106 protein-coding genes, 3 pseudogenes and 1 riboswitch (2 of these 110 running past the window's edge) are annotated in these 113,472 nt (G+C 66.2%); of the genes and pseudogenes, 55 read left to right on the forward strand and 54 right to left on the reverse strand.

From position 1 onward, the window contains the following. Together QX121_RS17520 and QX121_RS17525 are read left to right on the forward strand one after the other, a co-directional pair. Positions 1–799, forward strand: partial view of an AAA family ATPase gene (locus tag QX121_RS17520; protein WP_315812607.1) — the 3' portion only. It extends 281 nt beyond the left edge of the window; the window shows 799 of its 1,080 coding nt (coding positions 282–1,080); its start codon lies off the left edge, out of view; its stop codon occupies positions 797–799. Then, entirely contained in the window at positions 799–1,470 is a 672-nt protein-coding gene (locus tag QX121_RS17525; RefSeq protein WP_315812608.1) for a hypothetical protein, read from the forward strand. Before QX121_RS17520 ends, QX121_RS17525 begins: the two co-directional genes overlap by 1 nt. 119 nt (positions 1,471–1,589) lie before the next feature. Here the strand turns inward: QX121_RS17525 and QX121_RS17530 are convergent. Together QX121_RS17530 and QX121_RS17535 are read right to left on the reverse strand one after the other, a co-directional pair. Continuing rightward, positions 1,590–2,057, reverse strand: a pseudogene (locus tag QX121_RS17530) (methyl-accepting chemotaxis protein); the annotation flags it as partial. 503 nt (positions 2,058–2,560) lie between these two features. Beyond that, positions 2,561–3,904: a HAMP domain-containing methyl-accepting chemotaxis protein gene (locus QX121_RS17535; RefSeq protein WP_315798377.1), complete on the reverse strand. Its 1,344-nt coding sequence runs from the start codon at positions 3,902–3,904 to the stop codon at positions 2,561–2,563. A 152-nt stretch (positions 3,905–4,056) separates the two neighbouring features. Between QX121_RS17535 and QX121_RS17540 the strand changes: the two genes are divergently transcribed. Further along, a complete protein-coding gene (locus QX121_RS17540) occupies positions 4,057–4,188 on the forward strand; it encodes a hypothetical protein (protein ID WP_315739833.1) in 132 nt (43 codons plus the stop codon). Positions 4,189–4,236: 48 nt separating this feature from the next. On the opposite strand, the gene QX121_RS17545 is transcribed toward QX121_RS17540, so the two are convergent. The 9 genes from QX121_RS17545 to QX121_RS17585 form a co-directional block, all read right to left on the reverse strand. Then, on the reverse strand, positions 4,237–4,725 hold the full coding sequence (locus QX121_RS17545; RefSeq protein ID WP_315812609.1) for a cytochrome c-type biogenesis protein: 489 nt from the start codon (positions 4,723–4,725) through the stop codon (positions 4,237–4,239). Between the two features lie 5 nt (positions 4,726–4,730). Continuing rightward, a complete protein-coding gene (locus QX121_RS17550; RefSeq protein ID WP_315756468.1) occupies positions 4,731–6,710 on the reverse strand; it encodes a heme lyase CcmF/NrfE family subunit in 1,980 nt (659 codons plus the stop codon). Next, on the reverse strand, positions 6,707–7,243 hold the full coding sequence (gene ccmE, locus QX121_RS17555; RefSeq protein WP_315756469.1) for a cytochrome c maturation protein CcmE: 537 nt from the start codon (positions 7,241–7,243) through the stop codon (positions 6,707–6,709). The genes QX121_RS17550 and ccmE overlap by 4 nt, the downstream gene beginning before the upstream one ends. A gap of 31 nt (positions 7,244–7,274) precedes the next feature. Then, entirely contained in the window at positions 7,275–8,378 is a 1,104-nt protein-coding gene (gene ccmI / locus QX121_RS17560) for a c-type cytochrome biogenesis protein CcmI (protein WP_315812610.1), read from the reverse strand. Positions 8,379–8,516: 138 nt separating this feature from the next. Next, entirely contained in the window at positions 8,517–8,786 is a 270-nt protein-coding gene (locus QX121_RS17565; protein ID WP_315739838.1) for a hypothetical protein, read from the reverse strand. A 107-nt stretch (positions 8,787–8,893) separates the two neighbouring features. Then, complete coding sequence (locus tag QX121_RS17570; RefSeq protein WP_315812611.1) at positions 8,894–10,360, reverse strand: hypothetical protein; 1,467 nt, start codon at positions 10,358–10,360, stop codon at positions 8,894–8,896. 110 nt (positions 10,361–10,470) lie between these two features. Next, the gene (locus QX121_RS17575) at positions 10,471–11,847 is read right to left on the reverse strand and encodes a sensor histidine kinase (protein WP_315739840.1); all 1,377 of its coding nucleotides are present in this window, start codon (positions 11,845–11,847) and stop codon (positions 10,471–10,473) included. A gap of 62 nt (positions 11,848–11,909) precedes the next feature. Continuing rightward, positions 11,910–12,584 carry a response regulator transcription factor gene (locus QX121_RS17580; RefSeq protein WP_006614547.1) on the reverse strand — a complete coding sequence of 225 codons (675 nt, stop codon included), beginning with the start codon at positions 12,582–12,584 and terminating at the stop codon, positions 11,910–11,912. A gap of 291 nt (positions 12,585–12,875) precedes the next feature. Beyond that, entirely contained in the window at positions 12,876–13,028 is a 153-nt protein-coding gene (locus tag QX121_RS17585; RefSeq protein ID WP_315739841.1) for a hypothetical protein, read from the reverse strand. Between the two features lie 255 nt (positions 13,029–13,283). On the opposite strand from QX121_RS17585, the gene QX121_RS17590 reads away from it, so the two are divergent. The 3 genes from QX121_RS17590 to QX121_RS17600 all read left to right on the forward strand — a co-directional run bounded on the left by QX121_RS17590 (position 13,284) and on the right by QX121_RS17600 (position 17,636). Further along, a complete protein-coding gene (locus tag QX121_RS17590) occupies positions 13,284–14,258 on the forward strand; it encodes a Ku protein (protein ID WP_315739842.1) in 975 nt (324 codons plus the stop codon). Between the two features lie 476 nt (positions 14,259–14,734). After that, complete coding sequence (locus tag QX121_RS17595) at positions 14,735–15,736, forward strand: LysR family transcriptional regulator (protein WP_315798398.1); 1,002 nt, start codon at positions 14,735–14,737, stop codon at positions 15,734–15,736. A gap of 403 nt (positions 15,737–16,139) precedes the next feature. Further along, complete coding sequence (locus QX121_RS17600; RefSeq protein WP_315756474.1) at positions 16,140–17,636, forward strand: porin; 1,497 nt, start codon at positions 16,140–16,142, stop codon at positions 17,634–17,636. Positions 17,637–17,848: 212 nt separating this feature from the next. Here QX121_RS17600 and QX121_RS17605 read toward each other — a convergent pair whose 3' ends face one another. Then, on the reverse strand, positions 17,849–18,013 hold the full coding sequence (locus QX121_RS17605; protein WP_315716136.1) for a Flp family type IVb pilin: 165 nt from the start codon (positions 18,011–18,013) through the stop codon (positions 17,849–17,851). Between the two features lie 382 nt (positions 18,014–18,395). Here QX121_RS17605 and QX121_RS17610 point away from each other — a divergent pair, with 382 nt between their 5' ends. The 4 genes from QX121_RS17610 (at position 18,396) to QX121_RS17625 (ending at position 25,689) form a co-directional block, all read left to right on the forward strand. After that, positions 18,396–19,928, forward strand: coding sequence for a thymidine phosphorylase family protein (locus tag QX121_RS17610; protein ID WP_315739844.1), 1,533 nt, complete (start codon positions 18,396–18,398; stop codon positions 19,926–19,928). A gap of 46 nt (positions 19,929–19,974) precedes the next feature. Further along, on the forward strand, positions 19,975–21,567 hold the full coding sequence (locus tag QX121_RS17615; protein WP_315739845.1) for an MBL fold metallo-hydrolase: 1,593 nt from the start codon (positions 19,975–19,977) through the stop codon (positions 21,565–21,567). Between the two features lie 258 nt (positions 21,568–21,825). Next, positions 21,826–23,943, forward strand: a complete 2,118-nt coding sequence (locus tag QX121_RS17620) for an OmpA family protein (protein ID WP_315812612.1) — start codon at positions 21,826–21,828, stop codon at positions 23,941–23,943. 12 nt (positions 23,944–23,955) lie between these two features. Continuing rightward, positions 23,956–25,689 carry a cell envelope biogenesis protein TolA gene (locus QX121_RS17625; protein ID WP_315812613.1) on the forward strand — a complete coding sequence of 578 codons (1,734 nt, stop codon included), beginning with the start codon at positions 23,956–23,958 and terminating at the stop codon, positions 25,687–25,689. A 190-nt stretch (positions 25,690–25,879) separates the two neighbouring features. On the opposite strand, the gene QX121_RS17630 is transcribed toward QX121_RS17625, so the two are convergent. Together QX121_RS17630 and QX121_RS17635 are read right to left on the reverse strand one after the other, a co-directional pair. Beyond that, positions 25,880–27,463: an MDR family MFS transporter gene (locus QX121_RS17630; protein ID WP_315812614.1), complete on the reverse strand. Its 1,584-nt coding sequence runs from the start codon at positions 27,461–27,463 to the stop codon at positions 25,880–25,882. 169 nt (positions 27,464–27,632) lie between these two features. Next, positions 27,633–28,145, reverse strand: a complete 513-nt coding sequence (locus tag QX121_RS17635) for a YcgN family cysteine cluster protein (protein WP_315739849.1) — start codon at positions 28,143–28,145, stop codon at positions 27,633–27,635. A gap of 341 nt (positions 28,146–28,486) precedes the next feature. On the opposite strand from QX121_RS17635, the gene QX121_RS17640 reads away from it, so the two are divergent. From QX121_RS17640 to QX121_RS17660, 5 genes are all read left to right on the forward strand, one after another. After that, on the forward strand, positions 28,487–30,769 hold the full coding sequence (locus tag QX121_RS17640) for a PBP1A family penicillin-binding protein (protein WP_315756480.1): 2,283 nt from the start codon (positions 28,487–28,489) through the stop codon (positions 30,767–30,769). Positions 30,770–30,783: 14 nt separating this feature from the next. Then, complete coding sequence (locus QX121_RS17645) at positions 30,784–31,365, forward strand: DUF1214 domain-containing protein (RefSeq protein WP_315777560.1); 582 nt, start codon at positions 30,784–30,786, stop codon at positions 31,363–31,365. After that, positions 31,362–31,946 (forward strand): DUF1254 domain-containing protein, encoded by a 585-nt coding sequence (locus tag QX121_RS17650; protein WP_315739852.1) that lies wholly within the window; start codon positions 31,362–31,364, stop codon positions 31,944–31,946. Before QX121_RS17645 ends, QX121_RS17650 begins: the two co-directional genes overlap by 4 nt. A 119-nt stretch (positions 31,947–32,065) precedes the next feature. Next, a complete protein-coding gene (locus QX121_RS17655; RefSeq protein ID WP_315777559.1) occupies positions 32,066–32,569 on the forward strand; it encodes a CYTH domain-containing protein in 504 nt (167 codons plus the stop codon). Between the two features lie 108 nt (positions 32,570–32,677). Beyond that, entirely contained in the window at positions 32,678–34,168 is a 1,491-nt protein-coding gene (locus tag QX121_RS17660; protein ID WP_315812615.1) for an acetyl-CoA hydrolase/transferase family protein, read from the forward strand. On the opposite strand, the gene QX121_RS17665 is transcribed toward QX121_RS17660, so the two are convergent. Then, positions 34,155–35,003: an MBL fold metallo-hydrolase gene (locus tag QX121_RS17665; protein WP_315812616.1), complete on the reverse strand. Its 849-nt coding sequence runs from the start codon at positions 35,001–35,003 to the stop codon at positions 34,155–34,157. The two genes, QX121_RS17660 and QX121_RS17665, sit on opposite strands and share 14 nt — an antisense overlap. A gap of 97 nt (positions 35,004–35,100) precedes the next feature. Between QX121_RS17665 and QX121_RS17670 the strand changes: the two genes are divergently transcribed. Further along, positions 35,101–36,000 (forward strand): LysR family transcriptional regulator, encoded by a 900-nt coding sequence (locus QX121_RS17670; protein WP_315812617.1) that lies wholly within the window; start codon positions 35,101–35,103, stop codon positions 35,998–36,000. Here QX121_RS17670 and QX121_RS17675 read toward each other — a convergent pair. Beyond that, complete coding sequence (locus tag QX121_RS17675; protein WP_315777555.1) at positions 35,997–36,758, reverse strand: hypothetical protein; 762 nt, start codon at positions 36,756–36,758, stop codon at positions 35,997–35,999. The genes QX121_RS17670 and QX121_RS17675 overlap by 4 nt on opposite strands. Positions 36,759–36,777: 19 nt before the next feature. Further along, positions 36,778–36,966, reverse strand: a complete 189-nt coding sequence (locus tag QX121_RS17680; RefSeq protein ID WP_315756485.1) for a hypothetical protein — start codon at positions 36,964–36,966, stop codon at positions 36,778–36,780. 398 nt (positions 36,967–37,364) lie between these two features. Between QX121_RS17680 and QX121_RS17685 the strand changes: the two genes are divergently transcribed. Continuing rightward, positions 37,365–38,318, forward strand: coding sequence for a DUF2336 domain-containing protein (locus QX121_RS17685; RefSeq protein ID WP_315777553.1), 954 nt, complete (start codon positions 37,365–37,367; stop codon positions 38,316–38,318). Between the two features lie 32 nt (positions 38,319–38,350). Here the strand turns inward: QX121_RS17685 and QX121_RS17690 are convergent, their stop codons facing one another. Genes QX121_RS17690 through QX121_RS17700 form a run of 3 tightly spaced genes read right to left on the reverse strand, consistent with a single transcriptional unit; the run spans position 38,351 to position 41,200 of the window. Further along, the gene (locus QX121_RS17690) at positions 38,351–38,701 is read right to left on the reverse strand and encodes a DUF1491 family protein (protein WP_315739860.1); all 351 of its coding nucleotides are present in this window, start codon (positions 38,699–38,701) and stop codon (positions 38,351–38,353) included. A gap of 50 nt (positions 38,702–38,751) precedes the next feature. Further along, positions 38,752–39,444, reverse strand: a complete 693-nt coding sequence (locus QX121_RS17695; RefSeq protein WP_315812618.1) for a peptidoglycan-binding domain-containing protein — start codon at positions 39,442–39,444, stop codon at positions 38,752–38,754. After that, the gene (locus tag QX121_RS17700) at positions 39,437–41,200 is read right to left on the reverse strand and encodes a PAS domain-containing sensor histidine kinase (protein ID WP_315812619.1); all 1,764 of its coding nucleotides are present in this window, start codon (positions 41,198–41,200) and stop codon (positions 39,437–39,439) included. The genes QX121_RS17695 and QX121_RS17700 overlap by 8 nt, the downstream gene beginning before the upstream one ends. A gap of 452 nt (positions 41,201–41,652) precedes the next feature. On the opposite strand from QX121_RS17700, the gene QX121_RS17705 reads away from it, so the two are divergent. Further along, positions 41,653–42,114 carry a DUF5330 domain-containing protein gene (locus QX121_RS17705; protein ID WP_315785132.1) on the forward strand — a complete coding sequence of 154 codons (462 nt, stop codon included), beginning with the start codon at positions 41,653–41,655 and terminating at the stop codon, positions 42,112–42,114. Between the two features lie 74 nt (positions 42,115–42,188). Then, positions 42,189–42,614: a SufE family protein gene (locus QX121_RS17710; RefSeq protein WP_315739864.1), complete on the forward strand. Its 426-nt coding sequence runs from the start codon at positions 42,189–42,191 to the stop codon at positions 42,612–42,614. Between the two features lie 9 nt (positions 42,615–42,623). Here the strand turns inward: QX121_RS17710 and QX121_RS17715 are convergent, their stop codons facing one another. Both QX121_RS17715 and QX121_RS17720 read right to left on the reverse strand, forming a co-directional pair. Next, on the reverse strand, positions 42,624–43,040 hold the full coding sequence (locus QX121_RS17715) for a MucR family transcriptional regulator (protein WP_172112134.1): 417 nt from the start codon (positions 43,038–43,040) through the stop codon (positions 42,624–42,626). Positions 43,041–43,269: 229 nt separating this feature from the next. Further along, the gene (locus QX121_RS17720) at positions 43,270–44,202 is read right to left on the reverse strand and encodes a hypothetical protein (RefSeq protein ID WP_315739866.1); all 933 of its coding nucleotides are present in this window, start codon (positions 44,200–44,202) and stop codon (positions 43,270–43,272) included. A 441-nt stretch (positions 44,203–44,643) separates the two neighbouring features. Between QX121_RS17720 and QX121_RS17725 the strand changes: the two genes are divergently transcribed. After that, positions 44,644–46,296, forward strand: a complete 1,653-nt coding sequence (locus QX121_RS17725; protein WP_315785123.1) for a glycosyltransferase family 39 protein — start codon at positions 44,644–44,646, stop codon at positions 46,294–46,296. Between the two features lie 104 nt (positions 46,297–46,400). Continuing rightward, a complete protein-coding gene (locus QX121_RS17730; RefSeq protein WP_315785119.1) occupies positions 46,401–47,180 on the forward strand; it encodes a class II aldolase/adducin family protein in 780 nt (259 codons plus the stop codon). 107 nt (positions 47,181–47,287) lie between these two features. Here the strand turns inward: QX121_RS17730 and QX121_RS17735 are convergent, their stop codons facing one another. From QX121_RS17735 to QX121_RS17750, 4 genes and pseudogenes are all read right to left on the reverse strand, one after another. Then, on the reverse strand, positions 47,288–47,815 hold the full coding sequence (locus QX121_RS17735) for a hypothetical protein (RefSeq protein WP_315785116.1): 528 nt from the start codon (positions 47,813–47,815) through the stop codon (positions 47,288–47,290). Positions 47,816–47,905: 90 nt separating this feature from the next. Then, the gene (locus tag QX121_RS17740; protein WP_315812620.1) at positions 47,906–48,355 is read right to left on the reverse strand and encodes an Hsp20 family protein; all 450 of its coding nucleotides are present in this window, start codon (positions 48,353–48,355) and stop codon (positions 47,906–47,908) included. Positions 48,356–48,588: 233 nt separating this feature from the next. After that, entirely contained in the window at positions 48,589–48,819 is a 231-nt protein-coding gene (locus QX121_RS17745; protein WP_315716108.1) for a hypothetical protein, read from the reverse strand. Between the two features lie 291 nt (positions 48,820–49,110). Further along, positions 49,111–49,317: pseudogene (locus QX121_RS17750) on the reverse strand (co-chaperone GroES); the annotation flags it as partial. 222 nt (positions 49,318–49,539) lie between these two features. Here QX121_RS17750 and QX121_RS17755 point away from each other — a divergent pair. Further along, on the forward strand, positions 49,540–50,634 hold the full coding sequence (locus QX121_RS17755; protein WP_315812621.1) for a trypsin-like peptidase domain-containing protein: 1,095 nt from the start codon (positions 49,540–49,542) through the stop codon (positions 50,632–50,634). 145 nt (positions 50,635–50,779) lie between these two features. After that, positions 50,780–51,997 carry a GGDEF domain-containing protein gene (locus tag QX121_RS17760; RefSeq protein WP_315812622.1) on the forward strand — a complete coding sequence of 406 codons (1,218 nt, stop codon included), beginning with the start codon at positions 50,780–50,782 and terminating at the stop codon, positions 51,995–51,997. Positions 51,998–52,141: 144 nt separating this feature from the next. Here QX121_RS17760 and QX121_RS17765 read toward each other — a convergent pair whose 3' ends face one another. The 3 genes from QX121_RS17765 to QX121_RS17775 form a co-directional block, all read right to left on the reverse strand. Beyond that, complete coding sequence (locus QX121_RS17765; RefSeq protein ID WP_315812623.1) at positions 52,142–53,545, reverse strand: M20/M25/M40 family metallo-hydrolase; 1,404 nt, start codon at positions 53,543–53,545, stop codon at positions 52,142–52,144. 114 nt (positions 53,546–53,659) lie between these two features. Next, the gene (locus QX121_RS17770; protein ID WP_315739875.1) at positions 53,660–55,270 is read right to left on the reverse strand and encodes a helicase HerA-like domain-containing protein; all 1,611 of its coding nucleotides are present in this window, start codon (positions 55,268–55,270) and stop codon (positions 53,660–53,662) included. 275 nt (positions 55,271–55,545) lie between these two features. Next, positions 55,546–55,881: a hypothetical protein gene (locus tag QX121_RS17775; protein ID WP_315739876.1), complete on the reverse strand. Its 336-nt coding sequence runs from the start codon at positions 55,879–55,881 to the stop codon at positions 55,546–55,548. On the opposite strand from QX121_RS17775, the gene QX121_RS17780 reads away from it, so the two are divergent. From QX121_RS17780 to QX121_RS17825, 10 genes are all read left to right on the forward strand, one after another. Continuing rightward, positions 55,880–56,287 (forward strand): DUF4332 domain-containing protein, encoded by a 408-nt coding sequence (locus tag QX121_RS17780; RefSeq protein WP_315739877.1) that lies wholly within the window; start codon positions 55,880–55,882, stop codon positions 56,285–56,287. The genes QX121_RS17775 and QX121_RS17780 overlap by 2 nt on opposite strands. 76 nt (positions 56,288–56,363) lie before the next feature. Continuing rightward, a complete protein-coding gene (gene folP / locus QX121_RS17785) occupies positions 56,364–57,221 on the forward strand; it encodes a dihydropteroate synthase (protein ID WP_315798357.1) in 858 nt (285 codons plus the stop codon). Further along, complete coding sequence (gene folB / locus QX121_RS17790) at positions 57,218–57,586, forward strand: dihydroneopterin aldolase (RefSeq protein WP_009028138.1); 369 nt, start codon at positions 57,218–57,220, stop codon at positions 57,584–57,586. The genes folP and folB overlap by 4 nt, the downstream gene beginning before the upstream one ends. Positions 57,587–57,591: 5 nt before the next feature. Beyond that, entirely contained in the window at positions 57,592–58,080 is a 489-nt protein-coding gene (gene folK, locus QX121_RS17795; protein WP_315739934.1) for a 2-amino-4-hydroxy-6-hydroxymethyldihydropteridine diphosphokinase, read from the forward strand. Between the two features lie 102 nt (positions 58,081–58,182). Continuing rightward, positions 58,183–60,045, forward strand: coding sequence for a methylmalonyl-CoA mutase subunit beta (locus QX121_RS17800; protein WP_315812624.1), 1,863 nt, complete (start codon positions 58,183–58,185; stop codon positions 60,043–60,045). Positions 60,046–60,047: 2 nt separating this feature from the next. After that, a complete protein-coding gene (locus QX121_RS17805) occupies positions 60,048–60,512 on the forward strand; it encodes a GFA family protein (protein WP_315716096.1) in 465 nt (154 codons plus the stop codon). Between the two features lie 17 nt (positions 60,513–60,529). Continuing rightward, positions 60,530–62,686 carry a methylmalonyl-CoA mutase gene (gene scpA, locus QX121_RS17810; protein WP_315812625.1) on the forward strand — a complete coding sequence of 719 codons (2,157 nt, stop codon included), beginning with the start codon at positions 60,530–60,532 and terminating at the stop codon, positions 62,684–62,686. Positions 62,687–62,887: 201 nt separating this feature from the next. Then, entirely contained in the window at positions 62,888–63,661 is a 774-nt protein-coding gene (locus QX121_RS17815) for an RsiV family protein (protein WP_315798354.1), read from the forward strand. Between the two features lie 35 nt (positions 63,662–63,696). Further along, positions 63,697–64,686 carry a methylmalonyl Co-A mutase-associated GTPase MeaB gene (gene meaB / locus QX121_RS17820; RefSeq protein ID WP_315739882.1) on the forward strand — a complete coding sequence of 330 codons (990 nt, stop codon included), beginning with the start codon at positions 63,697–63,699 and terminating at the stop codon, positions 64,684–64,686. Then, positions 64,683–65,339: a pyroglutamyl-peptidase I gene (locus tag QX121_RS17825; RefSeq protein WP_315812626.1), complete on the forward strand. Its 657-nt coding sequence runs from the start codon at positions 64,683–64,685 to the stop codon at positions 65,337–65,339. Before meaB ends, QX121_RS17825 begins: the two co-directional genes overlap by 4 nt. A gap of 38 nt (positions 65,340–65,377) precedes the next feature. On the opposite strand, the gene QX121_RS17830 is transcribed toward QX121_RS17825, so the two are convergent. Next, positions 65,378–65,665 (reverse strand): GlsB/YeaQ/YmgE family stress response membrane protein, encoded by a 288-nt coding sequence (locus QX121_RS17830; RefSeq protein WP_315739884.1) that lies wholly within the window; start codon positions 65,663–65,665, stop codon positions 65,378–65,380. Positions 65,666–65,893: 228 nt separating this feature from the next. Between QX121_RS17830 and QX121_RS17835 the strand changes: the two genes are divergently transcribed. After that, entirely contained in the window at positions 65,894–67,270 is a 1,377-nt protein-coding gene (locus QX121_RS17835; RefSeq protein ID WP_315812627.1) for a TIGR03808 family TAT-translocated repetitive protein, read from the forward strand. A 9-nt stretch (positions 67,271–67,279) separates the two neighbouring features. On the opposite strand, the gene QX121_RS17840 is transcribed toward QX121_RS17835, so the two are convergent. The 6 genes from QX121_RS17840 to QX121_RS17865 all read right to left on the reverse strand — a co-directional run bounded on the left by QX121_RS17840 (position 67,280) and on the right by QX121_RS17865 (position 73,110). After that, positions 67,280–68,140 carry a DMT family transporter gene (locus QX121_RS17840; RefSeq protein WP_315812628.1) on the reverse strand — a complete coding sequence of 287 codons (861 nt, stop codon included), beginning with the start codon at positions 68,138–68,140 and terminating at the stop codon, positions 67,280–67,282. A 68-nt stretch (positions 68,141–68,208) separates the two neighbouring features. Then, a complete protein-coding gene (locus QX121_RS17845; RefSeq protein WP_315812673.1) occupies positions 68,209–68,805 on the reverse strand; it encodes a TetR/AcrR family transcriptional regulator in 597 nt (198 codons plus the stop codon). Between the two features lie 123 nt (positions 68,806–68,928). Continuing rightward, complete coding sequence (locus QX121_RS17850) at positions 68,929–69,537, reverse strand: TIGR03809 family protein (RefSeq protein ID WP_315812629.1); 609 nt, start codon at positions 69,535–69,537, stop codon at positions 68,929–68,931. A gap of 487 nt (positions 69,538–70,024) precedes the next feature. Continuing rightward, entirely contained in the window at positions 70,025–71,668 is a 1,644-nt protein-coding gene (locus tag QX121_RS17855) for a S8 family serine peptidase (RefSeq protein WP_315812630.1), read from the reverse strand. A 33-nt stretch (positions 71,669–71,701) separates the two neighbouring features. Further along, a complete protein-coding gene (locus tag QX121_RS17860) occupies positions 71,702–72,544 on the reverse strand; it encodes a hypothetical protein (RefSeq protein WP_315812631.1) in 843 nt (280 codons plus the stop codon). Then, positions 72,541–73,110, reverse strand: a complete 570-nt coding sequence (locus QX121_RS17865) for a sigma-70 family RNA polymerase sigma factor (RefSeq protein ID WP_008961196.1) — start codon at positions 73,108–73,110, stop codon at positions 72,541–72,543. Before QX121_RS17865 ends, QX121_RS17860 begins: the two co-directional genes overlap by 4 nt. Positions 73,111–73,432: 322 nt before the next feature. On the opposite strand from QX121_RS17865, the gene QX121_RS17870 reads away from it, so the two are divergent. Both QX121_RS17870 and QX121_RS17875 read left to right on the forward strand, forming a co-directional pair. Continuing rightward, the gene (locus tag QX121_RS17870; protein ID WP_315812632.1) at positions 73,433–74,581 is read left to right on the forward strand and encodes a GGDEF domain-containing protein; all 1,149 of its coding nucleotides are present in this window, start codon (positions 73,433–73,435) and stop codon (positions 74,579–74,581) included. An 11-nt stretch (positions 74,582–74,592) separates the two neighbouring features. After that, positions 74,593–75,702, forward strand: coding sequence for a DUF2336 domain-containing protein (locus QX121_RS17875; protein WP_315812633.1), 1,110 nt, complete (start codon positions 74,593–74,595; stop codon positions 75,700–75,702). 29 nt (positions 75,703–75,731) lie between these two features. On the opposite strand, the gene QX121_RS17880 is transcribed toward QX121_RS17875, so the two are convergent. Both QX121_RS17880 and QX121_RS17885 read right to left on the reverse strand, forming a co-directional pair. Beyond that, on the reverse strand, positions 75,732–76,370 hold the full coding sequence (locus QX121_RS17880; protein WP_315777534.1) for a DUF1109 domain-containing protein: 639 nt from the start codon (positions 76,368–76,370) through the stop codon (positions 75,732–75,734). Between the two features lie 2 nt (positions 76,371–76,372). After that, positions 76,373–76,918, reverse strand: coding sequence for a sigma-70 family RNA polymerase sigma factor (locus QX121_RS17885; RefSeq protein WP_315812634.1), 546 nt, complete (start codon positions 76,916–76,918; stop codon positions 76,373–76,375). Between the two features lie 325 nt (positions 76,919–77,243). On the opposite strand from QX121_RS17885, the gene QX121_RS17890 reads away from it, so the two are divergent. The 3 genes from QX121_RS17890 (at position 77,244) to QX121_RS17900 (ending at position 80,163) form a co-directional block, all read left to right on the forward strand. Then, positions 77,244–77,633 (forward strand): hypothetical protein, encoded by a 390-nt coding sequence (locus QX121_RS17890; protein WP_315756518.1) that lies wholly within the window; start codon positions 77,244–77,246, stop codon positions 77,631–77,633. 85 nt (positions 77,634–77,718) lie between these two features. Then, positions 77,719–78,498 (forward strand): enoyl-CoA hydratase, encoded by a 780-nt coding sequence (locus QX121_RS17895; RefSeq protein ID WP_315739895.1) that lies wholly within the window; start codon positions 77,719–77,721, stop codon positions 78,496–78,498. 249 nt (positions 78,499–78,747) lie between these two features. After that, positions 78,748–80,163, forward strand: coding sequence for a TolC family outer membrane protein (locus QX121_RS17900; protein WP_315739896.1), 1,416 nt, complete (start codon positions 78,748–78,750; stop codon positions 80,161–80,163). A gap of 74 nt (positions 80,164–80,237) precedes the next feature. On the opposite strand, the gene QX121_RS17905 is transcribed toward QX121_RS17900, so the two are convergent. Further along, a complete protein-coding gene (locus QX121_RS17905; protein WP_315812635.1) occupies positions 80,238–81,146 on the reverse strand; it encodes an amino acid ABC transporter substrate-binding protein in 909 nt (302 codons plus the stop codon). 176 nt (positions 81,147–81,322) lie between these two features. On the opposite strand from QX121_RS17905, the gene QX121_RS17910 reads away from it, so the two are divergent. Next, entirely contained in the window at positions 81,323–81,610 is a 288-nt protein-coding gene (locus QX121_RS17910) for a DUF3303 domain-containing protein (protein ID WP_315739898.1), read from the forward strand. A gap of 156 nt (positions 81,611–81,766) precedes the next feature. On the opposite strand, the gene QX121_RS17915 is transcribed toward QX121_RS17910, so the two are convergent. The 3 genes from QX121_RS17915 to QX121_RS17925 form a co-directional block, all read right to left on the reverse strand. Beyond that, complete coding sequence (locus tag QX121_RS17915; protein WP_315812636.1) at positions 81,767–82,966, reverse strand: adenylate/guanylate cyclase domain-containing protein; 1,200 nt, start codon at positions 82,964–82,966, stop codon at positions 81,767–81,769. 204 nt (positions 82,967–83,170) lie between these two features. Continuing rightward, complete coding sequence (locus QX121_RS17920; RefSeq protein ID WP_315739900.1) at positions 83,171–84,520, reverse strand: carbohydrate porin; 1,350 nt, start codon at positions 84,518–84,520, stop codon at positions 83,171–83,173. A 417-nt stretch (positions 84,521–84,937) separates the two neighbouring features. Next, on the reverse strand, positions 84,938–85,795 hold the full coding sequence (locus tag QX121_RS17925) for a LysR family transcriptional regulator (RefSeq protein WP_315812637.1): 858 nt from the start codon (positions 85,793–85,795) through the stop codon (positions 84,938–84,940). Between the two features lie 97 nt (positions 85,796–85,892). Between QX121_RS17925 and QX121_RS17930 the strand changes: the two genes are divergently transcribed. After that, complete coding sequence (locus QX121_RS17930) at positions 85,893–86,270, forward strand: tautomerase family protein (RefSeq protein WP_315812638.1); 378 nt, start codon at positions 85,893–85,895, stop codon at positions 86,268–86,270. Positions 86,271–86,297: 27 nt separating this feature from the next. Here the strand turns inward: QX121_RS17930 and QX121_RS17935 are convergent, their stop codons facing one another. The 3 genes from QX121_RS17935 to alaS form a co-directional block, all read right to left on the reverse strand. Next, positions 86,298–86,825, reverse strand: coding sequence for a hypothetical protein (locus QX121_RS17935; RefSeq protein ID WP_315812639.1), 528 nt, complete (start codon positions 86,823–86,825; stop codon positions 86,298–86,300). A gap of 594 nt (positions 86,826–87,419) precedes the next feature. Continuing rightward, positions 87,420–88,649: a cyclic nucleotide-gated ion channel gene (locus QX121_RS17940; RefSeq protein WP_315739936.1), complete on the reverse strand. Its 1,230-nt coding sequence runs from the start codon at positions 88,647–88,649 to the stop codon at positions 87,420–87,422. Positions 88,650–88,651: 2 nt separating this feature from the next. Continuing rightward, on the reverse strand, positions 88,652–91,330 hold the full coding sequence (gene alaS, locus QX121_RS17945; RefSeq protein WP_315777641.1) for an alanine--tRNA ligase: 2,679 nt from the start codon (positions 91,328–91,330) through the stop codon (positions 88,652–88,654). Between the two features lie 181 nt (positions 91,331–91,511). Continuing rightward, positions 91,512–91,623: riboswitch (glycine riboswitch) on the forward strand. A gap of 145 nt (positions 91,624–91,768) precedes the next feature. Between alaS and gcvT the strand changes: the two genes are divergently transcribed. The 3 genes from gcvT (at position 91,769) to gcvP (ending at position 96,314) form a co-directional block, all read left to right on the forward strand. Continuing rightward, a complete protein-coding gene (gene gcvT / locus QX121_RS17950) occupies positions 91,769–92,917 on the forward strand; it encodes a glycine cleavage system aminomethyltransferase GcvT (protein WP_315812640.1) in 1,149 nt (382 codons plus the stop codon). A gap of 9 nt (positions 92,918–92,926) precedes the next feature. Next, positions 92,927–93,292, forward strand: coding sequence for a glycine cleavage system protein GcvH (gene gcvH, locus QX121_RS17955; RefSeq protein WP_315812641.1), 366 nt, complete (start codon positions 92,927–92,929; stop codon positions 93,290–93,292). Positions 93,293–93,440: 148 nt separating this feature from the next. Next, positions 93,441–96,314, forward strand: a complete 2,874-nt coding sequence (gene gcvP / locus QX121_RS17960; protein WP_315812642.1) for an aminomethyl-transferring glycine dehydrogenase — start codon at positions 93,441–93,443, stop codon at positions 96,312–96,314. Here gcvP and QX121_RS17965 read toward each other — a convergent pair. Then, positions 96,293–97,372, reverse strand: coding sequence for a DUF1835 domain-containing protein (locus QX121_RS17965; RefSeq protein WP_315812643.1), 1,080 nt, complete (start codon positions 97,370–97,372; stop codon positions 96,293–96,295). The two genes, gcvP and QX121_RS17965, sit on opposite strands and share 22 nt — an antisense overlap. A 294-nt stretch (positions 97,373–97,666) precedes the next feature. After that, complete coding sequence (recA, locus tag QX121_RS17970; RefSeq protein ID WP_315739908.1) at positions 97,667–98,755, reverse strand: recombinase RecA; 1,089 nt, start codon at positions 98,753–98,755, stop codon at positions 97,667–97,669. Positions 98,756–99,315: 560 nt separating this feature from the next. Here recA and QX121_RS17975 point away from each other — a divergent pair. The 3 genes from QX121_RS17975 to QX121_RS17985 all read left to right on the forward strand — a co-directional run bounded on the left by QX121_RS17975 (position 99,316) and on the right by QX121_RS17985 (position 101,538). Next, positions 99,316–99,609, forward strand: coding sequence for a hypothetical protein (locus QX121_RS17975; protein WP_315777640.1), 294 nt, complete (start codon positions 99,316–99,318; stop codon positions 99,607–99,609). A 1,369-nt stretch (positions 99,610–100,978) separates the two neighbouring features. Then, a complete protein-coding gene (locus tag QX121_RS17980) occupies positions 100,979–101,218 on the forward strand; it encodes a DUF6894 family protein (RefSeq protein ID WP_012045383.1) in 240 nt (79 codons plus the stop codon). A gap of 182 nt (positions 101,219–101,400) precedes the next feature. After that, positions 101,401–101,538 carry a hypothetical protein gene (locus QX121_RS17985; protein ID WP_315739909.1) on the forward strand — a complete coding sequence of 46 codons (138 nt, stop codon included), beginning with the start codon at positions 101,401–101,403 and terminating at the stop codon, positions 101,536–101,538. An 18-nt stretch (positions 101,539–101,556) separates the two neighbouring features. On the opposite strand, the gene QX121_RS17990 is transcribed toward QX121_RS17985, so the two are convergent. Beyond that, the gene (locus QX121_RS17990; RefSeq protein WP_315812644.1) at positions 101,557–101,805 is read right to left on the reverse strand and encodes a hypothetical protein; all 249 of its coding nucleotides are present in this window, start codon (positions 101,803–101,805) and stop codon (positions 101,557–101,559) included. Positions 101,806–101,926: 121 nt separating this feature from the next. Beyond that, the gene (locus QX121_RS17995) at positions 101,927–102,223 is read right to left on the reverse strand and encodes a hypothetical protein (protein WP_315739911.1); all 297 of its coding nucleotides are present in this window, start codon (positions 102,221–102,223) and stop codon (positions 101,927–101,929) included. A gap of 260 nt (positions 102,224–102,483) precedes the next feature. Between QX121_RS17995 and QX121_RS18000 the strand changes: the two genes are divergently transcribed. Beyond that, positions 102,484–102,942: a PaaI family thioesterase gene (locus QX121_RS18000; RefSeq protein WP_409998121.1), complete on the forward strand. Its 459-nt coding sequence runs from the start codon at positions 102,484–102,486 to the stop codon at positions 102,940–102,942. A gap of 151 nt (positions 102,943–103,093) precedes the next feature. Beyond that, positions 103,094–103,345 (forward strand): PilZ domain-containing protein, encoded by a 252-nt coding sequence (locus tag QX121_RS18005; RefSeq protein ID WP_315716061.1) that lies wholly within the window; start codon positions 103,094–103,096, stop codon positions 103,343–103,345. A 15-nt stretch (positions 103,346–103,360) separates the two neighbouring features. Here QX121_RS18005 and QX121_RS18010 read toward each other — a convergent pair. Both QX121_RS18010 and QX121_RS18015 read right to left on the reverse strand, forming a co-directional pair. Then, positions 103,361–105,335: pseudogene (locus tag QX121_RS18010) on the reverse strand (pyrroloquinoline quinone-dependent dehydrogenase). A gap of 275 nt (positions 105,336–105,610) precedes the next feature. Continuing rightward, complete coding sequence (locus QX121_RS18015; RefSeq protein ID WP_315812645.1) at positions 105,611–107,119, reverse strand: caspase family protein; 1,509 nt, start codon at positions 107,117–107,119, stop codon at positions 105,611–105,613. A gap of 218 nt (positions 107,120–107,337) precedes the next feature. Between QX121_RS18015 and QX121_RS18020 the strand changes: the two genes are divergently transcribed. The 3 genes from QX121_RS18020 to QX121_RS18030 all read left to right on the forward strand — a co-directional run bounded on the left by QX121_RS18020 (position 107,338) and on the right by QX121_RS18030 (position 110,384). Beyond that, the gene (locus tag QX121_RS18020) at positions 107,338–107,748 is read left to right on the forward strand and encodes a hypothetical protein (protein WP_315812646.1); all 411 of its coding nucleotides are present in this window, start codon (positions 107,338–107,340) and stop codon (positions 107,746–107,748) included. Positions 107,749–107,961: 213 nt separating this feature from the next. Beyond that, positions 107,962–109,008: an HD-GYP domain-containing protein gene (locus QX121_RS18025; protein WP_315812647.1), complete on the forward strand. Its 1,047-nt coding sequence runs from the start codon at positions 107,962–107,964 to the stop codon at positions 109,006–109,008. A gap of 140 nt (positions 109,009–109,148) precedes the next feature. Next, positions 109,149–110,384, forward strand: a complete 1,236-nt coding sequence (locus QX121_RS18030) for a GNAT family N-acetyltransferase (protein ID WP_409999349.1) — start codon at positions 109,149–109,151, stop codon at positions 110,382–110,384. On the opposite strand, the gene QX121_RS18035 is transcribed toward QX121_RS18030, so the two are convergent. Both QX121_RS18035 and QX121_RS18040 read right to left on the reverse strand, forming a co-directional pair. Then, entirely contained in the window at positions 110,362–111,027 is a 666-nt protein-coding gene (locus QX121_RS18035; RefSeq protein ID WP_315812648.1) for a DsbA family oxidoreductase, read from the reverse strand. The two genes, QX121_RS18030 and QX121_RS18035, sit on opposite strands and share 23 nt — an antisense overlap. Positions 111,028–111,094: 67 nt before the next feature. Beyond that, a complete protein-coding gene (locus tag QX121_RS18040; protein ID WP_315812649.1) occupies positions 111,095–111,913 on the reverse strand; it encodes a helix-turn-helix transcriptional regulator in 819 nt (272 codons plus the stop codon). Between the two features lie 100 nt (positions 111,914–112,013). On the opposite strand from QX121_RS18040, the gene QX121_RS18045 reads away from it, so the two are divergent. The 3 genes from QX121_RS18045 to QX121_RS18055 all read left to right on the forward strand — a co-directional run bounded on the left by QX121_RS18045 (position 112,014) and on the right by QX121_RS18055 (position 113,413). Next, on the forward strand, positions 112,014–112,238 hold the full coding sequence (locus QX121_RS18045; protein ID WP_315739917.1) for a hypothetical protein: 225 nt from the start codon (positions 112,014–112,016) through the stop codon (positions 112,236–112,238). 32 nt (positions 112,239–112,270) lie between these two features. Continuing rightward, positions 112,271–112,669 carry a hypothetical protein gene (locus QX121_RS18050; protein WP_315812650.1) on the forward strand — a complete coding sequence of 133 codons (399 nt, stop codon included), beginning with the start codon at positions 112,271–112,273 and terminating at the stop codon, positions 112,667–112,669. A 126-nt stretch (positions 112,670–112,795) separates the two neighbouring features. Next, positions 112,796–113,413, forward strand: coding sequence for a class I SAM-dependent methyltransferase (locus QX121_RS18055; RefSeq protein WP_315812651.1), 618 nt, complete (start codon positions 112,796–112,798; stop codon positions 113,411–113,413). A 26-nt stretch (positions 113,414–113,439) separates the two neighbouring features. On the opposite strand, the gene QX121_RS18060 is transcribed toward QX121_RS18055, so the two are convergent. Then, positions 113,440–113,472: the end of an SET domain-containing protein gene (locus QX121_RS18060; protein ID WP_315812652.1), read on the reverse strand. The gene runs 624 nt beyond the window's last position; the window shows 33 of its 657 coding nt (coding positions 625–657); its start codon lies beyond the right edge, outside the window; its stop codon occupies positions 113,440–113,442.

A 113,472-nucleotide genomic window follows, 5' to 3' on the forward strand; every position in this document is an offset into this window, starting at 1 on the left:
GCGTCAGCTTAAATCTCGCCCCCGCGTTCTCACCATTGACGGCCAAACAAGCACTCAGACAAAACTGGGCCAAGCACGTCCGTCAACGTTCCTCTCTGGAGTGCATGTGCGCTTTAGCGGTGCCAACGGGAAGTCTTCCTCAACTGTGAGCATGGAATATTCGGATCCCACGTTGCCTGTTGGTTTGCCGCCTGCTTCTCCAATTCATCATACCGGCGGCCCTAACCCGAAGGACGTAATATTTGGACAATTCTTGTCTCCGTACGTCCGTGAGGCGTACCACGAAACCTACAATCAGCTAACCGAGGTCATTAAGGAGAAGGGAGTGGAGAGCCTTTTGAAGACTCTTCAGCTCATTCAGGCCGACATTCACGGGTTAGAAGCTCTCACGGAGCAGGGCCAACCAATGATCTATGTGGATACCGGTGCATCAAAACTGCTGCCTGCCTCAGTCCTTGGAGCCGGCTTCTTTCACGTCCTTCGACTGGCGCTGTCAATGTCTCGAATAGAAAGGGGCATATTGCTGATCGATGAATTGGAAGATGGCTTGCACTATAAGACTTTTCCGCGCGTACTCTCCGCCATCATTGACTTTCTGGAACACGGAAAAGATACGCAAGCATTTATCACTACCCATTCGTCAGAGCTGATCGATTCTGCGCTCAAAGTAGTCCAAGAACGAGGGTTCAATGATTTTTGCCTTCTGAACATGACCCGCTCGGACGACGGCACGAAGATCGCATATTTCAGTCCGGATGAAGTTGCGTATGCCAAGGAGCTTGAGGCGGAGCTGCGTTGATGAGCTCTTATTATCTGAAGAAATTTGATCTCGCGGCCAAGCCGAAAACCACTCATCTATTCCTAGCAGAGGGCGAGGCTGAAGTCGGGCTAGTGGATCAATATCTCAATCAGATCGGTGCAGATTTTGAGACAACTAGCATACTGTGTTTTCGTGGATTGACCAAAGCTGCTACATTTGTTCCGACCCTCGCAAAGTTAATGGAGAAGGGCGCAACCGGACTTGATCAGCTTCGAGGGATTGGGATGCTCGCCGATTCAGAGAACGATCCCGTCGCACGTCTCAATATGGCTATTCAATTTGGCGTCGCATTAGCCTTTCCTAGCTGCTCTGGTGACATTCGAGACTTAGGTAGGCACGAAAGCAGAAACCGCAGGTTTGCAGTTTCACTTTCGCCCGCAAACGACAAGGTGGGCCGGATTGAAAACTTGGTTCTAGCCGAAGTCGCTAACGACGACGTATTCAAGTGTGTTGAGCAGAGCTTCGCATGCATAGCCGCCGCCAACGGCACCGAGGTGGACGAAAAAGCCAAAGTTCAAATGTTCATAAGCGCGAAAATCAATAGTAGTATGGCCGGCATACAACATGCCTTCGCGAAGGGCATTTTTCAGTGTGCGGCTCCGGTGTACGATCCAGTCCGATCTATGCTTGATTACATTCTGGCGGCTTAGCGGGCAGGCCGCGCACCAGCCAATGGCGAAACCTAAATCAAACGACACGCGCAGAAATTTGTAACGCACTAGTACTAATCCGCCCTGCTAATCCGTCGTCGGCGCAACTCTCCTCCCCCTCACGCCGCCTGCAACGACCCCAGGAACCTACTCACCTCGCGCTTCAGCCTCCCGCTCTCCGCCGACAACGACCTTGCCGCCGTCAGCACCCGCGCCGACGCTGACCCCGTCTCCGACGCCCCCCGCTGCACGTCGTCGATGTCGCGGGAGATGCGCTGGGTACCGTTGGCGGCGTGCCGAATGTTGCGGGAGACCTCCTGGGTGGCGGCGCCTTGCTCTTCCACGGCGGCGGAGATTTCCGACAGGCGGCCGATGGTGCTGCCGATCTCCTTGATCGAGCCGACCGACTCCTCGGTGGCGGCCTGGATGCCGGAGACCTGCTGGGCGATCTCACCGGTGGCCTTTGCGGTCTGATCGGCCAGCGCCTTGACCTCGGCGGCGACCACCGCGAAGCCGCGGCCGGCCTCGACGGCGCGCGCCGCCTCGATGGTGGCGTTGAGCGCCTGGAGGCTGGTCTGGCCGGCGATGGTGGAGGTCGGCAGGCGTCGCCCGGATGAGCGCAGCGATATCCGGATTCATATCGACAGGGCGTGAGACCCCCGATGTCGCTTTCGCTCATCCGGGCTGCGAGACCGCCGCTATGACGCGAGCGGGCACCACACCCGCCGCTGTCGTCCCTGCGAACGCAGGGACCCATACTCCGTGACGGTCGTGGTGAAACAAGACTGGTCCGGCATCACGCGCAACGACATCTCCCTGGGGTTATGGGTCCCTGCGTTCGCAGGGACGACAGTGGAGAGCTGGGTAGCGGTGTCGCGTTATGACGACAACTTGTAGGGCGGCTTAGCCGCAGGCGTAAGCCGCCACGATCCAAGCTCGGTCTGCAGTGGCGGATTACGCTGCGCTAATCCGCCCTACTCGACCGAACGCGTCGCCCGGATGAGCGCAGCGATGTCCGGATTCGCCTCGAGAGCGCGTGAGACCCCGGATGTCGCTTCGCTCATCCGGGCTACGGGCGAGGTGCCCGCTACTAGCTCGCCTTGACGCTGACAATGAACGCATCCACCTCGCGCTTCAGCGTCTCGGCCTGTTGCGACAGCTCGCCGGCGGCGTCGCGAGCCTCAGAGGCGAGGCGGCCGGTTTCGGCCGAGGTGGACGTGATCTGGGCGATGTGGTTGGAGACGTCGAGGGTGCCGCGGGCGGCTTCCTGGACGCTCTTGGAGATGTCCTGGGTGGCGTTGCGCTGCTGCGAGGTGTCGACCTCGATGCCGGACATGATGGCGCTGATCTCGGAGAGCGTGGTCGAGATGCCGTCGATGGCGCCGCGGGTCTCGGCGGTGATGCCCTGGATGCTGGCGACGTGGGCGGAGATCTCGTCGGTCGCCTTGCTGGTCTGGTTGGCGAGGTTCTTCACCTCCGACGCCACGACCGAGAAGCCCCTGCCGGCCTCGCCGGCGCGGGCGGCCTCGATGGTGGCGTTCAGCGCCAGCAGGTTGGTCTGCGAGGCGATCGCCTGCACCAGCTGGACGACGGCGCCGATCTTCTCGGCGGCGTCCGACAGCGAATGGATGGTGTTCTTGCTCTTCTCGGCCTGCGACGCCGCGCCCTCGGCGCGCTGGGTGGCGTCGGAGACGCGGCGGCTGATGGTGCCGATCGAGCTCGACATCTCCTCGGCCGAGCCGGCCACCGTCTGGACGCTGCGATTGGCGTGGTTGGCGGCGGCCTCGACCGCATTGGCTTTAGCAGAGGTGTCGTTGGCGGCGCGCGACAGGGTCTCGGCATTGCTCTTCAGCCGGACCGCCGAGGACGCCACGCTGCCGACGACGCTGGCGACGAGCTCGTTGAAGGAGTGGATGCGGCCGTCGAGAAAGCGCGAACGCTCGCCCTGGCGCTGCGCCTCCTGCAGCTCGCGCTCCGTGAGGCGCTGGCGCTCGATGCCGTTGGTCTTGAACACCTCCAGCGCGCCGGCGAGCTGGCCGATCTCGTTGCTGAGGCCGAGGCCGGGAATGCGCGTGTCGAATTTCTGGTCGGCGACGTCGCGCATGGCGCTGACCATCGCGGCGAGCGGGCGCAGGATGCCGTTCTGCACGGCGGCGTAGGTCATCAGGCAGACGGCGCTGGCGAACACGGCAATGGCGACGCAGGCCATGAGGAAGTAGGAGAACGCCGAATGCGCCTGCTGATAGGTCAGCATCGCATGATCACGCGCGGGGCCGCTGAGACTGGCGAAATCCGACGACAGGCTGGTGATCTGGTTGTTGAGATAGAGCACCGCGATGAAGCCGGTGCCGCCGCCGATCGCCAACAGCATGAGGAGAGAGGCCACGACGCCCCCCACGAGGAAGCGGATCGTCAGATTACTGTTGGAGAACATCGGCTTTGCCCGGGTACGTCAGACGGAATGTCAACGCACACTTCCAGACAAAGGTAAAATAAGATGAAAGCACGGGGGCGGGGCGAGCACGGGGTTTTGCGGGCTACCGGCCGAAGCAAGATGGAGCATCGAAGGCGTGCTGGACGCTGACCATGAGCACTCCGGCCACGTTCTGCCTTCCGCTCCTCACCCTGAGGAGCCCGCCGCAGGCGGGCGTCTCGAAGGGCGAGGCCCGCGCTGTGGCCTCATGGTTCGAGACGGCGCTGCGCGCCTCCTCACCATGAGGGTGAGCTCCGAAACCGGCGCGGCGCATCGACCATGAGTCGCGCACTTCATGTCGCCGGCGGCTGCTTTTCCGCGGCCATCAGCGCCGCAAGCCGCGCCTCCTCGTCGGCCGTCAGCTTCGGCGTGGCCTCCGGGCCGCGCTGGCCGCGGCGGCGCACCTGCAGCCACAGCGCGAGGCCGCCGCCGAGCAGCAGCACCGGCGGCAGCAGCCACAGCAACAGGGTCTGGCGCTCGAAGCGCGGCTTCAGCAGCACGAACTGGCCGTAGCGCGCGACCAGGAAATCCAGCACTTGATTGTCACTATCACCGGCGGCGAGACGCTCGCGCACCAGGAGGCGCAGGTCGCGCGCCAGCGGCGCATCGGAATCGTCGATCGACTGGTTCTGGCAGACCATGCAGCGCAGCTCGCGCGACAGAGCGCGGGCGCGCTGCTCCTTGGCCGTGTCGGCCATGACCTCGTCGGGCTGCACCGCATGCGCCACCGGCGCGGCGAGCAGCAGCAGCGCGAGCGCCGCGAGACCGAGAATGCGTCGCATCCGCCCTACTCCGCCGGCTGCAGCGCGTGCGCGGCACGCGCCGGCCGCGGCGCACCGACACGGAGACGACGATCGGACAGCGACAGCAGGCCGCCGAACGCCATCAGCACCGGACCGAACCAGATCAGCAGCACGAGCGGCTTGTGATAGATGCGCACGGCGAGGCCGCCGTCGGCGGTGGCGTCGCCGAGCGAGACGTAGAGCTGGCTGACGCCGCGGGTCATCAGCGCGGCTTCCGTCGTCGACATGCCGCGGGTGGCGAAGCTGCGCTTGCTCGGCGTCAGGACGCTGAGCTGCCTGCCGTCCTCGCTGATGACGAAGGTGCTGACGACCTCGCTGAAGTTCGGGCCCTGGCGCTGGGTCATGCCGTCGAACTTGATCTGGTAGCCGGCGAGATTGCGGACGTCGCCGGGACGGAGCGTGCTGATCAGCTCGCTGTTCCAGGTGGTCTCGCAGACGATGCCGAGCAGCGCGACGCCGAGGCCGGCATGCGCGAACGCCGTGCCCCACACCGAGCGCGGCAGGCCGCGGGTCCGGTGCAGCGCGGTCCTGAACGGCACGCGGGCCACGCCGCTGCGCTCGACCAGATCAACGACGGAGCCGGTGATGACGAACACACCGAGGCCGATGCCAACAGGCGCCAGCGCGCTGCCGCCGCGCGCCCACGCCCAGACGATCGCGATCGCCACCAGCGCGGTGATGCCGGCCGCGAGCAGCCGCTGCATCGCGGCGACGAGATCGCCGCGCTTCCAGGCCAGCATCGGGCCGAACGGCACCATCAGCAGCAGCAGCGCGAACAAGGGGCCGAAGGTGATGTTGTAGAAGGGCGCGCCGACCGAGAGCTTGAAGTCGAGCGCCTCCATGATCACCGGATAGAGCGTGCCGAACAGCACGGTGGCACAGGACACGGTGAGCAGCAGATTGTTCAAGACCAGCGCGCCCTCGCGCGAGATCGGCGCGAACAGGCCGCCCTGCTTCAGCGCGGTGGCCCGGCCGGCGAACAGCGTCAGGCTGCCGCCGATGAACAGCACGAGGATGCCGAGGATGAAGACGCCGCGCGTGGGATCGCTGGCGAAAGCGTGCACCGAGGTGATGACGCCGGAGCGCACCAGGAAGGTGCCGAGCAGGGACAGCGAGAAGGTCAGGATCGACAGCAGGATGGTCCAGACCTTGAGCGCGTTGCGCTTCTCCATGACGACGGCGGAGTGCAGCAGCGCGGTGCCGGCGAGCCAGGGCATCAGCGAGGCGTTCTCGACCGGGTCCCAGAACCACCAGCCGCCCCAGCCGAGCTCGTAATAGGCCCAGTACGAGCCCATGGCGATGCCGAGCGTCAGAAATATCCAGGCCATCAGGGTCCACGGCCGCACCCAGCGCGCCCAGGCGGCATCGATGCGGCCCTCGATCAGCGCGGCGATGGCGAACGAGAACGAGATCGAGAAGCCGACATAGCCGAGATAGAGCATCGGCGGATGCACGGCGAGGCCAATGTCCTGCAAGACAGGGTTGAGGTCGCGGCCCTCGATCGGCGGGGTGGCGAGCCGCGTGAACGGGTTCGAGGTGGTCAGGATGAACAGATAGAACGCGGTCGCGACCCAGGCCTGCACCGCGAGGACGCGGGCGCGCAACGACAGCGGCAGATTGTTGCCGAAGGCCGCGACCATGGCGCCGAACAGCGCCAGGATCGACACCCACAGCAGCATCGAGCCTTCGTGGTTGCCCCACACGCCGGTGACCTTGTAGAGCAGCGGCTTCATCGAGTGCGAGTTCTCGAACACGTTGGCGACGGAGAAATCCGAGGTCACGTGCAGGGTGATCAGCGCGATGAAGGACAGGCCGGCGAACAGCAATTGCGCCAGCGCCGCCGAGCGGCCGACATTCATCAGCGCGACGTCGCGCTGGGCGGCGCCGAGCATCGGCACGGTGGACTGGATCAGCGCCAGCGCGAGCGCCAGCACCAGGGCATAATGTCCGCTCTCTGCGATCACTGCGTCGCTCCTGCCGCGCTCTTGTCAGCTCCCTCGCGCATCGACACCGGGCTTGGTGTGGCTGCGCCGGCTGGCTTGGCGCCGGCTTGCGGCTTGCCGTAATCGTCCTTCCAATGGCCCTGCTTCTTCAGGCTGTCGGCGACTTCCTTGGGCATGTAGGTCTCGTCATGCTTGGCGAGCACGGTGTCGGCCTTGAACACGCCGTTGGCATCGAGCGCGCCCTCGGCGACGACGCCCTGCCCTTCGCGGAACAGGTCCGGCAGGATGCCCTTGTAGGCGACCGGCAGCTTGGCCCCGCCGTCGGCGACCTCGAAGCTGATGTCGAGATCGTCGCCGCGCTTCAGCGAGCCCGGCTGCACCAGTCCACCGAGCCGGAAGCGCTTGCCCGGGCCGATATGCTTCTCCGCCACCATGGTCGGGGTCGAGAAGAACACGATGGAGTCGCGCAGCGCGTTGAGCACCAGCCCTGCCGCGACCGCGAGCACGAACAGCGCACCGCCGATGATCGTCAAACGCCTCTGCTTGCGTGTCATCCCGTCATCCCGTTGGCGGCGGAAGCGCCGCTCATCCATCCAAGCCGAAAGTCTTCACGCCCTCGTTGAGCTGCCGCAACCGCTCGGCATCGCCGGACACCGCCTGCCGCGCATCCGACAGCGCCCCCTTGGCCTTGTCGAGATCGCCCATCACGACATAGGCGCGCACCAGGCGCAGCCAGCCCTCGACGTCGTCGCCATTCTGCTTCAGCCGCGCCGCCAGCCGGTCGACCATGCCGCGGATCATCGTCTCGCGGTCACCGTCGCTCATGCTCTTGGCCGCGGCCATCGCCTCGCTCGGCAGCGCCGGCACCTCGCCGCCGCCGACCCGGCCGAGCGCCGCCGTCACCAGCGGCCGCCACGGCGCATCCGCCGGCGCCTTGCCCAGCATCGCCCGCCAGATCGCGCCCGCATCGTCCTTGCGGCCGTCCTGCTCGGCGGCGAGACCGAGGTAGTAGTTCGACTTCGGCTCGTCGGCCTCGAGCGCATGGGCCCGCTCGAACTCGGCCTTGGCCTCGGCGGTGACGACGCCGCCGGCGGCGGCCGTGATCACCTCGCCGAGATCGGCGCGCTTGGCCGCGCCGTCGCCGGCATAGGTGATCATGTTGCGATAGGCCCGAATCGCGTCATCGGTGCGGCCGAGCCGTGCCAGCACCGGGGCGAGCACGGTCCAGCCGCGGCCGTCGGTCGGATTCTTCTGCAGATGCTGCTCGACCTGCGACACCAGCGTTTCCAGCGGCTGCGTCCCGGTGGGCGGCGCCGCGCGTGCGGTGAGCGGGAAATCCGGCAGTTGCGGCGAGCCGAGCGGCAAATAGACCGCGAGCGCCACGATCGGCACGCCGATCAGCGCCAGCACGGCCGACGCGCGGCGCAGGCCGAGGCTCGGCTTCACCGTGGCCTCGCCCTCCTGGTCCGCGGCGGCCAAAAGGCGGCGGCTGATCTCGACCCGCGCGGCCTCGGCTTCGACCTTGCCGATCAGCCCGGTTTCGACGTCGCGCTCGATCTCGGCCAGCTGGTCCTTGTAGACGACGACCTCGCGACCGTCCGACGAGGCCCGCGCGCCCAGGCCGAGCGGCAGCAGGACGGCGAAGATCGCCGCGGCCGTCATCACGGCGAACACGAACCAGAGAGTCATCGGACAGAGTTCCAGTCAGCGCCCACCGGCAGGCGCGCCTCGCGCCGCTTTTAACCAGCACCGTTCCCGGCGGCAATTCACATTTGCCGCCGTGGTAGCCCAGCCGTCCGCGCCAAAAAACTCAGGAGGATTACGTAATTAGGGGACCTCGAACTCGGCGCTCTTGGCGAGATAGCTGCCGCGCCCGTTCAGGGCCACCAGGAAATAGGTCCCCGGCCTGACATGGTCGGTGAGCCTGATCCGCAGCGACCCGACCGGGACCGGAGACGCGATGGTGGTGACGGGATCGGCGAGTGGCGCCCCGCTCGTCTTGTCGACGAGCACGACCTTCGCCTTGATCATGAGGTTGCGATAGGTCGCGCGAACGACGCGGTTCTCGACCTCGACGAAGTTGATGACGGAAATCATGGTCTTGATGAAAAAGGATGGAACCTGGCGGGAACCTATGCGTGGCCCCGGGGCGGGGTCAACCTGAAATTGCAAAATCAAAAACGTAAACAGATTAGCAGAAAATCTCAGCCGGCGCGCGAGGATTTTCGCTCGCCGTTCATCGCGTTCTCGGCCGCCCTGCTCATCAATTGGGCGTAGTCGTTGCCGAACAGGACGTGACAGAAGCGGATCGCCGCCGACACCTGCGACTGTCGATAAGCGCGCGCCCGCGCATCGCCCGAGCGCAGCGACTGCACCAGCGCTTCGGTGGCCTTCTCGACATATTGCTGCAGGTCGGAATAGGTCCGCAGCGTCACCTCGTTGATCGCGAGCTCGCTGGCATAGTTGCGGCAGACGGCGACGAACTCGATCAGCGCCGCCACCTCCTCGACCTCGCTGCCGTCGACGCCGGCGCCGGCCGGAATGTCCTTGTCGGCGCGCTGGCGCAGGATGCGGCGGACGCGGCCCGGCACGCTGTCGATCTCCGATTGCAGGGCATTGGAGATGTCGGCGCGGATCGCGGTGAGCTGCTTGCCCCAGTTCGATTCCGAGCGCAGGTCGAGCTCGGTGCGCAGGCCGCGAACGCCGTCATGCAGCGTCTTCAGCGTATCGCCGAGATTGGAGAAATGACCGCGCCGGATGTCGGCGCGCAGCACCGAGGCGAGCCCGGCGAGATCGTTGAGCGCGATGGTGACGGCGACGCCGAACGGAGTCGCCGCCACGCGGATCTCGTCGTCCGATGCCGCGATCTTGGTGGCGAGCCGGATGATCTGCCAGGGCGCGGCGAGCCGCTGCATCACCAGCGACAATGCGAACGGCAGCATCGAGGGCGTCTGCAGCGACGGCACGTTGATGGCTTCGGTGACGGAGGCAATCTGCGAATCGCCGAGCACGCGGATGATGCCGGGCAACCGGCCGTTGAGGCCGTCGAGCGCCTCGCGATTCTGCAGCACCAGCCCGATCGGCAGGAGATCCTCGATCACGCTGGGCGCGCCGATGCGGGCCAGCGCGCGCTGGCGGTCGCCGGTCGCGTTGGGGCCGACGAGGTTCATCAGCGCGTCGGCGGCGGCGCGCTGCAGCTTGCGCGCGGCCATCTCGACCTCGCGCGAACTGTCGCTGGAGACCGCCATCGCGGCCTCGAATTCGGCGTAGCGCTCCGGCGCGCCTTCGCGGCCGAGCCACTGCCAGACCGGCAGCAGCGAGGCACGGCGGATCTGGCCGGGACGGAGAGGACCGGTGGAATCGGTGAGGAACGGGTCGAGCGGCCGGAACAGCCGACGCGGGCCATCGCCGCTCTGGCGGCGCTCCTCGCGGGCCTGCGGACGGGCGATCTCGATGGCGGGTTGGGGCCGCACCGGGTCGGCAGATGGAGCGGGAGCCGGCGGCGCGACGGGACGCACCACCTTGCGCAGCTGCTCGAGCACCAGGGTCGCCACGGCGACGTCCTGGCCGCGCTCGATGGCGCGCTCGAATTCGCGCATCAGGAGCGACTGCGCGTTCGGCGGCAGCTGCCCGAGATATTCCCTTAACCGCTCGTGAGCTGTCTGACCCATGCGCCGGCGTGCAAATTTCCACGGCGAGAGCGCACATCGCGCACCCCTGCCCGAACCATAGCGTCCGCGGTATTAAGAACACCTTTAGGATGGCGAAATTCGCCGCCCCGTCAAACGCCGGGCAATCTCAGCTCCGCCCGCAGTCCGCCGGTCGGGGCATCGCCCAGGGTCAGGCGGCCGCCATAGAGCGCGGCCAGATCGGTGACGATCGACAGCCCGAGCCCCGATCCCGGCTTGGATTCGTCCAGGCGCTGGCCGCGCCGCAGCACCTGAGCGCGCTCGGCGGCCGAGAGGCCGCGGCCATCGTCGTCGACCACGATCCGCAGCATCGGCGACGCCCCGGACTGGGCCGGCGGCTCCACCGTGAGCTCGACCGAAACCCGCGAAGCCGCCCATTTGCAGGCATTGTCGACCAGATTGCCGACCATCTCCTCCAGATCCTGGCGCTCGCCGCGAAACCTCGCGGCGGGATCGGCGGTCGCCTCGACCACGATGCTGCGGTCGCGGTAGATCTTTTCCATGGTGCGCCGCAGCGCCTCGATGGCCGGCGCCACCTCCGTCACGGTGGATACGATGGTGACACGCGCGGCGATCCGCGCCCGCTCGAGGTGGTGGGCGACCTGGTCGCGCATGACGTCCGCCTGCTCCATGACCTTGGCCGCGAAGGGGTCCGCCGCATGGGTCGCCGCTTCATTCACGATGACGGAGAGCGGCGTCTTGATGGCATGGGCGAGATTGCCGACATGCGTGCGCGCCCGCTCGACGATCTCGCGATTGGCATCGATCAGCGCATTGGTCTCGCGGGCCAGCGGCGCGATCTCGACCGGAAACTCCCCTTCCAGCCGCTCGGCGCGCCCGGACCGGATGTCGGCGATCGATTCGGAGATGCGTTTCAGCGGCGCGAGGCCATAGCGGACCTGGAAGATGGTCGTGAGCAGCAGCACGATCCCGAGCGCCGTGAAGGTGCCGCCGAGGTAATAGTCGAAGCTGCGGGTCTCGTCGAAGATCTCCGAGGCATCGCCGGCGACGCTGACCAGGAACTTACCGTCGGAGCCGAGATCCACCGGGCGCTCGACCATGCGCAGGTCCTGGTTCTCCGGCCCCTCGACATAGCCGATCCGGATCCCGGCCGCCGTGAGCTCGACCCCCTGCTCCTCCAGCTTGGGCAGCTTCTTGTCCCACAGCGAGCGCGAGGCCCGTACCTCCGGCTTCTCGGCGTCGGTACGGGTGATCTGCCAGTACCAGCCGGACAGCGGCAGCTCGAACAGCGGCTCACCCAATGACTGGAATTGGCGGTCCGGCGGATCGTCGGGGGTGGCGACCTCGGCGATCAGGGTGCGCAGATAGAGGTTGAGCCGTCGGTCGAAGGCGCGCTCGGTCGCGTTGCGATAGACCGAGGACAGCACGATGCCGGTGATGGCGAGAATGACCACGAGCCACGCGGTCGCGGACAGGAACAACCGGGTGGCAAGTGAACTCTGGCGCATGACCGCAAACTAGCGAAACGGCCGGCGCCCGGCCACCTCGAATGGCTGGCTCCGGAAATGGATCAGGCGCCTGCGGCCGGCGGCGGGGTCAGCAGGTAGCCGAGGCCGCGCACGGTCTGGATGACGTCGCAGTCGAGCTTCTTCCTGATGCGGCCGACGAACACCTCGATCGTGTTCGAATCGCGGTCGAAGTCCTGGTCGTAGAGATGCTCGACCAGCTCGCTGCGCGAGACGACGCGACCGGAATGATGCATCAGATAGGACAGCAGGCGGTATTCGTGTGAGGTCATCTTGACGGGGTTGCCTGACACGCTGACCTTGCCGGTGCGGGTGTCGAGGGTGACCGGCCCGCAGGTCAGCTCGCTCTGGGCATGGCCGGCCGAGCGGCGCAGCAGCGCGCGGATGCGCGCCAGGACTTCCTCGAGATGGAACGGCTTGGCGACATAGTCGTCGGCACCGGCGTCGAAGCCCTGGACCTTGTCGCTCCAGCGGTCGCGCGCGGTCAGGATCAGCACGGGCATCGCCCGGCCATTGCGCCGCCAGGCTTCCAGCACCGAGATGCCGTCCATCTTGGGCAGGCCGATGTCCAGCACGACAGCGTCGTAGGGCTCGCTGTCTCCCAGATAATGCCCTTCCTCACCATCGAACGCACGGTCCACAACGTAGCCGGCGTCGCTCAGGGCCGTGGTGAGCTGACGGTTGAGATCCGGATCGTCCTCGACAACGAGCAGACGCACGCTTGCCTCCAAAGCTGAACTGCACGATTTCCGCCCTCAAGATGAACCGGAAGGCCGTGAACCGTGCATGAACGGAACCCGAGCGACCAAGTTACTTTTTGGTCATCTCGATCGGGACCGCCGGCAAGGGCCGACAGAATTGGGGCGGATATAAGCTCTGGAGGATGGGCATGTGAAGACCCGCCGCACCGATGGCGGGGCTCGAACGCGGACCCGCGGGGACGCGGACGGACGTTGCTCCCCCGGTCCCCTCCCCAGCCACGCAACGGAGCGGGTCGAACGGTCCTCGTGTCACGTGCGGAAGAACACGAACCAGACCAGGCCAAGGACCAGCAGCGCCAGTCCGGTGGAGATGGCCAGGATCGCCAGGACGGACGGTCCAGGCTCACCCTGCCGCGCTTCGGTGGGGGTCTCGACGATCTGCGTCGGTCGTCTGGCTGCCATGGTGCCCTCAGCTGACTGTTATCCGCGTTCGAGCGGTAAAGCGCTCTGTCACGCACTCTCGTTGGCAACGTCGGCAGCCAGGTGATGTTCCGGTACGGCGCCCCCCTGCGACGGGTTAACGCCGATCCGAGAATCTGCCGGCCAGCTTGTTGAATCCGCAGCCTCGGGTGTTATCCTCGCGGCTGCCGCGAGAACGACGTCCGCAGCAGCCCGGTTCGGAGCAAGCCGTTAGTTCGGAGTTAAGTGGAGTAGGTCATGGCCCCGCGCGCCAATTGGAAGGGTTTTCTGCGCCTGTCGCTCGTGACCTGTCCGGTCGCGCTCTATCCGGCGACGTCGGAGTCCGAGAAGGTCTCCTTCAACCAGATCAACCGCAAGACCGGCCACCGCATCAAATACAGCAGGGTCGATGCCGAGACCGGCGAGGAAGTCGCCAATGACGACATCGTCAAGGGCTACAAGGTCGACACCGACACCTACATCGAGGTCACCAAGGACGAGCTCGAGGACATCGCGCTGGAATCGACGCACACGATCGAGATCGACGAGTTCGTGCCGCGCACCGACATCGACAGCCGCTATCTGATCCGCCCCTATTACCTCGTCCCTGACGGCAAGGTCGGCCATGACGCCTTCGCGGTCATTCGCGAGACCATCCGCAGCATGGACAAGGTCGCGATCGGCCGTGTCGTGCTCACCAACCGCGAGCACATCATCGCGCTGGAGCCGCTCGGCAAGGGCCTGATGGGAACGCTGCTGCGCTACCCCTACGAAGTGCGCAACGAGGAAGAATATTTCGACGACATCCAGGATGTGAAGATCACCAGCGACATGCTGGATCTCGCCAAGCACATCGTCGAGAAGAAATCGGCCGACTTCCAGCCGGAGAACTTCGAGGATCACTACGAGGCCGCGCTGATCGAGCTCATCAACAAGAAGCGCAGCGGCGTGACGATCGCCGCCAAGGCCGCGCCGAAGTCGAGCGGCAACGTCATCAACCTGATGGACGCCCTGAAGCGCAGCCTTGCCAGCGAGGGTGACAAGGCGCCCGCCGCGGCCGCCCCCGCGCCGAAGGCCAAGGCCAAGAAGCCGAAGAAGCGCGTCGAAGGCCAGCGCGAGATGCTGCTGCCGATCAGCGGCAAGAAGGCCAAGGACGAGACGAAGAAGGCCGAGGAGCCGAAGAAGTCGGAGAAGCCCGTGCGAACCACCGCGCGCTCACGCAAAGCGAGTTGAGGCTTCGATACGGCGAGCGACCTCCGGATCTCTGCACGGCGTACGGGTCCTCTGCATAACGGTCGCTCGGCCGCGACTGCCGCGAGTTCCAGGTGTTGCAGCGGGCACGCCACACCGCGCGTGACACCACGGGTCTGTCATCCACCAACGACACCGCATCGATCGCCGCCGTCCCATTCACGGCGGAAACATCTGCCTTGGTCAGGTAAGTTGATCCTGCGACGGTGATCCATCGATCAGGCGCGGATTTGTGATCGTGTCGACATCGCTTCGATGCTTGCGGAATGATCACGTCGCGCCTAGCTCTGCGGCGCGGGATGGTGATCCGGGCGTACAGCTTCCTGATGGAAGATCGATGTGCCTGGTCGGTCGGGACGACGCTGGCGAAGTCGTCCCAGCCGCACGACGCGGCGTATCAGGGGGATATGGATGTTTCAGCACGATGCGGACCAACGCCGGGCGCAGTACGCCTAGCGATGGCACGGGTTCAGCTGTCCGAGCTCTCCGCTTTCGCAGCCGTCGCGGATTCGTTGAGCTTCACCAAGGCCGCCGCTTATCTCGGCTGCTCCTTGCCCACCATCAGCCAGACCATCAAGAGCCTCGAGGAGCGGCTGGACGTTAGGCTGTTCAACCGGACGACACGCAGCGTGGCCCTCACGGAGGCCGGCGAGCGCCTGCTGGCGGAGATCCAGCCGATTCTCGAACGGGTCGACCAGGCCATCGAGAGCATCAACGCGTTCCGCGACAAGCCGATGGGCACCCTGCGCCTGACCGTATCCCGCGTGTTCGCCGTAAGGGGGCTCGGCCCCCTGATCAGGTCATTCCTGGCCGAATACCCGGACATCCATATCGAACTGGCTGTCGACGACACCAACAGTGACATCGTGCGCAATCGCTTTGATGCCGGCATCAGATCCGGACACCGGGTGGAGCGCGACATGAAGGTCATCCGCGTCTTCGACGAGTGCAGCTTCGTTGCGGTTGCCGCCCCCGGCTATCTCGCGGCGCATCCCGCGCCGGCCGTTCCCGAGGATCTCCAGGCCCATAATTGCATCCGGCATCGGGTCCCTGCCGACGATACGCTGCAGCCCTGGATCTTCGAAAAGGGCGGCGAGCGCACCGAGATTGCTGTGGACGGCTCCCTCATCGTCAACGACTTCGATCTCGCGCTGAATGCCGCACTCGACGGCATCGGCGTCGCTTATCTCGTCGAGCCGATGATCGAGCCGCATCTGGCCGAAGGACGGCTAATGCGGCTGCTGCCCGGCTGGAGCTACGCGACGCCCGGACTGTTCCTGTACCATCCGAGCCGCCGGCAACCGCCGATGCCGCTGCAGGTCTTTCTCGACTTCGTCAAGCGCTGGCGCAGCGGCGTCACCCTGGACGCGATGACGCGCGCGGCGGATTACGGCGCACACGGGTTGGTAGCAGCGACGTCACATCGAACGTCGATGCACGTCGAGCCCAACCGCCGCTGAGATCACGTGCGAGGCCGGAGAGATCATTCGCGCGTCGGCAGCGACGCTGCGAAACGCCATGATGCGCGCAGTTTGCGATGTGCAGCGGGATTGTTCGGGATTCCCATCTAACCTATTCACGATTATCACCATTAACAAATTGACACAGCGAGGCCAAAACCGCGGCGTGACCGCGTCGACGCTGGTGCGTGCGAGCAGCGTGTTAACGACGATCGAGTGTGCCTCGAACAAGCAGAGCACATTCATCAAATCGAAATTGGCTCATGCACACTGCATTCAACCATTCCGCCAGTCGCGCCGATCAAGCCGTCGCCGGAATCAAATGTGTGAGAGCAGCAATCTGGCGAAGCCAGAGGCGACACGCGGGGGGCCGTGTGCATCGCCGTCAACCGGAGAAACGGAAATGAAGACGTTGAGGGGCCTGCTACTCGGAACGGGAGCAGTGATACTGTCCGCCGCGGCGGCGCAGGCCGCGGATCTTCCGCTGAAGGCCAAGGCCGTCGAATATGTGAAGGTGTGCTCGCTGTACGGCACCGGCTTCTACTACATTCCCGGCACCGACACCTGCATCAAGCTCGGCGGCTATCTGCGCGCCGAGACCGCGCTGTGGACCAACAGCAATTACGGTGGCGCCTATTCAGGCCAGGCCGGCGCAGACAACCGCCTGAGCAACCGCTATCAGACCCGTTCGCGCCAGGATCTGAACATCGATACGCGCACCGCGACCGAATATGGCGTGGTGCGCACCTACTTCGAGACCGTGCTGAACTGGACTTCGGGCTCCTATGGCGGCGCGGGCGCCGGCGCCACCTCCTACACCGGCGATGCCATCTCGGGCGGCATCGTCGGCGTCTACTACGCCTTCATTCAGTTCGCCGGCTTCACGATGGGCAAGGCGGTGTCGACCTTCGACGCGCCCTGGACCAACTATCCCGGCAACAATTTCGACGGCCTGGTCGGCGGCAGCGGCTCCAACAACGGCGTCAACCAGTTCACCTACACCGCCGATTTCGGCCAGGGCATCACCGCCGCGGTCTCGCTGGAAGACCAGACGCAATTCTTCACCACCAACATCTGGAACACCTCCGGCATCACCGCGGCCGGCGTGCTCGGCGGCAATTATGGCTCGAGCAGCTTCGGCGGGACGGTGTCTCCCGACATCATCGGCATGGTTCGCGTCGACCAGGCGTGGGGCATCTTCCAGGCGTCGTTCGCCGCCCATGACAATCATGCCGCCTATTACGGCGCGACCGAGACCTCGGGTCATCCCTCCGACAAGTGGGGCTGGGCCGCGCAACTGGCGCTGTCGATCAAGAACATCCCGACCGGTCCGGGCGACGTCGTCAACCTGCAGGCGGTCTACACCGACGGCGCTAGCCGCTACAACTTCCAGAGCCTCGCCAACACGACCTACGCGATGTACGGCGGCACCAACGTAGCCGGCGCCTATCAGAGCATCGGCTTCGCCGGCGTCGCCGACGCGGTGTTCGGCACCGGCACGGGCCTGTCGACCGTGCAGACCTGGGGCATGCGCGGCGCCTTCACCCACAATTGGGATCCGCGCTGGAATACGGCGCTGTACGGCGCCTATGCCCAGGTGCGCTATGGCCAGACGGGATCGAGCCTCATCTGTGCCGGCATTGCCGCCACCGCAATGCTGACGGCGGGCTCGACCTGCAACCCCGACTTCAATCTCGGACAGATCGGCCTCATCACCCGATGGACGCCGGTCAAGGGCCTGACCTTCTCGGCCGACGTGACCTACAGCCACCTCGACCAGAAATATTCGGGCACGGCGATTGCTCCGGCCGTCACGAGCACGGCGAAGCCGGCCGCGATCTACCAGCTCAAGGACCAGGACACGGTGAGCATGCTGCTGCGCGCCCAGCGCAACTTTTGAAGCTGGGCTGTTGAACCTCTGACTGCTCGACGAGCTTCCGGCGATGCCCCCGCCGGAAGCTTCGTTCGTGGAGACTGGCGGCGCGTCGCATGCAACAGAATGGGATGGGGCACAATGCAGCAGGCGTCGTGCACAATCACGACGCCTGTGACTTGATCGGCCAATGAGTTGATCACGCGCCGACTTGATCGCGCGGCAATTTGACCGCCGGGCTACTTGATCGAGGTGTTGATCGCGGTGAACTTGCTGCTCAGCCCCGAGCCCAGGCCATTGACGGCCGCCAGGATCACGATGCTCAATCCGCCGGCAATGATGGCGTATTCGATCGAGGTCGCGCCAGCCTGATTCTTCAGGAAGCTCGCAATCAACTGCCGCATCTACCTCTCCGGTCGGGCTCGATCATCTGACGCGCCGGAAGGGCGCGCCGAGGCCGGGATGGACGCCCCGCCGGAAACCCTCCGTCATCGGCTTGAACAATCGGTTAACCCGATGAGGTACCTGCGCGGCCCAGATTCGGAGCCGGCATTCGATCGCAGGCCCGCCCTCACCCGACCTCCGAGATCCGAACCGGAGTGCAAGCAACTGAACTTGCTTCGCTTTATTCTCAGTCCGCGGCCCCCGGCCGGCTGGCGGCAGAGCCGAGCCGCTGAATCCTCGTCCGACACATTCAGAAAAAATTCGGCTTATCCGCCAGATGCCACGTCATGATCTGGGTCAACGGCGATGGCGTGGACCGCCTTAAAGGTTATCCTGGTCGCCATGAGCACAACAGATTCCGCCCGCCCCCAGCTCAAGATCCGCAGCGTCGCGCTCGACACCGGCCGCGAGAACGTTGTCGTGATCTCCCGCCGCTCGAAGGCGCTGCGGCCCGAGGTCTTCCGCGGCTTCAGCCGCGTCGAGCTGCGCTGCAACTCGCGGACGCTGCTGGCCACACTCCTGATCACCGACGACGACGCACTGATCGGGCCCGACGAGATCGGCCTGTCGGAGCCGGCGCTGCGGCGCTTTGCCGAGCCGGCCGGCACGCTCGCGACCGTGTCGCCCGCGACGCCGCCCGACAGCATGGAGGCGGTCCGGGCCAAGATCCGGGGCGAGACCTTGAGCGACCAGGCGATCGTTGCCGTGATCGAGGACCTCACCCACTACCGCTATTCGGACATGGAGATCGCAGCCTTCCTGATCGGGTCGGCCAGCTTCATGACCTCGGGTGAGCTGCTGGCGCTGACGCGCGCCATGGCCAATGCAGGCACTCAGCTCAAATGGCCGGACCCGGTCGTGGTCGACAAGCATTGCATCGGCGGCATCCCCGGCAACCGCACCTCGATGGTGGTGGTGCCGATCGTCGCCGCCCACGGCCTGACCATCCCGAAGACCTCCTCGCGTGCGATCACCTCGCCGGCCGGCACCGCCGACACGATGGAGGTGCTGGCGCGGGTCAATGTCGGCGCGGAGGAGATGAAATCGATCGTCGCCGCCTGCAATGGCTGCGTGATCTGGGGCGGCCACGTCAACCTGTCGCCGGCCGATGACATCCTGATCTCGGTCGAGCGCCCGCTCAGCCTCGATACCCGCGAGCAGATGGTCGCCTCGATCATGTCGAAGAAGCTCGCTGCCGGCTCGACGCATCTGCTGCTCGACCTGCCGGTCGGCCCGACCGCCAAGCTGACCAGCGGAGCGGAGGCGATGCGCCTGCGCAAGCTGTTCGAGTTCGTCGGCGACAGGTTCGGTCTCAAGGTCGAGGTGATCACCACCGACGGCCGCCAGCCGATCGGCAACGGCATCGGGCCGGTGCTGGAGGCGCGCGACGTGATGGCGGTGCTGGGCAACGAGCCGTCGGCCCCGGCTGACCTGCGCGAGAAATCGCTGCGGCTGGCGGCGCATCTGCTCGAATATGATCCGAAGCTGCGCGGCGGCGCCGGCTATAACAGGGCGCGCGAGCTGCTCGACAGCGGCGCGGCGCTCAAGCAGATGCTGAAGATCATCGATGCGCAGGGCCCACCGGAATGCCGCAGCGAGCTCGGCGATCTCGCCTTCGACGTCAAGGCCGAACACGACGGTATCGTGTCCGCGATCGATTGCCTGCGGCTCAATCGCCTGGCGCGCACCGCCGGCGCGCCCGTGAACAAGGGCTCCGGGATCATGCTGTTCAGGAAGATCGGCGATCGTGTCGACCGGGGTGAGCCACTCTATCGCGTGTTCACCTGCGATCCGTCGGAGCATGATCTGGCCGCAGCCGCAGCCGCCGCCAACCACGGCTATAGCTTCGCCGACGGCGCGAACGGTCGTTCGTGATGAACCGTCGTCGAGCATCGATCCATCGTCCTCGGGAGACCGCCGCATGAGTGTGACCGTTCGATTCTGCGGTGCCGCGCACACCGTCACCGGGTCCTGCTATCTGGTCCGGACCGACAACGGACAGATGCTGATCGACTGCGGCCTGTTCCAGGGTCAGAAGACGCTGAAGGAGCTAAATTACGGCGACTTCCCATTCCGTCCCGCCGATATCGACGCCGTGCTGCTGACGCATGCGCATATCGACCATAGCGGCCTGCTGCCGAAACTGGTGCGCATGGGCTTCGACGGCAAGATCTTCGCGACGCGCGGCACCATCGATCTCTGCTCCTGGATGCTGCCCGATGCCGGCAACATCCAGGAGCAGGAGGTGCTGGCGCTGAACCGCCGCAACACCGCGCGCGGCCGCGGCGAGGTCAGCCCGATCTACACCCAGGACGACGCCATCGCCGCGCTGCAATACTTCCAAGCCGTCCCCTACGAGACCTGGACCGATATCATTCCCGGCGTCCGCGCCCGCTACTGGAATGCCGGGCATCTGCTGGGCTCGGCCTCGATCGAGATCGAATTCGCAGGACAAGGCGCCGACGGCGCGCCGCTGCGGCTGCTCGCCTCCGGCGATGTCGGGCCCGACGCCAAGCTGCTGCAGCCGGATCCGAAAGCGCCCGAGGGCTTCGACTACGTGATCTCGGAGGCGACCTATGGCGACCGCATCCGTGAGCCGACCACGCCGGAGCTGCGCCGCGGCCGTCTGGCCGGCGAGGTGCGCGACGCGGCGGCGGCCCAGGGCGCGCTATTGATCCCGGCCTTCGCGGTGGAACGGACGCAGGAGCTGATCGTCGATCTGGTCGGCCTGATGGAGCGTGGCGAGATTCCGGCCGCGCCGATGTTCCTGGATTCGCCGCTGGCGATCCACGCCACCGAGGTGTTTCGCGCGCACACCGAGAGCCTCGACGGCGGCAGCGATGTCGGCCGTCTGTTGTCGTCGTCGCATCTGCGCTTCACCGAGACCGTCGATGAAAGCAAGGCGATCGCCAAGCTGACCGGCTTCCACATCATCATCGCCGCCAGCGGCATGTGCGATGCCGGTCGCATCCGCCATCATCTCAAGCGCTGGCTGTGGAACAGCCGCGCCACCGTGCTGCTGGTCGGCTACCAGGCCAACGGCACGCTTGGGCGCTTCCTGCAGGACGGCGTCAAGGCGGTGCGCATCCAGGGCGAGGAGATCAAGGTCGCGGCGCGCATCCGCATGATCGACGACTATTCCGGCCACGCCGACGGCGCCGAGATCGCGCGCTGGATCGCGGCCCGCCGCCCGATCGCGCGCGGCCTCTTCCTGTCCCACGGCGAGGACGCTGCGATCGCGGCGCTGGCGACGCGCGTCGCCGAGCGGATCGTGCCGGCGGCGAAAGTGTTCTCGCCCCTGCTCGACGACGTCTATGAGCTGACGAGCGCAGTGCCGACGCCGCTCGACGTCGCGCGCCGACGGCGGCTGGCGCCGGAGGCGGTCACCCGGCTGGACTGGCACAACGACATGTCGGGTCTGCTGCTCGACATCCACGAGCGGATCGAGCAGGCCGCCGACGATCGCGCCCGCGGCGTCATCATCCGCCGCCTGCGCCGGGCGCTGGAGGAGTGATGCGAGCGGCGTAGCCGCGAAGGCTGCGCGCCTGCGATGTTCGTCGTCGAACGGTCACACTTTGATCGCACCTTGAGGACGATCGGGTGCGGTGCGAAGCTCGCAGACGGCGACGCTCTCGCAGCTTGTGCATATTGAAACACACAACGTGCCGACGGCTGGTCTCCGAGAGCTGTTCTGATAGGCTCGACACGTGGTTCATGACAACGGAACGATCCGGGTGAACCGGGCGCAGGTGGGGAAACGAGGGGCTCTCACATGCATCAACCATCGAAATGGTGGGCGGGACTGATCGCTGTTGCCGTGCTGTGGCTCGCGGCCATGAGCTTCAAGACGGCGGGGGTCGAGGACGATATCGCACCGCGGGCACGTGCCGCCGTTGCCGCCGCCGTCCCCGACACAGCCGCGGCTCTCAAGGTCTCTGTCGCGGGGCGTGACGTTCGCATCGAAGGGCCGGAGTTCAGTCCCGATCAGTCGACGAAACTGGAGGACGCCGCGTCGGTCAACGGCGTTCGGCTCGTCGACGGCACCTACGACAAGCTGCCGACACCGAAACCGTATGCCTTCCGCGCCACGCGAAACGGCAGCCAGCTCGTGCTCGAAGGCGCGGTGCCGACGCCCGCCGTTCGGAATGCCGTGCTCAATGCCGTCCGTTCGTCCGGCGGTGAGGTGGTCGATCGCCTCGGCTATGCGCTGGGAGCTCCGGCCGACTTCGCGGCCATCGCGAGCCACGGATCGATCCAGGCCGCCAAGCTCAACGGCGGCACGTTCGCGCTCGCGGACAAGGCCTATTCGATCGCAGGTGCCGCCGCATCGTCGGACGCCTATGAGGCCGCCATCGCCGCGACGCGGCAGTTGCCGGGCGGCGCCGTGCTCGACAAGGTCGCGATCCTGCCGCCGGAGGCAAAGCCGTTCATCTGGAGCGCGGTTCGCGAGGGCAACACGCTGGTGATGTCCGGCGTCGTTCCGAATGACGACATCAGGCGCGCGCTCGAGGCCGCCGCGATCAAGGCCTGGCCCGGCGCGTCGGTGATGCATCACATGCAGATCGCGCGTGGCGCGCCTGCTGGCGATTTTGGTGCCTACACGTCCTATGCGCTGACGGAGCTCACCAGGCTGAGCACGGGCCGCGTCGTCATCTCCGACGCCACCTACACGATTTCGGGCGAGGCGCCCTCGACCGCCGCCTATGACGAAACGATGGCCGGTGTCGGCAAGCTGCCGACCGGGCTGACCTTGGCGAAGGCCGACATTCTGCCGCCGGAGATCAAGCCCTATCGCTGGTCGGCGGAGTTCGACGGCACCGGCTTGAGCCTCACAGGTCTCGCGCCGAGCGGAGCGGCCCGCGATGCGATGCTCGGCTCCGCCAGCGGACAGTTCGACGGCAAGCCGATCAAGAGCCAGATCGGCATCGCCCGCGGCGCTCCGGATGGCGACCTTGCCAAAGCGAGCGCGAGCCTGCTGCAGCAGCTCGCCAGGCTGTCGCAGGGGCGCGCCGAGATCAACGACACCCAGGTCTCGCTCAGGGGCGTCGGACTCGCCAACGTCACCGGCGCAGCCGTGCGCGAGCAACTGGCCGGCGCCCTGCCCGCGCCGTTCGCGCTCGCGTCCATCGACGTCCGCGACGGCCCGGTCTCGCCTTACGCGTTCGGACTACAGAAGCAGGACGGCCGTGTCATGCTGAGCGGCTACGTGCCTGATGACGCCGCCCGCCGCGATCTCGTCGACGCCGCCACGTCGACCTTCATCACCGAGACGGTCGAGGACGGTCTGAAGATCGGCGACGGTGCGCCAAAGGATTACGTGCAGTCGCTGAAGGCGACGTTCCCGGCGCTGGCGCGGCTGTGGTCCGGCGCGCTGACGGCGAAGGACGCGGCGATCACGGTCGACGGGCTTGCCATCTACGACAAGTCGGCCGCGCAGGTCCGCAAGGAGCTCGCCGAGGCGGTCGGCAGCGGCTTCAAGCTCGACGACGTCAAGATCGGCGTCAAGCCGGAAAGCCCGCCACTCGCGGTCGCGGAGTGCCAGCCGGCGTTCAACGGGCTGCTCGCCAAGGGCCGCATCCGCTTCAGCACCGGCAGCGCCGAGCTGAGCCGCGCCTCGCTGGCGCTGCTCGATCACCTGATCGAGGTTGCGCAGCGCTGCAAGGATGCCGAGATCGCGATCGAAGGCCACACCGACAATGTCGGCGACGAAGCTGACAACATGGACCTCTCCAAGCGCCGGGCGGCGGCGGTGGTCGGCTACATCGGCGACGCCGGCATCGACACCTCGCGCATGACCTCGGAGGGCTACGGCCAGACCAAGCCGGTCGTCTCCAACGACACGGCCGAAGGCCGCGCGCAGAACCGCCGCATCGAATTCGTCGTCAAGTGAGGCGCTGACATCATGATGTACGACCTTGCGACATTTCCGTTCTGGATCATCTTCGCCGTCGGCATCGGCGGCTTTGTCGGCTGGCGCACCTGGTCGGACGCGCCGCGGCCGGATTGGCTGAGAAGCTGGCTGCTGCCGGCGACGCTCGCCCTCGTCATCGGGATCGTGATGGCGCTGCTGAGCGTGCTGCCCGGACGTGCCGGCCTGTGGCTCGAGGTCGGCCTGCTGATGGTCGGCGCCTATGTGCTCGGCTGCCTGATCGGCGGACAGCTCAAGGACTATGTCGGGCTGGGTGACACCAGTGCGATGTCGCCGGGCGGTCCTGGACACAGCGTCGCGTTCGCCGGCGCAACGGCGGCGGCCAGTCCTTGGGCGGACAGCCCATCCCCGGCTGCGCAAGCCGCAGCCAGCGTCGAGGCCGATCGCCTCGCCACTGAAGCCGCCGCGAAAGCTGAAGCCGATCGTGTTGCGGCCGAAGCCGCTGCACGGGCGGAGGCCGAGCGTCTAGCCGCCGAAACGGCCGCAAAGGCCGAGGCTGAGCGGCTCGCCGCGGAAGTCGCGGCAAGGGCCGAGGCTGATCGTCTGGCGGCCGAGGCCGCGGCGAAGGCCGAAGCCGAACGTCTCGCTGCCGAGGCGGCGGCGAACGCCGAGTCCCAGCGCCTTGCTGCGGAGACCGCCGCGAAAGCCGAGGCCGACCGCCTCGCTGCGGAAGCAGCCGCGAAAGTAGAGGCCGATCGTGTTGCGGCAGAAGCGGCTGAAAAGGCCGAAGCTGAACGCTTGGCCGCCGAAGCAGCGGCGAAAGCCGAAGCGGACCGTCTTGCGGCGGAGGCCGTCGCGAAAGCCGAGGCGGAGGCTCAGCGTCTCGCGGCCGAAGCGACCGCCAAGGCCGAGGCCGATCGCCTGGCCGCCGACGCGGCCGCAAGGGCGGAAGCCGATGACCTCGCCGCAGACGCCGAGGCGGAACGGCTTGCAGCCGAGGTTGCCGCATCATCGGCGCCGGAGATCCCAGCCACAGCCGACGGCAGGCCGCCGGCCCTGCCCGCACCCAACGGTGCCGCCGATGATCTCAAGCTGATCAAGGGCATCGGACCCAAGAACGAGCGCGTCCTCAACGACATCGGCATCCACCATTTCAGCCAGATCGCGGCGTGGTCGCCTGACCATGCGAGCTGGGTCGGCCATCACATGGCCTTCCCCGGCCGGATCGAGCGCGAGCATTGGATCGCGCAGGCCAAGCTGCTCGCCGCGGGCCTCGACACCGCGCATTCGACTGCGGTGAAGTCCGGCGCGATCACGATCGATGATCAGGCCGACGCGCCGCTGAGCGAGGACGAGGCCAGCTACCTCCTGGCCCACCTGCCGGCGCTGATGCCGCCCGTCGAGAACGAGGACACCCATGGCGGCGCCCGCCCGCTCGGACTGGCGGCGCCGCGCGGCGGGCAAGCCGACGATCTCAAGCTCATCAAGGGCATCGGCAAGCAGAACGAGGCCCGGCTGCACGGCCTCGGCATCTGGCATTTCGAGCAGATCGCAGCCTGGACCGCCGAGCACGCCAAATGGGTCGGCTCGTATCTGGCGTTCGCAGGACGGATCGAGCGCGAGCGATGGATCAGCCAAGCCAGGGAGCTGGCGAACGGCCGATCGACCGAATTTGCGAAACGCGTCGAGGCTGGTCTGGTGAAGTCATCGCTCGACGACGGCTCGCGCGGGCAGGACAACATCGAGATCCCTCAGCCGCGCGAGTAGCGGCCCCAACTGACGAACCGTAGGGTGGGCAAAGGCGCAGCTGTGCTCTCTCCTCACGTCCCATCGTGGTGGCGCCGTGCCCACCATCTCGCCGCGGGCTGTGCTTGACGACGGTGGGCACGGCGCGCGCGACAGGGTGCCTTGGAACAACGGCTGTGCCGGGCGCCTTTGCCCACCCTACCTGTCTTTCCTATTCCGCCATCTCCACCGGCTCGGTGCGCGACGGGCCGGCCAGCGGCCGCTCCTCCATCAGCATCATGCAGACCGAGGCGCAGGCCAGCATCGCGGTGGCCGCGGCATAGACGAAGCGGAAGGCATGGATCATGTCGGCTTCCGCGATGCCGCTGACCGCGCCATGGGCGCCCTCCGCCAGCGAAATGTCGGCGCCCAGCGCCATCAGCAGGATGGCGCTGAAGGCCGCAACCGTGAACGAGGACATCATCGAGCGGAAGAAGTTCATCGCGCCGGTGATGGTGCCGATCTGGGAGCGGTCCACCGCGTTCTGCAGCGAGACCACCGAGATCGGGAACGCCGTTCCGAGCCCGATGCCGTAGATCGACAGCAGCGCCATCAGCACCCAGAGCGAGGGCGTGGTCACCGTCATGACCGCGGCGGCGATGGTGCCGATGATCGTGCCCACGATGGCGACGCGCTTGTAGTGCCTGACCCGGGCCATGGTGCGGCCGGCAATCGCCGCACCGAAGGTCGAGATCGCCGCGATCGGAATCAGGCCGAGGCCGGCCTCGCTCGGCGTCAAATGATAGACCAGCTCGTAATAGAGCGGCAGATGGACCGTGAGCCCGATCAGCGCGCCGAGTGCGCAGCCGCTTGCCAGCATGCCGTAGGGCACGACCGTGCCGCCCATCAGCGACAGCGGCAGGAACGGCTCATCGGCCCGTCTGGCGTGCCAGACGAAGGCCAAGCCCAGCGCCACCGCGCTGCCGATCATCGCCAGCAAGGTCGGCGACAGCCAGGCCAGCTTGTGGCCGCCCCAGGTCAGCACCAGCATGAACACGACGGCCGAGGCCATCAGCAGCAGGCCGCCGGCCCAGTCGACCTTGCGCAGCCGGTGATAGACCGGCAGCCGGCCCATCTTGGGCAGCAGCAATGCGAGCGCCGCGATCGCGAGCGGGACGTTGATCCAGAAGATCATCGACCAGTGCAGATGGTCGGCGAAGAAGCCGCCGATCACCGGCCCGAGCAGGCCGGCCAACAGCCAGACGCCGCTGAAATAGGCCTGGTACTGGCCGCGCTCGCGCGGGCTGACGACGTCGGAGATCACGGTCTGGACCACCGGCATGATGCCGCCACCACCCAACCCCTGCAGGCCGCGGGCGAGGATCAGCACCGGCATGTTCGGCGCCAGCGCGCAGACCACCGAGCCGACCACGAACAGGCTGAGCGCGGTGATGATCATGGAGCGCCGGCCATAGATGTCGCAGAGCGTTCCGAACACCGGCGCCACCGCGGTCGACGCCAGCAGGTAGGCGGTGATCACCCAGGAGAGATTGGTGACGTCCTGGAACTCGCGGCCGATGGTCGGCAGCGCGGTCGCCACGATGGTCTGGTCGAGCGCGGCCAGGAACATCGTCAGCAGCAGGCTCATCAGGATGGTCCGCACCTCGGCCTGGGTCAGCGGCACGGGCGGCGCGAGCGGCGGCGCATCCTCGATCGCCTGCACCTGCGGCGGAATGGCCGGCAGCTCGGCGGCGATCTCTTCGGGCAGGGATGGGGACGCGGCAGGACAATGGCTCTGCCGATCGAACTTGTTCATGGGATGAATGCTATGCCGGGCGCGACGAACGCCGCGCGGATTCGCTGACTGGCGAACTACTTAAGGCATAAATTTCCCCCGCGGCAGCCGGCCGGGCGCATGGGTGCATCCCGACAGCACGAGAACGGTCGCATCATCGTGATTTGCTGCGAACGCGAGGTGATCGAGCCTATTTCGGCCGTCGCTTCAACTTGGCCCGCTTCGGCAGCAGCACCGGCCATTGCACGATGTGATCCTCGAGCTGGTCGTCCGGAACGTCGTCCTCGGTCCCTTCGACCCGGCCGCGCACCGAGACGCCGGCTTCATGCACCGTCTGAGGATCGCCCGAGATCAAGGGATGCCACCAGTAGAGATCGCGCCCCTCGGCCACGAGGCGGTAGCCGCAGCTCGGCGGCAGCCACGTCAGGGTGCGGACGTTCTCAGGCGTCAGGCGAACGCAATCCGACACTTGTTCGGAACGATTCGGGTAGTCCTTGCAGGCACATAGCCCGGCATCCAAGAGCTTGCACGAGATGTGGGTGAAGTAGATGTCGCCGGTATCCTCGTCTTCCAGCTTCTCCAGGCAGCATCGCCCGCAGCCATCGCACAGGCTTTCCCATTCTGCCTCGGACATCTCTTCCAAGATCTTGGTTTTCCAGAACATTCCCTCCTGGCCCGAGGGACGTTTGAGCGGTGCGGTCATCGGGCGATTCTCAAGGAGGGCATGGCGTGGCCGCCATCTAGGTGCCCGGCCCCGAGCCGCGCAAGGGGCTTTGCCGATTACGGCGGCACGTTAGCTTTGTGCATCAAATTGTGAGCGGAACCATTGGTTTGTGACCTCCGCTCGGCTAGATAGATGGTTGAGTCACTCCGGCGCGGCGCCGGCAACGCGGCTTGGGGTCAGGTGCTCGGGTTCGGGCGGCTGACTGTGCAGTGCCATGGGTTTGCCGCAACAATCGCGCAAGACCCTTCGATGGCCCCCAGCCCCACTTGCTGAGTGCTTTCGAAGCCAGCTGACACGCTTTCGAAACGACCAGGGTTCCCGTGCGGCAGATCATTCCAGACGATTGGAAGAAGCGGATCAACAATTTCCGCCTGGATCTCGACGCCCGCTTCGATTCAGCGCTGTTCTCCTCCCTGCGCGGCACCCGCGAGCTGTATGAACGCTATTCGGCGTTCATGGACCGCTTCTATGTCGGCGGCTGGAAGCGCTGGGTGTTCGTCGAGCCGTTCTCGGAGGCCGCCACCATCGGGCTGGGCGGCCTGGTGCTGATGCTGGCGCTCGCGATCCCCGCCTTCCGGGAAACAGCCGACGAGGACTGGCTGAAGAAGTCCGACCTCGCCGTCACCTTCCTCGACCGCTACGGCAACCCGATCGGCAGCCGCGGCATCAAGCACAACGACTCGATCCCGCTGGAGGACTTTCCGGACAATCTGATCAAGGCGACGCTCGCCACCGAGGACCGCCGCTTCTACGATCATTTCGGCATCGACATCGCCGGCACGGCGCGCGCCCTCGTCACCAACGCCCAGGCCGGCGGCGTCCGCCAGGGCGGCTCCTCGATCAGCCAGCAGCTCGCCAAGAACCTGTTCCTGTCCAACGAGCGCACCATCGAGCGCAAGGTCAACGAGGCGTTCCTGGCGATCTGGCTGGAAACCCGGCTGACAAAGAACGAGATCCTCAAGCTCTATCTCGACCGCGCCTATATGGGCGGCGGCACCTTCGGCGTCGACGGCGCGGCACACTTCTATTTCAACAAGTCGGTGCGCGACATCAACCTCGCCGAAGCCGCGATGCTGGCCGGCCTGTTCAAGGCGCCGACCAAGTTCGCCCCCCACATCAACCTGCCCGCCGCCCGCGCCCGCGCCAACGTCGTGCTCGACAATCTGGTCGACGCCGGCTTCATGACCGAAGGCCAGGTGTTCGGCGCCCGCCGCAACCCGGCCTTCGCGGTCGACCGCCGCGATGAGAGCTCGCCGAACTACTTCCTCGACTACGCCTTCGACGAGATGCGCAAGCTGGTCGACACGTTCCCGAAATCCTACACCGAGCGCGTCTTCGTGGTGCGGACCTCGATCGACATGACCGTGCAGCATGCGGCCGACGAGGCGATCGAGAACCAGTTGCGCCAGTTCGGCCGCGACTATCACGCAACCCAGGCGGCAACTGTCGTCTCCGACCTCGACGGCGGCATCCGCGCCATGGTCGGCGGCCGCGACTACGGCGCCAGCCAGTTCAACCGCGCCGTGGACGCCTACCGGCAGCCGGGGTCATCTTTCAAGCCCTATGTCTACACCACCGCGCTGCTGAACGGCTTCAAGCCGACGTCGATCGTCGTCGACGGTCCGGTCTGCATCGGCAATTGGTGCCCGCAGAATTATGGCCATTCCTATTCCGGCTCGGTCACGCTGACGCAGGCGATTACGCGCTCGATCAACGTCGTGCCTGTGAAGCTGTCGATCGCGCTTGGCGGCAGGGAGGGACCAAAGGCCGGCCGCGCCAAGATCATCGAGGTCGCCCGGCGCTTCGGCCTCAAGGCGCCGCTGCCCGACACGCCGTCGATGCCGATCGGCTCCGACGAGGTCACGGTGCTGGAGCACGCGGTCGCCTATGCGACCTTCCCGAACAAGGGCAAGGCGGTGACGCCGCATTCCGTGCTCGAGGTCCGCACCGGCGGCGGCGACCTGGTCTGGCGCTGGGACCGCGACGGCCCGAAGCCGAAGCAGGCGATCCCGGCCTCGGTTGCTGCCGACATGGCGGGCATGATGAGCCACGTCGTCAGCGAAGGCACCGCACGCCGCGCCGCACTCGACGGCATTCCGACCGCCGGCAAGACCGGCACCACCAATGCCTATCGGGACGCCTGGTTCGTCGGCTACACCGGCAACTTCACCTGCGCGGTCTGGTACGGCAATGACGACTATTCGCCGACCAACCGTATGACCGGCGGCTCGCTGCCGGCACAGACGTGGCACGACATCATGGTCGCCGCGCATCAGGGCATCGAGGTCAAGGAGCTGCCCGGAGTCGGCATGGGCGAGAAGCTGCCGCCGCAGCCCGCGTCCGCCGCGATGGCGCAGGCCGGCCAGCCGAAAACGCTGGAGATCAAACCCGGCCCACCGCCGGTCCTGACCCGTCGCGGCGCCGACGTCCTGGTCCAGGTCGAGAAGATGCTCGACGACGCCGCGCGCGTGGCCGAGAAGGCGGCGCCCGTCGATCCGCGCAAACCCGCCAAGCCGGTGTCGTCGAGCGCGCTGGCCTTTCCTGAAAACTACGTCGCGGCAACGGCCGACGGCGTGACCACTCCTGCCCTGCGCAAGAACTGACGTCAGCGATCCCCGTGCGGCTGCTCTTCATCACCCTGCTTACGCTCCTGATCGCCACCGGCGTCGGCATCGGCGCGACCTGGATGACGACGACCCGCGGCACCGAATTCGGCACCTTGACGATCGGCGCGTGGACGGCGCGTCCGAAGACGGGCACGGCCGACGTCGACCCCTATGCCCGCGCGACCATCACCCGCAACGGCGAGCTGCCGATCGGCACCGGCGACGGCGTGGCCTTCACCGCCACCAGAGACGACAAGAAGAAGCCGCTCGACGGTCGCTGCGACATCCTCGTCAGCGGCGTCACGCCCCCCGCCCGCTTCTGGACGCTCACGCTCTACGACCGCAAGGGCCACCTCGTCGCCAACACGCTGCAGCGCTACGGCTTCACCAGCCAGGAGCTGGTGCGAGGTGCCGATGGCTCCTTCGAGATTCGCGTCGCCGCGCGCTCGCGCTCCGGCAACTGGCTGCCGACCGGCGGCATCGAGCGCTACGCGCTGATGCTGCGGCTCTACGACACGCCGGTCGGTGTCGCAACCCGCACGCAGCGCGACGCGCCGATGCCGTCGATCACGACAGTGGGCTGCCCATCATGATCCGGCTGCTGTTCACGGTCGTCGTCGGCGTGCTGCTCGGCGGCGTGGTCCATCTCGTCAGCGTGCTGGCGTTGCCGCGGATCTCGACCCAGGACGCCTATTCCCGGCTGACGCCGATGACCAAGCTGAACGCCGTGACGCCCTTGCCGCTCGCCGATCCCGGCAATTCGCCGATGCCGTTCATGGACCCGGCTTTCGCCATGGCGATCTGCCGCTACGATCTGTCCGACGGACCGCTGAAGCTCACGGTTCCGGTGAGCCAGGCCTATACGTCGGTGTCGTTCTACACGCGCAACGAGATCGCCTACTACGCCATCAACGACCGCTCCGCCGGCAAGCGCGTGATCGAGCTCAACCTGATGACCGAGGCGCAGCATGAAGACCTGCCCGAGGACGAGGAGATCACGGCCGCCGACCGGCTGATCATCGATTCGCCGACGACGACCGGGTTGATCGTGCTGAAGGCCCTTGCCGCCGAGCCGGGTCTCATGCCGCAGGCGCAGGCCTCCCTTGCAGCGGCAAGCTGCGGCGTACAGACCGAGGCACCAGCCAAGGCCGAGAAGCCGCGCGGCAAACGATAAGTCAATACGACGTCCTGGATGAATTCGACAACACTCTCTTCATCCTTGGTGGCATAGTCGTTGTCGCGCGCCGCTGCTATGACGTATCAAGACGGCGGCGCTTCGCTCAACATCAGGTCATGGCTCTCGAAATCGAACGGAAGTTTCTCGTCAAGTCCGATGCTTGGCGGGATCAGGCGACGCACAGTGAACGCCTGCGCGACGGGCTCGTCGCACGTCAGGACGGCCTCAAGGTCCGCGTTCGCTGCTATGGCAACCGGACGACGCTGTGCGTGAAGAGCGGCCGCCGCGGCCTGACCCGAGATGAATTCGAGTACGATATTCCAGCGGACCACGCCGCGGTGCTGTTCGCGCATTGCAATGGGCGCATCCTCGAAAAGACGCGTCACTACGTGCCCGCGGAAAGCGGCGTCTGGGAGGTCGACGTCTACCACGACGCGCTCGAGGGCGTCGTGATCGCCGAGATCGAGCTGCCGACCGAAACGACCGTCGTGACCCTGCCGGACTGGGTCGGAGACGAGGTCACCGGCGATCCGCGCTACAGCAAGGCCAACATGCTGACGGAGCGCTCGCGCGCCGCGAAGGTCCGGGAGCTGCGACGCGCGCGCCTTGCAGGGCTGTGATGCACGCCCGGGCCGTTGCGGCTTGACCCCTGTCAAATCACCCGTGGAGGGCCCACCTTAAACAGCGCGGACTTGGCGGTCTGGACGATCGCGCATGGAGTTTGCACGATGAGTTCATCGCAGGTGATGTCACAGGCGCTGCGCGCCAAGATCATGTCGGCGGACGAGGCTGCCGCGCTGGTCGAGCCCGGCAACCATGTCGGCATGAGCGGCTTCACCGGGTCGGGCTACCCGAAAGCGGTGCCGCTCGCGCTGGCGCGCCGGATCGAAGCCGCGCATGCGCGCGGCGAGCCGTTCCGCGTCGGCGTGTGGACCGGGGCAAGCACCGCGCCCGAGCTCGACGGCGCACTCGCCCGGGCTGATGGCATCGACCTGCGCCTGCCTTATCAGTCCGATCCGGCGACACGACAGCGCATCAACGCCGGCAGCATCGACTATATCGATCTGCATCTCAGCCATGTCGCACAGTTCGTGTGGTTTGGCTTTCTCGGCCATCTCGACGTCGCCGTGATCGAATGCGCCGGCATCCTGCCCGACGGGCGGCTGATCCCATCGACCTCGATCGGCAACAACAAGACCTGGCTCGATCTGGCGGACCGCGTCATCATCGAAGTCAATTCGTGGATGAACCCGGCGCTGCTCGGCATGCACGACATCTATTACGGCACGCGCCTGCCGCCACATCGCAAACCGATCCCGATCGTGGCGCCCGGCGACCGCATCGGCGAGACCACCTATCGCTGCAATCCGGACAAGGTCATCGCGGTCGTCGAGACCCATGCGCCGGACCGCAACACGAGCTTCGCCGCGCCCGACGATGTCTCCGGCGCGATCGCCGGGCACATCCTGGAGTTCTTCGCACACGAGGTGAAGCAGGGCCGCCTGCCGCGCAATCTGCTGCCGCTGCAATCCGGCGTCGGCAATGTCGCGAACGCCGTCATGGCCGGGCTCGACGACGGGCCGTTCCCGCATCTCACCGCCTACACCGAGGTGCTGCAGGACGGCATGCTGAATTTGATCCGCTCGGGCCGGATGGATCTCGCTTCCGCGACCGCATTGTCGCTGAGCTCGGAAGCTGCGATCGAATTCAATCGCGAGATCGAGTTCCTGCGCGACCGCATCGTGCTGCGGCCGCAGGAGATCTCCAACCATCCCGAGGTGATCCGCCGGCTCGGCGTCATCGCCATGAACGGCATGATCGAGGCCGACATCTACGGCAACGTCAATTCGACCCATGTCCGCGGCAGCAGCATCATGAACGGCATCGGCGGCTCCGGGGACTTCGCCCGCAACGCCTATCTATCGATCTTCATGACGCCCTCGACGGCAAAGAATGGGACGATCTCCTGCATCGTGCCGATGGTCACCCATGTCGACCACACCGAGCACGACGTACAGGTTCTCGTGACCGAACGCGGCCTCGCCGATCTGCGCGGCCTGTCGCCGAAACAGCGGGCCCGCGCCATCATCGACCAGGCGGCGCATCCCAAATTCCGGCCGGCGCTGGCGGACTATTTCGAACGCGCCTGCCGTGATTCGACCGGCAAGCACACGCCGCATCTGCTCGAGGAGGCGTTCCGCCTGCTCAGGCCGGAATGAGCGCTGCGGCCCGATCACCGCAGCGGCACGTCTCGTAGGCAACGGGATCGTGGCTGTTCACGATCGTGACCCGGTCGCCATGGTCGCATTTCAGGCGCCGCAGCCGCTCCTGGTTGGCGATCCGCATCGCGCGATCCTGATCGCCCTTGCGCTGGAATAGCCCGAGCAGCAGCGGCATGCGTGGCCGCGGATCGAGCTGGCCGTGGAAGAAATAGGCATCGCCGGCGTGCAGCAGCCATTCGTCGCCGCGACGCACGGCGACGCCGCAATGCCCGCGCGTATGGCCCGGCAGAGGAATGATCAGGATGTCGCCGCTGCGATCGACGGCAGCGCGGACACCGCGAAAGCCGAACCAGTCCTCGCCATCACCGCCGTAGAACTGCCAGTCGGGACGATGCCGCCATTGGCCGGCGACGTAGCGGCCGCGCGGCGGCGCCGGAGAGCCCTCGACGGCCATCGCATGCTCCGCGCGATGAACGTGCACCTTGGCCTTCGGGAAATCGCCGATGCCACCGGCGTGGTCACGGTCGAGATGAGTGAGCAGGATGTGCCTGACGTCATCAGGCGAGAAGCCCAATGCCCGCACCTGCTGCAGCGCCGTCTCCGACGCATCGAGAAGCGGCGCGGCCTGCCTCACCCAGCGTGCCCCCAATCGTGCGGGCACGGCGATGTCGCCGGTGCCGATGCCGGTGTCGACGAGGACGAGGCCGTCATCGCTTTCGATCAGCAGGCAGTGGCAGACGAGGCGGGCGCGCGCGAACAGGCCGCCGCTGCCGCTCACCAGCCGACCGCCGCGTGGACACATCGTGCCGGTGTTGAGGTGGTGGACGCGCATCGATCTCCTCCTTCATTGCCGATATCGGGCGCATCCTTGCGTGCCGGCCTGAGATAAGTAAAATATTGATCAGTGATACGCATCATAGGCAGCTCCTATGGATATCCGCGAGCTCCGCTATTTCTCCGCCGTGTTCGAGGAACGCAGCCTGACCAGGGCCGCGGCGCGCTGCTTCGTCTCGCAGCCATCGATTTCGCTGGCGATCGCCAATCTCGAGGCCGAGCTCGGCACCGAACTGTTCCTCCGCCACCGCAAGGGTGTCGTGCCGCTGGAGGCGGCCGAACGCCTGCAGCCGATCGCCCGCCGGATCGTCGGCGAGGCCGATGCCGCCCGCAACCTGTTCCGGCACGGCGCGCCGAAGCAGGCGCTCAAGCTCGGGCTCATGCGCACCCTTGACGGACGCCGCGTGACCGCGCTGCTCAAGCCGCTCACGGCGCGCGAGGATCTCAGGCTTCACATCGTCGGTCCGACCGAGCGGGCCGACGGACGCATCGTCTCAAAAAGCCTGGTCGGCGACGGCGAGCATTTCCTGCCGCTGTGGAGAGAGCGCTATGTCGCGGCGCTCCCGCTCGCGCATCCGCTCACGCTGAAGCCGCGCTTGCGCGCGGCCGACCTCGCCGACGTCGCCATGATCGACCGCTGCCATTGCGAGCACAGCGCGCTGGCGCGACGCAGCGGCGGGCCGCGCGAGATCGCCGCCATCGCCGAAACCGAGGATTGGGCCCTGGCGCTGGTCGCCGCCGGCGTCGGCGTCGCGATCGTTCCCGAAGGCGTCGTGCACGGCCGAAGCGACGTTGCGGTCCGCGAGATCGAGATGACGTTGAAGCGCCAGGTCGGCCTCGCCTACTCCGCCTCGCGCGCCCCATCCGAGGCGCTGAAGATCCTGATCGCAACGCTGCGCGCGGCAGCGCCGCAGAAGCTCCGTGCGACAGCAGGGCGGCAAAAGGGAGCACCGGCCAAGCGAGGCCGGCGCCGGAGCAAGGTCGTGCCGGGCTAGCCCCGCGTCGTCAGCGGCCGTTCGATCAGGGGCCGCGCCGCGACCGGCGGATTGGCGGTCTGAGCCGCCAGTTCATGGATCAGGCGATCGGCGTCGGCGGCCAATCCGTCGGGAGCCTGGAGCACCAGGCGCTCCAAGGCCCAGCGGTAGGACGAGACGCGCTGCTCCAGGCTGATCTGCACCCATTGCACGATCAGCGAGTTCTCCTGCATGCGCGCGACCGCATCGGCCTTCTCGCGCGGCGAGAGCTCGGTCATGTATCTCATGCTGGCATCGCGCTTGCGGTCGAGATCGATGACGCGGATGGCCGATGCGAAGAACGGCTCGAAGCGGGTGATGTCGTCGCGCACGTCGTCGATCAACTGGGCGTAGCGCGAGGCGTGCGAGCGGTGCGGCTCGTCGATCAGGGCGCGGCCATAGGCGGTGCGGTCGAACACGACCTTCTGGCGCCAGGGCGAGGCCGACGGCTGATAGTCGCCGAACACGCTCTTCCAGGCAGGGCGCGAATGCGGCGGCTCGATCAGCGGATAAGCGAGATCGCGCAGCTGGCGCTCGTTGTCGGTCAGTTGGAATTGCGATGGGTTGACGCCGACGCTGGCGGTGGCTTCCGCCCCGATCCATTTGTGCATGTCGTCATTGCGCATGTCGGCGCGGGTGCGACCGAAATCGCCGCCGCTGCAGGCGCCGAGCAGTCCGCCGACGAGAACGAGTGCGAGGACCGGCAGCGCGCGCCGGGCCGGATTCACGATGGCCGGCATTCCCGTTTCCCCCGACCTGTCAGCGGCGACGGCGGCGGCGGCTTGGCGCTGTGCCCTCGCGGGGCCCGCGGTCGTCGGTCGGGGTCTCGCGCTCGATCCGAACGACGGGAAGAATCAGGATCGTTCCCATGCCCTCCTGCGGCGCGCCGGTCACGGCAGGCCGCGCGCGACGCGCAACGTCCGCCGGGAATTCAATGATGGTCGCCATGTTGACTCTCTTTCGTGCCCGAAGTTCTGACCCCCTGAAAACTCCCCGTCGCCCGAACTTCGCAGGCAAGAGGGCACGCAGAACTGACGATCACGAATGCCGGCGCATGAAGCTGCACGTTGGCATTCGGCGCGGCGAAGATCAGGCTGGCCGCGTGACGCGGCCAAGGCGAGATCATCGAACGGATCGATTAAGATCAGGACGTGGTTAAGAGGATATTAATGCGCGGGCCGCCCGACACGGATCGCGTGCACCGGCGGGAGAGAAGGCAAGCCAGCGTTGCGCCTTTGTCTCACCGGGTCATTTCGGCCCATCTTCACCGATTGTTTTCCTTAACGCCGCATTAAAACAACTCCGCTCTAATCGGCGCAACGATTGCCGAAGTTGCGTACCCCGACATGACAAGATCATCGCTGTTCCCCGGCTTCGACGGGTTGCTCACGCTCTCGCGCCGCGAGGGCGTGGACATCAAGCCCACTCTGCTGCGCGTCCTGACCGACCTCTATGTCCAGGCGAGCGCGCATTCCGCCGACGAGGAGCGGCAGTTCGTCGAATTGGCCTCCCGTCTGGTCGACGACGTCGATGATGCGACCCGTGCGGCGGTTCGAGCGCGGCTGGCGATCTATCCGGCGACGCCGATCGAGATTTTGAACAAGCTGGGCTTGCGCCCGGCGCAGAGCGAGCCGACGCCGCCGCTCGCCGGCCCCATTCCCGCATCGCTTCGCGCGTCGTCTCCGATCCCGCCGCGCGACGACGCGGCGTCTGGATTGTCGATGCAGCCGAAGGATGCCGCCGAGCTCAGCGAGATGTTCATGCGCGCCGCCTCGCACGAACGCATCGCCATCCTGCAGAACCTCGCCACCACGCCGCTAAGACCCGCCGCGCCGACGCCGTTGCACCGCGCGGTGCATGCGATCGAGGCGCTCGAGATGGCCGCCTTCAACGCCGACGTCGAGACGTTCACGATCGAGCTCGGCGAGAGCCTGATCCTGCCCTCACGCATGACCCACGAGGTCGTCAACGACCCGAACGGCGAGCCGCTGGCCTGCGCCGCAAAGGCGCTCGGCATGCCGGCGCCGGTGTTCGAGCGCGTGCTGCTGTTCCTCAAGCCGGAGATGGGCCAGTCGGTCCAGACCGTGTTTCGGCTGTCACGCTTCTACGAGCGCCTCAGCGAGCGCGCGGCGCTGATCATGCTGGCGGCCTGGCGCGGCTCCGGGATGGCCGCGATCAGGGCCAAGCATCGCACGGCGCTCTATGACGACGAACGTCAGCACGTCCGTGGCAGCACGGCGCGGGCCGGCACCGCGACGCGGCCGATCGTGCGCACGGGGACCGACGGCTTCAAGCGATGACGCGCGATCGCTGTCCCGAATCTTGGCGATGATCAGGGACGCTCGCGCACGAGATCGAGAAAATGACGGCCCTGCCTGTCCTCGGTCTCGATGATCCAGGCGTCGGGATCGAAGCGCAGCTCCTTGACCAGGCGTTCCTCGATCTGCGCTTCCTCGATCGGCTGCGGCGATATCGGTACGAAGAAGCGGTCGATCGGCCGGCTGTCGTCATAGACGGTCTGCGGCGCGGGAACATAGAGCTGGGCCGTGCCGTCCATCAGCGCGACCTTGACGAACACCGCGCCGGCTTCCTCGGCGCCACGGTGGCGGATCGCGCTGAACGCGCCGGCCGACTGGCAACGCCGCAGATAGGCGCTCACCCAGATGCTGCTCTTCAATCGCATGATGGTTCGATGCAGGTGCAAGCGCGCTGCAAGTCGCAGCCGCCCCTGCTCTATTCGATCGGGTGACCTATGACAATCGCAAGCTCGCGCACCAGGCGGTCCGACACCTGGCCCGTCACCGGCAGCTTGCGCTCGCGCTCGAACTTCTGGATCGCGGCCTGGGTGTCGGAGCCGACCATTCCCGTCGGCTTCAACTGGCCATAGCCGTATTCGGTCAGCGCACGCTGGACCGCGGCGACACGGCGGACATTGCCGCCCTGCTGCGTCGGCTGCGGACGCGGCACGTTGCCCTGACCGCCGCTGACCGAGCGGACGAGATCGGCCAGCGGATCGGCATATTTCTGATCCGGACGCGCCTCGGTGGCGCGCTGCTCAACCGCCCTCTGCTCCGCCGCCCTGGTTTCAGCGGGCCGCGTCTCGATCACCTTCGGATCCAACGGCGAGATGTCCATCGGCCGGGGCCGCGGCAGCGGATTGGAGCTCGTCAGATTGGGCGGAACGGTCACGATGGACCCGAACATCGGCGCCGGATGCGGTCCGGATTGCAGGAACACGGCATTGACGATGATGGCGCTGCCGGCCGCGCAGGCCAGCAGGCCCGCAAACAGATCCTTGGGGCTGTAGAGCATGGCCCGCAGCAGCCAGCCGCGCTCGTCCGCCACGTCGACGACGGCCGCAGCCGCGGCAGCGCGCTTGCGACGGCGCGGCGGCGCCGGATCATCCTCTGCAGCTCGTCTAGGCACTCTTCTTCACCTGCATGACCTGCCCTGGCAGGGCGGAGCGCGAGGGCGACAGCGGCGTGATGGTGGCGCCCGCGGTCGCCTCGGCCACGAAGTTGATCGGCAGCGCGATCGTGACCGTGGTCCCCTCGTCGATCTTGCTTTCTATCGACATTTCGCCGCCGTGCAAGTTCACGAGGCTCTTGACGATCGACAGACCGAGGCCGGTTCCCTCGTGACGGCGCTGGTAGGTCTTGCCGGCCTGGAAGAACGGATCGCCGATGCGCTTGAGATCATCGGCGGCGATGCCGACGCCGGTGTCGGTGATTCGCAGCAGCAGGCGCGCGCCGTCGACGCCGGCAGAGACCGTGACACGGCCGCCGCGCTCGGTGAACTTGATGGCATTGGAGACGAGGTTGAGCACGATCTGCTTGAAGGCGCGCGGATCACCGGTGACCATCGGCAGATCCTGCGGCACGTCGGCCGACAGATCGACACCGTTCTCGCGCGCCCGCAGCGCCAGCAGGTTGCAGCAATTGATCAGCGCCGCGCGCGGCGCGAACGGCTCCGGCGTCAGCTCGAAATTGCCGGACTCCATCTTCGACATGTCGAGGATGCCGTTCACGACCGACAGCAGATGCTGGCCGGAATCGTTGATGAGCTGCGCATATTCGCGACGCCGCGCGGCGTTCAGCACCAGCATTTGCTCCTGCATCAGCATCTCCGAGAAGCCGATGATGGCGTTCAAGGGCGTGCGCAGCTCGTGGCTCATGGTGGCGAGGAATCGCGTCTTCGCGGCGTCGGCGCGCTCGGCGGCGCTGCGCGCCAATTCGAGCGCCTGCTCCTGCAGCTTGCGGTCGGTGACGTCGCGCATGACCGCGACCACCTCCTGCTCCGATCCGCCCGGCGCCACGCCGATGCGGTCGAGCGGGCGGCAACGCATTTCGACCCAGATAAAATCGACCGGATGCTGAAAGCCGCGCCCCTCGCCCGGCGCATCGCGGCGCAGGCGGAACTCGACGCTCGAGGCTTCGCTGCCGCCTGCCGCCTCCGACAGCGCCGTGAGATAGGCCGGCCGGTCGACAACATGGACGCGTTCGAACAGGCCATGGCCGTGCAACTGCGCGACCGGCGCGCCGAGCAGCGTCTCGACCGCGGGCGAGATGAACATGACAGCGCCGTTGCGGCGATGACGGGAGATCACGTCGCTCATGTTGCGCGCGAGCAGGCGATAGCGCTCCTCCTCCATCGACAGCAGCGTCACGCTGGTGCGCGCGAGCGTGTCGGCGGCAAAGGCGAGCACGGCCGCATAGAGCGTCGCGGAGGCGACGCCGAAGGCGAGCAGCACGGTGCGCAAGGCGGGGGTGGTCTCGGGCTTCGGCAGCCAGCCGAAATGACCGATGAGGATGAGCAGCAGCGCGCAGCACAGCGCGAGCCCCGCGGAGAACACGACGACGCGGCGCGAGGCCGAGAACGAGGCTTCCAGGGGAACGACGATCAGCCACACCGCAGCAAAGGATTCGATGCCGCCGGTCTCGATCGAGACCGCCATGATCAACGCCGACAACGCCAGCGACGACAGCGCGCAGGCGCTCTCGTAGCGGCCGGTGCGCGACAGATACCAGGACAGCAGGATGGGCGCGATCAGCCACGACAGCGCGCCGACCTCGAGCGCGCTCGGCGCGCCGCGCATCGCGAGATAGGCAGGAAACACAGCGAAGACGGCGAGGCTGCCCAGCAGGCGCGGCGCGATGAAGGCGCGGTGACGCGCGCGCGTCATCGCATCAGTTCGAGCCGATGGATGCAATAACGCATCGAGACAATCGCGGATGATACTCAACACACTCACGGCTCTCGCGCCTCGGCCTGTCGGTCGTTCTCACAAAGAGAACGCGCCGGGACGCCCCCTGTCGTCGGAAGTCACCGTGTCAGACTCGCATTAAGCGAACGCTAAGGGCCAGACTGCGGTAAGCCCGCCATTCGGCCGGGATGGTGAATGCATCGTTTCCGGCCGGGCCTGCGGTTGCGAAAGCTGTGCGATCTACAGCCGGTTGCGCGGCGCATGCGGCCCGCGCCAATGAAAAATTTACTCCGAAGAAAATCCGGCCTCCGGCTTCGCGAAATCTCAACCAATTAAGCCCAATGCAAGCAGTCGCGACATAGAACAATCAGCTGCGATCCCGGTTGCGCGATTTGAGCACGCGAGATCAGCAGCACGGTCGGGGTTGCGTGATGTTCTTTCTGCTTCGGATGGCATTCTGGCTCGGGCTCGTGCTGGTGCTGCTGCCGCGCGAGAAGAGCCAAGACGCCGACAAGCTGCCGCAGATCAATGCGCACGAAGCCGTGCAAGCTGCGACCGCCGCCGTCTCCGACATGAGCCAGTTCTGCAAGCGGCAGCCGCAGGCCTGCGAGGTCGGCGGCCAGGCTGCGACCGTCATCGGCCACCGCGCCCAGGAAGGCGCGCGCAAGATCTACCAGATCATCACCGACAAGGCCGATGCCGCGGAGAAGCCGGCCGGCGCCGACAAGTTCATCGGCCCGGTGAAACCGGCCAGTCTCGACAAGCGCGGCAACGATCACACCGGCTCGATCGACGCCCCCGTGGTCGAGGAGGTTCCGCCGGGCGACGCGCCGGCCGACACGCTCTCGGCCGACGATCTCGCCGCCGAATGGCAACTGCCGCCGACGCCCTGAACCGGCGGAACCGACTGTCGCTTTCGCCGTCCCGAACGCCTATATGAAGGCCGATATCGGGACCGAAGAGCATCATGACGATCGACGACATCCGCGACAATTTCGCCCTGCTCGACGACTGGGACGACCGCTACCGCTACGTGATCGAGCTCGGCCGCACCTTGGCGCCGATGCCGGAGGACGAGCACTCCGCCGCGAACAAGGTGCAGGGCTGCGCCAGCCAGGTCTGGTTGTCGAAGCACGTCGATCGCAGCAGCGCCGTGCCGGTGCTGAACTATCTCGGCGACAGCGACGCCCATATCGTTCGCGGTCTGATCGCAATTCTGCTCACGCTGTATTCTGGGCGGACGCCGCAGGAGATCATGACCATCGATGCGCCCGCCGTGTTCGACGAGCTCGGGTTCCGCGAGCACCTGACGCCGCAGCGCTCCAACGGCCTGCGCTCGATGGTCGAGCGCATCCGTGCCGACGCCCGCGAAGCGCTCGCCACGGCGTCCTGATCGGTTCGGCTACTTCTCCCGCTCGGGCCGCTGCTGGCCCAGGCCCATCTTCTTGGCGAGCTGCGACCGGGTGACCGCATAGTTGGGCGCCACCATCGGGTAGTCCGGCGGCAGGTTCCATTTGTCGCGGTATTGTTCCGGCGTCATGTTGTACTGCGTGCGCAGATGCCGCCGCAGGGACTTGAAGCGCTTGCCGTCCTCGAGACAGACCAGATAGTCCGGGTGGATCGATTTCTTGACCGGCACCGCCGGCCGCGCCGGCTCCGGCGCGGGCTCGCTTCGTCCCGCCGCGACCCGGGTCAACGCGGCATGCACCTGGCTGATCAGCGAGGGAATCTCCGCCGCCGGGGTCGGGTTGTTGCTGAGATAGGCCGACACGATGTCGGCCGTCAGATCGATAAAGCTCTTGCCGGCCGCTTCGGTCATCGAACCCTCATCCCGCTCCGCCCTGTGACCGTCGATCGCAAAGTATCCCTCGATCGCAAGTATCACTCACGCCGAGTGACAGCGTTGTCTCGCGATTCTACAAGCAATATGGGCAATTGACTGGCAAAATGACAAGATAGTGAGGACTTCTTCTTGAGAAGTCTGTCACCTGCCAAGTACTGTGTACCACATTCCAGACGCGCTCAACCTGACCGTGTGGTCTGGCCCGTCAGGAGCGGCCTTCGAGATGGGTGCGCAGCTCGTCGATCGACGCGAAGCGCATCATCCCTTCGGGCATCTGCGCCTCGATCGACCCGTCGGAATAGAGCGAATAGGCCATCCCATCCACCACGCCCGACTTGACGATGCTGACGGCCGGCGCGTCCAGGTCCTTCGGCTCGGGCGGCGGCGGGGTTGGCTCGGGCTCGACGAAAGCCGGTGCGGCCCGCGCCAGGCGCCGCGGGAAGGGCGGGCGCAGGGGCTCCGGCGTCCGCGTCCGCTCCGGTCGCGACCAGCCATTGTCGAACGACGAATCCGATTCGGTTGCGGCGGGCTCGTCCAGCGGCACGGGCGGCGGGTCGCTGAGGGGCGGAGACCGGAAATCCGTCGGCGGCGGCTCGGCGCCGCGCTTCTCGGCGCGCTCCCGCTCGCGGCGCGACGAAGACGCAAACAGCAGGTTGCGCTTGGGCCGCTCGGCGGGTTCGGCCGGCGGCTCATCCGAGGCCGGCTTCGACTCGCGCAGCGAGGCCGACAAGGGAGACGAGGACAGTGGCGACGACGACACCCCCGAGGACAAGGGAGACGACAGGTCCGGCATGCGGGGACGCGGACGTGGCGAGCCGCCCTCGCGCCAGACGTCCTCCGTCGGCGGCACCGGGGCGGTCTCGAAGTCGGTCTTGCCGGCGGCGAGCGGGAGCTGAAGAGGCCTGGGTTCGGACTCAGCCTCAGCGCCCGGACGCGACCGCAGCCGACTCGAGATCATCTTCAGCTCGCTCAGGACGGCCGACAGTCCGAACAGGATCAGCCCACTGCAGACGCCAAGGGTCCCCGACAGGATCAGCGTGTTACCGACGCTGAACTCCTTGACTGGAATTCCCCAGGCGATCGCCCCGAGCCCGGCCAACACGGCGAGGGCCCCGGCGGCCAACATTGCACTCATCATCGAACTCATCCCCTAATGCGCCGGTTCCGGACGGTGTCCCGACCGAAATCACATTAGATAGTTGCGGTTGCCCGCGTCCTTGAATCCGGTTTCTAGTCCAAATCCGCGACAATTTGCAGCGGAAGTTCGGCCAATCCTGCTGAAGTTCTCGTCCGCCGTGCAGCCATCGTCATGATGCCGCCACAATATACATCGGCCAACCCTCGGCATTCATTGAGGTTCCTCCCGGGTTCTTCCGGCCCCCGTGGTTCAGCGGGCGTTCATTTGACTGTGCCAATATGGCGCTCAGCAGCCGAAATTCGGGTCCCCGCTGCGCTGCGAGAAGCATGCCTTCCCATAATTCCGACACCTCGGAAGCCGGGACGCGCTATACGGAGGCGGGGAACACAGGCCTGAAACGCGGAAGCGGGGTCGCCAGGGGACGCCGGGTTACACTCAGCCATGACAACGATAACCACTTCGGTCCTCGAGACGCCGACGCGGCGGTCCCTTGAGCGGACGTATGACGATCTTGCCATGTTCGCGCTTGCCGCGGTCGCGGTGGTGGCCGGGCTCACATTCCGGGATTACGGCCTCGGCTGGGATGATTACACCCATGCCGAATATGCCGATCTGTTGCTGCGCATGTACGGTTCCGGTTTCAGGGATCAGGCGGCGCTGTCGTTCGCCAACCTTTATATGTACGGCGGCGGCTTCGACATGGTTGCAGCCCTGCTGCACAAGATCCTGCCGCTGGAGCTGTTCGAGACCCGCCGGCTGGTCGGCGCCATCGTCGGGCTGATCGGCCTTGCCGTGACCTGGCGCCTGGCGCGCCGCATCGGCGGCCCGGTGGCCGGCCTTGCCGCCCTGCTGCTGCTGGCGCTCTGCCCGATCTTCTACGGCCACATGTTCATGAACCCGAAGGATGCGCCCTTCGCGGTGGCGATGGTGGTGCTGCTGATGGGCCTGGTCCGCCTCGCCGATGAGTATCCCTACCCCTCGCCGCGCACCATCCTGATCCTGGGCCTGGGGGCCGGCTTTGCGATCGGCTCGCGCATCCTGGGCGGCATGGCTGTCGTCTATGCGATGGTCGGCTTCCTGCCGCTGTTCATGGAGGAATACCGCACGCAAGGGCCGCGCGAGGCGATCCGCCGCTTCGCCCACGTGCTCTATGTGCTGATCCCCGGCCTGATCCTGGGCTACCTGATCATGGGACTGATCTGGCCCTGGTCGATCATCGAGCCGGCCAACCCGTTCCGGGCCCTGACCTACTTCTCGCACTTCTTCGAGAAGCCGTGGAAGGAGATGTTCGACGGTGCGCTGGTCTCAGTGCCGGACATGCCTTGGTCGTACCTGCCGACGCTGTTCGCGCTGCAGCTGCCTGAATTGATGATTGCGCTGTTCGTCGCCGGCGTCGTGGCCTCCATCATGTCGCTGTCGCGGCCCGACGTGCCGGCACGCCAGAAGAGCATCCTGTTGATGCTGACGCTGGCGGCGACGCTGCCGATCCTGATCGCGATCGTCAAACGCCCGGCGCTCTACAACGGCATCCGCCACTTCGTGTTCGTGATCCCGCCGATGGCGCTGCTCGGCGGCATCGCCTTCTCGTGGTTGCTGTCGTGGCTCAACGCCGACGAGCGCCGCAGCTGGCAGCCGGTGGCGATCGCCGCCTTCTGCTTCGGCCTGCTGCTGCCGCTGGCCGAGATGATCCGGCTGCATCCCTATCAGTACACCCACTTCAACTTCATCGCCGGCACCGTGCGCGAGGCCGACACCCGCTTCATGCTCGACTATTGGGGGCTGGCGTTGAAGCAGGCCTCCGACGGGCTGAAGGAGCAGCTCGACGAGCGCCAGGAGGTGCCGCCGATCGGGCACAAATGGAAGGTCGCGGTGTGCGGCCCGCAGCGTCCCGCCCAGGTCGCGCTCGGCCCCGATTTCACGATCGGCTGGGACAGCCATGCGGCCGACTTCGCCATGACGCTCGGCGAGTTCTACTGCAAGGGACTGACTGCCCCTGTCATGGTCGAGATCAAGCGCGACGACGTCGTGTTCGCCCGGGTCTACGACATCCGCGGCCGTAGCATTTCCAGCCTGCTGTCGATCCCGGCGCCCTGAGGCGTCGGCTCAGCCAAACGACATGACTGCTGCCCTGCCCCGCGCCTTGCCGCACGGCGGCGTGCCGCCTAGGCTCCGGTCAACCCTGGAAATCGGAGAATGCCATGTCGCCAGCCGAAGCGCGCCTCAAGGAAGTGCCGTCGAACATGACCGAGGCCGAATGGTCGCAGCGGGTCAATCTCGCCGCCGCCTACCGCTTGGTGGCGCTGTTCGGCTGGGACGACCTGGTGGACACTCACATCTCGGCCCGCGTGCCCGGCCCCGAGCATCACTTCCTGATCAACCCCTACGGCCTGCTGTTCGAGGAGATCACCGCCTCCAGCCTGATCAAGGTCGACCTCTACGGCAACCAGCTGTCCGAGAGCGAGTACAGCATCAATCCCGCCGGCTTCACCATCCATTCGGCGATCCACGAGGTGCGCGAGGATGCCGGCTGCGTGATCCATCTGCACACGCTGGACGGCGTCGCGGTGTCGAGCTGCGCCGACGGCCTGCTGCCGCTGAACCAGATCGCGCAATACGTCACCCACGACCTCGCCTACCACGACTACGAGGGCGTGGCGCTGGACCATGACGAGCGGCCGCGGCTGCAGCGCGACCTCGGCACCAGGAACCACATGCTGCTGCGCAATCACGGCACGCTGACGGTCGGTCGCTCGGTGGCCTCCGCCTTCGAGCGGATGTATCACCTTGAGCGCGCCTGCTCGATCCAGGTGCGGACGCGCACGCTGGGACCCTCGGCCTATCCGGTGCGCGACGAGGTCATCGACAAGAACGCGAAGCTGTTCGACAATGAGGATCGCGTCGAGCTGCGCTCCACTCAGCTGGTCTGGCCGCCACTGCTGCGCCGGCTCGATCGCCTCAATCCAGGCTACCGGAATTGATTGTCGCCCGCTGATCGGCTAGTCTGAGTCCATCATCCTCTACGCTTTTCGGAATGAAACGCCGCCCAATTCCGGGCGGCGTTTTTATTTGTCCGATGATGCGTCCGTCAGCAGCACACCGCCCGGCTCTGCCGCTCAGGCAGACCGTCGAGTTGCTGCAGTTCCTCGGCCAGCCGGCGCTCGACGAAGCGCCGCTCGTGCTCGGCAAGGCGGGTGGCGAGCAGCTTGCGATAGCGCCGCACATTGGCCTCGCGCGAGAAGCGCAGGCGAGCGGCGGGCCGCATCCGGCCGCCGGGGAGATTGTCGGCCGCGGCGCCATCGGCATCGACATCGACAGGCGGAACGATGCGCATGGCGGCCCCGCCGCGCGGGCGCGGTGGCTGATCCTCGCGGTCGAGCTGACGCAGCGCACCGAGCACGTCGGCCAGATGCAGCGGCCTGGAGATGCCGGGAATCTTGCGCAGGCCAGGCTGCGACTCGACGGCATACATGTCCGACGCCCAGGACGACAGGATCAGCCGCTTCTCGGCCAGTGACAGCTTGCGGTCATTCAGCAGGTCTGCCGGCGACTCGTAGTGTGAGACCGGATGGAATCCGGCACTGCCGGGGGTGATCGAAAAACGGTGCTCGCTCATGGCGCCTCTCCTCCTCCACTCCTTTCACCAGAGACAGATGCTGCAACGGCGCGGGCGACACGCCGCCCGCGCCGTAGCTCGAACAAGGCGTCAGGCCGCCTTCTGCTGCGCGATCTTCTCGACCGGCGCCGTGCCGATGGCAATGCGGCGGGGCTTCATCGCCTCGGGGATCTCGCGTACCAGCTCGGTCCGCAGCAGGCCGTTGTCGAACGCCGCGTTGGTCACCTGCACGTAGTCGGCGAGATTGAACTGCCGCTTGAAGGGACGCGACGAGATGCCCTGATAGAGATATTCGCGGGTCTCCTTGTCGGCCTTGCGCCCTTCCACCGTGAGCACGTTGTGCTCGGCGGTGATGGACAGCTCGTCCGGGGCGAAGCCAGCCAGCGCCAGCGAAATCTGGTAGCGGTCGTCGCCGAGCCGCTCGATGTTGTACGGGGGATAGTTGTCCTCGACCGCGCGCTGGGTCTCGTCGAGCAGGTCGAACAGACGGTCGAAGCCGATGGTCGAACGCCACAGCGGAGAGAAGTCGTAGGTCCTCATAGCCAAGTCCTCCTAAGAGCAAGATGGATACGAAGGAGCGCCGAGCCGATGCAGACTTCAAAGTCCCAGAAACTTCTGAGTACCAGACGACCGGTCAGCGCCCAGATATCGACCGGGCCCTTACGGCACCCGGCGCCGCCGAAGCGGCAGCAGACGAATTAGAACAGCCGATATCCGTTTCAAGAGGGAAAATCGAATTTTTTGTCGCAGCCTCTATCGCAGCGCAACACCCATCAGGCGGCCACGGCAGACAGCCGTTGCAGCCGCATCGTCGCCTCTCGGAGCACGCTGACCAGCCGGTCGCGCTCGCGCTGATCGATGTCGCCACGCGACAACACGGCCTGGCAGTGCGCCACCACGCGCTGCTCGCTCTCGATCAAAAACCGCGTCAAGCGACGGGGATCGCCCATGCTCATGACGGAGGTCGGGTTGGGCGGCGGATGATCGTATTGCCAGGCTGGCATGATCGGGCCTGCGAGCTCGCGCTGCGCTGCTGATGAGACCGGGCGGCGCGACAGCGCTCAACCACACCTCCCGTGAACCGTCGATCCATTCACAGTCCAGCCGCATGGCAATTGTGGCCGGTTCTGGACCGATTGCGGTCGTCAACCTGATTGATAGCTGCGCGTTGTGGCCGATCCACGACCGGCCGCGGCAGCGATGAGTTGTTTGTAGGTATTTCTTTCGCGCAGCCGGGGCCGGGCTGCGACCAGTCCGCCCGGATTCGTGCGATCAGAAGTCCATCGATGGCGCGGCTTGCCGAACAGCACCCGGTCGCCGGGCTTGACGTCGAGGGCGACCTGCTGCCCCTGCTCATTCCGCGCGCCAGGACCCGCGGCAACGATCTCGCCCTCCTGCGGCTTCTCCTTGGCGGTGTCGGGAATGATGATGCCGCCCTTGGTCTTCTCCTCGGCATCGATGCGGCGCACGAGCACGCGGTCGTGCAATGGACGGAAATGCATGCACATCCTCCTTTACAGATCAGCGATGTCATAAGCCTCGGGTCCCATCCGGCCCCCGAGCGAGCAACGACCTAGGAAAGCCGAACTTTTCGTTCAAGAGGGTCACGTAAATTTTTTGGCACTCTCGGGGAACGATTGCCAGTGCGGCTCTTGAACCGGGCCGGCTGCTTTCCCAGCTCTGTCGTCGCCAAAAGAACCTGATCGCGCTTGTTGGGGATCACGATGCAGCTTCCGCCTTCTCTTCGGGCCGTCCTGGCGCCTGCCATCCTGTTTTGCCTGATGACCGGGCCCACCCTGGCCCAAATTCCCGATCTCAAGCTCGGCCGGGTGCCGACGCTCGCGCCGCTGGTGAAGGAGGTGACGCCGGCCGTCGTCAACATCTCGGTCGAAGGCAAGGTCCGCCAGGACAACCCACTCTACCAGGACCCGCTGTTTCGCGAGTTCTTCGACGTCCCCAAGCAGGTCGAGAAGCAGATCAGCGCCACCGGCTCGGGCGTCATCGTCGATGCGCAGCGCGGCTACGTCATGACCGCCAATCACGTCGTCGAGCACGTCACGACAGCGCAGATCCGCACCAAGGACGGCCGCAAATTCGCCGCCCGCCTGGTCGGGCGCGATCCCGCCACCGATATCGCGCTGCTGCAGATCAGGGACCCCATCGACCTCAAGGTCATCTCGCTTGGCGACAGTGATGCGCTCGAGGTCGGCGACTTCGTGATCGCCGTCGGCAACCCGTTCGGCCTTGGCCAGACCGTCACCTCGGGTCTCGTGAGCGCGCTCGGGCGAACCGGCCTCGGCAAGCAGGGCTACGAGGACTTCATCCAGACCGACGCGGCGATCAATCCCGGAAATTCCGGCGGCGCGCTGATCAATCTGCGCGGCGAGCTGGTCGGCATCAACACGGCGATCATCTCGCCGGGCGGCGGCAATGTCGGCATCGGTTTCGCCGTGCCCATCAACATGGCGCGGCGGGTGATGGAGCAACTGGTCGCCAACGGGCGCGTTGACCGCGGGCGTATCGGCGTAACCCTGCTCGACCTGGATGCGCCGGCCGATGGCCGGATTCAGGGCGCGCGCGTCGCCGACGTCACCGTGGGCTCGCCGGCCGAACGCGCGGGACTGCGCAAGGGTGACATCATCGTGAAGGCGAACGACATGCCGGTGCGCAGCGCCACGCAGGTTCGCAACCTGATCGGCCTCACACCGGTCGGGCAGCGCGTCCGTCTCGTATTCGAGCGCGACCGCGCGCTCGGCAACGCGACGGTGGAGGTCGCGCCAGTCACCGAAGAACGTGCGCGCGCGAGAACCTCGGGCTGAGAATTCAACTTCTGTTCGCTGTTAGCTGCGCATACCACGTGGAGTAAATTTTTACCGTGCATCAAGCATGCAGCGAGACGCCGATACCTCTCTAAACGCCTGTTAAGTGCCATCGCGCTTATTGCAACCCCGCGGAGGTATTGAAATGCGGGGTGATGGTTTGGCGTTCAGTTTGCCACGCTGGCGCGTGACGCGCTGGCTGGCCGACCCGGGATATCCGGTGTCATCAGATATCCGACTCGCATTGACGGGTGAGCTGTACGGCTGCTGGTCGGTTTTCGCCGGCGGCGCCATCAACACCGTGGCGGTCGCCGCGGCGCTTGCGCTGCGCACGCCGACCGCCCTCTTCATCACATGGTTCGTGATGGAAGTCGTAATCTGCCTGTCGCGGCTGATCGTGATGATCATTGCCTACCGCCGCGCGCGCGAGCGGCTAACGACGCCGACCGACATCCACATCCTGCTGTCGGTGGCCTGGAGCGCCAGCGTCGGCTTCGGCGTCGGCATCAGCCTGGCGTCGGGCGACTGGGTCGCCGCGTCACTCACCTGCATCTCCTCGGCGGCCATGGTGGGCGGCATCTGCTTTCGTAATTTCAGCGCGCCGCGCCTCGTCGGCACCATGATCCTGTTCAGCATCGGCCCGGTGATCCCGGGCGTCGCGACGTCGCATGAGCCGCTGTTGTTCGCGATGTATCTGCAGATGCCGGTCTACTTCCTCGCCATGACCGGCGCGGCGTTCCGGCTCAACAAGATGCTGGTGGCGGTCATGCAGTCCAAACGCGAGAGCGACGAGCGGGCGCGGCGCGACCCGCTCACGGGCCTGTCCAACCGCGCCGGCCTGATCGACGCGCTGCAGAGCAGGCTCACGGACAAGGCCGGCGGCGATCGGAGCTTCGCCGTCCTGTATCTCGATCTCGATGGCTTCAAGCCGGTCAACGACACCTTCGGTCACGCCGCAGGCGACGAGCTGCTGAAGATCGTCGCCAATACGCTGCGGCGGACCGCCTCTCCGGACGACGTCATCGCCCGGATCGGCGGCGACGAATTCGTGGTGCTCGCCGGCGATCCGACGATCGACCACGCACTGGCGCTCGGCGAGCGGATCATCGAGGTGATGGCCGCCCCGATGGTCATGCCGGGCGGTGCGCATGTCCAGATCGGCATCAGTATCGGCATCGCCGTCGCGCCCGAGCACGGCACCGATCCGGAAGCCCTGCTGTTCGCGGCGGACGCCGCGTTGTATGAAGCGAAATCGAGCGGGAAATCCTGCTGGCGATTGGCCTCGGCCGAAGCCAACCTCGCAGCGCTGCGCAAAATCGCCGGCGGCGATCTCGCTGCGAAGTCAGTCGCCAGCGCAGCGTGAGTTCAGCCTCGTGCAAACAATCTGCGCCGTCGCAGTCGTAGCCCGGATGAGCGAAGCGACATCCGGGATCTCACGCGCTGCCGCGTTGCCCCCGGATGTCGCTTCGCTCATCCGGGCTACGGACTCATGCGAGGGCCAGCGGATCTAGCGCGGCATCTCCGCGAGCGCAGCGAGGATGCGGGCCCAGGAGCGGATGCCCTTGTGGTAGCTCTTGAGGTCGTACTTCTCATTCGGCGAATGGATGTTGTCGTCGTCGAGACCGAAGCCGACCAGCAGTGAATCGAGACCGAGCGTCTTCTTGAAGTCGGTCACGATCGGAATCGAGGCGCCCGAGCCCATCAGGATGGTCTCCTTGCCCCACTCCTCGGTCAGCGCCTGCTTGGCAGCCGCCAGCGGCTTCATGGTCCAGTCGAGCGCGATCGCGGCACCTGCGGAATGATCGCCGAACTCGACCGAGCAGTCGCCGGGGATGCGCGCCGACACGTAGTCGCGGAACGCCTTGCGGATCTTCAGCGGGTCCTGGCCCTCGACGAGCCGGAACGAGACCTTCGCATGGGCCAGCGACGGGATCACGGTCTTCGAGCCCTCACCGATATAGCCGCCCCAGATGCCGTTGATGTCACAGGTCGGCCGCGACGAGATCTGCTCGATCAGCAGACGATCCTTCTCGCCTGCGGGGATCGACAATCCGATCGGCTTGAGGAAGCTTTCGGGAGTGAGGTTCAGCTTCTTCCACTGCTCCAGAACCTCCGGCGGAACGTCCTTCACGCCGTCATAGAAGCCGGGAATGGTGATGCGGCCGTCGGCGTCGAACAGACCGCCGAGAATCTCGGTCAGCACCCGGATCGGATTGCGCGCGCCGCCGCCGAACACGCCCGAATGCAGGTCGCGGTTGGCGGCCTTGATCTTCACCTCTTCATAGAGCAGGCCACGCAGTGAGGTCGTGATCGCCGGCGTGTTCGGGTCCCACATGCCGGTGTCGCAGACCAGCGCGAAGTCGGCCTTGAACTCGTGCTTGTTGGCTTCGAGGAACGGCACGAAGTTCTTCGAGCCGACCTCCTCCTCGCCTTCGATCACCACAGTGACGTCGAGCGGCAGCGCGCCCGTCACCTTCTTCCAGGCGCGGCAGGCCTCGACGAAGGTCATCAGTTGGCCCTTGTCGTCCTCGGCGCCGCGCGCGACGATGATCTTGCGGCCGTCGGCGTGATCGGCGACGACAGGCTCGAACGGCGGCCGGTGCCACAATTCGAGCGGATCGACCGGCTGCACGTCGTAATGACCGTAGAACAGGACATGCGGCCTGGCGGCGCCATGGCCGTTGCTCTTGCCGACCACGGCGGGATGGCCGGCGGTCGGCCGCACCTCGGTCGCAAAGCCGAGCGTCGCGAGATCCTTGGCGAGGTGGTTGGCCGCCACCTTGCAATCCTCAGCGAAGGCCGGATCGGCCGAGATCGACTTGATGCGGATCAGCGCAAACAGCCGTTCCAGGCTGTTGTCGAAATCAGCATCGATGTGGTCGAGAACGGATTGAAGCTGCGCATTGGCCATGGCCACGAGATCCCTTAAGCAATGACGATGATCGGCCCGCTTGTAGCTCCGTTGCGCGGTCCGGGCCAGCCTCCCGCGGCGAGAGCATCGCGCCGAAGGAGAGCGCTGCCTGGATCATCGCCGCAGCAATCCCCCAAGCGCGCCGCGCACCAAAGAGCGACCGATCGAACTGCCCAAGGAGCCGCCGACCTGCTTGCCGAGATCGGCCGCAATCCCGCCCACCACCTTGTCGGAGACCGAGCGGGCGACGTTGCGCGCAATCACCTGTGTCGTCGAGAGCTGGCCGCGCTTGACGTTGGTGCCGAAGATCGTCGCGGCGATGTCGCCGATCTTGCCGAGCACGCTGCCGGACGAGGCTTCCGTCGTCACGGCGGTTCCGCTGATCCGCTTCTGCAGCAGCTCATAGGCGGACTCGGCGTCGATCGCGGTATCGTATTTGCCCTTGACCGGGCTCGCAGCGATGACCGCCTTGCGCTCCTCCGGAGTCACCGACCCGATCCGCGCCGACGGCGGCCGGATCAGGACGCGCTCCACCATCGCCGGCGTGCCGTTGCCCTCCAGGAACGAAACCAGCGCCTCGCCTTTGCCGAGCTCGGTGATCACCTTGGCGGTGTCCAGCTTGGGATTGGGGCGGAAGGTGTCGGCGGCGGCGGCCACCGCCTTCTGATCGCGCGGCGTGAAGGCGCGCAGCGCGTGCTGCACGCGATTGCCCAATTGCCCGAGCACCCGGTCCGGAACATCGAGCGGATTCTGCGTGACGAAATAGACGCCGACGCCCTTCGACCGGATCAGCCGCACCACCTGCTCGATCTTGTCCATCAGCGCCTTCGGCGCATCGTTGAACAAGAGGTGCGCCTCGTCGAAGAAGAAGACCAGCTTGGGCTTGGCGAGATCGCCGACCTCCGGCAGCTCCTCGAACAGCTCGGACAGCATCCACAGCAGGAACGTCGCGTAGAGTCGCGGGCTCTCCAGCAGCCTGTCGGCAACGAGGATGTTGATCATGCCGCGGCCGTCGCGGTCGGTCTTCATGAAGTCGGTGAGCATCAGCGCCGGCTCGCCGAAGAACTTCGTGCCGCCCTGGTTCTCGAGCACGAGCAACTGCCGCTGGATGGTGCCGACGGTGGCGCGCGTGACGTTGCCGAACGATTGCGCAGCCTTCCGGATCGGCGCCAGCGGATCGGCGTCGGCATCAGCGCCTTTCTTGCCGGCCTCCGGAATGATGGCATCGAGCAGCGCGCGCAGATCCTTCATGTCGATCAGGGCGAGGCCGTTCTCGTCGGCCACGCGGAACGCGACGTTGAGCACGCCCTCCTGGACATCGTTGAGGTCAAGCATCCGCGCGAGCAGCAGCGGCCCCATCTCGGTGACGGTGGCGCGCACCGGATGGCCCTGCTCGCCGAACACATCCCAAAATACCGTCGAGAACTGATCGGGCTGATAGGTGAGCCCGAGTTCGGTCGCGCGCTTGATGATGAAGTCCTTCGCTTCGCCGGTTTGCGAGATGCCCGAAAGGTCACCCTTGATGTCGGAGGCGAAGACCGGAACACCTGCACGAGCAAAACCTTCGGCCATCACCTGCAGCGAGACGGTCTTGCCGGTGCCGGTTGCGCCGGTGACCAGGCCGTGGCGATTGGCGAGCGCAAGCGTCAACCAGGCCGGCTGCTCACCGGCTCCCACGAAGATCTTGTCGTCGGTATCAGCCAGGGATTTTCCGGATGGTGCCATGATGATCCATCTTTCGAGAGTGATTGTTTCGCATCGCACGTGGAGCGGAGCATCTCGTGCAGTAACATAGTTGAGTTTCGCGAATGGGAACTAGGGTCAGGCTGCCTTACCTCTTCGCACGACACGCACTCTTCTTAACATTGGTGCTGCGGGATACGCAGGTTTGAGCCGTGGATTCAACATCTGGTCTTGCATCGCTGCAACAGTTCATCGTCGATCACGAATCGATTCGCGCACCGGGCCGGCTCCTCGCTTGTAATTCACGGATCGTCCGATCAAGATGAATTCAGCGAGAGGACGTTCGGTCTTGGGGGACCGGATGATACGGGGTTCACATGAACGAGTTGATTGAGCCGCTGGCCAGAACGGCCGGCATCGGTAGAGTCGTGGCTGAAATCATCGGCACCGAGCCCGACCTCCTCAGCGACAATGGACGGCAACGACGGGAGCAGCAGCGATCCGCCGGTGAACTTTTCAAATTCGGCCGCGACCAAACCGAAGCGGATCAGTTGGCACGATCGCGACAGGCACACCCGGCCTGAGCCGGTTGCCCAAAGCCCAACCGCCTGGGCCAGATCACCTGAAGCACCTTCGCGCGCGCCGAGCATCATGACATATCCGATCACCGAACTCGAAGGCATGACGGCCTTCTATGCTGCCAAGCTGAAAGCTTTGGGCATCCGCACCACCGACGCATTTCTCGAAGCCGCCCGGACCGTGAAAGGGCGCAAGGCGCTTGCCGCCACGACCGGCATCAGCGAGCAGCAACTGCTCGATTGGGCAAATTCCGCCGACTACATGCGCATTCCCGGCATGGGCAAGGCCAAGGTCTGCCTCGTCCGCGCGGCCGGCGTGCCCACCGTGCGCGAGCTGGCGCACCGCAACCCCGCCCGCCTGGCGCAGAACATCAAGGAAGTGAACACCCGGCGGAAGCTGGTTCGCATCCTGCCGTCGGAGAAGTCGGTCGGCCAGCTCATCGAAAAGGCGCGCCGGCTGGAGCCGAAGATCAGCTATTGACCAGCCTCTAGATTGACCGCGCTTGTGCGCGCGCGACACCTTGACTTGACGGTGGCAACCGCGCAAAGCGGCGCCCATGAGCGCCATTTCGCCGCACTCCGCCTCGGACCTCACGTCGAGCCACCCGCTGCTGCGGCCGTGGCTGGTGCGTCCATTCCCGGCGGTGATGGGCATCCTGAACGTCACGCCGGATTCGTTCTCGGATGGCGGCCGTTTCGATGCACCGGAGCGGGCAATCGCGCAGGCCGAGCGCATGATCGCGGCCGGCGCCGACATCATCGACATCGGTGCCGAGTCCACCCGGCCCTACAAGGGCGCGGTGCCGGTCACGGCCGAGGAGGAACTGGCGCGCCTGCAGCCGATCCTGCCCGCGATCGTCGCACTCGGCGTCCCCGTGTCGATCGACAGCATGAAATCTCAAGTTGTAGACTACGCGCTGAACCATGGTGCTGCGATCGCCAACGATGTGTGGGGTCTGCAGCGCGATCCCGCGATGGCCGCGGTCGTCGCGGCGCATGGCGCGCCGGTCGTGGTGATGCACAACCGCGCTGCCGTCGATCCGGAGATCGACATCATCGAAGACATGCTGGGCTTCTTCGCGCGCTCGCTCGACATCGCCGCCAAGGCCGGCATCCCCATTGGTAACATCGTGCTCGATCCCGGCATCGGCTTCGGCAAGACGGCGCAGCAGAGCATGACCGCACTGGCGCGGCTCGACGCATTCGCGCGCTTCGGGCTGCCGCTGCTGGTCGGCGCGTCGCGAAAACGTTTCATCAGCACCGTGGTGGCGTCGGAGCCGCAGGAGCGGCTCGGCGGCTCGATCGCGGCGCATCTGATTGCGGCTCGGCGCGGTGCTGCAATCATCCGGGCGCATGACGTCGCCGAGACGGTTCAGGCCGTGCGCGTGGCCGCGGCAATCGAGGCACTGGGATGACCGATACGATCTTCATCAAGGGCGTTCTCATCCACGCGCGTCATGGCGTGATGGAGCATGAGAGCGAGGTCGGCCAGCGCTTCGTCATCGACCTCGAGCTCTACACCGATCTGTCCGACTCCTCGCGCAGCGACCGCCTCGCCGACACCGTGTCCTATTCCGACGTGGTGGAGACCGCGACGGCGGCGTTCAAGGACGTCAATTACCGCCTGCTCGAGCGCGCGGCCGGCGCGGTGGCCGATGCGATCCTGTCGACCTTCGCCCGCATTCGCGCCGTGAAGGTCACGGTGCATAAGCCGCATGCGCCGATCGCCGCCATCTTCGAGGATGTCGGCGTCGTGCTGACGCGCTCGCGGCATCCATGACGGCAATGGCGAGCGCGCTGATTGCTCTCGGCGGCAATGTCGGCGACGTCAGGGCGACGTTCCGGCGCGCCATTCCGGAGATCTGTGCGCGCGCCTCGGCGGCGCTTGTCGCGCGGTCGTCCGACTACATCACTCCGCCATGGGGCGAGGAGCAGCAGCCGCCTTTCATCAATGCCTGCATCGAGATCGCGACCGCGATGCCCCCACGGCCGCTGCTCGGCATTCTGCACCAGGTCGAGCGCATGTTCGGCCGCAATCGCGCGCAGGAGACGCGGTGGGGTCCGCGGACGCTGGACCTCGATCTGATCGCCTATGACGATTTCGCGATCGACACGCCCGATCTCACGCTGCCACACCCCCGGCTGTTCGAACGCGGCTTCGTGCTGGTGCCGCTGGCCGAGATCGTGCCGGCGCGACAGATTGCCGGCCGCCGCGTCGATGAGGCCCTGCGCGCCGTTTCGCGCGACGGAATCCGGCCGCTGCCAGCCGAATAGCTGACGTCTCCGGCCAAACAACCGTTTGGCTTGGCCCCCCTGACGTGGCATTTTGCGCCACAACAATCGCGATAACAGACGCCCCGGGAGACGCGTGCCGACATGACGACCGAGACCGACGATCTGCGACTGGCTGCCGATTTTGCTCCGGCCAGCGAGGCGGACTGGCGCAAGCTGGTCGATGGCGTGCTGAAGGGCGCGGCTTTCGAGAAGCTGGTCGGCAAGACCTATGACGGGCTCCAGATCCAGCCGATCTATCCGCGCGCCAAGCATGCCGCGCCGGTCGCAGGCCGCTCAGCATCGGCGCCATGGCAGATCATGCAGCGCGTCGATCATCCCGATCCGGCCAAGGCCAATGCGCAGGCGCTGATCGACCTCGAGAACGGCGCGACCGGCTTGTCGCTGGTGTTCGCCGGGTCGAATGCCGCACACGGCTTCGGCCTCGCCGCCAGCGCCGACGCAGTGGCGCGCGCGCTCGACGGCGTGCATCTCGATGCTGCGATTGCAATCGAATTGCAGCTCGGTGAATCGGTCTCGCCCGCCTCGCTTCTCGCCGACTACGTCAAGCAGCGTGGCGTCGAGGCCGCTGCCTGCGACATCCGATTCGGCCTCGATCCGATCGGGGATGCTGCCAGTCGCGGCGCAAGCTCACATGACGCATCGATGCTCGGCGGCAACTCGGGCGCGCTGGTCAAGCAACTGCACGAGGCCGGCTTCAAAGGCCCGTTCTTCGCCGCGGACGGCCGGGTCGTGCACGACGCCGGCGGATCGGAGGCGCAGGAGCTCGCTTTCGTGCTCGCCTCTGGTGTCACCTATCTGCGGGCGCTCGAAGCCGAAGGCATCGCGCTCGAGACCGCGCGCGGCATGATCTATGGCCGGCTCGCCGCCGACACCGATCAGTTTCTCACGCTGGCAAAATTCCGCAGCCTGCGGCGGCTGTGGGCGCGCATCGAGGAAGCGTGCGGGCTGGCACCGAAGCCGCTCTTCATCTCGGGCGAGACAGCGTGGCGCATGCTCACCCGGCGCGACCCTTACGTGAACATGCTGCGCGCAACCATTGCGACGTTCGCGGCCGGATTAGGCGGCGCCAACGCCGTGACGGTGCTGCCGCACACCGCCGCACTCGGCCTGCCCGACGCGTTCGCGCGCCGTGTCGCCCGCAACACGCAATTGGTGCTGCTGGAGGAGAGCAATTTCGCCCGCGTCGCCGATCCCTCCGCCGGCGCCGGCGGCATCGAGGCGCTGACCAGCGAGTTGTGCGTTACCGCCTGGGCACTGTTCCAGGAGATCGAAAAAGCCGGTGGCGTCGTAGCTGCCTTGCGGGCTGGGCTGATCCAGTCCAAGGTCGCCGCGGTGAGGGCGGCGCGGAATGCCAACATCGCCAGGCGTCGCGACGTGCTGACCGGCGCCAGCGAGTTTCCAAATCTCAACGAGGCCGAGGTCGCGGTCGAAGCGGTTGCACCGCTGGCTCCGCAGGCGACAGCCAAGGCTGCGCTCACCTTCACGGCGCTCGCGCCCATCCGTCTCGCAGACGGGTTCGAGACGCTGCGTGATCGCTCCGACGCCCTGTTGAAGAGCAAGGGACAGCGCCCCTCGATCTTCCTCGCCAATCTCGGCACCGCCGCCGATTTCACCGCACGCGCGACTTTCGCCCGCAGCTTCTTCGAGGCCGGCGGCATCGCGGCGATCGATGGCGCGGGCGCTTCGGATCCGGCCGCGCTGGCTACCGCCTTCCGCGCCTCCGGCGCCGCCATTGCCTGCCTCTGCTCGTCCGACAAGGTCTATGCCGACGCCGCGGTTCCCGCCGCCAAGGCCCTTCAGGCCGCCGGCGCGCGACATATCTATCTGGCAGGCCGCGGCGGCGAGCAGGAGGCCGCGCTGCGCGAGGCTGGAATTGGCAGCTTCGTGTTTGCCGGCGGCGATGCCCTGAAGACGCTCGAAGACGCCTATACGCATCTGGAGTGAGCATGACCGACGACACCAAGCCTCTCCTGACCGGCGGCTGCCAATGCGGTGCCGTCCGCTTCGCGTTCAAGACCACGCCGAACAAGGTCAGCATCTGTCATTGCCGGATGTGCCAGAAAGCCTCCGGCGCGCCGTTCGCCTCGTTCGCTGAGATCGACCGCGAGCACTTCGCCTGGACGCGCGGTCAGCCCGCCGCGTTCCGTTCATCCACGATCGCCGAGCGCTTCTTCTGTCCCGCCTGCGGCACGCCGCTCGGCTTCGGGCGTATTGATGGGCCGCGGATCGAGATCATGACCGGCAGCTTCGACCGGCCGGACCGGGTGGTGCCGACGCGACAATATGGCTCGGAGTCGCGACTTGGCTGGGTGGTCGCGATCGCCAATCTGCCGAGCCAGACGACACAACAGAACTATGGACCGGAGAAGATGGCGACCATCGTCAGCCATCAGCATCCGGACCACGATTGAGACGAGGACGCCGGGCCATGAGCCGCATTCCCGATTTCACCGCGATCGCGTTTGAGCCCACGGCCACGCCGGCTCCCGCAGGCCACGCCGAGCCGTGGCTCACGCCCGAAGGCATTCCGGTGAAGCCGGCCTATGGCGAGGCCGATCTCGCCGGCATCGACTTCCTCGACACCTGGCCGGGCATCGCGCCGTTTATGCGCGGTCCCTACCCGACCATGTATGTCAACCAGCCCTGGACGGTCCGGCAATATGCCGGCTTCTCCACGGCGGAGGATTCCAACGCCTTCTACCGCCGCAACCTCGCCGCGGGCCAGAAGGGCCTGTCGGTCGCGTTCGATCTCGCCACCCATCGCGGCTATGATTCCGATCATCCGCGCGTCGGCGGCGATGTCGGCATGGCCGGCGTCGCGATCGACTCGATCTACGACATGCGCACCTTGTTCGCCGGCATTCCGCTCGACCAGATGAGCGTGTCGATGACCATGAACGGCGCGGTGCTGCCGATCCTCGCTTTGTTCGTGGTCGCCGCCGAGGAGCAAGGCGTGCCGCCGGAGAAATTGTCGGGCACCATTCAGAACGACATTCTGAAAGAGTTCATGGTGCGCAACACCTACATCTATCCGCCGGCGCCCTCGATGCGGATCATCTCCGACATCTTTGCCTTCACCTCGCAGAAGATGCCGAAGTTCAACTCGATCTCGATCTCCGGCTACCACATGCAGGAGGCCGGCGCGACGCAGGATCTCGAGCTCGCCTACACGCTCGCCGACGGCGTCGAATATCTGCGCGCCGGCATCGCCGCAGGTCTCGACGTCGACCGCTTCGCGCCGCGGCTGTCATTCTTCTGGGCGATCGGCATGAACTTCTTCATGGAGGTCGCCAAGCTGCGCGCCGCGCGGCTGTTGTGGGCCAAGCTGCTGAAGCCGTTCAACCCGAAGGATCCGCGCTCGCTGTCCTTGCGCACCCACAGCCAGACGTCGGGCTGGTCGCTGACCGCGCAGGACGTCTACAACAACGTCGTGCGCACCGCCGTCGAGGCGATGGCAGCAACGCAAGGCCATACCCAGTCGCTGCACACCAACGCGCTCGACGAAGCGCTGGCGCTGCCGACCGACTTCTCCGCCCGCATCGCCCGGAACACGCAATTGTTCCTGCAGCAGGAGAGCGGCACCACGCGCATCATCGATCCCTGGGGCGGCTCGTACTATGTCGAGCGCTTGACCCGCGACCTCGCCGCAAAGGCCTGGGGCCACATCCAGGAGATCGAGGAGCTCGGCGGCATGGCCAAGGCGATCGAGGCCGGCGTGCCGAAGCTGCGCATCGAGGAGGCCTCGGCCAAGACGCAAGCCCGCATCGACACCGGCAGGCAGTCGGTGATCGGCGTCAACAAGTACAAGCCGACCGACGAGCCGCCGCTCGACGTGCTCAAGGTCGACAATTCCACCGTCCGCCGGCTGCAGATCGACAAGCTCAGCCGGCTGAGATCCGAGCGCAAGCAGGCCGAGGTCGATGCGGCGCTGTCGGCGCTCACGCGCTCGGCCGGCGACGGCAACGGCAATCTGCTGGCGCTCGCGATCGACGCGGCGCGCGCCAAGGCCACCGTCGGCGAGATCTCCGACGCGATGGAAAAGGTGTTCGGCCGCCATCGCGCCGAGATCAAGTCCATCACCGGCGTCTACAAGCGGGAGATCGCCGCCATGTCCGGCAAAGCCGAGAAGCTGCAGGCGCTGATCGAGGCGTTCGAGGAGGCCGAGGGCCGCCGGCCACGCATCCTGGTCGCCAAGATCGGACAGGACGGCCACGACCGCGGCCAGAAGGTGATCGCGTCGGCCTTCGCCGACATCGGCTTCGACGTCGACATCGGGCCGCTGTTCGCCACCGCCGACGAGGCGGCGCGGCAGGCGGTCGAGAACGACGTGCACATTCTCGGCGTCTCGTCGCTGGCGGCCGCGCATCTCACCGCAGTGCCGGAGTTGAAGGCCGCGCTCAAGAAGCAGGGCCGCGAGGACATCATGATCATCGTCGGCGGCGTCGTGCCGCCGCAGGATTACGACGCCCTCTACAAGGCCGGCGCCGAGGCAATCTTCCCGCCGGGCACCGTCATCGCCGACGCCGCCGAGGAGCTGATCCACAAGCTCAATGCGCGCCTCGGCCACAGCGAGGCGGCGGAGTAGTCCGACTGCGTCACACCCCACCGTCATTCCGGGGCAAGGCCAAAGGCCTTGAACCCGGAATCTCGACATTGTCTTGCGTCCATTCCTGGGAGCGTCGAGCTATTGACGCGCTGTAATCGATCGCCGCGCGTTCGATCTGGGCACGATCGAACCTTTGCGGTACGTGCGCGCACAGACCACTAAACCCGGATCACAAGTCTCATGTATTCTACCAAACTGCTTGTCGCCGCCCTGTTCGGCCTGCTCACCCTCTCGCCGGCGATCGCCGCCGAAGCCAAGCCCGATGCGTCGATCAAGACCAAGGCCGCCGAGGCCAGCGTCACGCTGAGTGCCGACATCAAGGCCGATCCGGCGCTCGCCGCGAATTGCCTCGCCGAAGGCCGCAAGTGGATGGACAAGCAGGCCGCGGACGCCGCCAAGGACTACAAGGCGGACAAGGAACTGTTCCGCGACGGCCCTTACACCTATGGCCGCGACTATTCGGTGCGTTCGATCGTCGCCGATCGCTATGTCAGCGTGCTGCGCAACGACTACATGGACACGCATGGCGCCCATCCCAACCGGACGGTCGACACCATCCTCTGGGACAAGGCCGCCGCCAAGCGCATCTCGATCCGCCCGTTCTTCAACGAGACCGCCGACAACGGTCCGACCATGACCGCGATCAGCAAGGCGATCATCGCCTCGCTGCGGGCAGAGAAGAAGGCGCGCGACGCCGGCGACACTGACGAGTGGTGGCTGAAGAGCGTCGAGCCGAAGCTGCTCGGCATTGGCGCCGTCACGCTCGCGCCCTCGACGCTGGCCGGCAAGAGCTCGGGCCTCACCTTCCACTATCCGCCCTACGCCGTAGGTTCCTATGCCGAGGGCGACTATGTCGCCTTGGTGCCCTGGGAAACGCTGAAGCCCTATCTCAGCACGGAGGGGCAGGCGATCTTCGGCGGCGCGAGGCCGAAGGGGGATGCGGAGGAGAACTAGCTGGCCGGGCCGCGCGCATCCGCTATAACGGGCGCATGTCCTCTCGTTCTCCTTCGCCAAATACCACGGCCTTGGCCGACGATATCAGCGCCGGCAGCCGCGCGGCGCTGGCGCGTGCGATCACCTTGGTCGAGAGCCGCCGCGCCGACCACCAGGCCGCCGCGCGGGAGCTGGTGCAGGCGCTGCTGCCACGGACGGGGCACGCGATCCGGGTCGGCATCACCGGCTCGCCCGGCGTCGGCAAGTCCACCACGATCGATGCGCTCGGCATGTATCTGATCGAACAGGGCCACAAGGTCGCGGTGCTCGCGGTCGACCCCTCGTCGGCGCGCACCGGCGGTTCGATCCTGGGCGACAAGACGCGGATGGCGCGGCTGTCGCATCACGAGCACGCCTTCATCCGCCCCTCGCCATCGTCGGGCACGCTCGGCGGCGTCGCCGCCAAGACGCGCGAGGCGATGCTGCTGTGCGAGGCTGCGGGCTTCGACGTGATCCTGGTCGAGACGGTCGGCATCGGCCAGTCCGAAACCACGGTCTGCGACATGACCGATTTCTTCCTCGCCCTGATGCTGCCCGGCGGCGGCGACGAGCTGCAGGGCATCAAGAAGGGCCTGGTCGAGCTCGCCGACATGATCGCGATCAACAAGGCCGATGGCGACAACGTCAAGCGCGCCAACATCACCGCCGCCGACTATCGCGGCGCATTGCATCTGCTCAGCCCCCGCTCCGAGCACTGGCACCCACCGGTCGTGACCTATTCGGCGATATCAGGCACGGGCATCGCCGAGCTGTGGCAGAAGGTCCTGGATCATCGCAAGGCGATGATCGCCTCCGGGGAGTTCGCCGCGCGGCGGCGCGACCAGCAGGTGAAATGGATGTGGACCATGCTGGAGCAGCGGCTGATGGCGCGGCTGCGCACCGATCCGTCCGTCCGCGCGAAAGTGAAGAAGCTGGAGACCGACGTCGCCGAGGGCCGCGTCGCGCCGGCGCTCGCCGCCGAGCAGCTCGCGGAGATGCTGACATGAGCGAGCGGCCGCGCATCCTGATCACCGGCTTCGGCCCGTTTCCCGGCGCGCCGTCCAATCCGACCATGCCGCTGGTGAAGCGGTTGTCGGAGCTGCGGCGGCCGGCGCTGGACGACGTCGACATCACGAGCCACATTTTTCACGTGACCTATGCGACCGTGGATCGCGAGCTGCCCGCCCTGATCGCCGAGCGGCGCCCGCATGCGCTCCTGATGTTCGGCCTCGCCGGGCGAACATCATACCTGCGCATCGAGACCCGCGCGCGCAATGCGATCACCACGACCTTCCCCGATGCCGATCGCCACGTCGCGCGCAAGGGCGTGATCGCGCCGGGCGCACATCCGGCGACGTTCGGTCCGCACATGGCGCGGCTGCTGCGCGCGGCGCGCGCCACCGGCATCGATGCCCGGGCCTCGCGCGATGCCGGCAGCTATCTCTGCAACTATCTGAGCTGGCGCGCGATCGAGGCGACCAAAGCCGCCGAAGGGCCGCGGGTCGCCGCCTTCATCCATATTCCTCCCTTGCCGCGCGCCGGCATGGCGTTGCCGCACGGCAGTTCGCGCATCACGCTGGAGGGGCTGGTCGATGCCGGCGAAGCCATGCTGATGGAGCAGGTCAAGCTCGTGCGACAGGCGACCTGTCGCACGAGCTGACGTCGAGAGTGGTATGACCGCTGACCGTCAGCGCTGTGTCAGATGCTCCAACGGCGCCGACCGCCAAATCCCCCACCGATCAGGCGCAGCAGGAGCAGCAGGACCACGGCGCCGATGAAGGCGTTAATGATCGCGGCGACCAGTCCGACGCCCAGATGGATTCCGAGCTGCGGCAACAGCCAGTTGCCGATGAAGGCGCCGACGAGACCGACGACCAGGTCGCCGATCAGGCCGAAACCGCCGCCCTCCATGACGCGGCCCGCGAGCCACCCGGCGACGATGCCGACGAACAGAATAACCAGTAGACTCTCATTGGACAGATGCATGACCCTCTCCTCGCCGATCCATTGCCGGAACAATGTCCGCGAGTCCCATTGGTTCCCTCGGGAGAGGCTCACCGGTTCGACGGGCACCCCATAGCCGGCGGCGATCTGACGTGAAGATTTAACCCTACCGCCAACAATCCCGGGCGCAGGCGCTCATCCTCAGCATCAGCTTTGAGGCTTTCAGCTTAAGTCGTGGCCGCACATCATCTTTTGCGTGAGACGCTGACCATGGATGTCAATCGCCGCCGCATTCTGGCTGGATCGGCTGCCGGCGCCGCCGGGGCATTGGCCCTGCCGGCGGATGCCGCACAGGTCGCCCCCTTGATCTCCGCGCTCGGGCGCGACGCCACACAGTATGGCGTCAAGCCCAACAGTCCCGACGACCAGACCCGCGCGCTGCAGCGTGCGATCGACGAGGCCGCCCGCGCGCAGGCGCCGCTGGCGCTGCCGCCAGGCACCTATAGGACCTCGATGCTGCGCCTCGCCAGGGGCAGCCACTTGGTCGGCATCCGCGGCGCCACCAAGCTCGTGTTCACCGGCGGCGGCCCGTCGATGCTGTCAGCAGAAGGCGCTGACGGCATCGGCGTCAGCGGCATCGCGCTCGACGGCGGCGGCATCGCCCTGCCCCAGCGCCGCGGCCTGCTCCATGTCGCCGCTAGCCGCGACGCCCGTATCTCCGATTGCGAGATCACCCGCTCCGGCGGCAGCGGCATCTGGCTCGAGCAGGTCTCGGGCGACGTCAGCGGCAACGTGATCACCGACATCGCGGTCACCGCCATCGTGTCGTTCGACGCGCTCGGCCTGATCGTGTCGCGCAACACCATCAACGGCACAAGCGACAACGGCATCGAGATCCTGCGCACCGCGATCGGCGACGACGGCACGATGGTGCTCGACAATCGGATCGAGGACATCAAGGCCGGCCCCGGCGGCTCGGGCCAGTACGGCAACGCCATCAACGCCTTTCGCGCCGGCAACGTCATCATCAGCGGCAACCGCATCAGGAACTGCGACTACTCGGCAGTGCGCGGCAACTCGGCCTCGAACATCCAGATCGTCGGCAACAGCGTCAGCGACGTGCGCGAGGTCGCGCTCTACTCGGAGTTCGCATTCGAGGGCGCCGTCATCTCAGGCAATACGGTGGATGGTGCCGCCTTCGGCGTCTCCGTCTGCAACTTCAACGAAGGCGGCCGCATCGCGGTGGTCCAGGGCAACATCATCCGCAATCTGATCCCGAAGCGGCCGATCGGCACCGCACCTGACGACGATGCCGGCATCGGGATCTATGTCGAGGCGGACTCCGCGGTGACCGGCAATGTCGTCGAGAACGCCCCGTCCTACGGCATCGTCGCCGGTTGGGGCCGATATCTCAGGGACGTGGTGATCTCCGGCAACGTCATTCGCAATGCGCTCGCGGGCGTCGGCGTGTCCGTCGTTCCGGGCGCGGGCACGGCGCTTGTGAGCAACAACATGATCTCGGGCACGCCCCGTGGCGCCGTGATCGGGCTCGATCACATCAAGCCGGTGACATCGGACCTGACGCGCGACGGGACGCAAGGCTATGCGCAGATCGTGGTCAGCGGCAACGCGGTGCGACGAAGCTGAGCCGCCGCTTCAAATCGGCCGAGCGCTCGGCCTCACTTGTGTGATCGCGACGCCGGTGATCGCCAGCAGCCCGCCCGCAATCAGCTTCGGTGTCATCCGCTCGTCCAGGAACAATACGCTCGAGATCAAGGCGAACACCGGAAGCAGCAGGCTGAACGGTGCGACGCGGCTCATGGAGTAGCGGGCGATCAACCAGAACCAGACGCCAAACCCGACAATTCCGCCGATGAAGACCGTGTAGGCGAGCGCCAGCCATCCGCGTTCATCCGCCGCGGCAAGGCTCGCCACCTGGCCATATTCGAGGAACGACGACATGACGACGACTTGCGGCACGGTGAGCAGCGACGACCATCCCATCAGCATCAGCGGTTCAAAAGGGCCGTAGCGCTTGGTCAGGACGTTGGACACCGCGAATGCGAAGGCTGCGCCAACCACCAGCAGCAGCGGGAGCACGTTTGCCGTCAGACCCGGCTCGGCCGCCAGCACGACCACGCCGGCGAATGCAAGCCCTACTCCAGCGCATGTGGAGAGGGACGGCTTCTCCGCCAGCAGCGGCCACGCCAACAGGACGGTGAAGGGCGTGGCGAGTTGATAGGCGACGGCTGACATGCTTCCCGAGCCGAGCCCAAGACCAACATAGAACAGCCCGAAGTTCAGGCCGCCCAGGAAAACGGAAATGACTGCGATGTGACCGAGCTGTTGACGCGTCGGCCTTTTGACGAACGGAACGAGCAGCAGCGCGATGGCCAGAAATCGAAGCGCGAGAAAGAACAGCGGCGGAAACTCCGTCACCCCCACTTTGATGACGACGAACTGATAACCCCACAGTAATGGAACGGCCACCGAGCAGAGAATCTGGACGATGGTCATGGCATTCTCCATTTAAGGACTGATCGGTCCAGATATAGGCGACTCGAAAGCAAGGCGCTCAACGGTCTCTATCGAATGACGCGATCGAGAAGCGCGTCAACGGTGGCTTGCGATGTGATCGGCGTCGGCCCCGTCTTGCCGACCACGCGCAGCCCCTCAACGAAACAGACGAGAATTCGCGCGGCACTCGAAGGTTCGACACCCTCGGCCAGCTTGCCCGCCATCTTCGCGCGGGACAGTGCATCCGCCACCCGGACCTCCATGGCCTTGAAGAAACTCGCGATGCGCCGACCAACTTCGGCGTCCTGGCCAGCAAGCTCCATGGCTGTCGCCACCAGCAGGCAGCCGCGCCGACCATTGGCCCCGCGCGTGCGGTCGACGTAGCCGGCAAGATAGGCCCGCAGGCCGTCGACCGGCTCCCTGCTTGGGTCGAGCTCGGTATCCATCCGGGCCAGGGCATCGGCGATGTAACGGTCAAGCGCGAGCAGGAACAGCGAGTGTTTGTCACCGAACGCGGCGTAGAGGCTGCCACGCGAGAGCTTCGTCGCCTGAAGAAGATCAGGCAGCGCCGTCGCGTGATAGCCACGCGACCAAAACACACCCATTGCCCGCTCGACAGCGGCGTCCATGTCGAAACTTCGCGGGCGCCCACGCGGCAACTGCATCGGAGTCTGGCGGCTCATCACCGATATATGGACCATTCGGTCTTGAAATCAAGTGACCAGATTGAGGGCGGCTTGCGGCCCCCTTGGCTGCGATGCGGAGTGGGTCTGGAGCTCGCCCTGCGCCTAGAACGCGACCGCCAGCGCGGGATAGCGGCGCTCGATGGCGTCGAGATCGACCACCGGCTCGTCATCCTCGGCGTCGGATTGAATGCCGATGCTCAAAGCTTGCTCCAGGGCGAACATGTCGATGCGGGGCGGCGCGACGGCCGGCTCCGGCGCGATGGCATCTTCGGACACATAGTCGGGTTCGATGACGCCGTCCGGTTCCAGATCATCCGCGGCCAGCTCGATCTCGGGCTCGACGATGATCTCGGACTCCGCAAGGATGGTTTCGAGCGAGGGCGGCAGCGCGATGGGGCGCCGCTCGATGGGGTGATTCTCGTGGAGACGGAGTTTGATCGGCTCCGGCTCGGCGGGGCGCACGGGAGCGGGTGGCGTAGCCACCATCGCAGCCGGCCGCTGGCTCGGCACGATGCTCACCTGCTCGGGCTCGGCGCGGGATAGCGCCTGCCAGGTCTGCACCGCGGCCTTGGCGTGCCGGATATCGTCGAGGAGCGACTGCTCGGTGTAGTAGCGGCGCCAACGGCCGCTCTGGAACAGCTCGGTCAGATGGTCCAGGCGCCTTTCGGCAAGCGCGCACCAGCGCGCAGCCAGTTCGCGGCTGCAAGTCACGTCCGGTCGATGTGTCATGGGGGAGCCCGTGAGATAAGGGGACGGACGCACTCGGCACGAATCAACGCAACGTGACGTGAATATTTTGTGGAAAAGGTTAACAAAGTCTAGCTAATGCCATGTTGTTTGGCGGCCAAACCGTAGTCGTGCGGAAATTTTCTCCGTGCTTTTTCGGAATCCGGCCTAGTGCAGCCACGCGAACGCGGCCAACGACATCGCCTGACAACCCGAAGATGTGCCCATCGGGCGGGCGAACACTGCCGGATATCAATGTCGCCGGGATTCGACCTGGCCCAGAAATGGAAGACCCGTCCGGGGGGACAACCGGACGGGTCGAGCCATATGGGCGCTTGGGGTGGATGGGCGCTCGCGCCGTATATAGCCTTGGGGAGGGGATCACCGCTCCCACATGCTTTCTGTCGTGACCGCCCCGCTGCACGTTCAAAGCGAGCGGGAGAATTTCGGAACGTTCACGAAAACGTTGGCGTCATTGCTGCGCCGGCCGAAGCGCGTCGCCGGCTGGAGATGCCTCGGTCACCGCGGCCGGCGCCGGGCGCAACTCGCGGGCCGCCGCGGGCTCCGTTTGCAGCCCCGCGGAAGGCACAGCAGCAGCAGGCGCATCCTGCGGCGAGACCACGGCCTGGACCGCCGCCAGGGCATCCGCCTGCCCTGCCCCGAACAGATCGTCGCGTCCGGGCGTCCCGAGATCGCGCGCGGTCCCGGTCAGCACGGTCCGCACCATCTCCGGCTTCAGCGCCGGATTGCGCTCCAGGACCAGCGCCGCAAGCCCGCTGACATAGGCCGCGGAAAACGAGGTGCCCGAGATGATCTGATATTTTCCGTCCGGCGCCGGCAGGAAGATCTCGGCGCCGGGCGCGGCCAGCGCGATGTAATTGCCGCGGTTCGACGCCGGCAGCAACTGGTCCCTGTCATCGGTCGCACTGACGGCGATGACGTTCGGATTGCCCGCAGGATACAGCGGCGGCGACTTGGCCCCGGCATTGCCGGCCGCGGCGACCATCACGACGCCCTTGGAAGCCACGGCCGCGATCGCGCGCTCGATCACCGCGTCCTTCGGGCCCGCGAAGCTCATGTTGACGATCTGCGCGCCGTGCAGGGCCGCGTAGTCCAGCGCCTTCAGGATCACATAGGAGCTGCTCTCCGGCCCGCCGCCTTTCTTGGCCATGCCGAAGGCGCGGATGGCGATGATGCGTGCATAGGGCGCGCTGCCCATCAACCGCTTGTGCGACACGATCACGCCGGCGATGCCGGTGCCGTGCACATGCGGCCCCTCGTCGCCGCCGAGCGCGTCGAACGCGTCGAACGACGCGTCGGCGAATTCCGGGTGCTTGAGATCGATCCCGGAATCGATCACTGCGATGGTGACATTGGAGCCCTGGGCCAGCCTGTGCGCTTCCGGCAGCCGCAGCTTCGCCAGCGCGTATTGCGCCGGATCGCCCTCGACAGGCGGCGCACTCTGCTGCTGCAGCGTATAGCGGTAGTTCGGCTGCACCGAACGCACCCTGGCATCTGCCGCGAGCGCACGGCTGACCGCCTGCACCGAGCGGCGATCGGTGATCCTGAACAGGCCGATGGTGGCGCCGATCAGCGGAAAGCGCTGCGAGCTGATGCGCTGCAGGCCATGGCGGCGCGCCAGCGCGTCGGCCTGGTCGATCGAGAGACCGTCATCGATCTCGGCGACGATCTCGTTGGCGACGGCCCGCGGATCGCCAGCGGCCGCAGCCTTAGGCTCGCGCCGTTGCGTCACCTTGGCGGACCTGCCTTTGTCCAATCTTCCTTGGGCTTGCCGGCCCTGCCCGTCCCCCGTCACCGACCGGCGGTCGAGACATTCACCCGACACGCTGCGATCCGCCGGGTTGCAGGACGCCTGCAGGTTCGGTGCAAATCGCGCATTGGGCAAGGTCGGGCGCAAGGCCATCCCGGTCGGCGGCGGCACACGCATCGCGGTGCCCGGGTTGATGCTTGGCACCCGGCTCGGGATGTTGATGTTGGGCGAACGCATCATCGCCTGGGCATGGGCACTGAGGTCGCCACCCGCGAAAGCAGGCATTGCGACGACAATCAGTATCGCGACCGATCTGGCGAACTGTAGCGGCGAAGTGGACGACATGGAGCCTCCGAATGACGTTCGGACGGCGCGGGCCTATTGCGCGGCCACCGCGAGGCTGACGATCTTCTCTCGCGCCAGACGGCCGATCAGGCTGTCGGCCTCGGCCTTCGACAGCGGCCGGTCGCCGAGTTGCAGCTTGAACAGGCCGCCTCTGGCGCCCTCGACGATCAACGCCTGGTAGCTGTCGAGCAACGCGGAGATGTCGGCCATGCGCGCATCCGGCGCGAACCGCACCAGCGCATAGGCGGGCGCGGTCGATCCGGCGACCTGCGGTCCAAGGCCGCGGATCAGCGGAGCGGCCGGGGCCGGTGCTTCGGCCATCCGCGAACGCGTCATGCTCTCGGGCGTCCGCTCCGCCGGGGCCGGCGCAGCAGCGCTCGGCGGCGGTGGCGCGGCCATCGGTTTGCTCGCGGGCTCGGGAGCTGCGTTCTTGTCCTCGACCGAGGCGGTCTGATAGGTCGCGGTCTGCGAGCGCATCAGCACGGCGCCGATAACGCCGGCCTGCGCCAGCACCAGAAGCGCGCCGAGGCTGACGGTCCACGCCAAGGTCTGCGGCGACAAGCTGTCGAAGAAATCCATCAGCCGCGCGCTGAAGCCGCGCGGCGCGGCAGGCTTTTGCATCGGATCCGCCTCGATCGCCGCGAACAGCTTCTGCATCGCGCGCATCGAGGGCGCGCCGAGGCTTTCGTTCAGCGCGATGGTCTCGGCATATTCCTTCTGGATCTCTGCATACTGCCTGGCGAGATCGGCATCGTGGGCAAGCACCTCCTCGACCCGGCGCATGTCGCGCGCGTTCAGGGTGCCGGCGGCGTACCACGGCAGCAGGAGTTCGATCTCTCCGGGCTCTTGCTCCAGCATCTTGCTCAAAGCCATCATGGCCAGCCTCTTTCAATGCCGGCCGCTTTCAGGAGTTCGGCCAATTTCTTGCGCGCATAGAACAGGCGCGTCTTGACGGTGTTTTCCGGAATTCCGACGATCTCGGCCACCTCCTCCACGGACTTCTCGTGGTAGTAGACGAGATCGACGATCTCCCGGTGATCAGGCGAAAGTGCCGTCAGGCACTTGCGCAATGCTTCGCCGGTATTCTTCTTCTGGACCGCGACCTCCGGATCGTCGGAGGTATCCTCGATCGCGTTCGCGGCCTCGTCTTCCAGCTCAACGTCCTTCCGGCGCCGAAGTGCCGACAGGGCCTTGAACCGCGTGATCGCCAGGAGCCAGGTGGAGACGGCAGAACGGCCTTCGAACTTGCCGGCCTGACGCCACACGTCGAGAAAGACCTCGCTGATGAGGTCTTCCGCGACCTGCTCGTCCCGCACGAGCCGGAGCCCGAAACGGTACACCCTGACATGGTGCCGTCCGTACAGCACCTGCATGGCGAGCCGGTCGCCTTGAGCGATCCGGGCAATCAGGGTTTCATCTGACGCCGCTGCTGTCACGCTCAATGGCCGTCTCGCAAGATTGGTCTGGAGGATTGACGTCGCGGTTCGAACACAACCGCAAAAATCTTCAAAATACCGGAAAGATACGTCCCGAAATGTGAGTTGGCGCACAGACTTGCAGATTTCGCTGCAGCGCCCAGGTCGATCGCGACCAGCGGGTTCCCGCCTACCATGTTCCGCCCGTTCCCACCAACTGCGCGCCCTGAAAGCCGTAGATTCCCCGTCGCAGCACGACGCCGGCGGCCTCTTCGTCCATGCCCATAGATACCAAAGTTAAATGCTTTCCCACGTAGATTTTGAGCCAACGACGAAGAATCGCGAGCACATGGGCACGACGGCACCGCCTTTTCCCAGTCCGAATGTCGCTGAGGCCGGGGACGCGCAGCCGTCTCCGTCCAGCGACCTGCGCGCGCGTCGTGCCGGGCGGCGCCGGCAGATGCTGGCGCTGGTCGCAGGATGCTACCTGATCGACGCCGTCATCCTGCTGATCTACGCCAAGGCGGGCACCGTCCCGGTCACGATCGCGCCAGCCTACGCAGCGATCGGCGTTCTCACCGTCGCGCTGTGGACCGCTTTGTCGGAGAGCGGCTTCAACGACCGTTTCCGCGACCACTACCTCGTGGTGCCGCAATCGCTCGCCAGCATGATGATCACGGTCGCGTTCTGCTACATCGCGCCCGAAGTCAGCATCCTGTTCCTGTGCACGCTGTACATCGTCGTCGCCTTCGCCTCGCTGCGCGCGACGCCGCGCCAGAGCGCGATCTGCTGGACGTTCCTCGCGATCGGCCTAGCGGGATTGTTCCTGCTCACCGACAAGCCGCTCGGCATGCCGCACGACAGCGGCCTCGAGCGGCTCGCGACGCTCCTGGTCTTCCTCCTCACCATCGCCGGCTGCATGTTCCTCGGCATCTTCTCCAGCGCGCTGCGCGAGACGCTGTACCAGCGCGGACAGAAGCTCAAGGAAGCCTATCGCCGCATCGAGGAGCTGGCCGAGATCGACGAGCTCACCGGCGCGCTGAACCGGCGCTCGATCATGGATGTGCTGGACGAGGAGATGGCGCAGGCGCGGCAGGGCGGCCAGCCCTGCTCGGTCGTGCTGATCGATCTCGACTGGTTCAAGCGCATCAACGACACGCATGGTCATCCGACCGGCGACGACGTGCTGCGCACCTTCGCCATCACGATCTTCGCCAACATTCGCGGCAGCGACCGCTTCGGCCGCTACGGCGGCGAGGAATTCCTGCTGGTGCTGCCGGGCGCGCCGGCGGACGCCGCCGCGCGGCTCGCCGAACGATTGCGCCAGATCATCGCCGGCCTCGACTGGAGTGCGTTCTCGACCGGCCTGCAGGTCACGTTCTCGGCCGGCGTGGCCGCCCCGCGCGGCGACGAGACCGCCGATTCGCTGCTCGCCCGGGCCGATCGGGCGCTCTACGACTCGAAGGCGCGGGGCCGCAATCGCGTCACCAGCGCCTGAGCCATCCCGGCATGCCCCCGAAACCCACCCCGAACGAAAGCCTGCTCGACGAGCTCGAGGACACGCTCGCGCACGGCACCGTCGCGCGACGGGTCGAGACCCTGCGCAAGGTGACGGACCTGTTCGTCGACGGCGCGACGGACTTCGCCGATGACCAGGTCGCGCTGTTCGACGACGTATTCGAATGCCTGATCGACCACATCGAGATTTCGGCCCGCGCCCTGCTCGCGCGCCGGCTTGCGCCGCTGGCGTCGGCGCCGCCGCGGACGCTGCACCGGCTGGCCGATGACGACGCCATCGATGTCGCAGGCCCCGTGCTGTCGAAGTCGGAACGGCTCGACGAGGCCGCGCTGATCCGCACAGCCGAGACCAAGAGCCAGGCGCATCTGCTCGCGATCTCGCTCCGGCGCGTGCTCAGCCACGCCGTCACCGACATCCTGCTCAGGCGCGGCAACGACGAGGTCGTTCACAGCACCGTCAGCAATCCCGGCGCCGACGTCTCGGGGACCAGCCTCGACACGCTGGTCGATCGCGCCGCGCTGGACGAAAACCTCGCCGCGTGCCTCGCCATGCGGCCCAATCTGCCGCGCCACCTTTATCTGAAGCTGGTCGCCAAGGCGTCTGCCACGGTCCGCACGCGGCTCGAGGCGGCAAATCCGAAGCTCGCGCAGGAGGTCTCCTCGGCGGTGCGCATGGCGGGCCGGCGGGCGCGATCGAGCGCGGTGGCGCTGACCAGCCAGACCGAGATCGCGCACGCGCTGGTGCGCTCGCTGCATGCCGAGGGCCGGCTCGACGACCGTCTCGTCGTGCAGTTCACCGAGCAGCGCAAGTTCGACGAGGCCAATGCCGCCGTCGCGGCCATGGCCAACGTGCCGGTCGCGGTCGCCGAAAGCATCATGATCGAAAGCCGTGCCGAGGGCGTGATGATCCTTGCCAAGGTCGCAGGGCTGTCCTGGCCAACGGTGAAATCGATCATCCTGATGCGCGACGAGCTCGCCACCACCGCGCCGGCCGATCTCGACGCCTGCAAGGCGACCTATGAGCGGCTCCGGCGGTCCACCGCGCAGCAGGTGTTGCGCTTCCACCGCGTGCAGGACGCCGCGGCGCCGATGCAGGCGTAGTCGCGACCTCGCTCGTCGCGCAGCCCCCCTCAGTAGCGCAGGACCCTTGCGCCGATGAGCGCGCCGAGCCCGGCCACGATCAGCGCGGCCACCGTATACCAGGTCGCCACGAACAGCGGCGAGTCGTCGGTGCAATGCGCGGCATAGAGCGTCGCCGCGATCCCCGCCGAGACCAGCCCGGCGATCGCGCCCGTCATCGCCGGACGCGACGGCGCACCATGGCGCAGGCCGAACAGCGCGGCGGCCAGCAGCGGCAGCGACAGCACGGGAATGGCGCTCATGCACACCATCGAATTGTGGCCGACCAGCCGCGCCATCATCGGCGTGCGCTGCGGCAGCATCATCTCCGCCGCCATGCCGCCGATAAGGACGACGATCGGCGCGATCAGCAGCCAGCTCCAGCCCTGCAGCGAGGCTTCGGGGCGCGACAGATGCAGGCCGATGATCAGCGCCGGGATCGCCAGTGCCGTGGTGACGACGAACTTCAGGTCGAAGAACGGATTGCGCACCGCGAGCCAGATGTCCGGCCGGACGCCGAGGCCGATGAGCAGCATCGCGGTCGATACCGGCGTCGCCGCCATCAGGGCCAGCGCCAGCACGATGCCGACCGGCTGCGCGCGCTGCGCATTGTCGGCCGCGAGGGTGCGGATGAGCTGATCGGTGTCCATGGTCAGGTATCCCGTAGCTTGGCCGTGAGGCTTGCGAGCGCCCGGTGCAGCGCCACCCGCACCGCGCCCTCGCTCATCGAAAACTTCTCCGCGGTCTGCTTGATCGAGGCGGCCTCGACTGCGATCGACTGCAGCACGTCGCGCTGGCGCTGCGGCAAGGTCTTCAGCTGCGCCTCGACCTCGCTGGCCGAGACGGTGGGCGCCGGCGGCGCGTCGGCCAGCGTCTCCGAAAAATCGTCGATGTCGACGAACACCCGCCGGCCGCGCCGGCGCAGCATGTCGATCAGCTTGTTGCGCGCGATCGCGAACAGCCAGGGCGCGAACGGCGCGTCGACGTCCCAGGTGTGCCGCTTCAGGTGAACCGCCAACAGAATTTCCTGCACGATGTCCTCGGCCTGGTCGGGGGGCTGGCCGGCGCGCGCCAGCCCGCGCCGTGATGCTGCGCGCAGCACGGGCGTGATCGCCCTCAGCAGGCGATGATAGGCATCGTCGTCACCGGCGACGGCCTGGCGCATCCAGCCCGTCCACTCGTCGTCACGCTCGCGCAACTCCGCTCCACCCCCAGCAATTCGCCCGAAACACTCAGTTTGTTACTCTCGCCCCATCCTCATCACTAATTCGTGATGAGGACATTGGCCTCGGAACCATCCGAGTTACGCCACACCGAGAGCACGCCACCGGGCAAGTCTTGGAACCGCTCCATAGCACCGAATCGCGAGGTGCATGATCAGGTTTGATGGGCAGCGTCGCAAAGTGCGGCGGCGCCCAGCTTTTGCCGTGAGCGGCAGGAAGATACCCATTTTCTGCCCCGTTCTCGACATCTGTCGGGGTCTCACTCCGGCTTGGGCTGGCGGGATGGGGAGAAGGCCGACGATGACGATCCAAGCCAGTGGACGTTCAGCATTGATCATTGCCGCCGCGTTCGTTCTGGGCCTCGTTGGCACTGGATTCGCGCGCGCGGCCGAACAGCAGAGCTACAGTCCGTTCTTGCCGGTGGGGTCCGAGAGCGCTCCGGCGGCGAAGCAGGACGGCTTCCCGGCGCCGCTGCCGGCCGAAGCCCAGGCTCAGGCCGCACCTGCGGCGCAAGCGGCCGACGCCGCGCCGAGCGATGCGCCGGCGGCCTCGGACGTCACCGTGAACATGGTCACGGTCAGCAATGACGACAGCTCCGGCTGGGACAAGGCCTCGATCATCGGCAAGATCTTCATCGCCTGCGGCACCCTGCTCACCCTGGGCTCGGCGGCGCGGATGTTCATGATCTGAGGCGCCGCGCGGCGCCGCACCTACTTGATGCGCATCGATCCAGCGGGCACATTGCCCGCTATTTTGATTTCTCGGGGTTGGCATCATGAGCGTCTACGAGCACATCATCGTCGAAGGCAAAGGCGCGGTCGGTGTCATCACCCTGAACCGGCCGAAGATGCTCAACGCGCTGTCGTTCGGCGTCTTCCGCGAGATCGCCGCCGCCGTGGATGATCTCGAGGCCGACGACGCCATCGGCTGCATCGTGATCACCGGCAGCGAGAAAGCGTTCGCCGCCGGCGCCGACATCAAGGAGATGCAGCCGAAGAGCTTCATCGACATGTTCTCGAGCGACTTCACCGCGATCGGCGGCGACCGCGTCGCGCGCTGCCGCAAGCCGACCATCGCCGCGGTCGCGGGCTACGCGCTCGGCGGCGGCTGCGAGCTCGCGATGATGTGCGACTTCATCATCGCCGCCGATACCGCGAAATTCGGCCAGCCCGAGATCACGCTCGGCACCATTCCGGGCATCGGCGGCACCCAGCGCCTGACGCGCGCGATCGGCAAGGCCAAGGCGATGGACCTCTGCCTCACCGGCCGCATGATGGATGCGGCCGAGGCCGAACGCTCCGGCCTCGTCAGCCGCATCGTGCCGGCCGACAGGCTGATGGACGAGGTGATGGCTGCGGCCGAGAAGATCGCGGCGATGTCGCGCCCGGCGGCGGCGATGGCCAAGGAGGCCGTCAACCGCGCCTTCGAGACCCCGCTGTCCGAAGGCATGAACGTCGAGCGCAACCTGTTTCACGCCACCTTCGCGCTGGAGGACCGCGCCGAGGGCATGGCTGCCTTCATCGAGAAGCGCAAGCCGGTGAACAAGAACCGGTGAGATTGCTGCGGGTCACTCGCAGCTGAACGAATCGATCTGCCTCTGATGTCCACGGGTGCCCCTCACCCGCCTACCGAGCGCGTATCCGCGCGGCCATGTCGCAGCACTGCGACAAACGGTCTGTGGCGAGCACGCCACAACAAACCATGGAAAAGCCTGCCGGATTCCACATCCGCGGTTTGTGTGTGGCCGCCATCCGCCCTAAACAGGTAAACAACTGGTTAAGACAGTGGGACGCGGCGGAGTCGGATGGTGGGTCGAGCCAAGGAATTTGGCGTCGGCGAGGTGCGTGCGCGAAGGATCGGCCTCGGCCTGACCCTCGCGGCCAGCCTCGTCGTCTGCTCGCCTGTGCGCGCCGAGGATCTCGCGGCCGCGCTCGCGAAAGCCTATCAGACCAACCCGGCGCTCAATGCCGAGCGCGCGCGCCAGCGCGCGACCGACGAGAACGTGCCGCAGGCGCTCGCCGGCTATCGCCCGCAACTGATCGCGAGCCTCGGTGCCGGCCTGCAGGCCGTGCGCAACCTGCTCCCCAACAACACGATCCAGACCGCGACGCTGAAGCCCTGGACCATCGGCGTGACCGTCACGCAGACGCTGTTCAACGGCTTCCGCACCGCCAACAGCGTGCGCATGGCGGAGCTGCAGGTGCAGTCCGGCCGCGAGGCGCTGCGCAATGTCGGCCAGGGCGTGCTGCTCGACGCCGTCACCGCCTACACCAACGTGCTCGCCAACCAGTCGCTGGTCGAGGCACAACGCTCCAACGTCGCCTTCCTGCGCGAGACGCTCTCCGTCACGCAGCGCCGCCTCAATGCCGGCGACGTCACGCCGACCGACGCCTCGCAGGCCGAGGCGCGGCTGTCGCGCGGCCTGTCCGATCTCAACGCCGCCGAGGTCAACCTCGCCATCAGCCAGGCGACCTATGCCCAGGTCATCGGCATGGCGCCAGGCCAGCTGCGCGCGGCCGACCCGATCGATCGCCTGCTGCCGCGCAGCCGCGAGGACGCGATTGCGCTCGGCAACAAGGAAAATCCGGCCGTGGCTGCGGCGAGCTTCGACGTCGACGCGGCCTCGACCTCGATCAAGGTCGCCGAGGGCGCGCTGCTGCCGAGCGTGACCCTGCAGGGCGGTGTCAGCCGCAGCCGCGATTCGGATCAGACGCTGGGCACCTTCGGCACCGACCAGGCCTCGATCGTCGGCAGCGTCACCGCGCCGATCTATGACGGCGGCACGGCGGCGTCGCAGACCCGCCAGAGCAAGGAGCTCGCGGCGCAGAGCCGCCTCGTGCTCGACCAGGTCCGCAACCAGGCGCGCACCGCGGTGGTCAGCGCCTGGGTCGCCAATGAAGGCGCCAAGGTCGCCGTCAGCGCCTCCGAGGCCGAGGTGAAGGCCGCCACCGTCGCGCTGCAAGGCGTCTCGCGCGAGGCCCAGGGCGGCCAGCGCACCACGGTCGACGTGCTCAACTCGCAGGCCGACCTGATCCAGGCCAAGGCGCGGCTGATCGGCGCCCAGCGCGACCGCGTCATCGCTTCCTACACGCTACTCAGCGCGATCGGCCGGCTCGACGTCAAGAACCTCAATCTGAATACGCCGGACTACCTGCCCGAGGTTCACTACCATCAGGTGCGCGACGCCTGGCACGGGCTGCGCACGCCCTCGGGGCAGTAGCGCGGGACGAGACCCGCGCGAGCGCCGGCCTCATCCCATCCTGTCGATACGCCGTATGACATAAGCCGAAGATACTAATAGGCCTTGGGATCGCCGCTGTCGCTCGGATGCGCGAACGCCTTCTGCAGCGCGGATGTCATCGGGAAGTTGAAGTTGACGCCTTTCGGCGGCACCGGCGCCATGAACCATTTGGTGTACAAGGCCGCGATCTCCGGGCTCGTATAGAGCTTCGTGGCGGCGCGGTCGACGACGGCCTTGAAGGCCGGATCGTCCTTGCGCAGCATGATTCCATAGGGCTCCGGCATCGAGAACTGATCGGTCGAGATCACGAAGTCCGACGGCGTCTTCGCGCTGGCCACCAGGCCCGCGAGCAGGATGTCGTCCATCACATAGGCGTCGGCGCGACCGTTCTCGACCATCAGAAAACCTTCGGCATTGTCCTTGGCCGTCAGCACGTTCATGCCAAGCTGGCGCGCCGTGTTGGCCTCGAAGAGCTGCTTGATGTTGGTGGTACCCGATGTCGAGGCGACGGTCTTGCCCTTGAGGTCGTCGATGGTCTTGAGGCCGCTCGCGGCCTTGGCGACGAAGCGGTTGGCGGTGAGGAAATAGGTCGGCGAGAACGACACCAGCCGCTGGCGCTCGATGTTGTTGGTGGTCGAGGCGCATTCGAGATCGATGGTGCCGTTGGCGATCAGCGGAATGCGGGTCGCCGACGACACCGGCGTGAGCTTCACCTCCAGCCTGTCGAGCGTCAGCGTCGCCTTGATCTCGTCGACGATCCTGTTGCAGATGTCGAGCGCGAAGCCGAGCGGCTTCTGGTTGTCGTCGATGTAGGAGAACGGCAGCGAGGTTTCGCGGTAGCCGATCGTGATCGCGCCGGTCTCCTTGATCTTCTGCAAGGTGCCGGTCAGCTCCTCCGCGAAGGCGGGTGCGGCCAGCACCGCTGCAACCAGAGCGTACGCGACGAGACGTGCCTTCTTCATGGGTTTCTCTTCCCGTTGGATGCGAGTTCCCTCGCAGAAGCAAGGACTGCGCCAGGGAAAGGCGTCTCGTCCACGAGGCCATCGAGGCCTCGTCCGTCAGGCGAACGATGTCCCCCCGGGCTGGCACCCCGCACCGATTCACCGCACAATGCGTGCACGTCAGGACGGAGGCGCGCATGCTGTTCATGGTGATCGAACGTTTCAAGGACCGCGATCCGATCCCGGTCTATCGACGCGTCCGCGATCCCGGCATCACGTTTCCCGACGGGCTGAAATATCTCGGCAGCTGGATCGAACCCAATTTCGACCGCTGCTTCCAATTGATGGAATGCGACGACGCCCGATTGCTGCAGCAATGGATTCTCTCCAATGCTCGCGACTCCGGCATGACGTTCGAGATCGTGCCGGTGGTGACGAGCGCTGAGACGCGCGAGGTCGTCGCGCCGTTTCTGGACGAGGCGTGAACGGCGGAGAAGTCCGCGTAGGGTGGGCAAAGCAGCAGGCGGCTGCGTGCCCGCCGTCTTTCCACGAACTCATCAGCAGGATGATGGGCACGGCGCCACCACGATCTCGAACGTGGAGACAGCGCGGCTGCGCCTTTGCCCACCCTACTGAATGCCCTACCCATCGAACGAAAACAGCTCGATCGGGTCGTTGAATCCGCGCACCGGGAATTCGCCGACGCGCTCCAGCGCGAACGGGCCCTCGACGAGCTCTGCGAAATCGCGCGACAGCAGCACCGGCCGGCCCACCTGCTTGGTCAGCGCCTCCATGCGCGAGGCCATGTTGACCGCGGGGCCGATGACGGTGAAATCCAGCCGGGTGCGCGAGCCGATATTGCCGTACATGACGTCGCCGACATGGACACCGATGCCGTAGTTCAGCGGCGCGCGGCCGGTCTCGCCGTTGCGCGCGTTCAGCTCGATCATCGCCTTGCGGGCGCCGCTCACGGCGTGCAGCAGGTTGGCGCAGGCAGCGGGCTCGGTGAGCGGAAAGATCGCCAGCAGGCCGTCGCCGATGAACTTCAGGATCTCGCCGCCGTGCTGCGTGATCGGCTCCACCATGGCATCGAAATAGCTGTTGAGCAGATCGATGACGTCGTCGCGCGGCCAGTTGTCGGAGATGCGGGTGAAGTCCCGGAGGTCGCAGATCATGATGGCGGCGCGCACCGTGGTGCCGCTGCCGCGCCGGGTGGCGCCGGCCAGCACCATCTCGCCGGCATGCGGCCCGACATAGGTTTCGAGCAGGGTCCGCGCCAGCCGGTTCTTGATGCGGATCTCGCTGACCAGCGCCAGCACCGGCACGAGCCTGATCAGCGCGTCGATGTGCGCCTGGTCGAAACCGCCGCGCCGGTCGGTCGCGAAGGTGACGATGTGGCGCTTGCCGAGCGTGTGATACATCGGCCATGCGACATAGTCGGTCAGGCCCTGCGCCCGCATCTCGTCATAGATCGCGTGCCGACGGCCGAGCTCGGGGTCGCGCGCGAGGTTCTCGCGGATCTCCTCGACGCCCTCATGGATTTCGCTGGCGGGACTGCCGATATATTCGGAGCGCTCCCGGACGTCGTAATCGACGCGGGCAATGTCGGCGCCCTGCATGCCGTCGCTCCACAGCATGCGCGCGCCGAGCCACTGCGGATGATTGATCTGGACGTGCAGCGAGGCCCGCTTCACCGGAATGCCGGCGCGCTGCAGCCGGTTGCACATCTGCCCGAAGATGTTGTCGATGAAGCGCTCGTCGCGGGTGCCGTTGGTGAGCCAGTCCACGACCTCGTCGCCCAGGCGTCGGCCGGCAACGGGATGGGTGTCTGTTGCGGTCATGGCGGTCTCCTGGCAGGTCGGCGGCGCGACCCAGGAGATGTCGTGCCGCAATGCGAAAGAGTCAATCGACGTCATCGCATCGCGGCCCACCCGGATGGGCAGGATGCGCCAGCTCCGCATCGGATCGGTGAGCCGGATAGCCGAGACGCCTCGCGCAGATGGGGCGGATGCTGCACACCCGCCCCGTCGGCTCACATCACAGGATCAGAAGTGGACGACCGTCCGCAGGCCGAGCACCACCGCATTGCCGGTCTTCACGCCGGCGGCGTTGAAGCCGCGTCCACCCGGATTGATAACATACTGGGCGTCGAACTTCAGGTTCATCCAGCCGGTCGCCTGCCAGCCATACCAGGCCTCGATCGGCACCTCGTTGCCGCCGGCATTCGGCGTCAGCGCCGCCGAGTTGACATGCGTCGTGCCGACCGCGAAGCCGACCTCGTCGTCGGGACGGAACGAGAAGGTGCCGGTGTGCTTGACGCCCCAGGAGATCTGGTAGTCCTGATACGAGGTGCGGTGATCGGCGACGCTGGTGTTGAGGAAGGTGTACCAGCCCTGCGCCTTGGGACCCTCGACCGTCAGCCGCTGCAGGATCGATTCATAGAAGCCGTAGCGGCCGCGCTGGCTGCTGAGATTCTGATCTCCCACGCCGGGACCACCGGGGACGACGGCGACGATGCCGGGCAAGCCGCCGTCGATCGTCGACGCGCTGTCATACCAGCCGCCGAAGCGCCAGGTGCCGTTCAGCGGACCGCTCGGCTCCCACACCACTTCCACCGGCACCAGCACGCCCGAGGCGGGAGTGGAGCGCGGAATGCCCGGCGCGAGGTAGACGCCGGCGTCCGACGTCGTCAGATAGTTCGGATTGGCGTCGTAGACGCCGACCGACAGCTTCCATTCCTTGGTGAAGTTGTAGTGCACGACGCCGGCCCACTGGCTCACCGGCCAGTTGTAGATGTAGCCGCCCTGGATGTTGCCCGGCTGGCCGCCGCAGAAGGTCAGGTTGATGAACTCGCACTGGCCGAAGAAGAAGTCGGAGCCGACCGGCAGCCGGCCGCCCTTGAGCACGAGGCGGTCGTCGAACAGCTTCTGCTGATAGTAGAACTCGGTGAGGCGCAGGATGTTGCCGCGGCCGAACACCTCGTTGGTCAGTTGCAGCGCCGGAATGCCGGCCTCGCTGTTGAGATTCTTGCCGAAGCGATCGACCAGCGTCACGCCGATCATGCCGCCCTGGATGCCGGCGAGCTTGGCCATGTCGAACTTGGCTTCGAACCACAATTGCCCGGCATTGGCCGCGGTGTTGCGCGAGCCACCCGACAGATTGGTGACGGCTTCGTCGCCGAGCGTGAGCGCGAGCGAGATGCCCTGCTCCTTCAGCCTGGTCCGGCCGAGATCGCCGAACAGATACGGCCGCGTCCAGAAATCATCGACACCCGCATAGGGAATCGGCGGCGCCTTCATCGGCAGATCGGCCGCGACCGCACCACCGCCACCCAACAAACAAGACAAAGCAACCCCTACGCCGCACATGCGCGCGGTCGTCGCAAACCCACTCATTTTTCCTGCTCCTCGCAGCGTCCCCAGGCTCTGGATGTTGTTCTGTCGCGTCCGGCCCAGAGCCTCCGTCCCGGCACGCGCTTCCCCACGGCTCAATCCCGGCCGCCGCCCATTCGAGGAGCGATTTCGTCAACCTGAGATTGGATGGCAATCCTAGCAAGCACCAGGGCGCCCTTGAATAGTCATATTATATTTGGGAGTCGGTATAACCGTAACTGTGACATGACTGTCACATGCCGCATTGCGGAATAAGGCTTACGTCAATTCCATCCTGGCGACCCCAAGAGCGATCAGATCTGCGCGCGGGCACGCGCGATCCATCCGCGAGCAGGACATCAATCCGGCCGTCGAAATAGCGTTCGGAGTTGATCTCAGCTCCAAGCTCCATCACCTGCGCCGCGGCACGCGCCGCATGCATCACGCCCGCACCGCGCTTCGGAAGGCCGCCACGAGGGCATCGAGCGCCGCGCACGCCCGGCCATCCCTCACCCGCGTGTGCAGCACGACCGGCAGCCGGGGCAGCTCCGGCAATCCGAGCCTTGCGCCGACATCGACCGCGCCCGATGGCAGCATGCGCGGCGCGAGCGCGGCAACGCCGAGCCCGGCCGTGACGGCCGCCACGACCGCCGCAACGCCGCCGCCGACGAAGATTTCGGCCCAGGACACGCCGGCCGCATCGAGATGCTGCGCGGCCATCGCGCGCACGCCGCACGGCTCGGCCATGGTCGCGACCGGCAACGGCTCGCCCGCGCGCGGCTCCCAATCCGGGCCAGCGAACCAGCCGAACTTCTCCTCGGCCACGAGGTCGCCATCGCTGCGTCCGGCATGCAGGCGGACGATCACCGCCTCGAGCTCGCGCCGGTCGTAGCTCTGCAGCAGGTCGGCCGACGATCCAATGCGGATCTCGACCACGAGATGCGGATCATGGTCGTTCATGCGCGCGATCAGCGCCGGCAGCTCTGGCCCGGCGACATGGTCGCTGATGCCGATGATCAGACGCTGCCGCACACCGGCGAACACCGCGAGCGCGCGGTCGTGCGCTGCCAGCAGCTGACGGGCAGGATCGAGGAAGACCCTGCCTCGCTCCGAGAGCTGCACATGACGCGGCGTGCGCTCGATCAGCCGGCACCCCAGCCGGTTCTCGAGCCGCCGCAGCTTCAGGCTGATCGCGGCCTGGGTCGTCTGCATCGCCTCGGCGGCACGGGTGAAGCTGCCGAGCTCGGCGATACGGACGAAGGCCTGGACCTCGTCCAGGTCGAGCGGGTGTTCGGTCATTTCCAGCCATTATGACTGATATCTCGATCCCCAGCATACCCGAACCGCACCGCCGCATCTAACCTCTCAGCCGACATCACGGATGAAAGGACCAGGGATGCCGCTGCTTCACATCTCGCTGCGCGCGGGCAAGCCGGAGACCTACCGGCAGGCGATCTTCGACAGCCTCTACCGGGCGATGCGCGAGGCGCTCGACGTGCCGGAGGACGATCAGTTCATGACCATCACCGAGCACGATCCTTCCAACTTCCGCTATGGCAACGCCTTCGGCATCAACCGCAGCGACGATCTCGTCTACATCCAGATCACCGTCTTCAACACCCGCACGCGAGAGCAGAAGAAGGCGCTGTTCCGACGCATCGCCGAGTTGCTCGGGGACAGCCCCGGCATCAGGCCGGAGGACCTGTTCATGACCGTCCTCGACGCCGCCAAGGAGAACTGGTCGGTCGGCCACGGCCTCGCGCAATTCGCGTGAGGCGATCGGCGGCGGGAGCACATTGGTCTATTTTTCGAGAAGACGTGAGAGTTCTTCTGCTCCGAGTCGCTTCCGTTCGAAAACTGCGATTGCAAGCCGCTCCACCTTTGCGCGATGCTGCAAAACAAGTTCGAACGCTCGTGCGTGTCCCTTGTGCATCATGGCCGACTGCTCATCGTCTACTAGGTCTTCTAGTAGCTCCACCATCTTGCCGTAGTCGCCCCAGCCAGCTCCCTCATGTGTAGCAGCATCGAACATTTTTTGAGCTTCCATGCCTACGGCACATACAGCGAGCTGATCTACAAGACCGACTGAATTTTGGTATACTAGCACCAGCTTGGCTTGCCCCCGAGTTGTCTGTATGCGCGCGGTGGCGCTAATTTTCTCACCCCCGAGTTGGCCGACGGGCAGCATCGCCAGACAGGAGAGCGTGACATCGCTCTTCAGACTGGTCCAAAATTGGATACACTGAAGGCTGATTTCACGAACCGGTTCAAGACGATCTCCGGCTTCAAGAGCTTCGCGCAAAAATAAAACGCTTCCGAAAATCAGCAAACCATGCCTATTCTCCCTTCGTTCCGGTCCGGATGAGGGGCGTACGCGTCGTCACGAAACGTTGGGCCGGCAATGCGGTGGACGTGAGGGCATCAGCGCGCTTCATGCGCGGACGAATGATGCGCTTGCGGACGTGAAGTCGCGTGGTCCTGACACCCCGAAGCTGGTGTCCCCGCGGCGGCGAGAAGCGCGTCGTCGCGCACGGTGGCCAACAAGCCCGGTGCACCGAGGAGATCGCGTATAAGCGTTAAAACCGCCGCGCAGGGAATGCCGGATGAATCGGCTTTGCCTGTGGTACCTGCCGCCTGCATTTTTTTCGCAGGCGGGCCATGGGTGAGGCCCTCACCCGGCATTCCCTGCGCCCTCATCACTATCGAGGGCGAATGCTTTCCGCATCCCCCGGGCGCGACCGCGCCGCGGGACCGCGTGGGCATGCCCGGCTGTTTGACTGGTTGGTAGATGAGATAAAGCTCGTAGCTGCGCCACTCCCGCGCGCCGCAGCGAGGACGTTGATGGGCAATCTGTGTTGGGCGGCGATCTCGGTCTCACCCTCCCCTGGAGGGGGAGGATGACAGCGGGACTCGTTGTTCGGACCTACCCGTCCGTCTGGTCGTCGTGCTCGGCCTGCGACAGCTCGGCGAGGGCGAGGTCGCCGGAATCGGCCATGCGGGCCTTGGCGATGGTCCGGACATGCGCGGCCAGCGCCGGCATCCGCGCGATCAAGGCGTGGAAATCCTGCGCGTCGAGCACCAGCAGCCGGGTCTTGCGTGTCGCCGTCACGGTGCCCGAGCGCTTGGTCCGATGCAGCAGCGCGATCTCGCCGAAGAACGTGCCGTCGGCGAGCTTGACGCATTGCGTCGGCAGCTCGATCTCGACCTCGCCGGCAGTGATGAAATACATCGAGGAGGCGGCATCGCCGCGCCGCACCAGCACCTCGCCGGACTCGATCGTGCGCGCGCGCAGCAGCCGCATGATGTCGGCGATTTCGGACGCCGAAAGATGCGAGAACAGCGGAACCCGCGCCAGCATGCCCCAGGTCACGACGAAGTCGCGCCGCTTGATCTCCTCGGCGAACGCGGTGGAGATGATCGCGACCGGCAGCGCGATCATGGCAAAGCCCCAGATGATCGCGAACACCGTGATGATGCGGCCGAGCGGCGTCACCGGCACGACGTCGCCATAGCCGACGGTGCCGAGCGTCACAATCGCCCACCACATCGCATGCGGGATGGTGCCGAACTTGTCCGGCTGGACGTCGCGCTCGACCGCGTAGAGCAGCGAGGCGAACAGCAGCACCGCGCCGGCCAGGATCACGAGGCAGCCGATCAAGATGCGCCGCTCGGCCTGCACCGCCGACAGCAGCGAGCGCAGCGCCGGCGAATAGCGCACCAGCTTGAGGAACGGCAGCACGATGCACACCGCTTCCAGGCTGCGGTCGCCAAGCACGAGCGCAATCGCGGCCGGCACGAAGGACAGGAGGTCGACGACGCCGAGCGCGGAGAAGGCGTAAGCGAAGCGATCCTGGCGCGGCGACTGCCGCCGCGGCATGTGGCCGGCGACGCTCCAGAGACGGGCGACATACTCCGCGGCGAAGACGATCAGCGCGCCGATCTTGATCGCGCGCAGCAGTCCGCCAATGGCGGCCGCGATGTCCGGGTCCGATGCCAGCACCACCGCCAGCACGTCGAGCGTGATGACGAGCACGATGAACTGGACGACGCGCGAGCCGTGCGTGCTCGGCAGATGGTCGTGCTCGAGCAGCTCGTACAGCCGGTCGCGCAGATCGGGATCGCGAACGCTCTCGCCCGGCCCGAGCGGCGGCACGATCAGCTGGCCTTGCCGATCGCGCTCTCGATCGCGGCCAGCGCGGCCTCCGCCTTGCCGCCGTCGGGGCCGCCGGCCTGGGCCATGTCGGGACGGCCGCCGCCGCCCTTGCCGCCCAACGCCTCGGACGCGGCGCGCACGAGGTCGACCGCATTGAAACGCGCGGTGAGATCGGCGGTGACGCCGACCACGACGCCGGCCTTGCCGTCCTCGGTGACGCCGACGATCGCGGCGACGCCCGAGCCGAGCTGCTTCTTGGCCTCGTCGGCCAGCGACTTGAGATCCTTCATCTCGATGCCCGAGACGGCGCGGGCCATCAGCTTGATGCCGCCGACGTCGCGGATCCCGGCGGGAGCGCCGTTGCCGGTCTCCTGGCCGCCACCCATGGCGAGCTTCCTGCGCGCGTCCGACAGCTCACGCTCGAGCTTCTTGCGCTCCTCCATCAGCGCGGTGATGCGCGCCGGTACGTCCTCGACCGTGGTGCGCAGCTCGGCCGCGGCGGCCTTGGCGAGCGACAGATTATGGTTGGCATGCGCGCGCGCGCCGCGCGCCGTCAGCGCCTCGATGCGGCGGACGCCGGACGCCACCGCGCTCTCGGAGGTGACCGCGATCAGGCCGATGTCACCGGTGCGCCTGACATGGGTGCCGCCGCACAGCTCGACGGACCAGCCCATCGCGTTCGAGCCCTGCTCGCGCGCGGCGTCGCCCATCGAGACGACGCGGACCTCGTCGCCATATTTCTCGCCGAACAGCGCGCGGGCGCCGGCCTCGCGGGCATCGTCCAGCCCCATCAGGCGGGTGGTGACCTCGGCGTTCTCCAGCACGACGTCATTGGCGATGTCCTCGACGCGGGCGAGCTCTTCCGGAGAGATCGGCTTCGGATGGACGAAGTCGAAGCGCAGCCGGTCGGGCGAGACCAGCGAGCCGCGCTGGGCTATGTGGTCGCCGAGCACCTGGCGCAGCGCCTCGTGCAGGATGTGGGTCGCCGAATGGTTGGCGCGGATCGCCGAGCGCCTGCTGTGATCGACGTCGAGTTGCAGCGCGGAGCCGAGCTTGAGCGTACCCTGCTCTACCGTGCCGATATGCGCGAACAGGTCGCCGGCCTTCTTCTGGGTGTCGGTGATGCGGACGCGGACGCCGTCGCCGGTCATGAGGCCGGTGTCGCCGACCTGGCCGCCGGATTCGCCGTAGAACGGGGTCTGGTTGAGCACGATGACGCCGCTCTCGCCGGCCTTGAGGCTCTCGACCTCGGCGCCGTCCTTGACCAGCGCGGTCACTGCGCCTTCGGCGGTCTCGGTCTCATAGCCGAGGAACTCGGTGGCGCCGAGCTTCTCGCGCAGCGGGAACCAGACGGTCTCGGTCGCAGCCTCGCCGGAGCCGGCCCAGGCCGCGCGCGCCTTGGCGCGCTGGCGGTCCATGGCGTCGGTGAAGGAAGCCTGGTCGACGCTGATGCCGCGCGACTTCAGCGCGTCCTGGGTGAGATCGAGCGGGAAGCCGTAGGTGTCGTACAGCGTGAAGGCGACGTCGCCGTCGAACATGTCGCCCTTCTTCAGAGTGGCAGACTTCTCGTCGAGGATGGCCAGCCCGCGCTCCAGGGTCTTGCGGAAGCGGGTCTCTTCGAGCCGCAGCGTCTCCTTGATGAGCGCCTCGGCGCGGATCAGCTCCGGATAGGCCTGGCCCATTTCGCGGGAGAGCGTGCCGACCAGCTTGTGCATCAGGGGCTCGCGGGCGCCGAGCAACTGGGCGTGGCGCATCGCGCGACGCATGATCCGGCGCAGCACATAGCCGCGCCCCTCGTTCGAGGGCAGCACGCCGTCCGAGATCAGGAACGACGAGGCGCGGAGATGATCGGCGATGACGCGGAGCGACGCCTTCTGCGGGCCCTGCGGGTCGGCATTGGTGAGGTCGGCGATGGCGCGGATCAGGGCGACGAACAGGTCGATGTCGTAATTGTCGTGCTTGCCCTGCAGCACCGCGGCGACGCGCTCCAGGCCGGCGCCGGTGTCGATCGACGGCTTCGGCAGCGGATTGCGGACCCCGCCCTCGAGCTGCTCATATTGCATGAACACGAGGTTCCAGATCTCGATGAAGCGGTCGCCATCGGCCTCCGGCGAGCCCGGCGGGCCGCCCCAGATCTTGTCGCCGTGGTCGTAGAAGATTTCCGAGCACGGGCCGCACGGGCCGGTGTCGCCCATCTGCCAGAAATTGTCCGAGCCACTGATGCGGATGATGCGGGATTCCGGCAGGCCGGCGATCTTCTTCCAGAGGCCGAACGCCTCGTCGTCGTCGATGTAGACGGTCGCGGTCAGCTTGTCCTTCGGCAGGCCGAACTCCTTGGTGACGAGCTTCCAGGCGAGCTCGATGGCGTTCTCCTTGAAATAGTCGCCGAACGAGAAGTTGCCGAGCATCTCGAAGAAGGTGTGGTGCCGGGCGGTGTAGCCGACATTGTCGAGGTCGTTGTGCTTGCCGCCGGCGCGCACGCATTTCTGCGACGTCGTAGCGCGGTTGTAAGCGCGCTTCTCGACGCCGGTGAAGACGTTCTTGAACTGCACCATGCCGGCGTTCGTGAACATCAGGGTCGGGTCGTTGCGCGGCACGAGCGGCGAGGACGGCACGATCTCGTGGCCGTTCGCGGCGAAGAAGTTGAGGAAGGTCGACCTGATCTCGTTGACGCCGCTCATAGCAATCCAATCGAAGAAGTCCGGGAATTCGGCGGTGATGCTTTTAGACAAGGGGACTTCGCGTGTCCAGAAACTGTGCAGAAACATCATGGGCTTGCTGCACGGCTCCTAAAGCTGGTTGAAAGCCCGAGTGACGCGTTGACAGCCTGCGCGGGCTGGTGTTTGGTCCGGGACATAGACAACAGTCGCGTCGGGAGAGACCGGTCTTCTGAGGTTCTGGTTGAACTTCAAGGGTCGGCGCCGAAGGAGCAACCGCCCCGGAAACTCTCAGGCAAAAGGACCCTCGCGACTGCAACTGCATCTGGAAAGAGACGCTGGCCGGGCTTTGACCGGACCGCGTCCGCCGACGGGATAATACTCTCAGGCACAGCGACAGATGGGGCTTCGGTGGCGTTTTTCGGGACTGGTCCCGAGGAACCGCGCGAGGACCCCTGATCGATGGCTGAACCGGCTGCCCCCCTTTCTTTGAAGCGAACGCCGCTCCATGCGCTGCATGGCAGCCTTGGCGGCAAGATGGTGCCCTTCGCGGGCTATGAGATGCCGGTGCAGTACGCCCCCGGCGTGCTTAAGGAACACCTCCATACCCGCAGCGCGGCCGGACTTTTCGACGTGTCCCACATGGGCCAGGTCGCGCTGGTGCCGAAATCCGGCAAGGTCGCCGACGCCGGAGCCGCGCTCGAGCGGCTGGTGCCGCAGGACATCGTCGGCATCCCGGCAGGCCGGCAGCGCTATGCCCAATTCACCAACGCCGACGGCGGCATTCTCGACGACCTGATGGTGGCGAATTTCGGCGAGCACCTGGTGCTGGTCGTCAACGCCGCCTGCAAGGACGCCGACATCAAGCTGCTGCGCGACGGGCTGTCCGACGTTTGTGACGTGCAGCCGCTGACCGACCGCGCGCTGCTGGCGCTGCAGGGGCCGAAGGCCGCGAGCGTGCTGGCGAAATTCTACGCAGAGGCCGAGGGCATGCGGTTCATGGATGCGGGACCGCGCATGGTCGACGGGCTCCCCTGCTACGTCTCCCGCTCCGGCTATACCGGCGAGGACGGCTACGAGATCTCCGTTCCCGCCGCCAAGGCCGAGCAGCTCGCCGAAGCGCTGCTGTCCGACAACGACGTGCTGCCGATCGGGCTGGGCGCCCGCGACAGCCTGCGGCTCGAGGCCGGGCTCTGCCTCTACGGCCATGACATCGACACGACGACGACGCCGGTCGAGGCCGCGCTGGAATGGTCGGTGCAGAAGGTCCGCCGCACCGGCGGCGCGCGTGCTGGCGGCTTCCCCGGCGCCGACAGGATCCTGGTGCAGTTCGATGGCGGTGCGACACGCCGCCGCGTTGGCTTCAGGCCCGAGGGCCGCGCACCGGTGCGCGAGGGCGCGCCGCTGTTCGCGAGCGCCGACTCGGCCGAGCCGATCGGCCAGGTCACCTCCGGTGGCTTCGGACCGACGCTGAATGCGCCGGTCGCCATGGGCTACGTGCCGACCGCCCTCTCCGCAATCGACACCCGGCTGTTCGCCGATGTGCGCGGCCAGCGCCTGCCGCTGCGCGTCGCCGCCATGCCCTTCGTTCCCAACACCTACAAGCGCTGAAGGACGTCCATGACCACGCTCTACACCTCCGACCATGAATGGCTCAGCATCGATGGCGACACAGCCACCATCGGCATCACCGACTATGCGCAGGCCCAGCTCGGCGACGTCGTGTTCGTGGAGCTGCCGCAGGTCGGCCGCGCGCTGAAGAAGTCGGAAGCTGCCGCCGTGGTCGAGTCGGTCAAGGCCGCCTCCGACGTCTACGCGCCGATCAGCGGCGAGGTGGTCGAGGTCAACCAGGCGATCGCCGACGAGCCTGCGCTCGTCAACACCGACGCCGGCGGCAAGGCCTGGTTCTTCAAGCTCAAGATCGCCGACCGGGGCGAGCTCGGCGGCCTGATGGATGAGGCCGCCTACAAGGCTCATACGGCGTGAGACGTGCGGTGCGGCGATACTCACCACTGCCATCGCCCGGCTCGACCGGGCGATCCACTACGCCGCGCTCTCTCCGCCTGATCTCACCATCGATGTTTACTGGATGCCCCGCCTTCGCGGGGCATGACGAGGCATAGAGGATTTGCTCATGACCATGCCGCTCAAGCCGCTCGATGATGCCGCCACCAGCTTCGCCCGCCGCCATATCGGTCCTTCTCCCCGCGACGTCGCGGCGATGCTGGAGACCGTCGGCGCCAAGAGCGTGGCGGAGCTGATGGCGCAGACGCTGCCCGGCACGATCCGGCAGACGGCGCCGCTCACCCTCGAGCCGGCGCTGAGCGAGCCCGAAGCGTTGTCGCATATGCGCGCACTGGCGGCGCGGAATCAGGTCTTCACCTCGCTGATCGGCCAAGGCTATTCCGGCACGCTGATGCCGGCGGTGATCCAGCGCAACATCCTGGAGAACCCGGCCTGGTACACGGCCTATACGCCCTATCAGCCGGAGATCAGCCAGGGCCGGCTGGAGGCGCTGTTCAACTTCCAGACCATGATCTGCGATCTCACCGGGCTCGACGTCGCCAATGCCTCGCTGCTGGACGAAGCCACGGCGGCGGCGGAGGCCATGGCGCTGGCCGAGCGGTCGGCACGGACCAAGACCAAGGCGTTCTTCGTCGATCAGGATGTCCACCCGCAGACGCTGGCGGTGCTGCGCACCCGCGCCGAGCCGCTCGGCTGGCAGCTGATCGTCGGCGACCCGGCCAAGGATCTGGACAGCGCCGAGGTGTTCGGCGGCCTGCTGCAATATCCGGATACGACGGGCGCGCTGCGCGATCCGCGCCCCGCGATCGCCCGGCTGCACGACAAGGGCGCGCTCGCGATCCTCGCTGCCGACCTGCTGGCGCTGACATTGATCGCCTCGCCGGGCGAGCTCGGTGCCGACATCGCGATCGGCTCGGCGCAGCGCTTCGGCGTGCCGATGGGCTATGGCGGACCGCATGCCGCCTACATGGCGGTACGCGATGCGCTGAAGCGCTCGCTGCCCGGCCGCATCGTCGGCCTGTCCGTCGATTCGCGCGGTGCCCCCGCCTATCGGCTGGCGCTGCAGACCCGCGAGCAGCACATCCGCCGCGAGAAGGCAACGTCGAACATCTGTACCGCGCAGGTGCTGCTGGCGGTGATCGCTGCGATGTATGCCGTCTATCATGGCCCCGACGGGCTGAAGGCGATCGCCCGCACCGCGCATCGGCGGACCGCGGTGCTGGCTGCAGGGCTGCGCAAGCTCGGCTTTGCGCCGGAAAGCGAGACCTTCTTCGACACGGTCACCGTCGAGGCCGGCGCCAAGTCCGATTCGATCATCGCCCTCGCGGAAGGCGAGCGGATCAATCTCGGCCGCGACGGCAGCAGGCTGCGGATCGCGCTAGACGAGACCACGACGGCCGATGTCGTCGAAGCCGTCTGGCGCGCATTCGGCGGCGAACTCTCCTACACGGCGATCGAGGCGGAAGCGCGCGAGGCGCTGCCGGCCGAGCTCAAGCGGCAGCGGCCGTACCTGACCCATCCGGTGTTCCACGCGCATCGCTCCGAGACCGAGATGCTGCGCTACCTGCGCAAGCTCGCGGACCGCGATCTCGCGCTCGATCGTGCGATGATCCCGCTCGGCTCCTGCACGATGAAGCTGAACGCGACCACCGAGATGATTCCACTGACGTGGTCGGAATTTTCCAGCCTGCACCCGTTCGCGCCGCGCGCGCAGGCGGCCGGCTATCACACGATGTTCGCCGATCTGACCGACTGGCTGTGCCGGATCTCCGGCTATGATGCCGTGTCGCTGCAGCCGAACTCGGGCGCGCAGGGCGAATATGCCGGCCTCCTGGCGATCCGCGGCTACTACGCCGCCCGCGGCGAGGGCCACCGCACCATCTGCCTGATTCCTTCCTCCGCCCACGGCACCAACCCGGCCTCGGCGCACATGGCCGGCATGGAGGTGGTCGTGGTCGGCTGCGATGCAGGCGGCAATGTCGATCTGGCCGATCTCAAGGCCAAGGCGGAAGCGCATAGCGCCAAGCTCGCCGCCATCATGATCACCTATCCCTCGACGCATGGCGTGTTCGAGGAGCACATCCGCGACATCTGCGACATCGTCCATGCCCACGGCGGACAGGTCTATCTCGACGGCGCCAACCTCAATGCGCAGGTCGGCCTCTCCAGACCCGGAGATTACGGCGCCGATGTCAGCCATTTCAACCTGCACAAGACGTTCTGCATTCCGCATGGCGGCGGCGGCCCGGGCATGGGGCCGATCGGCGTGAAGGCGCATCTGGCGCCCTTCCTGCCCGGTCACCCTGCGACCGATGGCGCGAGCGCGCATCCGATCGGGCCGGTCTCGGCGGCGCCGTATGGCTCCGCCTCGATCCTGACCATCTCCTACATCTACATGCTGCTGATGGGCGGCGAGGGCCTGACCCGCGCCACCGAGATCGCGATCCTCAATGCCAACTACGTCGCGGCGCGGCTCGATGCGCATTTTCCGGTGCTCTACCGCAACGAGCGCGGCCGCGTCGCGCATGAATGCATCATCGATCCGCGGCCGCTCAAGCAGAGCAGCGGCGTCACCGTCGACGACATCGCCAAGCGACTGATCGACTACGGCTTCCATGCGCCGACCATGAGCTTCCCGGTGGCGGGCACCTTGATGATCGAGCCGACGGAATCGGAGTCCAAGTCGGAGCTCGACCGCTTCTGCGACGCCATGATCGCGATCCGCCAGGAGATCGCCGAGGTCGAGCAGGGCCGCTTCGGAATCGAGGCCTCGCCGCTCCGCCACGCGCCGCACACGGTGCATGACATCGCCGACGACGATTGGAACAGGGCCTACCGGCGCAGCGAGGGCTGCTTCCCCGCGGGCACCTCGCGCACCGACAAGTACTGGTGCCCGGTCGGCCGCGTCGACAACGTCTACGGCGACCGCAATTTGGTGTGCTCATGCCCGCCGGTGGCGGACTACGCCCAGGCGGCGGAATAAGCCTCCTCACGCATGCTCCAAGGGATCGGGCGCCACGGCTCGCGACAATCAATGACGTGAGGCGTGCCATGATCCGGAGCGATGAGCACCGCATGCCAACGCCAGAGATTGGCGTTGATCAATTCGGTGCCGCCCCACCAGCGCCAGATCGGATTATGGCTGCTGAAATCCTCCTCGCCGGCGAGGATTGCCTTGCCGAGCGGTGTCAGCGACAGCGTGCTGGCCCTGTAGCGCTCGAGGCGTTCACGGCTGTCGTGCATCTCGACCGAGAATGGCGATTCGGCGAGGCCCGAAATTGCAGGCACCGGCGCGAGCGCCAGACCGTCGAGCAACGTGCCTCCTTCCCAATAGTCATAGACGCGCCGTTGAAAGCGATCCCGATGATGCGGCAACAGGTCGAACGGGTGCTGATAGCCGGCTGACAGCAATTCGAGGATTCTCAGCTCCGACGCTCCGAGGCCCGTCGCAACACCGGGAAGCTCATCAAGCATCTCCTGCACGCAGCGGCGAAGCTGAGGCAGTGCACTGAGATCCTGCTTCAACAGATCGAACCAGGCTTGCGGCGTCGGCGCCCGAAACGCCCGCCATGCCAGATGACCCAGGTCGAGATGCTCACGTGCGAGCTCTACGCCGGCAATGGTCCGACCGGCGAGTCGCCCGGCCGGGGCATCGAATAGCGGTACATCGACATGCCGCAATACGATCTTCGTCGCGATCTCCGCGTGATGGCGCAGATAATCCAAGAGCCAGATCAGCACCAACTGGTCGTTCGGACGGGTTCCCATCCACAGCTCGACGCTATCGCAGCGGTCAACAAGTTCGAGAAAACTGTGACTCCGCCCGCCGGCCGCCATGACGTCGCTACGCGAGGCGAAATCCAACCAATGCCCCCGCTTCCGTCGCGTGGTGCGCTGGACGAGATACGCCGATAATTCGGCATCGGATGGCAGCGGTCCCCACACGAAACGATGGAGAATTGGCACCACCAGGTCGGCAAAGCCGCCCCTCCGAAGCGCTCCGGCGCTCGGATCATCGGCCGCTAGAATCAAACGCGTCATGCTGTTGGCTCCGGCACGGCCCGATTGGCTCAGGGCGCTATCAACATATTCGCGATCGGCTCCCGGCGCCCAGGATCGGCGTCGGAAATCCCGGTGCCGCCGCGCGGATCCGGTCCGCTCGTCCGCGTGCACGCCTTCAGCTATTCGCGTTGGAGATCGCATCCGGCGCTCAGAGACGCATTCTCGCTGCATTCGGGAATGCAGCCGCAGATTTCGGCAGAGCACCACACATCTGCAAACGGGCGCTGGAACGTCGGCAACTCAACGTCCACGGCGCCCGCCGCCGCCGTACCCCTACTCTTCCGCCGGCTCCTCACCGTCGGCGTCGCGCTCGGCATTGCCGGCCAGGATCTGCTCGGCGATCAGGCCGGAGTTCTGGCGGATCGCGGCTTCGATCTTGGCAGTCATGTCCGGATTGGCCTTGAGGAACGATTTCGAATTCTCGCGTCCCTGCCCGAGACGCTGGCTATCGTAGGAGAACCAGGCGCCGGACTTCTCGACGATGCCGGCCTTGACGCCGAGATCGAGGATCTCGCCCATCTTGGACACGCCCTCGCCATACATGATGTCGAACTCGACCTGCTTGAACGGCGGCGCCAGCTTGTTCTTCACCACCTTGACGCGGGTGGTGTTGCCGATCACCTCATCGCGCTCCTTGATCGCGCCGATGCGACGGATGTCGAGGCGCACCGAGGCATAGAACTTCAGCGCGTTGCCGCCCGTGGTGGTTTCCGGCGAGCCATACATCACACCGATCTTCATGCGGATCTGGTTGATGAAGATCACCATGGTGTGGGATTTGTTGATGGAAGCGGTCAGCTTGCGCAGCGCCTGGCTCATCAGGCGGGCCTGCAGGCCCGGCAGCGACTCGCCCATCTCACCCTCGAGCTCGGCCTTGGGCACCAGCGCCGCGACGGAGTCGACGACCAGCACGTCGACCGCCCCCGAACGCACCAGCGTGTCGCAGATTTCCAGCGCCTGCTCACCCGTATCCGGCTGCGAGATCAGCAGCTCGTCGATGTTGACGCCCAGCTTGCGCGCATAGACCGGATCGAGCGCGTGCTCGGCATCGATGAAGGCGCAGATGCCGCCCTTCTTCTGCGCCTCGGCCACCGTGTGCAACGCCAAGGTGGTCTTGCCCGATGATTCCGGCCCGTAGATCTCGACCACCCGCCCTTTTGGCAGCCCGCCGATCCCCAACGCGATGTCGAGCCCGAGCGAGCCGGTCGACACCGTCTCGACATCCATCGAACGGTCGTTCTTGCCCAGCTTCATCACCGAACCCTTGCCGAACTGACGTTCGATCTGGGACAGCGCAGCAGAGAGCGCCTTACTCTTATCCATTGAGGAACCTTCGACGATACGCAGGGCGGTGGCGGACATTGGCGCTCCTTATGGCGGGGATTCGCGAGATGGACAAACGGTTAACGAGGTCGGCCAGCAATCTTGAGGTGAATGTACTCCATCCGTTCTTTGTTCGCAATATGTTCTTCTCAACAATCATCGCTCTCAGCCCCCCTGATAACCGCGGGGACACGCCTGCCACTCGAGGGCCGGCGCGCAGTCCACCGAGCAGCAGCGAGGGAGCGCTGCCCGATCAGCGCGCCCAGAAGCGAAGTACGGGGTGCTGGATGACGGCGACCGCGAAAGGATCCTGATCCGGCTGGAGGCGGAAGCCATGTGCGCGAACGGCGCAGCCGCCGACCGGCGATCGCGCGAATGACGACCAGCCTGTCCGAGCGCTCTAACTCGCTTCCCACGCCTGCGGCAGACGTCGACTCAATTATAAGTTGTTAGTGTCGTCTCGGCTTTGCCCTATCATCCTGCTGGTCCTTCTCTGCGGGCATCGCACACCGCTTCCAATTTTCGGCACCAGCATGACCGGATCCAACAAGGAACAGACCCTCACGTTGTGGCGCCCCGTCGGCCCAAAGGAGCTTGCCTTGATCGAGGCGTCGGGCATGCGTGCGTTTCCGCCGCGCCTTCCGGAGCAGCCGATCTTCTACCCGGTGCTGACCGAGGACTATGCCGTGAAGATCGCACGGGACTGGAACGTGCCGGCGAGCGGCCGCGGCCATGTGCTGCGCTTCGCGATCCTGCGAGGCTTCATCGACAACTACGAGGTGCGTGAGGCCGGCGGCCGCGAGCATCTCGAGTACTGGATTCCCAGCGAAGACCTCGCCGACTTCAACGCCGCGATCGTTGGACCGATCGTGCTCGTCAGGTCTTTCCCTTGAAACTACCAAACTCCTACACGCGTGCGTAGATCGCACATTCCTGGGTTCTCCTGACAGGAACGAAGTTCCCTCGCCTCTTCTGCTTTTGTTCGGCTCATCGTGCGTGCAGGCGCACGGTTTCGATGCAGATGCACATGCAATGCTCGGCCGCGCGCAAGCTGTGTCCGGCCAGAAGTTCCGCAACAGAAGCGTCCGCGGATCTGCCGCGGCTTTCTGAGGCGGAATGGCACCCTGCGTTCCGACCGGAGCAATGGCCGGCGCGCGAACAGCTCGACGGCCGCCATATGACGAGCGACAGATGAAACGGCGCCCGCCAGGACGCTGTCTCGTGCCATGCCAGAGGGAGCCACGAGAGCCGTTCGCGCAGCCCCCTATGACCGGGCGAATGAGTGGGCCGAATGGAAGCCGGCGTGATCCGCATCACGCAGCACGCGGCGCTCACGACATCTTCAAGCCACAAACCATTGTCATAAACTTTGGGTTGCGTTATAGAATCATGGTTGTCGTACGTCTGAGCAAATTTTTGATCAGCCCCGGATTTGTTTGTTCGTTGCGATAATGGTCGCCGCACATTGTCAGTGGTGTATCGCCTTTGGTGTATCGCCCGTGGTGTGCCGTCGACCGATCCCTTGCAGCCTGCCAGCTACAACATTTGCAGGCTCCGTCACCCGTAGGCGCACGGCCCTGAAACCATCCGCGCCGAAAGAAAGCCCCGGACGACGTCCGGGGCTTTCGACGTTGATAGCTCCGCGCGGGATGCATCCCCCCGTCATTGTCGTGATGTCGGGGAACGGATCGCTTGCGTTGCGCTTCATATTGGCGATGACAAGAGATGACGTGACGAGCCCGTCCTGCAGGGCCGGCCTTCAAAGGATCGAGCTTCACTCGCAGCAAGGCGCCGCGGGAGAGAGGCGTTGTCCGGCATGCGATGAACTCTTGGAAATGGTCGACGGCGCGACGCAGATCGCCTACCGACTGACAGTCATGCCGGAACGGATCTTCGATCACAGCTAGGCGCGCGTCCCACGGCGATTGATCGAGATGGCAACCTTGATCTGACGCAAGGCACGCCTACAAGTTTCGCACTAGTCTAACTACGTCATTGCCGAACTGCCCTCGCTGGGAAGCTACGACGTTGACGCCGAGCCTCGGACCGCGGCGGTCCGAGGCTCATTCTCCGAGGCTCATTCGTTGGCCCGCAATCCGTCCGATTGCGCCGCACATCCCCAACGGCAATCAGCTCAACCGAGCGGACAGCGCGACCGACCGTATTTTACCGGAATTGATCCGAGGGGGTTTTGCGCTTCCATTTGCGATGCGTACATCAAACCCAGCGGCCTGGGGCGGTCAGGGCTCACCGGTTTTGGCAATGCCGCTCTATTTCTTTCGTATCCGTAACGGCCACTTCTCAGGCGCGTCCGAGTATGGGACCGAGTGCGCCGACCGCAACGCAGCCTGGAAAGAGATGACCACCGTCTGTGCCGACATGGCCAGCAGCATCTCGCGCAAGCTCGCCGAAAACTCCGAATGGCAGATGGAGCTGCTCGACGAGGCACGGCAGCCGGTCTTCCGCATCCGGATCGTCGCCGAGTCGCTGGATCAGGCCTGACGGCCCGCCACAGCTCTTGTAGATCGTCACCGACGAGAACCACAACCGAAGCCTGTGGCCGGCGAGGTGACTGCGCGTCATTTCGCCAGCCGAGCTTGATCCAGATCAAAATGCCTGTCTGCATCCTGGCAGACATTTAAATTTGTATGGGTAATCTGATCTTCAAATGTCCGCGAACGGGGATGAACGTGCAGCATTGGCTGGAAGAGCCGAAGCCCGGCGATCCCGCGTACGCCTATGAAACCGTGGTCTGCAAGGCCTGCACGCGGCTTCATTTCATCAATCGCGACACGCGCAAGCTTCTCGGCGAGAAGGAATGAGGCGCTAGCCGGAATGATTCAATCGGCGCTGGGAAGCCGCCGCATCGTGAACTCGATGGCCCCATCGGGAAGCTCGCGCCAGCTTTCGACGGCGCTCATGTAGCCGGCCTGGGGATAGCGGGTCAGATAATCGCGGGCCTTGGCGCGCGCTTGCTCGCGCGGCAGCGTGAACGTGTCACGAACGTAGCCGTCGCGAACCGGGCCCGCGCTCTTCTTCTGGCGCCGGGCCGCCATCCGGCTGGCCATGTCTCGAGGACGCATCCCCATCGACGAACTCCAACGCGCTGCCACACCGTCAATATAGATGGGGCCGCGAGGAATCCGAGTCCGCAATCGGGCAAGCGGGCCCGGGAGGATCAGAGCCCGCCCGACCCGAACGCGATAAATCTCAGTTGGTGCTGCCGACAGCCTTCGGCTTCTTGGCCGCGGTGGTCTTCATGGCAGGCGCCGCCTTGGGCTGCTCCGCCGCCCGGACGTTGCCCCAGGGATCGGCGCTCGTCTTGGCGTCCGGAATCTTGCGCATGGTGTCCTTGTAGGCCTGCTCCCGCGCCGCTTCGGCCTCTTTCTCCTCGGGCGACTTGGAGGGACCGTCGGCGAGAAGGTTGATGTTGGGCATCTGCGCCATTGCGGGAACCGCCCAGCCGGCCAGCACGGCAACCGCCATCGTCACGATCAGCTTCTTCATTGGTTACTCCCCGGTATAGGCGCCTTATACCATCGCTTCGCCATGCGCCAAGCCCGCGGCACTGTGCCGGAACGGTGGACCGCAGGTCGAGATGTTCACGGCCGCATCGTCTGCGCGCACCTGCCGTCTGTTCCACGGTGTGCCCTCATCATAGTTTTCCAACTCCGGCCTTTTCAAGCCGCCGCTCTGCGGCAACATTCCGGCGGCTCCGCCGATCGCGGCGAGGCAAGTCGATGCCAAGACAAATCGATGACACGATCATGGAAGGACCTCCGCGCGTGCCGAACGAGACCCTGAACTTCACCACCGACGACGCGAGGCGCATCCTCGATGACGTGTTCGCGCCCTGGATCAAGGATCTTGGCTTGATCGTCGAGGACATCGCGCCGTCTCCGCAGGGCGAAGCCGGCGCCATCCTGCGCATGCCGTTCTCGCCGCGGCTCTGCCGCGACAATGGCGTCGTCTGCGGCCAGGCGCTGATGGCTTTTGCCGATACCGCGATGGTGATCGGGATGGTCACCGCGAGCGGCGGCTACCGGCCGATGACCACTGTCGACCAGACCACGCATTTCATGCGCGCCGTTGCCTCCGCCGACGTGCTGGCGGATGCGCGCGTGGTGCGGATGGGCCGCACCATGAGCTTCGGCCGGGTCACACTGACCAGCGCCGGCGATGGCAAGCCGGTGGCCATGGTGTCGAGCGCCTTCGCGATGCTCTGATCTGCGGCCTCTCTGCCCGGGGGGTTAACGAAACATGAAGGCGACGGCCCGGGCTTCGCAGGCCGGATTCATCTGATCGAAACGCGAGACTGATTTATTTTAGGTGCTTTTGACGCGAAAGGTGACGCCATTCGGCACCGGGTTACAGGCCATGAGCGAGACGAGTGACAAGCGCATTGCACCGAGGCATCGGGTGCTGAAGCAGGGCAGGCTGGCATTCGACGGCGGCGGCGCGGTCGATTGCATGGTCCGCAACATGTCCGACACCGGCGCCAGGGTCGAGGTGGTCAGCCCGGTCGGTCTGCCCGAAGCCTTCACGCTGGTGATCCCGGCCGACAAGTTCACGCGGCGCTGCCACGCAGTCTGGAGCCACGACAAGCGGATCGGCGTCGCATTCGACTGATGGCGGCGCGGCGGGCTAGACCCGCCGCAGGCGCCATCGCCACAACGTCACCAACAGACCGACCAGCACCCCGACCGCGAGCAGGACGCCGGCGACAAACCGTCCGCCCGGACGATCAATCGTCCGTGACCACAGCGAGGGCCCTTCGCCATCGCGCGCCAGCCGAAACGCCACGACGCTGTCGCCGAGCGATGTGCCCGCCTCCGAATGGCCGCCCGCTGCGATCACCACGAATTGCTCGCCCTTCCATTCATAGGTCGTCGGATTGGCGACGCCCGGCGCCGGCAACCGGCCCTGCCAGAGCTCCTGACCTGAGACAGCGTCGAAGGCGCGCAGATAGGCGTCCATCGCGCCGGTGAAGACGAGGCCGCCGCCCGTGACCACGACGCCGTTGACGAGCGGCGTGCCCCACTTGAACGCCAGCCCGAGCGGCGCGCGATCCTCGGTGGTGCCGACCGTCGAGCGCCACAGGATCCTGCCGGCCTTGAGATCGACCGCGACCATTTCGCCCCATGGCGGCCGGTTGCACAACAGGCCGAGCTTGGACATGGCGACCACCCGCGTCACCGCGAACGGTGACCCGCGCTGCAATCCGAAATCGACACCGCGCGGCGGCGTCATCCGGTCAGCTTCGGCGCGCGGGATCAGCCTGACGATGTGGATGGCGCGGCTGACATTGGCGTAAAGGATCTGGTGCACGGGATCGAACGCCACGCCGCCCCAGTTCACGCCGCCTCCGGTCATTGGAAACAGCAACGCGCCCCGGGTCGTCGGCGGCGTGTAGAGACCATCATTGCGCAACGCCGCGAGCTGATCGTCACAGGAGGAATCGACGACGCGCGGCACGGCCCTGAAGACCTCTGCCATTTCGAAGTGCTGATTCAGCAGCGGCGGCACATGGGTCGGGAACGGCTGCGTCGGCGACAGAACCTCACCTTCGACGGCGCCCTGCGGCACCGCGCGCTCCTCCACCGGCCAGATCGGCGCGCCGGTGTCGCGGTCGAGCACGAACACGAAACCCTGCTTGGTCGGCTGCATCACGACGTCACGTGCACCCTGCCCGGTCTCGATCCGCGCCAGGGTCGGCTGCGCCGGCAGATCGTAGTCCCAGACGTCGTGATGCGTGGTCTGAAACGACCAGGCCAGTGCGCCGCTCTCGATCCGCAGAGCGACTACGGAATCGGCGTGCCTGTTGTCACCCGGACGCGCACCGCCAAAGAAATCCGGACTGGGCGAGGATGTCGGAAGGAACACGAGGCCGCGCACCTCGTCGACCGACATCGGCGCCCAGACGTTCGCATGTCCCGCCGCGATGCCGTCATGGATCAGCGGATCGAAACGCCAGCGCAGCTCGCCGGTGCGCGCATCGAAGCCGTGGACCGTGCCTTCGGGCGCATCGACCCGCACATTGTCGCCGATCGATGAGCCGACCACCACGACACCCCTGCTCGCCACCGGCGCCGAGGTGATCTGGAATTCGCCCGGCCACAGCAGGTCCTTGGCGATGTCGATCCGCACTTCACCGTCCGCTCCGAAGCCGGCGCAGGGCTGCCCTGTCCGGGCATCGAGGGCGATCAGGCGGGCAATCGACCGTGCCCATGAACAACCTGCTGCGGCACGCCACGCCGGCCGGCGCCCGCTCGTCCACCCAATAGGCAACGCCGCGGCAGGCATAGCGATTGGCCGGGCGCCGTCCGTTGCCGACCTTGGGATCGAAACGCCAGCGCTGAACGCCGGTGCCGGGATCGAGCGCCACCACCTCGTTGAACGGCGTGCAGAACACCAGGCTGTCCTCGACCAGGATCGGCGTCGCCTCGAACTTGGTCCGCAAGGCGGCCGCGGGCGGCCGGCTCTGCAGATCCCCGGTGTGATAGTCCCAGGCAGGCACGAGCCGATCGACATTGGAAGGCGTGATCTGCGCCAGCGGAGAGAACCGCGTCCCACCGGCATCGCCGCCCCAGTGCTGCCAGGAGACGGCCGGCACCACCATCAGTTGGCTCCAGATGACGACCGCGCAAACACCCGCTCGACGCAATGACATGGACCTCTTCCTCCCGCAAACTGCATCCGAGGCGACGCAGCCGGGCCATAAAAGCAGCCTTCGCAGGCGGATCGAGCGGGATGGGACGGGCGGCGGCATCCGCGGGACGAGTGGTGGTGGGCGATGACGGATGGCGGAACCGAGAGGATGACCCGAACGAACCTCTCAAACGTCGGTGGCCGCCCCTGCGGACGGCCACATCGATGCGCAGAGGTCAGCGAGCTTCAGTAGCCGTAACCACGCCGTGTCGGATAGCTCTGCGGAGCCCGCCCATAACCACCGCCATAGCCACCGCCGATGCCGATCCCGATACTGACCGGCGGCGCCACGCGCACCGGCGGTCCATAATACTCGCGCGGCGGAGGCGGCGGCGCATAGACGACGACATCATCTGGGTCGCGACGGGGTGTGCGGCTGGCGCGCCTGGGCGGATCCTCGTCGCGCTTTCGGGCCGGCTTCTCTTCGACCCGCTTCTGCGTCTCGGACTTCCGGGCCGGCGGAGGCGTCTGCGAGCATGGACAGGTGGGACCAGCCGCGGCAACGGCCGGCACGACCGGCGGGGTTGCCGGAGCGGCGGCCGGGATCGCCGCGTTGGCGGCCGCCACCACCGGCGTCACCACGGGCCGGTTGCGCAAGCGCTCGATCAGCTTGCGCGCGGTCGGGGTCAGGTCGCTGTTCGGATAGCGGTCGAGAAAGCCCTGATAGGACGCCACCGTATTGATCAGCACCGCCTCGTTCCAGGCTGCCATCCTGTTGTGGAGGTCGAGCCATTCGCGCGCCTGCGGGCCATAGGGCGGCGCGGTGTAGAGCGCCACGAAGGCCTCATACGCCTCGACGCTGCCGTCGCCGACGATGATCTCGTTGGCGGCCTCGATCGGCTTGCCCTGCAGGTTGCGCTTCCATTCGTCGACGCTGCGCTTGGCGACGACCGGCCGCGGGCCGGCATTGGCAGCGCCCGCATCCGCCGACACCACGAAGCGAAAATCCTCCGTCAAGGACGACGAATCCCACGGCGTCTGCCGACCCTCGGTGACCTTGTTCACCGCGACGCGCACGCGCTTGAACGCCTGCTCGATCGGAAGGCCCGGTTCCCGCGCCGCCTGCAGCAGCGCCGTGGTGTAGGGGCTGTTGGCGCCGGTGCCATCCTCGGCTTCTGCGCCAGGCGAGGTCGAGTAGGAGAGGAACGTGCCCGGTGCTCCGGTCTTGGTGTCCACCAGCGCAAGGCCCCGGCCCGCGTTCTGACTGATGGCAGGAAACGGATTGTTGCGGCAGGCATCGAGCAGCAGGATGCGCATCCGGCTCGGCACAGAATTCAGCGTGTTCAGGAGATCGTTGAGACGCACGGCCTGCAGCGGAATGTCGGCTTCACGTCGCGGATCCACGTCGACGGGCACGAGATAGTTCTCGCCATCGATCTGCAGGCCGTGGCCGGCATAGAACACCAGCGCGACCGTGTCGGGTCCCTTGGCCGCGATCTTGGCGGCAAAGTCGCCCACCTCCCTGTTGAGGTCCCTCTGCGACAGATCGGCGGCCGTCGTCACCTCGAACCCCGCCTCCCCCAGCATCTGCGCCATGACCTTGGCGTCGTTGGCGGGATTCGGCAGCGGCGTCACCGAACGATAGGCCGACTGCCCGATCACCAGCGCCAGCCTGCTGGTTTCGGCCAATGCGGGAGTGAGGCCGGCAAACAGGCCGCCGGCGAGCAATGCAGCCCTGAGAGCGTGCCGAAACATGGGACCTCCAATCTGCTCATGGCGTGCCTGTTGGTCGGGCCGGTTCGTGACCCGGTTCATCCCGACGGGCACAATCCGGTGAGCACGATGCCGCACGGCCGGCGCCGTTCGCGCCCTTGCTGCATCCGCCCGCGGCCGGACATCGTTGCTGCACGAGATCCCCGTAGCAATGCCGCGATCGCTGGCTAGCGTGCGCGCCGCAATGGGGGCGATGATACATGCGGCGGATTGCGTCACAGGTGGGGCTGCTCTCGGCCCTGCTTCTGGCCGGCTGCGCCGCCGACAGCAATGCGCGCCTGCCGGCCTTCATGCGCGCCAAGGCGCCCGCGCCGCCGCAACCCGAAGCCGCGCCGGATGTCGCACTTCTGGTGCGCAAGAATCTCGACATGATCTTCGTCGCAACGACGCTGCCGCGCGATCTCGAGGCCACATCCGCCCGACAGACCGATGCCGGCGATACATGGACCGCCTGCGTGCGGGCCGGAATCATCTCGGTGAGCGGCGCCGTGCTCCGGCGCCAGACCTATCGGCTCACGATCAGGCACAACGAGATCATCGACCGGCGACGCGCGGCGTCCGCCGACGACTGTGTTTCTGAAGATTACAAAGCCGTCCTGCCGACGAAGTGATTTTGACCCGAAGGCGATCTGGATCCGCCACGTCGACTGGAACTCGCCACGTCAGTTGGCGTGCAGGAACGGGCTACCGCATCGGTTGCGGATTGTTAGTTCTTAGCTAACGCAATTCCGCAACCGCACAGCGAACGAATGGCTCAAATTTAACGATTCCTGCGGAACATCTGGTTCGCAAAAGGCGCGGAATGACCCTGGACCTGGCTTTCCATGAACGTTCACCTCGTCGGCGATGACACAGCCAAGCTCGCTCTGCTTCGCGGCATGCTGGCCGAGCGCTGCTCGCTCACATCTGAACTGATCGGTGACGCCTACTTCAAAGGCGGAGACATCGACGCGATCGTCGTGGCCGCCGATCTGCGCCGCGTCGACAACATCACCGCATTGAAGGAGATCTCCGACCGGCTCTCGCGTATTCCGCGGCGGATCTTCCTGACCAACAACAAATCTCGTCTGTCGACGGTCCAGGCCTATGCGCTCGGCGCGACGAGCGTGCTGTCGAGCATGCCGAGCCGCAATCAGTTGCTCGGAAAGCTGCTCGATGTGCGCCCCGGTTCTGCGGCCAAGAGCATCGCGGTCGACGACCGACAGGCCGCATTTGCCGGCGCGTCCTGCATCGCCTCGATGTTTGCAGCCGTGCTGGGCGGTGCAGCGATCGACGTCGAGGAGACCCGGCGGGCGGGCAAGCGGATCGCCGGCTGTATAGCGGAAAACGGTCTGTCCGATTGGCTCGCCACCGTTCGCCGCCATCACGAAGGCACCTATCAGCACTGCCTGCTGGTGACCGGCATCACCGTGGATTTCGGCTTGAGCCTCGGCGTCCACAGTTCCGATCTGGAGCGTCTCTACATGGCCGCGATGTTCCACGACATCGGCAAGGCCAAAATCCCGCTGACCATTCTCGACAAGCCGGGACGGCTCGATGTCAAGGAACGCACGCTGGTGGAAACCCATCCCGTGGCCGGCTACGAAGCGCTGAAGGACAACGCAGCGATCACCGACGAAGTGCTCAAGGCGGTGCGCCACCATCACGAATTTCTCGACGGCAGCGGCTATCCCGATGGGCTGATGGCCGACAACATTCCAGATCTGACACGCATCCTCACCATCTCCGACATCTTCTCTGCGCTGATCGAATATCGCAGCTACAAGCCGGTGATGACGCGCGAGAAGGCCTATGAGATCCTCCAGGAGATGGAGGGCAAGCTCGAGAAGCCCCTGATCGGCGCCTTCCGCGAGGTGGCGCTGATCCGCTGATCGCAGCCGGCGATTAGGCTGAACCGACCGTTAACGCATCGATTCGAATTGTCTGCCAACGTCAAGTGTCTCTTGTCAGCTTTGCGCTAGTGTCGCCCGCGCGGTGCGGGTTGTCCGCGCCGCGAGGGGACCATCGGGACGTGGCCGAGATCATCGATCGCGCGATTGCGACTGCTTCATCGACGGCAAGGGACCACCAGGCCGATCCGCTCGCGCGCGTGCGCGCCGCCCACCTGGTGCCGCTCGAGACGGTTTTACCGCGGGCATGGCAGGATCTGGCGGAGCGTGCGCGCGAACCGAACGGCTATTACCTGCCCGGCTGGGAACGCGCGGTGAACGCCACGGCGCGCGGCCGCACCGGAACATCGGCGCTGTGCTCATGGGACGACGATCAGCCCTCGCGCCTCATCGGCCTGATGCCCACGACCTCCCTATGGCATGCCTGCAGGCTTCCACTGCCCGCGCTCGCCAGTGGCCATCCCTACGGCACTTTGTGCACGCCGCTGCTCGACGCAGGGAGCGCGGAGCCGGCTGCGGCGCAGATGCTCGACGGAGCGCGACGAACAGGCGCTCGCGCCGTGCTGCTGCGCGACATGTCGCTGGCAGGCTCCGTGATGCAGGCGTTCGACGCGGCCCTTCGTCGCGGCGGCCTGCGCCCGCGCATGCTGCATTGCTATGAAAGAGCCTTTCTCGATGCGACCGGGGACGCCGACCAAGTGCTGCATGACGCGCTCGGCGCCAAGAAGCTGAAGGAGTTGCGCCGCCTGCGTCATCGGCTGGCCGAGCATGGCGCGGTTCGCTTCGAGGTCGCGCGCTCTCCCGGCGACGTCTCCGCTGCGCTGGAGACGTTTCTGGTCCTGGAGGCGAGCGGCTGGAAGGGACGCCGCGGCACTGCGCTGATCCAGCACGACGGCGACGCGACGTTCATCCGACGCGCGGCACCCGCGCTTGCGCAGCACGAGGCCTGCGAGATCATCAGCCTCCGGGCGGGCGACACCGCCGTCGCCGCGGGCGTCGTGTTGCGCCATCAGGACCGCGCCTTCTTCTTCAAGCTCGGCGTCGACGAGCGCTTCGCGAAATACTCGCCCGGTGTCCAGCTGACGCTCGACCTGACACGGCACCTTTGCGCGGATCCGAAGATCAACGCCGCCGACTCCACTGCCGGTCCCGACCATCCCATGATCAACCCGATCTGGCGCGAGCGCCTCGCCATCGGTGACGTGCTGATCCCGCTCTACGCGCGCGATCCGATCGTCGAGCTGATCCACGCTGCGTTGACGGCACGACGCGAAGGCCTGGCCATCACACGTCGCGCGGTGCATGCGATCCGCGCTATCCGAAGGCGCCGGCCGACTACTCAGCCGCCTCGGCGTTGACCTCCGCCGACACCTGCCGGATGGCACGGGCCAGCATCTGCGGATCCTGCGCACCGGAGATGGCGTATTTCTGCGCGAAGACGTAGGTCGGAACTCCGGAGATGCCCTTCTCTGCGGCCTCCTGCGCCTGGGCAGAGACCAGCGCCACATCCTCGTCGGTCGCCAGCATCTTGCGGACCACCTGGGCATCGAGCCCGCAATCCGCGGCGGCCTGCACCAGCACCTCGACGTCGGTGAGGTCGCCGCCGTCGCGGAAATACAATTCCATCAGCCGCTGCTTCATCTCGGGCGCCTTGCCGATCTCGCCCGCCCAGCGGATCAAGCGATGACAATCGATCGTGTTGGGCTGACGGGCAACACGATCGGGATGATAGCTCAGCCCCTCCTGCTCCGCGGCCGCTACCACGCGGCCCGCGATGCCCTTGTAGGCCTCGACCGATCCGAACTTGGTCGTCAGGTACTGCTCGCGGCTGATGCCCTCGCGCGGCACCCAGGGATTGAGGAAGAACGGCCGGAAATTCACCTCGACCGGGACGTCCGGCACGAGCTCCAGCGCGTCCTCGATGCGCTTCTTGCCGATGTAGCACCAGGGACAGACGACGTCGGAGACGACATCAATGATCAGCGGCTTCAAGGTGCTCATGCGCCTCGCTCCAGGTTCGCTTGCGATCCGCGCAAGATAAGCCTCTGCATCGCCGAGACAAGCGCGGTCACGGCGAGGTAACCATCTCCTTCAGCCTGATGGCCGTGAGCTCATCGGCCGGAAAGAAGGTCTCCAGCGCCAGCTCCGACAACGTGATGTCGACCGGCGTGCCGAACACCATCGTCGTCGAGAAGAAGCTCAGCACGTCGGTCCCGACCCGCAGCCGCAGCGGGATCGCGACGCTGTCGGCCACGAGCGGCGCCGATCGCGCCGGGAACGGATAGGACTTCAGCTCCTGATAGAGCTTCAGCAAATCGGCATCCGCCGTCGCCTCGCATTGCCGGTGCAGCCGCTCGAGCAGATGTCCGGACCATTCGGCGAGATTCACCGTCCGCGCTGCGAGCCCCTCCGGATGCAGCGCCACGCGCAGCACGTTGAGCGGCGGCGCAAGCAGCCGCGGTGGGACGCCTGTCAGCAGCGGCGCGATCATCCGGTTCGCCGCGACCAGGTTCCAGTGCCGGTCGATCGCGAGCGCAGGGTTGGGCTCATGGGCCTTGAGCACGAGGTTCATCGCCTCGCGCGCGGGCTTGAGCGCCGGATCGTCCAGCGGGCGCTGCTGGAAGGCGGGCGCGTAGCCCGCCGCCACCAGCAGAACGTTGCGTTCGCGCAAGGGCACGTCCAGTCGCTCCGCCAGTTTGAGGACCATGTCGCGCGACGGCGCGGCGCGGCCGGTTTCCACGAAGCTCAGATGGCGCGCCGAGATCTCGGCATCGAGCGCGAGATCGAGCTGGCTGAGATGCCGGCGCTGCCGCCATTGCCGCAGGTGCTCACCGACATGAACGGGTCTGGCGCGGTCGGCGCGCGCCGAAGCAAGCTGTGCATTCATGGGCCAAGACCTATCACGCTGACGTCAGCGCCTCCATGACCTGCCAGGTAATCGAAATGCCTCCCGGCGCAGGTCATCGTCCTCACCACAGGAGATGACGATGAGCAGGCAGCGCAATCCCGAGACCTTTCCCTTCACCGCAGTCGGCCACTGGCTGGCGGGTCTCGCGACATCGCTGCTGGCGCGCTCGCTCAACCTGCCGGAGCCGCTGCTGCACGTCACGGGCAGCCTCGTCTTCGCGCAGGTCTATGCCATCGAGACAAGGGCAGCACGCTCGCTGCGCCCGGCGCGCCTGCGCCGTCAGCTCCTGGCCTGGTTCCGCTGAACTGCCCTCCCCCAAACCAAAGGAGACCCGACATGATCACCTCGTCCGCCCTGCTCCGCCGCGCCCTGCTCGCCGATGCCGCCTTCAGCGGCATTGCCGGGCTCGCGCTCACATTCGGCGCCTCGCCGCTGGCGGCGCTGCTGCAACTGCCCGACGCGCTGCTGCGCGAGACCGGTCTGTTCCTGATCGTCTACGCGGCCTTCGTCGGCTGGCTGGGCGCGCGGCCGATGGCGCCAAGGCCGCTGATCCTTCTGGTCATCGCCGGCAATGCGGCATGGACGGTCGGCAGCATCGCGCTGCTGTTCTCCGGCCTCGTCACACCGAACGTGCCCGGCGAAATCTTCGTCGCGGCCCAGGCGGTGGGCACCGGCGTCTTCGCCGAGCTGCAATATATCGGCTTGCGCCGCAGTGCCGGCACCGTAGCGGCGTGACGCCGATCGGTGATGAGCGCCGGCCATCGCGCTCGCGCGGGCCGGCGCTCCCGCCCCAACCGATATTTGAGCATGCGCGGCGAATGCACCTTCGGCATAGTCGGCGACCGACAGGAGATCGCAGCGATGCAGCCGCAGGTGAGAGGAACGGAAGGCTACGCCGCTGAAGCCGACAGTCTCTTCGTGCGGTACGAGAGCATCCCGTCGGAACAGGTTCATGCCGCCGTGCTTCATCTGCTGCCGAATACGCCCGCACGCGTGCTCGACATTGGAGCGGGCACGGGGCGCGACGCCGCGTGGTTTGCAGGCCTCGGACATCAGGTGGTTGCCGTCGAGCCGACCGATGCGCTGCGCGTCGGCGCCATGCGGCTGCATGCCTCGCCTGCGATCACCTGGATCGACGACAGCCTTCCGGAGCTCGCCACACTGGCCGCTCGTGATGAGCAGTTCGACCTCGTCATGCTGACCGCCGTCCTGATGCATCTCGATGAGGAGCAGCGGCGACGCGCGCTTCCCAACATCGCGGCGCGGATTGCTCCCGGCGGAATGCTGATCATGACGTTGCGGCATGGTCCGGTGCCGCCGGGCCGCCGGATGTTCGAGATCGCGGCCGAGACGATCGTTGAGCCGGCGCGGCAGCTCGGGCTGACGCTCCAGCTCAACCGGCATGGCGAGTCGCTCGGCGCGGAGAACCGGGTTGCCGGCGTCACCTGGACGACGCTGGCCTTCGGCAAGCCGTCCTGAGAGATCCCGGAAACGAGCTGATCGGCTCAGGCCGCCTTGGCGCGGCTGGTCAGGGTCTT

Source organism: Bradyrhizobium sp. SZCCHNR2028 (genome assembly GCF_032380995.1).
Taxonomy (GTDB): domain Bacteria; phylum Pseudomonadota; class Alphaproteobacteria; order Rhizobiales; family Xanthobacteraceae; genus Bradyrhizobium.

Excerpts from the sequence above, each read along its gene's own strand:
- QX121_RS17525 (WP_315812608.1), top strand. The coding sequence starts at position 799 with ATGAGCTCTTATTATCTGAAGAAATTTGATCTCGCGGCCAAGCCGAAA.
- QX121_RS17535 (WP_315798377.1), bottom strand. The coding sequence starts at position 3,904 with ATGTTCTCCAACAGTAATCTGACGATCCGCTTCCTCGTGGGGGGCGTC.
- QX121_RS17540 (WP_315739833.1), top strand. The coding sequence starts at position 4,057 with ATGAGCACTCCGGCCACGTTCTGCCTTCCGCTCCTCACCCTGAGGAGC.
- QX121_RS17545 (WP_315812609.1), bottom strand. The coding sequence starts at position 4,725 with ATGCGACGCATTCTCGGTCTCGCGGCGCTCGCGCTGCTGCTGCTCGCC.
- ccmE (WP_315756469.1), bottom strand. The coding sequence starts at position 7,243 with ATGACACGCAAGCAGAGGCGTTTGACGATCATCGGCGGTGCGCTGTTC.
- ccmI (WP_315812610.1), bottom strand. The coding sequence starts at position 8,378 with ATGACTCTCTGGTTCGTGTTCGCCGTGATGACGGCCGCGGCGATCTTC.
- QX121_RS17565 (WP_315739838.1), bottom strand. The coding sequence starts at position 8,786 with ATGATTTCCGTCATCAACTTCGTCGAGGTCGAGAACCGCGTCGTTCGC.
- QX121_RS17570 (WP_315812611.1), bottom strand. The coding sequence starts at position 10,360 with ATGGGTCAGACAGCTCACGAGCGGTTAAGGGAATATCTCGGGCAGCTG.
- QX121_RS17575 (WP_315739840.1), bottom strand. The coding sequence starts at position 11,847 with ATGCGCCAGAGTTCACTTGCCACCCGGTTGTTCCTGTCCGCGACCGCG.
- QX121_RS17585 (WP_315739841.1), bottom strand. The coding sequence starts at position 13,028 with ATGGCAGCCAGACGACCGACGCAGATCGTCGAGACCCCCACCGAAGCG.
- QX121_RS17590 (WP_315739842.1), top strand. The coding sequence starts at position 13,284 with ATGGCCCCGCGCGCCAATTGGAAGGGTTTTCTGCGCCTGTCGCTCGTG.
- QX121_RS17595 (WP_315798398.1), top strand. The coding sequence starts at position 14,735 with ATGGCACGGGTTCAGCTGTCCGAGCTCTCCGCTTTCGCAGCCGTCGCG.
- QX121_RS17600 (WP_315756474.1), top strand. The coding sequence starts at position 16,140 with ATGAAGACGTTGAGGGGCCTGCTACTCGGAACGGGAGCAGTGATACTG.
- QX121_RS17605 (WP_315716136.1), bottom strand. The coding sequence starts at position 18,013 with ATGCGGCAGTTGATTGCGAGCTTCCTGAAGAATCAGGCTGGCGCGACC.
- QX121_RS17610 (WP_315739844.1), top strand. The coding sequence starts at position 18,396 with ATGAGCACAACAGATTCCGCCCGCCCCCAGCTCAAGATCCGCAGCGTC.
- QX121_RS17615 (WP_315739845.1), top strand. The coding sequence starts at position 19,975 with ATGAGTGTGACCGTTCGATTCTGCGGTGCCGCGCACACCGTCACCGGG.
- QX121_RS17620 (WP_315812612.1), top strand. The coding sequence starts at position 21,826 with ATGCATCAACCATCGAAATGGTGGGCGGGACTGATCGCTGTTGCCGTG.
- QX121_RS17625 (WP_315812613.1), top strand. The coding sequence starts at position 23,956 with ATGATGTACGACCTTGCGACATTTCCGTTCTGGATCATCTTCGCCGTC.
- QX121_RS17630 (WP_315812614.1), bottom strand. The coding sequence starts at position 27,463 with ATGAACAAGTTCGATCGGCAGAGCCATTGTCCTGCCGCGTCCCCATCC.
- QX121_RS17635 (WP_315739849.1), bottom strand. The coding sequence starts at position 28,145 with ATGACCGCACCGCTCAAACGTCCCTCGGGCCAGGAGGGAATGTTCTGG.
- QX121_RS17650 (WP_315739852.1), top strand. The coding sequence starts at position 31,362 with ATGATCCGGCTGCTGTTCACGGTCGTCGTCGGCGTGCTGCTCGGCGGC.
- QX121_RS17655 (WP_315777559.1), top strand. The coding sequence starts at position 32,066 with ATGGCTCTCGAAATCGAACGGAAGTTTCTCGTCAAGTCCGATGCTTGG.
- QX121_RS17660 (WP_315812615.1), top strand. The coding sequence starts at position 32,678 with ATGAGTTCATCGCAGGTGATGTCACAGGCGCTGCGCGCCAAGATCATG.
- QX121_RS17665 (WP_315812616.1), bottom strand. The coding sequence starts at position 35,003 with ATGCGCGTCCACCACCTCAACACCGGCACGATGTGTCCACGCGGCGGT.
- QX121_RS17670 (WP_315812617.1), top strand. The coding sequence starts at position 35,101 with ATGGATATCCGCGAGCTCCGCTATTTCTCCGCCGTGTTCGAGGAACGC.
- QX121_RS17675 (WP_315777555.1), bottom strand. The coding sequence starts at position 36,758 with ATGCCGGCCATCGTGAATCCGGCCCGGCGCGCGCTGCCGGTCCTCGCA.
- QX121_RS17680 (WP_315756485.1), bottom strand. The coding sequence starts at position 36,966 with ATGGCGACCATCATTGAATTCCCGGCGGACGTTGCGCGTCGCGCGCGG.
- QX121_RS17685 (WP_315777553.1), top strand. The coding sequence starts at position 37,365 with ATGACAAGATCATCGCTGTTCCCCGGCTTCGACGGGTTGCTCACGCTC.
- QX121_RS17690 (WP_315739860.1), bottom strand. The coding sequence starts at position 38,701 with ATGCGATTGAAGAGCAGCATCTGGGTGAGCGCCTATCTGCGGCGTTGC.
- QX121_RS17700 (WP_315812619.1), bottom strand. The coding sequence starts at position 41,200 with ATGACGCGCGCGCGTCACCGCGCCTTCATCGCGCCGCGCCTGCTGGGC.
- QX121_RS17705 (WP_315785132.1), top strand. The coding sequence starts at position 41,653 with ATGTTCTTTCTGCTTCGGATGGCATTCTGGCTCGGGCTCGTGCTGGTG.
- QX121_RS17710 (WP_315739864.1), top strand. The coding sequence starts at position 42,189 with ATGACGATCGACGACATCCGCGACAATTTCGCCCTGCTCGACGACTGG.
- QX121_RS17715 (WP_172112134.1), bottom strand. The coding sequence starts at position 43,040 with ATGACCGAAGCGGCCGGCAAGAGCTTTATCGATCTGACGGCCGACATC.
- QX121_RS17720 (WP_315739866.1), bottom strand. The coding sequence starts at position 44,202 with ATGATGAGTGCAATGTTGGCCGCCGGGGCCCTCGCCGTGTTGGCCGGG.
- QX121_RS17725 (WP_315785123.1), top strand. The coding sequence starts at position 44,644 with ATGACAACGATAACCACTTCGGTCCTCGAGACGCCGACGCGGCGGTCC.
- QX121_RS17730 (WP_315785119.1), top strand. The coding sequence starts at position 46,401 with ATGTCGCCAGCCGAAGCGCGCCTCAAGGAAGTGCCGTCGAACATGACC.
- QX121_RS17735 (WP_315785116.1), bottom strand. The coding sequence starts at position 47,815 with ATGAGCGAGCACCGTTTTTCGATCACCCCCGGCAGTGCCGGATTCCAT.
- QX121_RS17740 (WP_315812620.1), bottom strand. The coding sequence starts at position 48,355 with ATGAGGACCTACGACTTCTCTCCGCTGTGGCGTTCGACCATCGGCTTC.
- QX121_RS17745 (WP_315716108.1), bottom strand. The coding sequence starts at position 48,819 with ATGCCAGCCTGGCAATACGATCATCCGCCGCCCAACCCGACCTCCGTC.
- QX121_RS17755 (WP_315812621.1), top strand. The coding sequence starts at position 49,540 with ATGCAGCTTCCGCCTTCTCTTCGGGCCGTCCTGGCGCCTGCCATCCTG.
- QX121_RS17760 (WP_315812622.1), top strand. The coding sequence starts at position 50,780 with ATGCGGGGTGATGGTTTGGCGTTCAGTTTGCCACGCTGGCGCGTGACG.
- QX121_RS17765 (WP_315812623.1), bottom strand. The coding sequence starts at position 53,545 with ATGGCCAATGCGCAGCTTCAATCCGTTCTCGACCACATCGATGCTGAT.
- QX121_RS17770 (WP_315739875.1), bottom strand. The coding sequence starts at position 55,270 with ATGGCACCATCCGGAAAATCCCTGGCTGATACCGACGACAAGATCTTC.
- QX121_RS17780 (WP_315739877.1), top strand. The coding sequence starts at position 55,880 with ATGACATATCCGATCACCGAACTCGAAGGCATGACGGCCTTCTATGCT.
- QX121_RS17775 (WP_315739876.1), bottom strand. The coding sequence starts at position 55,881 with ATGATGCTCGGCGCGCGCGAAGGTGCTTCAGGTGATCTGGCCCAGGCG.
- folP (WP_315798357.1), top strand. The coding sequence starts at position 56,364 with ATGAGCGCCATTTCGCCGCACTCCGCCTCGGACCTCACGTCGAGCCAC.
- folB (WP_009028138.1), top strand. The coding sequence starts at position 57,218 with ATGACCGATACGATCTTCATCAAGGGCGTTCTCATCCACGCGCGTCAT.
- folK (WP_315739934.1), top strand. The coding sequence starts at position 57,592 with ATGGCGAGCGCGCTGATTGCTCTCGGCGGCAATGTCGGCGACGTCAGG.
- QX121_RS17800 (WP_315812624.1), top strand. The coding sequence starts at position 58,183 with ATGACGACCGAGACCGACGATCTGCGACTGGCTGCCGATTTTGCTCCG.
- QX121_RS17805 (WP_315716096.1), top strand. The coding sequence starts at position 60,048 with ATGACCGACGACACCAAGCCTCTCCTGACCGGCGGCTGCCAATGCGGT.
- scpA (WP_315812625.1), top strand. The coding sequence starts at position 60,530 with ATGAGCCGCATTCCCGATTTCACCGCGATCGCGTTTGAGCCCACGGCC.
- QX121_RS17815 (WP_315798354.1), top strand. The coding sequence starts at position 62,888 with ATGTATTCTACCAAACTGCTTGTCGCCGCCCTGTTCGGCCTGCTCACC.
- meaB (WP_315739882.1), top strand. The coding sequence starts at position 63,697 with ATGTCCTCTCGTTCTCCTTCGCCAAATACCACGGCCTTGGCCGACGAT.
- QX121_RS17825 (WP_315812626.1), top strand. The coding sequence starts at position 64,683 with ATGAGCGAGCGGCCGCGCATCCTGATCACCGGCTTCGGCCCGTTTCCC.
- QX121_RS17830 (WP_315739884.1), bottom strand. The coding sequence starts at position 65,665 with ATGCATCTGTCCAATGAGAGTCTACTGGTTATTCTGTTCGTCGGCATC.
- QX121_RS17835 (WP_315812627.1), top strand. The coding sequence starts at position 65,894 with ATGGATGTCAATCGCCGCCGCATTCTGGCTGGATCGGCTGCCGGCGCC.
- QX121_RS17840 (WP_315812628.1), bottom strand. The coding sequence starts at position 68,140 with ATGACCATCGTCCAGATTCTCTGCTCGGTGGCCGTTCCATTACTGTGG.
- QX121_RS17845 (WP_315812673.1), bottom strand. The coding sequence starts at position 68,805 with ATGCAGTTGCCGCGTGGGCGCCCGCGAAGTTTCGACATGGACGCCGCT.
- QX121_RS17855 (WP_315812630.1), bottom strand. The coding sequence starts at position 71,668 with ATGTCGTCCACTTCGCCGCTACAGTTCGCCAGATCGGTCGCGATACTG.
- QX121_RS17860 (WP_315812631.1), bottom strand. The coding sequence starts at position 72,544 with ATGATGGCTTTGAGCAAGATGCTGGAGCAAGAGCCCGGAGAGATCGAA.
- QX121_RS17870 (WP_315812632.1), top strand. The coding sequence starts at position 73,433 with ATGGGCACGACGGCACCGCCTTTTCCCAGTCCGAATGTCGCTGAGGCC.
- QX121_RS17875 (WP_315812633.1), top strand. The coding sequence starts at position 74,593 with ATGCCCCCGAAACCCACCCCGAACGAAAGCCTGCTCGACGAGCTCGAG.
- QX121_RS17880 (WP_315777534.1), bottom strand. The coding sequence starts at position 76,370 with ATGGACACCGATCAGCTCATCCGCACCCTCGCGGCCGACAATGCGCAG.
- QX121_RS17890 (WP_315756518.1), top strand. The coding sequence starts at position 77,244 with ATGACGATCCAAGCCAGTGGACGTTCAGCATTGATCATTGCCGCCGCG.
- QX121_RS17895 (WP_315739895.1), top strand. The coding sequence starts at position 77,719 with ATGAGCGTCTACGAGCACATCATCGTCGAAGGCAAAGGCGCGGTCGGT.
- QX121_RS17900 (WP_315739896.1), top strand. The coding sequence starts at position 78,748 with ATGGTGGGTCGAGCCAAGGAATTTGGCGTCGGCGAGGTGCGTGCGCGA.
- QX121_RS17905 (WP_315812635.1), bottom strand. The coding sequence starts at position 81,146 with ATGAAGAAGGCACGTCTCGTCGCGTACGCTCTGGTTGCAGCGGTGCTG.
- QX121_RS17910 (WP_315739898.1), top strand. The coding sequence starts at position 81,323 with ATGCTGTTCATGGTGATCGAACGTTTCAAGGACCGCGATCCGATCCCG.
- QX121_RS17915 (WP_315812636.1), bottom strand. The coding sequence starts at position 82,966 with ATGACCGCAACAGACACCCATCCCGTTGCCGGCCGACGCCTGGGCGAC.
- QX121_RS17920 (WP_315739900.1), bottom strand. The coding sequence starts at position 84,520 with ATGAGTGGGTTTGCGACGACCGCGCGCATGTGCGGCGTAGGGGTTGCT.
- QX121_RS17925 (WP_315812637.1), bottom strand. The coding sequence starts at position 85,795 with ATGACCGAACACCCGCTCGACCTGGACGAGGTCCAGGCCTTCGTCCGT.
- QX121_RS17930 (WP_315812638.1), top strand. The coding sequence starts at position 85,893 with ATGCCGCTGCTTCACATCTCGCTGCGCGCGGGCAAGCCGGAGACCTAC.
- alaS (WP_315777641.1), bottom strand. The coding sequence starts at position 91,330 with ATGAGCGGCGTCAACGAGATCAGGTCGACCTTCCTCAACTTCTTCGCC.
- gcvT (WP_315812640.1), top strand. The coding sequence starts at position 91,769 with ATGGCTGAACCGGCTGCCCCCCTTTCTTTGAAGCGAACGCCGCTCCAT.
- gcvH (WP_315812641.1), top strand. The coding sequence starts at position 92,927 with ATGACCACGCTCTACACCTCCGACCATGAATGGCTCAGCATCGATGGC.
- gcvP (WP_315812642.1), top strand. The coding sequence starts at position 93,441 with ATGACCATGCCGCTCAAGCCGCTCGATGATGCCGCCACCAGCTTCGCC.
- QX121_RS17965 (WP_315812643.1), bottom strand. The coding sequence starts at position 97,372 with ATGACGCGTTTGATTCTAGCGGCCGATGATCCGAGCGCCGGAGCGCTT.
- recA (WP_315739908.1), bottom strand. The coding sequence starts at position 98,755 with ATGTCCGCCACCGCCCTGCGTATCGTCGAAGGTTCCTCAATGGATAAG.
- QX121_RS17980 (WP_012045383.1), top strand. The coding sequence starts at position 100,979 with ATGCCGCTCTATTTCTTTCGTATCCGTAACGGCCACTTCTCAGGCGCG.
- QX121_RS17985 (WP_315739909.1), top strand. The coding sequence starts at position 101,401 with ATGAACGTGCAGCATTGGCTGGAAGAGCCGAAGCCCGGCGATCCCGCG.
- QX121_RS17990 (WP_315812644.1), bottom strand. The coding sequence starts at position 101,805 with ATGGGGATGCGTCCTCGAGACATGGCCAGCCGGATGGCGGCCCGGCGC.
- QX121_RS17995 (WP_315739911.1), bottom strand. The coding sequence starts at position 102,223 with ATGAAGAAGCTGATCGTGACGATGGCGGTTGCCGTGCTGGCCGGCTGG.
- QX121_RS18000 (WP_409998121.1), top strand. The coding sequence starts at position 102,484 with ATGGAAGGACCTCCGCGCGTGCCGAACGAGACCCTGAACTTCACCACC.
- QX121_RS18005 (WP_315716061.1), top strand. The coding sequence starts at position 103,094 with ATGAGCGAGACGAGTGACAAGCGCATTGCACCGAGGCATCGGGTGCTG.
- QX121_RS18015 (WP_315812645.1), bottom strand. The coding sequence starts at position 107,119 with ATGTTTCGGCACGCTCTCAGGGCTGCATTGCTCGCCGGCGGCCTGTTT.
- QX121_RS18020 (WP_315812646.1), top strand. The coding sequence starts at position 107,338 with ATGCGGCGGATTGCGTCACAGGTGGGGCTGCTCTCGGCCCTGCTTCTG.
- QX121_RS18025 (WP_315812647.1), top strand. The coding sequence starts at position 107,962 with ATGAACGTTCACCTCGTCGGCGATGACACAGCCAAGCTCGCTCTGCTT.
- QX121_RS18035 (WP_315812648.1), bottom strand. The coding sequence starts at position 111,027 with ATGAGCACCTTGAAGCCGCTGATCATTGATGTCGTCTCCGACGTCGTC.
- QX121_RS18040 (WP_315812649.1), bottom strand. The coding sequence starts at position 111,913 with ATGAATGCACAGCTTGCTTCGGCGCGCGCCGACCGCGCCAGACCCGTT.
- QX121_RS18045 (WP_315739917.1), top strand. The coding sequence starts at position 112,014 with ATGAGCAGGCAGCGCAATCCCGAGACCTTTCCCTTCACCGCAGTCGGC.
- QX121_RS18050 (WP_315812650.1), top strand. The coding sequence starts at position 112,271 with ATGATCACCTCGTCCGCCCTGCTCCGCCGCGCCCTGCTCGCCGATGCC.
- QX121_RS18055 (WP_315812651.1), top strand. The coding sequence starts at position 112,796 with ATGCAGCCGCAGGTGAGAGGAACGGAAGGCTACGCCGCTGAAGCCGAC.